Source organism: Fictibacillus barbaricus, assembly GCF_014635025.1.
GTDB classification, from domain to species: domain Bacteria; phylum Bacillota; class Bacilli; order Bacillales; family Fictibacillaceae; genus Fictibacillus; species Fictibacillus barbaricus.
The window spans coordinates 1-115,343 of record NZ_BMCE01000003.1; the positions used below are offsets into that span (position 1 = coordinate 1).

Here is a 115,343-nt window from a genome sequence, read left to right on the forward strand (position 1 = left end):
TTACAATGCATAAACGTTTGGAAACGTCGTATCTAGTTTTGAGAGAACATACTCTCTAACTTAATATAAATCATGGTGAAAGTCATGGTTAGGTCTAGTGATGATGGCGAAGAGGTCACACCCGTTCCCATACCGAACACGGAAGTTAAGCTCTTCAGCGCCGATGGTAGTTGGGGGTCTCCCCCTGTAAGAGTAGGACGTCGCTAGGCAAAGAAGGTGGGACGAACGTAATGTTCGTTCCATCTTTTTTTTATTTTTTAATGTTGATAAAGTAGTTGATTGGAGCAGAAGGTGCGAGACTCCTGCAGGAGCAGCGTGACAGGTAAGACCCCACAGCGCAGGGTGCCGAGGAAGCTTACCCCACGCCCCGCGGAAAGCGAGCATCCTGGAGTTGAAGTCCAGCCACTTCTTCCTTTGGGTTAAATAACAACATAGTTTACGAAAACAGCTTAAAAACTAAATTTAATGCATTTTTGCTTAATTAAGTAGTAAAAAGGCATATAATTTAAAATTAGACTTATTTATAAGCGAAAATGACTTAATTCTATTCCAGCCATCCCATCCAGATTAACAATAACCACTTAAAATTAATGTTTTACCGTAAGTGCGGATTCCTCTTATTATCAAAATTTCCTTTTATGAGTCTTCAACGAAATTTATGAGTCCTCAAAAAAAATTAAAAGTCTTCAAAGAGATTTATGAGTCCTCAAAATAATTTATGCGCCTTCGTTCAATTACCCAATTACTACACATTCTCCAACCTACAAGCTTGCTCTTTCCCGAATTTCAACAAATCAAATCGTTAAGTATGGTAGCTTGGCCGTAAGCCAAGCCTCAATTTAGATCTAATAAGGGACAGCTTGGCAATTCGCCAAACTTTACAACTGAATAAAAAAGGTTGTTTGGCATCCGCCAGATTTCTAATAACAATCCGTATCAAACTCCCCAACTGTTTTTGCTTCTATTCTCCAGTTTCCAACTTGTCCAAAAAGTGTTATTCTTAACAAAGTATTTTTCACCTGGGGAGGCTTGCCGTCATGTTAGATAATGCGTTAGTCATGGTTGGAATTATATTGTTAATCAATATTGTATATGTATCCTTTTTTACGATCAGGATGATCCTGACGCTTAAAGGCCAACGGTACCTGGCTGCTTTTATTAGCGTGTTCGAGGTTATTATTTATGTTGTTGGTCTTGGGCTTGTTTTAGATAACTTAAATGAGATCCAGAACTTGATCGCATATGCAGTCGGATATGGGATCGGTGTTCTTGTAGGAATGAAGATTGAGGAAAAGCTTGCGCTTGGATATACTACTGTTAACGTGATTACGACGGATCTAGAAGGAGGTCTGCCGAATGAACTTCGCAACAAGGGGTATGGTGTTACGAACTGGCTTGCAGAAGGCCGTGAAGGGCAGCGCCTTATGATGGAGATCTTAACGTCTCGTAAATCAGAAGTGAACCTGTATAACACAGTAAAAGATTTGGATCCAAAGGCGTTTATTATCTCGCATGAACCAAAAACGTTTCATGGCGGATTTTGGGTTAAGAGTATCAGGAGGTAACGAATGGACAAGAAACCTTCTAAAAAGAAGTTTGTTGTTGAGGCAGGCGAAACCCTCTCTGATTGCCTGGATCGTATGGCAAAAGAGGGTTACACACCTGTAAGAAGGATGGAAGAGCCTGTGTTTCATGAGGTGAAACGCAATGGCAGAATGGAACCAGAAGTAAAAGAACAACGAATTGTATTTGAAGGAAAATTACAAAAATAGACCCAAAACACGAACATTAACTATTTTATACAACTTAATGTTCGATTTTTGTTGACAAAGCAAAACATCAATTGCTACAATAAAACCAGAAGAATAAAGCCCTCATATAATTTCGGGGATATGGCCCGTAAGTCTCTACCTGATGACCGAATATTTCATCAGACTATGAGGGAAAGCATCTTTCTGTATATTTATCGGATACGTACTTACGTCCAGTTGGCTGCTTTCTCTCATTTTGGGGAGAAGCATACAAACTGGACTTTTTTATTTTTTCTGACAATTAAGGAGGCTGCCATGGCTAAAGTAGGCGTGATCATGGGAAGTGTTTCAGATTGGGAAACAATGAAAGAAGCGTGTGACATATTAGATGAACTGGATGTAGCTTACGAGAAGAAAGTAGTTTCTGCACACCGTACACCTGATCTCATGTTTCAATATGCAGAAGAAGCGGAGCAGAGAGGAATCGAAGTGATCATCGCTGGAGCAGGAGGAGCAGCTCACCTGCCGGGAATGGTTGCGGCAAAGACGATTGTTCCGGTCATAGGTGTCCCTGTTCAGTCAAAAGCTCTTAACGGTATGGACTCACTTTTATCGATCGTACAGATGCCAAAAGGTGTTCCTGTTGCAACGGTTGCAATCGGGAAAGCAGGAGCTGCAAATGCCGGTCTCCTGGCAGCCCAGATGGTAGCTGTACATGATGAAGGTGTAAGACAGCGTATAAAACAACGCCGGGCACATGCACAAGAAGCGGCGATTGAAAGTAGTGAGCAGCTTGTTTAAAATCATTCGACCACAGCAAACAATCGGAATATTAGGCGGCGGGCAGCTCGGCCGCATGATGGCATTAAGTGCAAGAGAAATGGGCTTAAGAGTAGTTGTGTTAGAGCCGGGTGAAGATTCTCCATGCGGGCAAGTGGCAGATCAACAGATCGTTGCTCCCTACGAAGACCGTAAAGGCATACAGCAGCTTGCAGAACTTAGTGATGTTGTTACGTACGAGTTTGAAAATATAGATGCGGCAAGTGCGAACTGGCTGGAAGAAAATGCGAACTTGCCTCAAGGAAGCCGACTTTTAGCTGTAACACAGCACCGTCTAATAGAAAAAGAGACACTTGTTAAGGCGGGTGCTCCTGTAGCACCTTACAGACCGGTAACGGATCTGCCTTCTCTAGAACAAGGTATCGAAGAGCTTGGACTGCCTTCTGTTCTCAAAACCTGCCGAGGGGGATATGACGGAAAAGGCCAGGTTGTGATCAAACAGAAAAGTGACATCCAGAGCGCTGCAGCACTTTTAGAAAAAGAGACAGATTGTGTGCTGGAAGCTTGGGTGAAGTTCGAAAAAGAGATCTCGGTGATTTTAACAAGAAGTGTGAGCGGTGAGGTTAAATCGTTTCCAATCGCAGAGAATATACACAAAGACAATATTCTGCATCAAACGATCGCACCAGCCCGCATCTCAAAAGAAACAGCTGAAAAAGCAAAGAGACTTGCTCGTTCGGTAGCTGCTGAATTAGACCTGGTAGGAACGCTTGCCGTAGAGATGTTCGTTGCTGAAGACGGAAAGGTCTATGTGAACGAACTGGCACCGCGTCCGCATAATTCAGGACACTTTACGATCGAAGCGTGTGAGACGTCTCAGTTCGATCAGCATGTACGCGCTGTTTGCAACTGGCCGCTTGGCAACACGGATCTGATCAAACCAGCCGTGATGATCAACTTACTAGGTGAGCATCATGATACGGTATTAGAGAGAATAGAGAATCTAGGAGAAGCGAAACTGCATTTGTACGGAAAGAAAGAAGCGAAAGAAAAACGTAAGATGGGGCACATCACGGTTTTAGGTGATACGATTGAAGAGGCGCTTAAAAAGGCTGAAAAAGTGTGCGCTATATATTTAAGTGAGAACAAGATGGAGGTACAACAATGATTGAACGGTATAAACGCCCTGAAATGGGAGCGATTTGGACGGACGAAAACAAATATCAGGCATGGCTTGAAGTAGAGATTCTAGCATGTGAAGCATGGGCGGAACTAGGTGAGATCCCGAAAGAAGACGTAAAAAAACTTCGTGAAAATGCTTCATTTGATATTAACCGTATTCTAGAGATCGAAGAAGAAACACGTCATGATGTTGTTGCTTTTACTCGAGCGGTATCTGAAACACTTGGAGAAGAGCGCAAATGGGTGCATTACGGACTAACATCTACAGACGTAGTAGATACAGCACTTTCTTACTTACTTAAGCAAGCGAACGACATTCTAGCAAAAGACTTAGACCGATTTGTTGAGATCTTAGCTGAGAAAGCGAAAGAACATAAATATACCGTTATGATGGGACGTACACACGGGGTACATGCTGAACCTACAACGTTCGGCCTAAAGCTTGCTCTTTGGTACGAAGAGATGAAGCGCAACGTAGAACGCTTTAAACAAGCAGCTGACACGGTACGTTTCGGAAAAATATCTGGTGCTGTAGGAACTTACGCAAACATCGATCCATTCGTTGAAAAGTATGTGTGTGAAAAGCTTGGATTAGAAGCAGCTCCAATCTCAACACAAACATTGCAGCGTGACCGTCACGCGCACTACATGTCAACGCTAGCGCTGATCGCGACAAGCATTGAAAAGTTTGCAACAGAGGTTCGCGGCCTCCAAAAGAGTGAGACGCGTGAAGTGGAAGAGTTCTTTGCAAAAGGCCAAAAAGGATCTTCGGCCATGCCGCATAAGCGTAATCCGATCGGATCTGAAAACATGACAGGGCTTGCTCGTGTGATCCGCGGCTACATGATGACAGCTTACGAGAACGTCTCTCTATGGCATGAGCGTGATATCTCGCATTCATCTGCAGAACGTGTCATTCTGCCGGATGCAACGATTGCACTTAATTACATGCTTAACCGTTTCGGCAACATTGTGAAGAACTTAACGGTGTTCCCAGAGAACATGAAGCGCAACATGGACCGTACGTACGGTTTGATCTACTCACAGCGCGTACTTCTTAAATTGATCGATAAAGGCATGGCACGTGAAGAGGCGTATGACACGGTCCAGCCTAAAGCGATGCAGGCTTGGGAAGAAGGCGTTCAGTTTAGAACATTGGTGGAGGCTGAACCGAAAATCACAGAAAAATTAACACCTGAAGAAATCTCTGAATGCTTTGATTACAGTTACCATCTGTCACATGTAGATACGATCTTTGACAGATTAGGGCTTTAAAAAGGATTTATTAGAAAGACTTCAACTAAAAAGAGAGTGATGTTTTGAGCTCTCTTTCTCTTTGCCTTTTTTAGAAGATTGAATATTGGGAATCTTCCCATAATGGAGGGGTCATGATGGAGAAGTTAGAGCAGCTTTACGAAGGAAAAGCGAAACGAATTTACCGTACAACCGATGAAGAGGTTGTTTGGGTGAGCTACAAAGATTCTGCGACAGCTTTCAACGGGGAAAAGAAAGCTGAGATCGAAGGAAAAGGCAGATTGAACAACGAGATTTCATCTATTCTTTTTGAACTGCTTCATGAGAAAGGTATTGAATCTCACTTTGTAAAACGCGTTTCAGAAACAGAACAGCTTGTTAAGAAGGTAACCATCATTCCTTTAGAAGTGGTGGTACGCAACATCGCAGCAGGTTCACTTTCAAAGCGTACCGGTATTCCTGAGGGACAGATCCTTCCAAGAACAATCTTAGAGTTTTATTTCAAAAATGATGATCTTGGAGACCCGCTTATCACAGAAGAGCACATCGACATCATGAACTTGGCGTCGAAAGAACAGGTCAGCAAGATTTCAGACCAAGCTTTACAGATCAACGAAGTTCTAACATCCTATTTTGCTCAACGAAACGTGAAGCTTGTAGATTTCAAACTGGAGTTCGGAACTGACTCAAACGGAAACTTATTGCTGGCTGACGAGATTTCACCAGATACATGCAGACTATGGGATGCAGATACAAACGAGAAGCTTGATAAAGATGTATTCCGCCGTGAATTAGGAAGTTTAACAGATGCTTATGAAAAAATACTACAACGTCTAGGAGGCCTATCATGTACAAAGTAAAAGTGTATGTAACGTTAAGAGAGAGTGTATTAGATCCACAAGGTAAAGCGGTAATGAGCTCGCTTCATAAAATGGGACAGTCTGAGGTTGAAGATGTACGTATTGGTAAGTATCTTGAGTTAACTCTTCAAAAAGGGGACTACGATCTAGATGAAAGAATCGTTAACATGTGTTCTAAACTTTTATCCAATCCGGTAATCGAAGACTATCGGTATGAGGTGGAGGAGGTTGTCGCACAGTGAAGTTCGCCGTAATCGTTTTTCCAGGGTCAAACTGTGACACAGACATGTATCATGCTGTAAAAGACGAACTCGGTGCAGATGTAGAGTACGTTTGGCATGATGCAACAGACTTAAACCAATTTGACGGTATTTTACTGCCTGGCGGTTTCTCTTACGGAGACTATTTAAGATCAGGCGCGATCGCACAGTTCTCTAACGTCATGACGGAGGTTGTAAAAGCAGCTCGCGAAGGCAAGCCGGTTCTAGGTGTTTGCAACGGATTTCAGATTCTGCTAGAAACAGGGCTTCTGCCTGGAGCTATGCGCCGCAACGAGTCATTGAAGTTTATCTGCCAGCCGGAAGAGCTTGTGGTAGAGAACGCAACGACGATCTTCACTTCTCAATACGAGAAGGGTGAAGCGATCTCCGTTCCTGTTGCACACGGTGAAGGCAACTACTATTGCGATGATGAGACTTTAGAGGAACTAAAAGCGAACAATCAGATCGTTTTTACGTATGCGAATAATCCGAATGGATCGGTTGAAAATATTGCGGGTATTACGAACAAAGAGGGCAACGTACTAGGTATGATGCCGCACCCGGAACGCGCGGTTGATGAGCTTTTAGGAAGCAAAGATGGACTTAAATTATTTCAATCTATTGTGAAGAGCTGGAGGGAACACTATGTCGCTGCAACATGAGCCAACAAGTTCACAAATTAAAGAACAAAAATTATACCGTGAGATGGGTTTAAGTGATTCTGAGTTTGAACTCGTAGAAAAGATCATTGGCAGATCTCCAAACTGGACGGAAACAGGACTATTCTCTGTTATGTGGAGTGAGCACTGTTCATATAAAAATTCAAAACCTGTATTAAGCAAGTTCCCGACGAAGGGAGAGCGCGTACTTCAGGGTCCTGGTGAAGGTGCTGGAATCGTGGATATCGGTGACGGCCAAGCGGTTGTATTTAAGATCGAATCTCATAACCATCCATCTGCGATCGAGCCATACCAAGGTGCCGCAACTGGTGTTGGCGGAATCATCCGTGACGTATTCTCGATGGGAGCACGTCCGATCGCGATGCTGAACTCTCTTCGTTTTGGTGAATTAGAATCACCTCGCGTGAAGTATTTATTTGAACAGGTTGTAGCGGGTATCGCTGGCTACGGAAACTGTATAGGTATTCCGACGGTTGGCGGAGAAGTTCAATTCGATCCGTCATATGAAGGCAATCCACTTGTAAACGCAATGTGTGTTGGTTTGATCGACCATAAAGATATTAAGAAGGGTCAAGCAAAGGGTGCTGGCAACTCTGTTATGTATGTTGGGGCGAAAACAGGGCGTGACGGAATCCATGGTGCAACATTTGCATCCGAAGAGCTTTCAGAAGCATCAGAAGAAAAACGACCAGCTGTTCAAGTTGGCGACCCTTTCATGGAAAAGCTTTTGATGGAAGCGTGTCTTGAGCTCATCCAAAACTGTGATGCTCTTGTGGGTATTCAGGATATGGGTGCCGCGGGTCTTACAAGTTCGTCTGCTGAGATGGCAAGTAAAGCTGGAATGGGAATCGAGATGAACCTTGATCTTGTTCCACAGCGTGAAACAGGCATGACAGCTTATGAAATGATGCTTTCTGAGTCACAGGAACGTATGCTTTTAGTCGTTGAAAAAGGCCGTGAGCATGAGGTAGAAAAGATCTTCGCAAAGTGGGATCTCGATTGTGTAACGGTTGGAACGGTTATTGAAGAACAAGTGCTGCGTCTTACTCATCAAGGTGATATCGTTGCAGAAGTACCAGTTGATGCACTTGCAGAAGATGCACCGGTTTATCATAAGCCATCAAAAGAGCCAGCCTATTATGGCGAGTTCCAAGCTCAAGAAGATTATATTCCTGAGATCACTAGCTTCAAATCTACGTTGCTATCATTATTAGAGCAGCCGACGATCGCGAGCAAAGAGTGGGTGTACAACCAATACGACTATATGGTTCGCACAAACACGGTTGTAGCTCCTGGATCAGATGCTGCTGTTGTAAGAATCAGAGGGACAAAGAAAGCACTCGCCATGACGACAGATTGTAATTCTCGCTATCTGTACTTAGACCCTGAAGTGGGCGGCATGATTGCTGTTGCCGAGGCAGCTCGTAATCTTGTATGTTCCGGTGCACAGCCACTTGCTGTTACGGACTGCCTGAACTACGGAAACCCGGAAAAGCCTGAGATCTTCTGGCAGCTTGAAAAATCAGCTGACGGTATGAGTGCAGCATGCAGCAAGCTTGCAACACCGGTTATCGGCGGAAACGTATCTCTTTATAACGAAACAAACGGAGTAGCCGTTTATCCAACGCCAGTTATCGGTATGGTTGGTTTGATTGAAGATACAAAACATATTGTGACTCAAGACTTTAAACAAGCAGGCGACATCATCTATCTGATCGGTGAAAGCAAAGCTGAATTTGGTGGAAGTGAGCTTCAAAAGATGAAAGAAGGACGCATCTTCGGGAAAGCGCCTCACATCGATCTTGAAGTGGAGGAAACAAGACAGCGTGAGCTTTTAGCCGCTATCCAAAAAGGACTTATCGCATCTGCACATGACGTGGCAGAAGGCGGATTGTCTGTAGCACTAGCCGAGTCTGTGATGGACGGCAAAGTGGGAGCAAGCGTTACATTAACAGACGAGCCGATCGGAAGTCTTTTCGGAGAATCACAATCCCGTTTCTTAGTCACTGTAAAACCTGAAAATCAAGATGAGTTCCAACAGCTTGTAAAAGACGCGAAAATTATAGGTTTTGTACGTTCTGAGAGCGGTCTTGCGATCGATAATGAACAGGGTGAAGAATTATTATCCTGTACGCTCCAGGAGATGCAAGACGCCTGGAAAGGAGCTATTCCATGCTTGCTGACATCAAAGGCTTAAATGAAGAGTGTGGTGTGTTTGGCATCTGGGGACATCCGGACGCTGCACAGTTGACGTATTACGGTCTGCATAGCTTGCAGCACCGCGGGCAAGAAGGAGCGGGAATCGTCGTAACAGACGGTGAGCGTTTACGAACACATAAGGGAAGCGGTCTTGTAAACGATGTGTTCAGCAAAGGTGAAATAGAAGGATTGATCGGACATGGTGCAATTGGCCATGTTCGGTATTCCACTGCAGGAGGCAATGAACTTGCGAATGTTCAGCCTTTATTGTTCAGATCACAAACGAGTTCTCTTGCTCTTGCGCATAACGGAAACCTGGTAAATGCCAATGCGTTAAAGCATCAGTTGGAATCACAGGGAAGCATCTTTCAGACAACATCTGATACAGAAGTACTTGCTCACCTGATCAAGCGCAGCGGTTATTTTACACTAACTGAAAAAGTGAAAAACGCATTAACGATGCTTAAAGGTGCATACGCGTTCTTAGTAATGACCGAGAACGAAATGATGGTGGCGCTCGATCCGAACGGATTGCGTCCATTATCACTAGGCATGCTCGGAGACGCTTATGTAGTTGCTTCAGAAACGTGTGCTTTTGATGTTGTCGGCGCGACATACGTGCGTGACGTGCAGCCGGGAGAACTTTTGATCATCAATGAAGACGGACTGACAGTTGATACGTTCTCGACATCTGTACAACGCTCTATGTGTTCGATGGAATATATATATTTCTCAAGACCAGACAGCAACATTGAAGGAATCAACGTACACGCCGCACGTAAAAGCCTTGGGAAAAAGATGTATGAAGAAGCACCGATTGAAGCGGACGTTGTAACAGGTGTTCCTGATTCCAGCATATCTGCAGCGATCGGATATGCAGAAGCATCAGGTATTCCTTATGAGATCGGTCTGATCAAAAACCGTTACGTAGGCCGTACATTTATCCAGCCATCACAAGAACTTCGTGAACTGGGTGTAAAGATGAAGCTTTCACCAGTAAGAGCGATCGTGGAAGGCAAGCGTGTGGTTATGGTGGATGACTCGATCGTACGCGGGACGACGAGCCGCCGTATCGTAAAAATGCTGCGTGCCGCGGGTGCGACTGAAGTACACGTTCGCATTACAGCACCGCCGATCGCTCATCCATGCTACTACGGAATTGACACGTCAGAACGTGCAGAACTAATTGCATCAAAGTATTCCGTTGATGAGATCCGTGACATTATTGGAGCTGATTCATTAGCATTTATTTCGGTAGAAGGGCTGATGGAGGGAATTGGCCGTTCAAACGCTGAACCAAACTGCGGACAATGTTTAGCGTGTTTTACAGGACGCTATCCTACTGAAATTTATCCGGATACCGTTTTACCATATGAAAAAGAGCTTGTTTAAAGGGGGAGAAGACGATGGCAGAAGCATATAAGCAAGCAGGAGTGAACATCGAAGCAGGTTATGAAGCGGTAGATCGTATCAAGAAGCATGCCTTACGAACAAAACGTCCGGAAGTGTTAGCAGGACTAGGTGGATTTGGTGCTATGTTTGATCTATCAGGCTTCTCGCATAAAGAGCCGGTACTCGTTTCCGGAACAGATGGAGTAGGGACAAAACTGATGCTGGCATTTGCTGCTGACAAGCATGACACGATTGGTGTTGATGCAGTTGCTATGTGCGTGAACGACATCGTAGCGCAAGGAGCGGAGCCGCTTTATTTCCTGGACTATATTGCTTGCGGCACACTCCACCCTGAAAAGATTGAGCAGATCGTAAAAGGAATCGCTGATGGCTGTGAGCAAGCAGGCTGCGCGCTCATCGGCGGGGAAACTGCCGAGATGCCTGGCATGTATGATAATGAGGAGTACGATCTGGCGGGGTTTACGGTAGGGATTGCGGAGAAATCGAAGCTCATTAACGGTTCTTCTATCAGTGAAAATGACGTCTTGATCGGACTTGCTTCAAACGGTTTGCATTCAAACGGCTTTTCGCTCGTGCGTAAGGTCTTATTAGAAGATGCAGGCTTAGATTTGAACGAACAGCCAGATGGTTTTTCAAGACCTCTTGGTGAAGAGCTTTTAACGCCAACCCGCATCTATGTAAAACCAATGCTAGAAGTGTTTAACCAGTTTAAGGTGAACGGAGTGGCGCACATTACTGGCGGTGGTTTCATCGAGAACATTCCTCGAATGCTTCCTGAAGGTCTTGCGGCTGAAATTGATTATGGCTCATGGCCTGTTCATCGTATCTTTGATCTGATCGAGGAAAAAGGAACCCTGACACGTAAAGAGATGTTCACAACGTTTAACATGGGAATTGGAATGGTGCTCTCGGTTTCAGAAGAAAATATGGTGCCTGTGATCCGCCTTCTAGAAGAGACAGGTGAAAAACCTTATATCATCGGGCGTGTGAAACAAGGAGAAGGCGTTATCTTTGGCGGAGGAAGCATCGAATGAGAAGAATAGCTGTATTTGCTTCTGGAAGCGGAAGTAACTTTCAAGCAATCGCAGATGCGATTGAAGCAGGAATGCTAGAAGCGGATATCCAGCTTTTAGTGTGTGATAAGCCAGGGGCCAAAGTGGTGGACCGTGCACAAAAGCTTAATATACCCGTCTTTACGTTTATGCCAAAAACCTTTGGAGCAAAAGCTGACTTTGAAAAAGAGATCGTAAATGAGTTAAATGCATACAACGTTGAATTCATTGTACTTGCAGGATATATGAGATTGATCGGTGAGGTTCTCCTCCAATCATACGAAGGAAGAATCGTAAATATCCACCCGTCTTATCTGCCTGCTTTTCCTGGCAAAGATGCTGTTGGCCAAGCGTTGGAAGCTAATGTTGGTGAAACGGGCGTAACGGTTCATTATGTAGACAGTGGTATGGACACAGGTCCGATCATCGAACAAGTGAAGATTCCGGTGTTGCCTGGAGATACAAGAGAAACGCTGCAGGAGCGTATACAGAAAGCCGAACACCAATTGTACCCAGCCATCATTAACAAACTATTACAAAAAGACATCGTAGGAGGCATCGTACAATGAGCATCAAACGAGCACTCATTTCCGTATCCAACAAAGAAGGATTACTTCCTTTCGCTGAAAAATTAGCTAGTCATGGCGTCGAGATCATCTCTACCGGAGGAACGAAAAAAGCTTTAGAGGACGCAGGTATCCCTGTGATCGGCATCTCTGAAGTGACTGGATTTCCTGAGATCATGGATGGACGTGTAAAAACTCTTCATCCTAAAATCCACGGAGGTCTTCTAGCTGTTCGTGATAATGAAAAGCATAGAGAAGCAATGCAAGAAAATGAGATTTCTCCGATCGACCTTGTTGTCGTGAATCTGTATCCGTTCAAAGAAACAATCGCAAAAGAGGATACAACATTCCTTGATGCGATTGAAAACATTGATATTGGCGGACCGAGCATGCTTCGTTCTGCTGCGAAAAATCATGCCTACGTAACCGTTGTTGTAGATCCAAAAGATTATGAGACAGTTGTTACGGAACTTGAAAGTGCAGGAGCTGTTAGTGAAGAGACCCGCCGCAGACTTGCAGCGAAAACGTTCCGTCATACAGCAGCGTATGACGCGTTGATCGCAGAATATTTAACGAGTGCTGTTGAAGAAGAGCACCCTGAATCTTTTACGGTAACATATGAAAAGAAGCAAGATCTTCGTTATGGGGAGAACCCACATCAAAAAGCAGCTTTTTATGCTGCACCGCTCAAGAGCACGCTTTCTTTGACTGATGCAGAACAGCTTCATGGAAAAGACCTTTCCTACAACAATATCAATGATGCAGATGCTGCCCTTTCTATCGTAAAAGAGTTCGTTGACCCGGCAGTGGTAGCAGTTAAGCATATGAACCCATGTGGAGTTGGAACTGGAGCGACGATTTTTAAAGCCTATACACGTGCTTTTGAAGCAGATCCGGTCTCTATTTTTGGAGGCATCGTTGCAGCTAACGCAGAAGTTGACGCTGAGACGGCTCATAAGATGAGCGAGATCTTCCTTGAAATCATCATTGCTCCTTCATATACAGAGGAAGCATTAGAAATTTTAACGAAGAAGAAAAACATCCGTCTGTTGAAGCTTGATTTTACAGGTAAAAAAGGAATGGCGAAGAAAATCACAACCGTTTCTGGCGGAATGCTTGTTCAGGATGAGGATGCATTCGGGTTAGATGATGCTAACGTGACAATTCCTACGAAACGTCAGCCTACAGAACAAGAATGGAAAGATCTGAAGCTTGCTTGGAAAGTCGTGAAACACGTGAAATCAAACGCGATCGTACTAGCGAAAGATGAAATGACAGTTGGGGTTGGTGCCGGTCAGATGAACCGTGTTGGTGCTGCTAAGATTGCGATCGAACAAGCTGGTGACCGTGCACAAGGTTCTGCTCTAGGGTCAGATGCGTTCTTCCCGATGGATGACACGGTTGAAGCGGCAGCCCGTGCTGGTGTCACAGCCATCATCCAGCCTGGTGGATCGATTAAAGATGAAGATTCAATCAAAAAAGCAGATGAACACGGAATTACGATGGTGTTTACAGGGGTAAGACACTTTAAACATTAAGCTTTTTTGTAAAATCTTAAGTTCTTGGAAGTGTTTGATTTCCGTTCCAGGTGCTCGCTTTCCGGGAGGGGTAAGGTGAGCTAGCTAATTGCGCTGGCGGGGTCTCACCTGTCCCGCTGATCCCCCAGGAGTCTCGCACCTTGCACTCCAATCAACTTTTCAATGAAGAGAAACTCCAAGCGACAATACTTATAGATAATAACCAGACGGAAAAAAGCTGAAACGGTCTGAATGGCAGTTTCAGCATTTTAAAAGAGGAGGTAGCATTCATGAATGTTCTTGTAATCGGAAAAGGTGGGCGTGAACATGCACTTGTTTGGAAGTTTGCAAACAGCCCAAGTGTTGCTAAAGTGTTTGCTGCACCAGGAAATCCAGGTATGAGTGAACAAGCGGTTTGTGTGCCCATTAAAGAGAACGATATCGATGAGCTTGTAGATTTTGCAAAATCAAAAGAGATTGCTTTAACATTTGTTGGTCCAGAGGTTCCTTTACTCCAAGGGATTGTAGACCGATTTAAAGAGGCAGGTCTATTGATCTTTGGTCCGTCACAAAAGGCAGCTCAGATTGAAGGCAGCAAATCGTTTGCGAAAAACTTAATGAAAAAGTACGGTATTCCAACTGCTGCATCGGAGACATTCACAAGTTATGACGGAGCTCTTGCATATGTTAGAGAAAAAGGTGCTCCGATCGTTTTGAAGGCGGATGGTCTTGCAGCTGGTAAAGGAGTTATTGTAGCCACAACTTTAAAGGAAGCCGAAGAAGGTTTGTACGAGTTGATGGTAGACAAACGATTTGGTGAAGCAAGTGAAAGAGTAGTGATTGAGGACTTTTTAGAAGGAGAAGAGTTTTCGTTAATGTCATTTGTACATGATGAAATCGTACTTCCGATGGAAATCGCTCAAGATCATAAGCGTGCGTATGATAGTGATGAAGGCCCAAACACGGGAGGTATGGGAGCATATTCACCTGTACCCCAAATTCCAGATGAAGCTGTTCAAAAAGCCATCCAAGAGATAGTTCTCCCAACGGTTTCTGCGATGAAACAAGAAGGAACGCCTTTTACAGGGATTCTGTATGCAGGTTTGATCCTGACTAAAGAAGGTCCAAAAGTTATTGAGTTTAATGCGCGCTTTGGAGATCCGGAAACACAGGTAATACTGCCGCGGCTGAAGAATGATCTAGCAGACCTGCTCATATCCTTATTAGACGGTAATAAGCCAGAGCTTCTATGGTCTGAAGAGTCCGTACTTGGTGTTGTACTGGCTTCTAAAGGATATCCAGTTTCTTCTTCTGAACCTAGTGTAATTACAGGTCTTGAAAACGTACTGAGTGAAACGAACGTATTTCATGCGGGCACAAAAGTCTCTGAGGATGCTTTACAGACTGATGGCGGAAGAGTGCTGTTAGTCGCTTCCAAAGGAAAATCACTTGGTGAAGCCCAGAAACTAGTTTACGATGAGTTACAAAAAATTACGTGCGAAGGTTCTTTTTACCGCAAGGATATAGGATTTAAAGCTATTTCGCACGTCTCTTCTTAATAAAAATAAATGAAATGGCGATAATGCTGCCGATCAACAGAATATAAAGAAAAGCAGTATCCATTAAGTATTCTGAGCTCATGGTGCTGCTAACCTCCTTTTTATAGTTTTTTGGTAGGCTGACTGACACTGGACCTAAGAAGTTCCGGTGCTTAGTCAGCCTTTATTTTATAGGGTTTAGATGGGAAGATGCGGATTTTGTGTTTGGTGAACTGCTGGTGAAAACTTTGGCGGCTGAATGATGGACAGTAAGCTGAGAAGCGGCCGATCTCCTATTAAAATAGAATGAGTTGGCATAATGTGTGATCTTCAGATTAAGAAGGATTGAACGGCGAACCTTCTTTTGCGATATTCCCTAGATCCATATCGTTCATATCTTTACTTTTGTGAAGAAGGTCTGTCATAGGGCAATAGCGAACGATTCCTTCAGCGACCTTCATAGCAGCCATTAATATCATAAGTATATAGGATTCTTTGTAAGGCTTTCTTGTTAGCTTTGCCGTGTACACAGATAGAAGTGTCAACCCAGCAATAATACGAATCATGCTATTAACTAGACCAATATTTTGTCTCATAAAGCTACTCCTTTCGAATTTCACCATTTTACTTGATGAATATGGTATTCTTGAAAAAACGAAATTTTCAGAGAAGATAGGTGATCCAACATGAACCAACACATCGCGTTTTGGACAAAAGCACAAATGCGCAAACAAGTGGCCGTCATTCAGGGTGAATTGGCACCGTCGCTTGTCTTAACAAATGCTACTTACTTAAACACAGCCCTGAAGAAATGGGTAACAGCGAATATCTGGATACTGAAAGACCGCATTATATATGTGGGTGAAAAGCTGCCAGCAAAGAATTCTGGAACAGAATTTGCCGATCTGGAAGGCAAATTTGTCGTGCCGGGATACATTGAACCGCATTGTCATCCATTTCAACTTTATAATCCCCAGTCGCTCTCCCGATATGCATTGCAGCGCGGAACGTCTGTATTTTTAGCAGATAATTTCATGCTTCTTTTTGAAATGAATATTTCGAAAGCGCTTTCTTTTATGGAAGATGTGAATGAACTGCCTGCAAATTTCTTTTGGTGGTGCCGTTATGACGCACAGACAGAGCTTTTAGAGGAAGAAGATTGTTTCTCCGAAAAATCGGTAAGACAGCTGCTCGAAAGCCCATATGTGCTGCAAGGCGGGGAGCTTACGAGCTGGCCGCGTGTTCTGCATGGCGATGATACGCTATTACATTGGATGTTAAAGACAAAGAAAGCAGGTAAAAAAATCGAGGGGCACCTGCCTGGAGCATCAGAGAAAACGTTAACTGCGATGACGCTTTTAGGGGTGGACTGCGACCATGAAGCCATGACTGGAACAGAAGTGATGGACCGATTGAATGCAGGCCTTCAAGTATCGCTTCGTTATTCGTCGATCCGGCCAGATCTGCCAAAGCTGTTACGGCAGATGAAAGAAGAAGGTATCACGAACTTTGAACGCATCTTTTTCACAACGGACGGATCAACTCCAGCGTTTTATGAAGAGGGTGTTACGGATAAAATGTTGGAGATTGCTCTTGAATCAGGAATCGATCCTGTCGATGCATATATGATGGTATCGTATAATGTGGCAAGATATTACGGGTTGGACCACCTTTTTGGGATGGTTGCACCAGGCCGTGTAGCGCATTTAAATATTTTAGATAATCCAGAACAGCCACTGCCTGTTTCTGTCTTGGCAAAAGGAAAATGGATGAAACGTGATGGTATAGATACGAGTGAAGACAAAGACTTTGCCTTTGATTGGGAAGGGCATGGTATTCAAAAGAGAAAGATAAACTGGAGTCTGAACGACGAAGATTTTCAGTTTTCTGGCCTTGTTGGAATAGAAATGTTCAATAGTGTCATCACCCGGCCATATAATGTATCGATCAATCCTTTTTCTGAAGAAATTAGCGACGAATCGGATGAGTGTTTCTTAATGCTGATCGACAAAGATGGAAAGTGGAGAACGAACACGATCGTTAAAGGCTTCGCAAAGAACCTGCACGGTTTTGCGAGCTCGTATTCGAACACAGGAGATCTTTTTATTATCGGAAAAAGCAAAAGAGATATGGCTGCGGCTTTTGAACGATTAAAAGAGATCGGCGGGGGCATTGTCCTTGCTGAGAAAGGTGAAATCGTTGCTGAGATAAAACTTCCTTTAGCGGGAGGAATGTCGAATCTTAGTATAGAAGAACTAGTAGAAGAAGAAAAAAAACTGACCAATGCACTAAGAGAGCGCGGCTATCAATATGAAGATCCGATCTATTCTCTTCTCTTCTTTTCTTCTACACACTTGCCATATATCCGTATCACGCAAAGAGGCATTTATGATGTGAAAAAGAAAGGGTTACTCTTTCCTTCGATTATGCGTTAATATAGAAAAGGATTGGGCAAAATAATACGATACAAAGGTAGTGAGCCCAATGAAAAAATGGTACATCATAATGATGGCAATCATCACCGTATTAACGCTGTCTGCATGCAAAGACACAAAAGATAAGGTTTTAGAAGACGGTAAAGTAGACAAAGCTGAGGCTTCTGATTCTAAAAAGGATAAGAAAGAAGACAGCTTTTCTGCTGTCTATCCGCTGACAGGTTTGGGGACGAATGAAAAGGCTGACCAACGTGCGGTTGCCGTTATGGTGAACAATCACTGGAATGCAAGACCTCAATCAGGACTTCATAAAGCTGATATTGTCTACGAAGTATTGGCTGAGGGAGAACTTACTCGTTTTCTGGCGATCTTTCAAAGTGAGATGCCTGAAGTAGTAGGCCCTGTTCGAAGTGCAAGAGACTACTATATTGAGCTCTCACAAGGTTACGACTCTCTGTTTGTGGCACACGGCTTCAGTCCGGAAGCAAAAGAGATTCTTTATGGGGGAACTGTTGATCACCTAAACGGTATGGACTATGACGGCATCCTGTTTAAGCGGGCTGATTTCAGAAAAGCGCCTCACAACTCTTACATCACCTATGAAAATATTGAAAAAGGGATGAAGAAAATCGGTGCTGATGATTCAGGTGATCTGGATATGCTTTCATTTCTTACAAAGAAGAGTGCTGCAGATATAGAGGGAACACCTGCAATAGATATAACGATTTCTTATAAAGGCGGAGAAACGGTAGGATTTACGTACTCTGAGAAAAAGAAGACGTACGCTAGAAGCAGCAACAACGAACCGACCATAGATCGCGAGACCGAAACACCAATCGCCGTAAACAATGTATTCATAGTTGAGGCAGCCCACCGGGTAATCGATGATGCTGGCAGACGTGAGATCAACTTATCGTCAGGCGGAGATGCTATTCTGATTCAGAACGGTGTTGCGCAAAACATTTCTTGGAAAAACGAAAACGGAAGAATTGTTCCGGACGGCGGGGCTTTTGTTCCGGGTAAAACATGGATTAACATCGTACCGACTGGTATGGCAAATACGGTTAAGATGCAATAAAAAAGGAGTGCATGTTTCATGCAAATTGATAAACTACGAGGAAAAGCGCTAGATCAGCTGTTTGAATCTGTTCTTTCGCTAAAAGATATGGAAGAATGCTATCGTTTCTTCGATGATCTTTGTACAATGAACGAGATCCAATCACTCGCCCAAAGACTCGAGGTAGCCCGCATGCTTCGTCAAGGGAAGACCTATCACAAGATCGAGAGCGAAACAGGTGCAAGTACAGCAACGATCTCACGTGTTAAACGCTGCCTGAACTTCGGTAACGATACTTATGCGATGGTCCTTGACCGTGTTCATAAAGAGGAAGAAGCGAAATAAGCCTGCCATTGAGGTGGGCTTTTTTGTTTGAATCGAAGTGGACGTTTGTCGAAATTAGCAGACTCGTGGATATATGGCTCAATTTCGTGAATATATGGCTCAAATTCGTGGATATATGGCTCAATTTCGTGGATATATAGCCAAAACTTGTGGAATTAACCCAAAAATTTGTGGGATTACAGGCGGAATTCGCGGATGCGTGCACTTAAGTTAAAATTGGCATAATTTGTCGATTCGCCGATATATTGCCTAAACTCGCCGGATTATAGCTAAAACTCGCCGGAATAACTCAAAAATTTGCCGGATTAATACCCGAATTTCTTGAATTAGTACGTTTTTAACCGTTTAATCTATTGAAACTCATTCTTCATCAAGCTCATCTGGACTTGGTCGCGGCAGTTACCGCGAATCCATTCCCCCTGACGGACAACGCCCTCTGCCTGAAAGCCGAGCCGGCGGGCGAGCTTGATGCTTTTTTCATTTTGTACCGCAGCACGAAGCTCCACACGGTTAAGCATAAGTGTGTAATACGCGTACATAAGCATACTCCTAACAGCACGCTGAGCAATTCCATGCCCTTCAAATCCAGCACCTACCCAGTAACCGAGCATCCCTGACTGATTGTGCCATTTTAGATCATATAAAGCCACTGACCCTGCAACTTGTCCCCGATACCAAATAAAGAGAACCACATCTGTTTGTTCTTTCATCTTTTTGTTTACCGTTTTGATAAACTGCTTCATTTCACCATGTGACTGTGTGTAATCTACCCAGCTGATCCAAGGACCAAGATGCTGCCGGGAATGCTCCAGCAGCCTATAAATGTTATCCGATTCTTTTACGTCTGCTTGTTTTAGCATGATTTCATCGTCAATATGCCACATAAGCACAGGCATTCCTCCCAAAAAACAGTATGAACTTCACAATCTTTCCACATGATGAATCATAGAGTGAGAACTTTATTTTTGTTATAATGCAGAAGTACAGAATCGGCCTCTATAAATAGCAGGCACGGGTTGTTTTTAACAGGGAGGCTCTGTTAATAGTTACTTTTGATTTTCCATAGGAAGAACGGAAACCTACTCCCTTGTCGCGGACGAACGGCCAAGCCTCCTCGTTCGTACCTCTACTTTAGGAGTCTTGGCAGCCCGTTTTTCTTGCCTGAGTGCCGCAGATTCCCTTACGCAATATCATTTAACAGAGCCAACATGAAAGGAAGAACACGATGTTTGATTATCGAAAATGGAAGCATGTGTTTAAGCTTGACCCAGATAAAGAGATCAGCGACAGCGACCTTGAATCGATTTGTGAGAGCGGAACGGATGCTGTTATCGTTGGCGGATCTGAAGGGGTTACGCTTGATAACACATTGGATCTTATGTCAAGAATCCGCAGATATGCGGTTCCTTGTGTGCTTGAAGTTTCCAACATTGAATCTCTCACACCAGGATTCGATTTTTACTATATACCTACCGTATTGAATGCGAAGGATGCTAACTATATAACAGGACTGCATACACAAGCACTAAAAGAATACGGTGACATCATGAACTGGGATGAGATCATTACAGAAGGCTACTGTATCTTGAACCAGGATTGTACGGCAGCCGAACGCTCGAGTGCAGACGCTGACCTAACGGCAGATGATGTTGTAGCATATGCCCGCTTGGCTGAAAAAATGTTTCAGCTTCCTATCTTTTATTTGGAATACAGCGGAACGTATGGAGATGTAAATATCGTTAAACAAGTTAAGGGTGTATTAGAGAATACGGTTCTTTATTATGGAGGCGGTATAACATCTGCTGAACAAGCAAGTGAGATGGCCGAGTTTGCTGATACGGTTGTTGTAGGAAACGTTTTGTATGATGACTTACAAGCAGCGATTGAAACGGTAGAAGCCGTTAAGAACAAAGGTTGATAAAATCTTTAAAATAAGTAACAATAAAAACAAGAATATATGTTCGGGCGGTGAAATAGAGATGAGTATGCATCAAATGATTGAAAAGCTGTTAACAGGACTGAATCCTGAGCAAAAAGCAGCGGTAAAACATACAGACGGGCCATTGCTTTTAATGGCTGGGGCGGGAAGCGGTAAGACAAGAGTGTTAACTCATCGTATCGCTTATTTAATGATGGAAAAAGAAGTGGCGCCATGGAACATCCTGGCGATCACGTTTACGAATAAAGCAGCAAGAGAGATGAAGGAAAGGGTTGCGAAGATAACGGGACCTGTAGCTGAAGAGATTTGGATCTCAACCTTCCACTCGATGTGCGTGCGTATTTTACGCCGTGATATCGATCGTATCGGAATCAACCGTAACTTTACGATCCTAGATTCGACAGATCAATTGTCGGTAGTAAAAGCAGTATTGAAAGATTTGAACTATGATCCGAAAAAGTACGAGCCTCGCGGAATTTTAAGCGCGATCTCATCTTTGAAAAATGAATTGAAGACAGCAGCTGATTTTGCGAAAGTAGCGAATGGACACTTTGAAGGTGTGGTAAAGGAAGTCTATGAAGGGTACGAGAAGCGTCTCAGAAAGAATCAAGCGTTAGATTTTGACGACCTGATCATGACGACGATCCACCTTTTTGCAAAAGTGCCTGAAGTGCTGGAATTCTATCAGCGCAAGTTCCAATATATTCACGTGGATGAGTATCAAGATACGAACCGCGCACAATACATGCTTGTAAAGATGCTTGCTGACCGTTTCCGCAACCTTTGTGTTGTAGGGGATTCCGATCAGTCGATCTACGGCTGGCGCGGAGCAGACATCGCAAACATTCTATCTTTTGAAAAAGACTATAATGATGCAGAAGTCATTTTATTAGAGCAAAACTATCGTTCTACGAAAAAGATTCTGCATGCAGCCAACAAAGTAATCGAAAACAATATGAACCGAAAGCCAAAGAACCTTTGGACAGATAATACGGATGGAGCAAGCATCACGTATTATCAAGGAGACGATGAGCAGGGCGAAAGCTACTACGTAACAGGCAAGATCCGTGAAGCCGTGTCCTCTGGCAAACGTTCTTACAACGATATTGCCATTCTATACAGAACGAACGCGCAGTCCCGTGTTATAGAGGAAGTTTTGATGAAGTCGAACATTCCGTATAACATCGTCGGCGGCACAAAGTTCTATGACAGAAAAGAGATTAAAGACATCTTAGCGTACCTCCGTCTTATTTCGAATCCAGACGATGACATTTCGCTGCAGCGTATCGTAAATGTACCAAAGCGTGGGATCGGTGCATCTTCTATGGAAAAAGTGGCGCAATATGCTGCTGCTAATGATCTATCTATGTATCAAGCACTTTTAGAAGTTGAGCAGATCGGCCTTAGCGCTCGTGCGACAAATAGCTTAAAAGAGTTTACTGACTTTGTCACGAACTGGACGCGTCAGCAGGAATATCTGTCGGTCACAGAGCTCGTGGAAGAAGTTTTATCCAAAACAGGGTATAGAGAAGCTTTAAAAGCAGAGAAAACGATCGAAGCACAAAGCCGTTTAGAGAACATAGATGAATTTATTTCCGTTACGACGGATTTTGAAAAAAGACAGGAAGACAAATCATTGATTGCCTTCTTAACTGATCTGGCGCTCGTTGCTGACATCGATAAACTTGATGAAGATAAAGCGGCAGAAGATAAGCCGAAGGAAGCGGTTGTACTAATGACCCTCCACTCTGCAAAAGGGCTGGAGTTTCCTGTTGTCTTTCTAATGGGCTTAGAGGAAGGTGTGTTCCCTCATAGCCGCGCTCTTTTTGAAGAAAATGAGATGGAAGAGGAACGCCGTTTAGCATACGTAGGAATCACGCGTGCTGAAGAAGAGCTCTTCTTAACAAATGCCAGAATGCGTACGCTGTATGGCCGTACGACAACGAATCCCGAATCACGATTTATCGCTGAGATTCCAGATGATCTTATTGAAGCAGAAGTGAAAGAAAAGCCTTCTGTTCCTTGGGGTGCAGGGGCCCGATCTGGAGGAGGCTCTACGCCATCCTTCATGAATCCGAAAAAGAAAACTGTTACACCTGTCTATCAATCTTCTGGCGGGGAAAAACTGGATTGGAGAGTAGGCGACAAAGTTAAACACCGTAAATGGGAAACGGGAACGGTTGTAAGCATGCGTGGTGAAGGTGATTCACTTGAACTGGATATCGCATTCCCGCAGCCAGTTGGTGTTAAAAGACTGCTTGCTAAATTTGCCCCTATTGAAAAAGCGTAACAAAAGGAGTGGAACGGGTTGAACGAAGAACATGCGAAGGAACGCATCCTGGAACTCCGGGAGCTATTAGAAAAATACAATTATGAATATCACGTACTCGACAAACCGTCTGTACCTGATGCTGAATATGATCAGCTTATGAAAGAACTGATCGAGCTAGAAAACAATCATCCAGAACTCCGGGACGAGCATTCGCCTACATCACGTGTAGGCGGTGCTGTTTTGGACTTTTTTGAAAAAGTGGAACACACTGTTCCGATGCTTAGTCTAGGTAATGCGTTTAACGACCAAGATCTTCGCGATTTTGACCGCCGTGTACGTGATGGCGTTGGTGATAACGTATCGTATGTAGCGGAGCTTAAAATTGATGGGCTGGCGGTTTCCCTTCTATATGAAGATGGCCGTTTTGTTCGAGGCGCTACACGTGGAGACGGCACAATAGGGGAAGACATCACGAACAATCTAAAAACGATCCGTTCTATTCCTTTTAAGTTAAAAGATGATGTGATGCTTGAAGTGCGCGGCGAGGCGTATATGCCTAAAAAGTCGTTCCAAAAGCTGAATGCACATCGTGAAGAAGAAGGCCAAGAGCTCTTTGCCAACCCAAGGAACGCGGCAGCTGGTTCGCTGCGTCAGCTCGACCCAAAGATTGCAGCAAGCCGTAACTTGGACATCTTCCTTTATGGTGTTGGAAAACTGGAAGGCCACTCGGTTGATTCTCATGATGAGAGTCTTACTTATTTAAGCCACTTAGGTTTTAAAACAAATCCAGAGTGGAAGAAATGCAATAATATTGATGAAGTGATCGAGTATGTAAACAGCTGGCAGGAGAAGCGGCCAGACCTTCCCTATGAGATCGATGGAATCGTTATAAAAGTGAATTCATTGTATCAGCAAGAAGAATTAGGCTTTACTGCGAAAAATCCTCGCTGGGCAATCGCATACAAATTCCCTGCTGAAGAAGTAGTTACAAAGCTGGAGGGCATCGAGCTGAACGTTGGCCGAACGGGTGTTGTAACACCGACCGCTCTGCTTCAGCCTGTTTTAGTAGCAGGTACGACAGTAAAACGTGCTTCATTACATAATGAAGACTTGATTCGCGAGAAAGACATCAAGATCGGCGATTATGTGGTTGTAAAAAAAGCCGGTGACATTATCCCTGAAGTCGTAAACGTTATTACAGAACGCCGTACAGGTGACGAAACTGACTTTAATATGCCAACCGAGTGCCCGGAATGTGACAGCAAACTCGAGCGTTTAGACGGAGAAGTGGCATTACGCTGCTTAAACCCGCAATGTCCGGCACAGATTCGTGAAGGGTTTATCCATTTTGTATCAAGAAATGCGATGAACATTGACGGGCTTGGTGAAAAAGTCGTTGCACAGCTGTTTAAAGAAAGATTAATTGAGAATTTTGCAGATTTATTTAAGCTTGAACGCGAGAAACTGTTAGAATTAGAGCGTATGGGTGAAAAATCGGTTGATAACCTGCTATCAGCGATTGAGAAATCGAAGGAAAACTCCTTAGAGCGCCTTCTTTTTGGACTCGGAATTCGCCATGTCGGAGCAAAAGCGGCTAAAACGATTGCACAGCGTTTTGAATCGATGGATGGGTTGATGAATGCTTCTAGAGAAGAGCTTTTAGCAGTGGAAGAGATCGGTGAGAAGATGGCTGATTCTATTGTCCTTTATTTCTCAAAACCAGAAGTGAAAGATCTGATGGAAGAACTGAAGAGTCTTGGCATGAACATGGAATATAAAGGACCGAAGCTTGTTAAAGTCGAGGACCTGGATACACCGTTCGCGGGTAAGACTGTAGTGTTAACGGGTAAGCTATCGATTTTAACTCGTAATGAAGCGAAGGAAAAATTAGAGCGCTTAGGGGCAAAAGTGACCGGAAGCGTGAGTAAGAATACAGATATGCTGATTGCTGGGGAAGATGCTGGTTCTAAGCTTGATAAAGCGAAGACATTTGGCATCGAGATATGGGATGAGCAAAAATTGGTGGATGAGCTGAACAAATAAGATTGGCGGGAGCTAACCAACCATACTAGAGGAGTGTCCGTAATGATGAAACGGGTGGGACTCCTTTTCTTAAGCCTTTTACTCGTTTTGACTGGCTGTCTGGGTGGAGATGAGCTGGAAAAAGAAGAGAAGGTTGTGCAAGAAAAGGGGAAGAAAGATGAGAAAGCGATTATAACTGGAGAAATTAATACGGGGGAAAAGTACTATCGAAGCATTTCTCCGTTTGAGCCGGGCGGGGCACGTGGTGTTATTCGCTATGGTGTAGATAATCGTCTTGATATAAACGAGTTTGAGATGGGCTTGATGCGCATCGCACAGGGTACATTCAGCACAGATAAGTATGTTTTTCAAGAAGGCCAGCATCTGAATGAGTCAACCGTAACCAATTGGCTTAAAAGAGCTGATGAAGAACCGGGCAAGAGCAAGAGTGATTTAGATCAAACCGGCTTAAATCCTAAATTAGGTGTGAAAGTCGATGAGAGTGATGGACAATACGTCGACAAAATGCTTGAAGCCAATAAAAATAATCCGAAGTATCTTTCATTCGTACTAGAGCACAATTATTTAGTTCAAAGCGGTGACAATAAAGTAAAGCTTGGCGGTGTCGTTATAGGTTTATCTTTTAACTCAACGTATTATTATGATGTAAATAAAGATAGCTTAATCTATCCAGGTGAAGTGAAACTGGACCGCGAAAAAGTTCAAGAAGAAGCTAAAAAAATGGCGGAACAAGTTGCCAGCCGTCTGCGTACCGATCCAAAGCTTAAGGATGTTCCGATCGTAGTTGCTCTTTATCAAGAAGAAGAACGTGATTCTGTTACGCCTGGAAACTTCTTTGCAACAGGAGTTGTAAAGAAGGGCAGCAATTCGATCAGTTCTTGGGAAGACGTAGATGAAGACTATCTGTTATTCCCGTCAGACACGGCTTCGAAAAAGAAGCGCAGTGACTACGAGAAGTTCACAACGTTTAAATCAAGTGTGCAGGAGTATTTCCCGAACTTTATCGGAGTGATCGGTAAAGGTTTCTATAAAGACGGAAACCTGGAGCGAATGACGATTGAGATCCCTGTTCAGTTCCGTGGTAAGGCAGAGATCATCTCGTTTACTCAGTTTGTTGCGACTTCCGCGTTGGGAGAGCTGCCGAATGTACCGGTGGAAGTGTACATTGGTTCAGCTGTCGACCAACCTGAGGCGCTGATCGTAAAAGATGAAACAACACAAGAGGAGCCTTTTGTGCATATTTACCGTAAGTAAGGTTTAATAGTGAACCCCGCTGACTAATGATCAGCGGGTTTTTTTGTGGGAGTGTGTGGTAGGTTGCTGCTGGTGTGGGAAGCCCTGTTTAACGCATATGGAAAATCATTCCTTTAAAGAAATTAATTTTATGCAAAATACATATTTATTCGTACTTCCTGCCAAATTTCATTTCAAACTTCACTAAATCCTATTAATCATTCATCTTAAAGAAAGAAGATGCACAAGATACCCTACACCCCTTGAAAATAAAGAATTCTGACTATTTCAGTTTGTTTGAAGAAAGAGCAATATTCATGTAGAATGAACGTGGGAAAACCAAATAATGAAAACGCTTTAATAGGAGGGGAATTAATTATGACACGTGAATACCGTCATGAACCATTTATGGATTTTTCAGTTCCTGCAAACAAGGAAGCTTATGAAGAAGGCTTGAAAGTTATTAATTCCAAGCTTGGACAAGAGTTTCCGCTTGTTATCGGCAGTGAAAAAATCACGACTGACGAAAAGATTGTTTCTATAAATCCAGCTAACAAAGAAGAAGTGATTGGATCTGTTTCCAAAGCGACTCAAGATCATGCTGAGCAAGCGATGCAAGCAGCATTAACGGCTTTCGAATCCTGGAAAAAGTGGGATCCTGAGCACCGTGCGAACATCTTGTTCCGTGCAGCAGCGATCATCCGCCGTCGTAAATATGAATTCTCCGCTATGCTTACGAAAGAAGCAGGTAAGCCATGGAAAGAAGCAGACGCTGATACAGCTGAAGCTATCGACTTTTTAGAATACTATGCACGCCAAGCGATCAAGCTTAAAGCTGGACAACCAGTTGTTAGCCGTGACGGCGAAATCAATAAGTTTAACTATATTCCACTTGGAGTAGGTATCGTTATCTCTCCATTTAACTTCCCGTTTGCGATCATGGCAGGTACTGCAGCAGCTGCGTTCGTTTCTGGTAACACGGTATTGTTGAAGCCAGCGAACTCAACTCCAATTATCGCAGCAATGTTCGTTCAAGTAATGGAAGAAGCAGGACTTCCTGCAGGCGTACTTAACTACGTTCCTGGTAGCGGAGCAGAAATCGGTGACTACCTGGTAGACCACCCGAAAACTCGTTTCGTATCATTCACAGGTTCTCGTGAAGTAGGCTGCCGTATCTATGAGCGCGCAGCTAAAGTACACCCTGGCCAAATCTGGTTAAAGCGTGTAATAGCTGAAATGGGTGGGAAAGACACAGTTGTTGTTGACCGTGATGCTGATCTTGAATTAGCAGCTAGCTCAATCGTTTACTCGGCATTCGGATTCTCTGGACAAAAATGTTCTGCAGGATCTCGTGCAGTCATCCACCAAGACGTTTACGACGAAGTTCTAGAAAAAGCTGTAGCTCTTACTAAGACTCTAACAGTGGGTAACCCTGAAGAAGTTGGAACATACATGGGGCCAGTAATCGACCAAGCTTCTTTTAACAAGATCATGAAATACATCGAGATTGGTAAAGAAGAAGGCCGTCTGATGACTGGTGGAGAAGGAGACGACTCTAAAGGTTACTTCATTCAGCCTACAATTTTCGCTGATGTTGATGAAAAAGCTCGCTTGATGCAAGAAGAAATCTTCGGACCGGTTGTAGCGATTTGTAAAGCACGTGACTTCGATCACATGTTGGAAATTGCAAACAACACTGAATATGGTCTAACTGGTGCACTTCTTTCTAACAACCGTGAGCACATCGAACGCGCTCGTGAAGAGTTCCACGTAGGTAACTTCTATATCAACCGTGGATGTACAGGTGCGATCGTTGGATACCAGCCGTTCGGCGGATTCAACATGTCTGGAACTGACTCAAAAGCAGGCGGACCAGACTACCTAACGCTTCACATGCAAGCAAAAACAACTTCAGAAACACTTTAATCGCGTAATAGAAGCCCTTTCTCGACTGAGAGAGGGCTTTTTGTTTGGTGAAATTCGATTTATAAGTCTTCGTAAGAATTTCCCATTCGCGTACAAAAAAATGGATTATACACACCGCTTCAGGAAAGGTTAATCTTATAACGATATGGAAGCAGGTGTTTAGGATGTCAAAGGATAAAGAGCGAAAGAAGAGTCTTCCAGACGTCGATATTGACAATACGATGCCGCATCAGATCAGCTCTCCAGACTTCAAAGAAACAGGTATGGAGATGGAAGCGCCATTTATTAACGAACATGGTGTTGTGATCGGTGACAGCTTTTATGACTCTGAGAATTCACCGCTTAATAACTGGAGTACGGATACAGATCCAGAGATCATGTCTGGCGATGAGTGGGTACATCCCACAAATGATATCGGATGGAACACAACGGAGAACCGAGAGCTTATCGAAAAGAAGATCAAGCCAAAAGACGGCCAATTTCAGCATCCGACAAAGGATACAAGCTACAGCAGCGATTGAGACACCTGGACTCGCCGGGTGTTTTTCTTTTTGTGGAAGTAACTCTGTAGTAAGATGAAGATAATATAAGAGGAGGTATAAACATGGCATACTACGCAGCAATTTTACATATGGAAAAACCGGAGCTTAACCAAGAATTTCGTCAGGCACATCTAGACTATCTGCAAGACCTTGTTGCTCAAGACAAGGTTCATCTTAAGGGACCATTCCTAGACGGAGCAGGCGGTATGGTGGTTTACAAAGCCGAGTCACTGGACGAAGCGAAAACAATAGCACAAGAAGATCCTTACGTAAAAGAAGGTGTTCGCCGCTTAGAACTGCATGAGTGGGGAATCTAAAGTAGGGTGAGGCCGGTTCAGCTTAGGTTGAATCGGCTTTTCTTCTGCCAAAAAGTATCGAATTTTTGTCGAACGACCTATATTTTTTAAATAAGACTTAATCGCATCCTGTTTTGACTTAATTTTTCGTAATAAGACTTAATTGTCTTTCGAATCGACCCAATCGCCCTCAAAAATGACTCAATTTCGTGAATGTTTCGTCCTCAAGTTGCCTACACTGCAAGCTTTTTGTTATCATCAGAATAATACTTTTGGTATAAGAAGTCTTGGAGGTGGCGTGCTTGTCTCGAATTTCGAAAGATCAAGTGAAACACGTGGCACATTTAGCCAGGTTAGCCGTTACGGAAGAAGAAGCCGAAATGCTGACCGAACAATTAGATAAAATTATCGGGTTTGCTGAAGAACTGAACGAACTCGACACAGATTACGTGGAGCCGACTACACACGTTTTGGAACTGAAGAATGTCCTTCGTGAAGACGAAGTAAGAAATTCCGTATCAGTGGATGAGGCGATGAAAAATGCGCCGGCACAAAAGGACGGCCAGTTTAAAGTTCCAAACATTTTGGAGTAGGAGGAAACACCGCGTATGTCGATTTTAGATAAAAAGATTTCAGAACTGCATCAGTTATTACATACGAAAGAACTTAGTGTAACTGACATTGTGGATGCAACGTTTGACCGTATTCATCAAGTAGATGGCAAGGTAAGAGCATTTTTAACATTAAACGAAGAATTCAGCCGCATTAAAGCGAAACAATTAGATGAAAAGCTTGTTTCCGGTGCTGACAGAGGACTGCTGTTTGGTATGCCGATCGGAATCAAGGATAATATTGTAACAAAAGGGATCCGTACAACGTGTGCGTCCCGAATCTTAGAGAACTTTGAACCGATCTATGACGCGACAGTAGTGGAGCGTCTAAACAATGCTGACACGATCACGATCGGGAAATTGAACATGGACGAGTTCGCGATGGGATCATCGAACGAAAACTCTGGATTCCACCCTACACATAATCCGTGGGATCTCTCCTGTGTACCTGGAGGCTCTTCCGGTGCATCTGCGGCTTCCGTTTCAGCCGGAGAAGTTCTTTTCTCACTAGGCTCTGATACAGGCGGATCGATCCGTCAGCCAGCTGCTTTCTGTGGAGTTGTAGGACTTAAGCCAACATACGGCCTCGTATCTCGTTATGGATTAGTAGCGTTTGCGTCATCATTGGATCAAATCGGACCAATAACCCGCACTGTAGAAGATAATGCGTACTTGCTGCAAGCCATCGCAGGGAACGATCCGATGGATTCTACCTCTGCAAAAGTGGATATCCCTGACTACTTAGCTTCTTTTACAGGTGATGTAAACGGCCTTAAGATCGCTGTGCCAAAAGAATACCTTGGTGAAGGTGTGCAGCCTGATGTGAAAGAACGTGTGATGGAAGCGTTGAAAGTGCTTGAAGGTTTAGGGGCGACATGGGAAGAAGTATCTCTTCCGCATTCGCGCTACGCATTAGCGACGTACTACTTGCTGTCGTCATCTGAAGCGTCTGCGAACCTTTCACGCTTTGACGGTGTACGTTACGGACTCCGTTCGGACAACAGCGACAACTTGATCGAAATGTACAAGCAGTCCAGAAGTGAAGGATTCGGTGAAGAAGTTAAGCGCCGCATCATGCTTGGAACGTTTGCATTAAGCTCAGGTTATTATGATGCGTACTATAAGAAGGCGCAAAAAGTACGTACGCTGATTAAAGAAGACTTCACGAACATCTTTGAAAAATACGACGTGATCATTGGGCCTACTGCGCCGTCTGCGTCATTCAAATGCGGTTCCATGACAAAAGATCCGTTAACGATGTACATGAACGATATTTTAACGATTCCTGTCAACTTAGCGGGTGTGCCGGCGATCTCCGTTCCGTGCGGATTATCAGACGGACTGCCGATCGGGTTGCAGATCATCGGAAAGCATTTTGATGAGAGCACAATCTATCGAGTGGCACATGCGTTTGAACAGGCAACAGAACATCATAAGGCAAAGCCGAAGCTGTAGGGGTGCAGAAAATGAGCGAATTTGAAACGATAATTGGATTAGAAGTACACGTAGAATTAAAAACAAACTCTAAAATTTTCTGCGGCTGTTCTACAAACTTTGGTGCGCCGCCGAACACGAATGTGTGTCCGATCTGTTTAGGACACCCTGGCGTGCTGCCTGTTGTGAACCATCAAGCCGTAGACTTTGCGATGCGTGCAGCATTAGCACTCAACTGTGAGATCAACAGAGAAACGAAATTTGACCGTAAGAACTACTTTTACCCAGATAACCCGAAAGCCTATCAAGTTTCACAATTTGATAAGCCGATCGGTGAACACGGCTGGATCGAGATCACCGTCAACGGAAATAAAAAGAAGATCGGTATTACCCGCATCCATATGGAAGAGGATGCAGGAAAGCTGACGCATACAGCTGACGGCTCACTCGTTGACTTGAACCGTCAAGGCACACCGCTTGTTGAGATCGTATCTGAGCCAGATATCCGTACACCTGAAGAAGCTTATGCATACTTAGAAAAATTAAAGGCGATCATCCAGTACACAGGTGTGTCTGATTGTAAGATGGAAGAAGGTTCGTTGCGCTGTGACGCCAACATCTCCATCCGTCCATATGGTCAAGAGAAGTTCGGAACGAAAACAGAACTTAAGAACTTAAACTCGTTCGCTTTTGTTCAAAAAGGGTTGGAGTATGAAGAGCAGCGCCAGCGTGAAGTCGTGTCAAACGGAGGAGAAATCCTTCAGGAAACACGCCGTTATGATGAAGCATCAAAAAGTACGATCCTGATGCGTGTAAAAGAAGGTTCTGATGACTATCGCTACTTCCCAGAGCCAGATCTAGTATCCATTTTTATCGATGAAGAATGGATGGCACGCGTGAAGTCGGATATTCCAGAACTTCCGGATGCCCGCCAAAAACGCTACGTCAGTGACTTTGGACTGCCAGAGTACGATGCAAAAGTACTGACGATGACAAAAGAAATGGCAGATTTCTTTGAAGCGACGATCGCTGCAGGGGCAGATGCGAAGCAAGCATCCAACTGGATCATGGGTGAAGTAAGTGCTTATCTGAACAACGAAGGCAGAGAGCTTGACCAAACGGCTCTTACAGCAGAAGGTCTTGCAGGCATGATTAAGCTGATCGCGGACGGTACCATCTCTAATAAAATCGCGAAGACGGTTTTCAAAGAACTGATCGAAAACGGCGGCGATGCAGAAAAAATCGTTAAAGAAAAAGGTCTCGTGCAGATCTCGGATGAAGGAGCAATCCGTGAGATCGTTGTAAAGATCCTGGATGCTAACGAGCAATCTGTTGCCGACTATAAAGATGGTAAAGAAAAAGCGGTTGGATTCCTTGTTGGGCAAGTTATGAAAGAAACGAAAGGAAAAGCAAACCCGCCGCTTGTGAACAAGCTGATTGTAGAAGAATTGAAGAAGAGATAAAATGAAAAAATCCTCCCGTTGCAGGAGGATTTTTTTGTTTTTCTAATACAAAAAGAGCATGAGCACACTTGTAACGACCCCTACCCAGATACAAAGGATGAAACAGTATCCCATGATATCTTTAATCTTTAATCCAAGCACACCTAATAGCGGAAGAGCCCAGAAAGGCTGGATCAGATTTGTCCAAGCATCACCCCAGCCTACGGCCATAGCTATTGTAGCTGGATCTACACCGAGTTTTAAACCTGCAGGGACTTGAAGAGGACCTTGTAATGCCCATTGGCCTCCACCAGAAGGGGCTAATAAGTTTACTAATCCTGCTGACCAATACGTAAAAATATCAAAGGTTTCTTCTGAAGCAATAGAAGCCATCCATTCAATAATACTTGCTCCAAGACCTGAGCTGCCGAGTACCGCAATAATCCCTGCATAAAAAGGGAACTGCAGTATGATTGGTGATATGGACTGTGTTGCTTCTTTAAACCCTTCAGCAAAGTTGTTTAATGAACCATGTAAAAGTAATCCGAGAGATAAAAAGAAGATATTAATAATATTTAAGTCTAAACTGCGTCCGTTCATAAATTCAAATATACAGTAGAACAGGCCAACTGCCCCTAGAATGATACCGAGAAAGGGAGTCCATTCAAGTTTTTCAGCAAATGTTAAGTTCGTTTTAGATGGTTTCTCAACGTTTGCTGTTAAAAATTGAGTAGAGTCTAAACTAACAATATTACTCTTGGGAGCCATGAGTACGATAACAATAGGCAATGTTATTAGAAGAGATAGAAAGATAATGATCGTGGATGCACTAAATATTGTTTGTGAGGTAGGAATTACACCCATTACATCGGCAAGGAAATGGTCTTCAGTAGCAATCGTCAAACCGATTGAGCTTGAAAGTCCAGCACTATATAAAGAAGTTGGAGCATATGCAGCTGCAACGAGTAATGGAAAGTGAGCTTTAGGATTCTTTAGTGCTACTTCTTTTGCCATTATGGCACCTACAACAACAGCCAATCCCCAGTTAATATAGTAAGCTAGGGCACTGATTAAAAACGTAAGAATATATGCCTTTTGTGGAGTATCAGCCAAGTTAGCAATCCTTTGCAAACCCCTGTTAAGAAATGGAACACTTGCGAGGGTCATACCTGTAACCATTAGTAAAACCATCTGCATGGTAAAGGCCAAGTAAGTCCAAAATCCATCTCCCCATGATTTAACAATCTCTTCAGGCTTAGATGGATTCATGAAAAATGCTACAAGAAAGACAAACAACGTAAGTAATACGGCAATGACAAAGGCATCGGGCACATACTTATGAGACCAAGTAGATAAAGAATTGGCACTCCTCGTAAGGAATGTTTCTTTTTGACTAGACTTTGAATTGTTCAGGTTAAGTTCTGTGTTATTCATAGATGGCCAGTCTCCTTTCTAGTTTATTATTAATATACAGTTCTTCTTTTTACAAAATTACCCTTTAAAAAAAGAACAAAAAAATCGCAGCCTTTTCGCTGCGATTTAATAAGTCATCAAGTCAACTACTGCCGCAGCCACCGCCGCAGCTGCTTCCGCTGTCTCCGCTGCAACTGCTGTCGTTGCCGTCGCGTTGATTTCCGCACGCGCTTCCGCATGCAGTCGTGTTCCCTGCGTAATAATTAGATGCAGGATTCAGTTTCCCCATGTACATGTCATATTCATTGAAATGGTGATAGGAATAATAAAGCATGGCTCCAGCCAAGATCGGAGCACTGTCAATGGCATTAGGAGTGAGTTTTAATCCTTTATATGGATCTTTTTCTTTTGTAAATCGTTCGATTTCCCGTTTAACTTCCTTTAACAACGCATGCACAGTGTCTTGATCGGCGTTATCTCTAAAATATCTCTTAGCCAAATCTTCAATAGGCAGCGTTTGTAACTCTTGCAGCAGTCCTTGATGAACCGGGTTTTGAAAGAAAGATCCCCAAGCAATCGGAGTGAATTCAGTGAAATAAAAAAGCTTTGAATACAATAGGTCAAAAAATGCTCTTCCATGCGGATCGGGTTCTACTACGTCATTTGGTGCATGGTGAATGTGCTCTCCACAAAGCTCGGAGGAAAACTTTTCGTACTCTTTTGTGTACATCAGCATCTCGTGCCAGATCGCATCGACTTTCTTACTGAACATCGGGACATTGCTTAACAACGAACACATGATAAAAAATCGCTGCAGTTCAAAAAACACGGCTTCAAAATAAGCTTCTGTCGATTTTGGATATTCGGATAAATATCGTCGTTTAACCTTTTCTTTAAAATCAGATGGAAGAGCTCTTTTCATTCGGCGAACGCTTTTTTCTAAGTGTAAATCCTCACGTACTCCCAAATCTGGAGGAAGCGTGATCTTTTCTGCAACCTTTTGATAGTTTGGTTTAGTTGCGTACTTTATGACTATAGGGGCAATTACAGCGATCACAAGTATCGGTATAAAAAATTCAAACATAGTGAAACCCTCCTTCAACTTCTCCTACGAAACAGCTATATTCGTATCCTCTAATTTCATGATAATATAAGGTCAAATAATTGTAAAAAAGTGGGTAGTGCCATATGACTATTCTTTTGTTAGCTGGAATTGTTTTTGCAGTTATTCTTTTAATCAAACAAAAAGAATTAGCAGAAGCTGGCTTGGTTACGATCATCAGCTCCAAGATAAAGGGGAGTTCTTTAAGTACAAATTACTGGTTTGCTGGAGCATCACTATTCTTGGCAAACACAGCTTTGTTCGCCATCGCTTTTGTTATCTTCTTCTTTATACCATTCGGGACAACGCTTGGTTTAGTGATGTGCATTCCACTGAGTTTGTTTACATGGCTCATTTTTTCTCAAGTATGGGAAGGGTCTTATAAAGATAAGGTGAAGATGGTTTGCATAGGGAATATCTTTTTCCTTCTCTTTATGGGTTGGACTTATCCGGTATTACATGACGTTGGAACCGGCATATCCAGGTGATGACCTATTTATGGCATGGATCGGAATGATTATTTCTATTATTTTTACTGCAGGAGCAATGAGTGTAAGTATGTTTGTGATATTGAGAGAAAGTCAGGCTGAATGATAAAAAGAAACCAACTCCGTTTTGAAGAGTTGGTTTTCCCTTTTATTCTATTTGTAGTAACTCATTTCTTGTTGATAGCTTTCAATCTCAAACTTTTTAATATGAATCATATTTGCAGAAACATAGTGATCGTTACCGATGTTCACTAATTGCGGCGGATACAGCGGCTTCTCTGGAAGGATAATTGGTTCACGATATGGATTGCGCCGCTCTGGATCTGCAACCGGTATAGAGGCTAGTAATGATTTTGTATAGGGATGAATCGGATTACGATACAATTCCTCTTTCGGCGCTAATTCGATTAAATGGCCAAGATACATAACAGCCACCCGGTCACTCATATAATGGACCACACTTAAATCATGTGAGATGAACAAGCATGTCAGATTCAATTCAGCCTGCAGATCTTTTAATAGATTCAAAACTTGAGCCTGAACGGAAACATCGAGTGCAGAAACAGGTTCATCCGCAATCACAAGCTTTGGTTCTAGTATTAAAGCACGTGCAATTCCGATCCTCTGGCGTTGACCTCCAGAAAACTCGTGAATCTTTCTATGATAAGAAGTCCGCGGAAGTCCGACTTTTTCAAGTAAACGAAGCGCTTTATCCATTCGTTCTTTCTTCGTTCCTATCTTTTGAATATATAATGGTTCCTCAAGGATTTCTCCAACAGTAAAGCGAGGACTTAAAGATTCATACGGATTTTGAAAAATCATTTGTATTTCTTTTCTGTAGGGTCTCAGCTTTCCTTTATTTAGATTGGTTATTTCTTTTCCATCGAACCAGATTTGTCCGTGTTCAGGCCTATACAAACGCATGATGGTACGTCCGAGCGTCGTTTTTCCAGAACCTGATTCTCCTACAATCCCAAGTGTTTCTCCCCTGTGAATGTTTAGAGATACACCATCTACCGCCTTATGAATACCAGAGCTGTCTGTAAAGTATTTTGAAAGGTTCTGGGCTCTTACTAATAGATTATCCAATTGAAACGACCTTCCTTTCGTCATCATAGAAACGAACATAATGCAGCGGTTCAACTTCAACTAAAGAGGAAGGAGCATTAAAAGATTTACTTTCCAAGGTGTAAGTTTCAGGTGCAAATGTTCTTCCTTTATAGCCGACTTTTTCAAAGGTGAAATCCTGGATACTTTTCAAGCGCTCCTGGCTTTTTTCGGGATTAGGAATGCTTTCAATCAAAGCCTTTGTATAAGGATGGACAGGATTTTTAAAAATCGTATAAACGTCTGCAGATTCCACGATATGACCACCTAACATCACATAGACCCAGTCAGCATATTCAGCAACTACGCCAAAATCGTGTGTGATCAGTAGAACAGAGGCATCTAAATCCGACTTATAGTTATCGATTAAATCCAATACCTGCCTTTGAATCGTCACATCCAGGGAAGTTGTAGGCTCGTCAGCAATAATAAGCTGGGGCTTACAGGAGATCGCCATAGCGATTAAAATACGCTGTTTCATACCTCCTGAAAGCTGCACAGGATATTGTTCATAGATATGAGCAGGATTTTTAAAGCCCACCTGTTCAAGCAGTTGAAGAGCTTCTGCTTTAAGGTCTGATTTTGGGACAAGTTTGTGATATTTTAGTCCTTCTGTAATTTGCACGCCAACCTTCATGCCTGGGTTCAGTGAAGCGATGGCGTCTTGAAAAATCATGGAGATTTCATTTCCTCTAATACGGCGCATCTCTTTTTCGGATTGTTTTAACAGGTCTTTTCCTTTAAATGTGATAGAGCCCTTTTCTAGTTGACCGTTTGGAGGCAAAAGCTGCAGCACAGATAAAGAAGTAATACTTTTTCCGGAACCAGATTCACCGATTAGCGCTACAGTCTGTCCTTTATCGATCTGAAGGCTGACATCACTTACAGCGGTCATTTTATTTTTATTTTTATTGAATGAGACACTTAAATTCTTAACATGTAAAATATGTTGATCCATTACGCTACACCTCACTTAAGACTTGTTTGTTTCTAAACAGTTTTGAATGCCTTGAATAATTAAGTTTAGTGCAAATATGGAAACCGCAAAGAAAGCTAGAGGAGTTAAAATAGCCCAAGGAGCAGCTTTTAATTTTGGGAAATTCATACCGATAATACCGGCCCATTCACCTGCTATTGGAATAGATACTGGTATAGGTGTAAAAATATCTCCTAAAACAACCGTGCTTGAACCTCCAATAAAAATAGCCAAAACACCTAAATGTGCCATAAGAATTAGTGTCTGTATCACTTGTTGGGCAAATAACAGAATCAATTTTGTTGAAAGTTCAGGGAGAACATGTCTGTAATACACATAAGGTTTTTTAGCACCTAATGCAAAGGTATTGGTTATATGGTCTTTGTTTAAGATGGACTTTATTTCACGTGAGAACGTTGATATTAATGGAGGCACGCCTATTCCGATCAGGATCGCACATTGAAATACAATTAGCTTCATAACGCTCATCGGTTCCATTGAATGTTTCATTAATAGTGAACTCATAAAGATATAAGCTATAATAGCTGTCGGAATATATAACGTTGCTTGAACAATATCGTTTAAAAATGAAAAGCTGGATCTAGGATTTAATAGAGTGATGCCAACTGAAAAAAGAATTCTTAAGCATGCAATCGCAATAGCGATCAGGATTGTATATTTTGCTCCATCAATAACCTGATAAAAAATATTCTTACCAAACAGATCTGTTCCTACTGGAGGAACTTGTGATGGGGAAAATGGAGCCGCATCAATGATTCTTCCTTCTTTGTCATATAAAAAGTCCATCAGTTTAAGAGATTCTTGTTTATTCACATCCAAAAGAACCGGCCAATAAAAACTAAAGAACAACAAGAAAGAGATAAAGAGTACACCAATGATGAATTGGGGCTGTCTTACTAGTTTCATAATCATGCGGCATCCTCCTCCTCTTGGTTATTTATCGAAACTGTATTGCTTTCTGCTATTTCAAAAAGTAATGAGAATGGAACAGCAATCATAAGTGCAGTAAACATAAAGGCGACACCTTTCGTATTCAGTAATACATTCATAATCCCATTTAAATTAAACACATACTCCACAATAAAAAGATTGGAAAGCATGAAGACAAATATGGTTTTGGAATATTGAACAAGGCTTGTGAGAATGTTTCGAAAGACATGTTTTAATGTGATGTAAAACCGGCTAAGACCCATTGCTCGTGCAACGGTTACATATGGTTTGTGCTGCTCTTCCTTCATTAGAAGCAGCGTAATTTTAAATAATTGAATGGTTGGCAATATGGAGAGCGTTAGAATAGGAAGTAAATAAATTGGATTATTGTATACGTTTGATACATTAGCAACTAATAATCCAGTCGTTTTATAGATGTAAATAATCGAGAATTGTAAGACGACGACAATAAATAAATCTGGTAAGGATTCTAATAAGGTTAAAAAACCGAAAATAATTCGCTGAAGAAATCTTGGAAGTAAAGTGGTGAAAAAGGTAAGAACTAACGCAGCAAACAGACTGGTTAGCAAGGCTAGAAAAAAGATCGTCATGGAATATTGATACTTATCAAAGATATCAGGAAAAACTTGATATTTAATTTCTCCGATGGAATACTCCCATACATTTTGCTCTAACTGTGTGTTGGTACCAAAGAGAAGAGCAGGCAGAATGCTAATAATTAAGATTCCTAGAATGGTTGACCTTAATCTTTTTAAATAACTCCGAAAAGAAAAGTTCATCATACACCTCGATCTAAAAGGATAATTTGAAATAATTGTAAAACGTTTGACATATTTTTGAAATATAAATATGTATTTATATTCAAAAAATTACTCGTTTACTTATTTGACGTATGACCCGCCTCGAATTCTTCAAAAGAAAAAACAAAAAAATACTGGATATTCTCCAGTATTTTAAGAAAGCTATTAAACTAGCTTTAGTATGGGTAGTAAAATCAGCTGTGTTACAATATGCACCATCATGTGGGCAATCATCGCGTACTCTAAACCTTTCTTCCAAAACAGATAACCAAAAAAAACAGCGAGGATTCCGTTCAACATGAAAGAACGTACTATGAGTAAGGCGGTGAGCTCTCCATATAGAGCTTCAGTTGCAGGCAAATGTCCTGCTGAAAAGATAAGTGCCGCAAGGGTGATTCCAATCCAATAAAAAGACAATGGAATATTATTGCCGTTTTTCTTAAAAATAAAAGATAATACCCAAACAATAAGTGTCATCAGGAAAAGCCGGACCATTACTTCTTCAACTATTCCTCCGTAAAAAACACCGCCAAGTGCAGCTTTCCACCATACGACTCCCTCTCCGTTTCCTATCTTAGGAATGCGGGGTTGAAACAGAAATACATCGGTTGCTACCAACAAAAGTGATCCCATGGCACCACCGATAACAGCAACTTTTAAAGCCGTGTGGTCTATAACAGGTTTCTTTTTCTCCAGAAGCCAGGTCTGAAGCAGCGGGAGTGTAAGTCCTGTTCGCTTTGTAAGCTTTAAACCAATCCAGCTTAAAACGGTGGTTATTAACCCAATTTGAAAAGCAGCTGCAGCGATCATAACAGGCAGGGGCACTGGTGCTTTTCCGACTATCGCTTTGTAATCAGCTTCACTCAGTGCAGATTTTAATGACTCTAATTGATAAGGAACGACGAATGCTCCTGCAAATAAGCCGAGCAACCCTAGGAATAATGCTATTTTCAGATACTTCAATGATAAGACCTCCAAATAGACTACTTACCTTTTAAAATATCATTTCTTAACCAATTTATGCCTTCTTTCACAAATTTTTGTGAAGGATTAGAATGTGGTGTATGCTCTAATACCCAATATAGATCTTGGCATGTTGAAAGATCACTTAGAATGTCTTTTATCGGATAATGAGAGCCATCATTCTCATGGGAAGGGTGGATCGGTATCCATATGTATTTGTCACCTATAAATTCAATGTTATGGAGATGAACAACTTTAATATGGTCTTTCCATTTATGAATCATGCCGAGTGCATGTTCACCGGCTGCTAGTATGTAGTCACCAATATCAATGCATAGCTTTAACCCATACTTTTCCCAAAGTGATAGAGGAAAGTCATGTAAATACTGTATTCCTTTAGGTGATTTCCACAATCCAAGCTTCGGTTCACAGACAATCGGTAAATTATATTCGACTTGAAGGGCCGATAACCGTTGTAATCCAGCTTCTATTAACTCGATAGGGTTTTCGGTCTCATCCTGAAAATAAGGGAAATGAACCAGGATATATTGAGCCTCATATTCGGCAAGACGTTTCATTTCGCTCTCAAACTGTACCCAAGCCTCCTCAGGTTTGTATTGAAACTCTACTAATAAGTCATATTTGCTCTGATTTCGGAAAAGGGGAGAGTGAACCCCAAACGTTTTGTTGCTTGATTGCTGAAGCTTCAAAAAGATTTGAAACGTTTCCTCGCTCTCAAACTCTCCGATTTCTATATGAGTAACTTCTCCTATGAAAAGATTATGAAGTTTAGTTGTGTCAGACATTATGGTACTTCCGGAAATAGCAATCTGGTGTGACATATGTGTCTCCTTTCAGAATGATATGCGTGAAAAAAGACAGGATGTGGGATCCCGCCTTTTAAGCTCCACCGCTTCCACTGCCGCCAGAATGATGATTTTGTTGAGAGTTAGTCCAGGCAGCTGCGTTATTAATCTTGTTGTTATCACTGAGGTATTGCTCTGCTTCATATTCTTGGTTATATCTTTTGTATCTCTGCTTCGTTTTCCATTGGACTAAAGCAAACAGCAAAAGGACTGCTGCGAGAGGTCCAAAAATAAAAAGCCAAAACATGAAAAACACCTCCTAACAAAGTTTTGCAGTGCTGTAGTAAACGTATGAAAGTAAATCTTAGATATGCTTATGTAGTAACAAGTCGTCAACAAAGCGGCACTTAAAAAAATCCCAATTTGAATATTCCATAAATAGACATAAAAACCCTTTTTTAGGGGTCTGTCCCGGGACAGACCCCCTACAATTCAGACACAATTTAACACAATATGGCATATTCCTTCTTTGCTTTTTATGACAGGTATCACTATAATATAAGAGGAATCGACAGAAGCAGTCCAACAGGGCTGTTTTTTGCAGTTATACAGGAAACAGATTTAGGTTAAAACTTTTAAGAGAAGTCATATAACGAAGGTGAAAGATATGAAACGAGCTAGACTTATATATAATCCAAGTTCCGGAAGAGAAACCGTTAAAAAGCAGCTTCCATATATTTTAGACAGACTTGAAAACGCAGGATATGAAACCTCTTGTCATGCCACTACACCAGAAGATGGCTGCGCTACACGTGCGGCACGCGCTGCTGGTGATCGAGGCTTCGACCTTGTGATCGCTGCCGGTGGAGACGGTACGATCTATGAAGTGGTAAACGGTCTTGCAGGCTTAGAGAAGCGTCCTATGCTCGGTATTATTCCGGCAGGTACTACAAACGATTTTGCTCGTGCAGTAGGCGTTCCACGTACAATCGAAGGAGCTTGTGACGTACTTTGCGGCGGTGTTCATATGCCGGTTGATATCGGTAAAGTGAATGATAAATTCTTCATTAATATTGCTGGAGGCGGACGTATTACAGAGCTTACATATGAAGTACCCAGCAAGCTCAAGACAATGATTGGCCAGCTGGCCTATTTCTTAAAAGGAATCGAGATGCTTCCATCGATCCGTCCTACATTTGTAGAAATCGAGTTTGATGATAAAGAGAAATACGAAGGCGAGATCATGCTGTTCTTAGTGGCAAACACGAATTCAGTCGGGGGCTTCGAAAAGCTTGCTCCATCTTCGGAATTCCACGATGGTCTTTTTGATGTTCTTATTTTAAAGAAAACGAATCTCGCTGAGTTTGTACGAATTGCTTCTCTTGCGATCAGAGGCGAACACATTCACGATGACCATGTCATCTATAAAAAAGCGAAACGTGTAAAAGTAACACCTTCCGAAAAGATGCAGATCAACCTTGATGGGGAATTAGGGGGCATTTTACCTGGCGAGTTTGAAAACTTGCACCACCATTTTGAACTGCTTGTTCCTAAAGAGCGAATCAAACCAGAATAATAGCAAACGAGAAGAACACCTGATGCAGAAGAAGCAGATGGTGTTCTTTTTTATAGGAGGATTAAAGATGAAGAACAGTTCGAACATTGCCAAATATAAACGGCTTGCTCCGCTTTACGATCAGCTCATGGGTAACAGGTTATTCCGGAAAGCACGTAAGCAGGCTTTTTCAGAGATCGATATAAAAGATGGGGATTCCCTGTTATTAGTAGGGGTAGGAACAGGAGAAGATTTCCCATTTCTTCCGAACACTAATCAGGTGATTGGAATTGATCTTTCTGAAGATATGTTAAAAATAGCAGAAACGAAAGCGAAAGGACGTAACATAACACTGATGCAAATGAATGCAGAGCATATGGATTTTCAAAATCAAATGTTCAATGTCATTGTATTAAATTTGATTTTAAGCGTTGTTGAGCATCCTGAAAAAGTTCTAGAGAAAAGTTTAAAACATTTATCGCCAGGAGGAACTCTTTTAATCTTTGATAAGTTCATAGAACCAGATAAAAAACCAAATGTCCTAAGGAAAGTGTTAAACAAGATTACATCGGCTATTGGAACAGATATTAACCGGGATTTTAATGAGATGAAAATGGGACTGCCCATTGAAATACAAAAGAAATATCAAACACTAAATGGCCTTTATACAATTATAGTGGCTCGGGAAAGTCATACAGCAAACCATATATCCATATAGCCTCTCAAAGGTCTGTTATTTTTACATACTGCCATTTGGTGTCAACCTGCAGTTGTGCTACAATCAGAAAAGCATAATGGACAAAAAGGGACGATGAAAATGACAAAGGCTGAATTGCCTGTTCATAAAAATGAGAGTTATGAAGTAGATATTGTAGATTTAACCCATGAGGGAGCTGGAGTAGCTCGTGTAAATGGGTTTACGCTGTTTATTCCAAATACATTGCCAGGCGAACGTGCGAAGATAAAGGTCGTTGGTGTGAAAAAGGGCTTTGGATTCGGACGTTTAGAAGAGCTGATGGAACCAAGCCCTGAACGTGTCGATCCGCTTTGCCCCATCTATAAATGGTGTGGAGGCTGCCAGCTGCAGCACTTATCGTACGAGGGCCAGTTAGAATACAAACGTAAGCAAGTGGAAGATGTGCTGACAAGGATCGGAAAGCTCGAAAACGTGCCTGTACTTCCGACTCTCGGCATGGGAGAAGAACCTTGGCGCTACAGAAATAAAGCGCAAGTACCTGTAGGTGAGCGTGACGGCCGTATCATCACAGGCTTTTATCAAAAACGGAGCCATGAGATCGTGGAGATGGACAGCTGCATCATCACAGGCGATACAAACGATGACGCGGTTCAAGCGGTAAAAGAAATCGTTAATAAATACAACATCAGTGCTTATGATGAACACAAACATAAAGGCATCCTGCGCCACATCATCGCGCGTTATGGCAAAACAACAGGCGACTTGATGATCGTCCTTGTAACAAACGGAAAAGACCTGCCGCAGCGTAAGAAGATTATTGAAGATATTAGAGAGGCATTGCCTGAGATTAAGTCGATCGTGCAGAACGTGAATACCAAACGTACGAATGTGATCTTTGGAGATGAAACTCGCGTGCTTTGGGGAGCAGAATACATCTATGACTTTATCGGCGACATCAAATTTGCCATCTCAGCTCGTTCGTTCTATCAGATCAACCCAGATCAGACAAAAGTGCTTTACGATCAGGCGCTAAAATATGCTGAGCTGAACGGAGACGAAACGGTGATTGACGCATATTGCGGAATCGGGACGATCTCGTTGTTCCTTGCACAAAAAGCAAAGAAAGTTTACGGCGTTGAAATCGTACCAGAAGCGATAGAAGATGCGAGACGCAACGCAGAACTGAACAACATCACGAACGCAGAGTTTGCAGTAGGAAAGTCTGAGGAAGTGATTCCTGAGTGGAAGAAACAAGGCATCTCGCCAGATGTAATCGTCGTCGACCCGCCACGTAAAGGCTGTGACGAGGAACTGCTCAAAACGATTATTGAAATGAAGCCAAAACGAGTGGTCTATGTCAGCTGTAACCCGTCAACGCTTGCACGCGACCTGCGAATCTTGGAAGATGGCGGATTTAAAACGGTGGAAGTACAACCAGTGGACATGTTTCCGCAGACGACACATTGTGAGGCAGTTGCGAAACTTATACTCTCATAAATCTAAGAGCCTTATTCCTTGGTGAATGAGGCTTTTTAGTTTACTTTTAATTCTTTATTTTCAAAAAGTAGCGGTCGCGTATTTGAAGTTAGTATAATAGGAAAGCTACTGAAATAGAAAAATTCTATACCATCTGCTTTTTTGTTTGTGAAAATACCATTCAGAACCAAATAAATATTTCGCTCTGAATAATAATTTTCCATGAATTATAAATGTACAGTGTTTGATAATCAGTTAGTAGTCATGATATAAGTGTAAAAGAATATTTTTTACCGGGATTTTGAAGTTGTATCCATAGTGAGAGGATTTGAACTTGAAATGATAGATAATTTTTGGCGTGATTTACCGCGTCCATTTTTTGTACTTGCACCAATGGAAGATGTGACAGATGTTGTTTTTCGTCACGTAGTAAGTGAAGCCGGCCGGCCGGATGTATTTTTCACAGAGTTTACAAACTCGGATAGCTATTGTCATCCAGAAGGCATGAAAAGTGTCCGCGGCCGTTTGACGTTTACAGAAGATGAACAGCCAATGGTGGCACATATTTGGGGCGATAATCCCGAATATTTCCGTCAAATGAGTATTGGCATGGCAGAGATGGGATTTAAAGGTGTTGATATTAACATGGGCTGCCCTGTACCGAATGTGGCATCTAGAGGGAAAGGCAGTGGCCTTATTCTGCGTCCGGACGTTGCGGCAGAACTTATTCAAGCAGCAAAAGTGGGCGGACTGCCTGTCAGCGTGAAAACACGACTTGGCTTCAAGGAAGTAAATGAGTGGGAGGAGTGGCTTACGCATATTTTAAAACAGGATATTGCGAACCTTTCTATTCATTTACGTACAAGAGAGGAAATGAGCCAAGTAGATGCGCATTGGGAGCTTATTCCGGAAATCAAAAAATTACGTGACCGTATCGCACCAAATACGCTCTTAACAATCAATGGAGATATTCCTGACCGTCAAACCGGGCTGCAGCTTGCTGAACAATATGGTATTGATGGCGTAATGATCGGGAGGGGGATTTTTAAAAATCCTTTTGCTTTTGAAAAAGAGCCAAAAGAGCACAGCAGTAAAGAGTACCTTGATCTTTTAAGACTGCAGCTTGACCTTCAGGATCAATATGCCGAAGCAGTGCCCCGTTCAATCACAGGGCTTCATCGCTTTTTTAAAATCTATGTCAAAGGATTTCCTGGAGCTGCTGAATTACGAAATCAATTGATGAACACGAAATCAACAGATGAAGTGCGTGCAGTGCTTGATAACTTTGAAAATTGATTGAACTTATTTAGTTCTAAAGTAATGCTGCTCATAATAAGCACTTACTAGAACCAAAGTCAGAATAAAGATGTGCGAAATGAGGAAGGAGAAAGCAGGACAAAGTCTGCTGACTCCTTCTTTTTTTATTGGTTAAACGCTAGGCAGAGGCTCCTTTTTATATTAACCTTATACCCATTTTCATCATTTTAATTGGTAGATTATACCTATAGAATCCTATTCATTAACATTGCTTTCTTATTATTAATAATATTAAGATAATTCATATTATTCATTTAAATAGACTCGTTATTCTCTATAATTAAATTATCCAATTAATAGGAGGTAACAAATGGTGAAGAAAAAGCTTATTGCACCTATAGTTCTGTCGTCAGCGTTGTTGGCAGGTTCTATTCCAGTTAATGTTTTTGCACAGCCTGTTAATTCAAGTGAGATTAGTAGTGTACAAGCGTCTAAGGAGTGGAAGGAAAGAGCGAGTGTTCCTTTTTTTGTAAAAGATCGATCGGCAGAGAAGTTCTCTTCTGGCAGCGCTTCCAATGCATTAAATTATTTGAAGAAAAACGAAGATAAAACCGGAATTAAAAATCCGGATAAACATTTAAAAGTTAAAAGTGTACAAAAGGATGAACTGGGTATGACTCACGTCCGATTTACTCAGGCAATCAATGGAATTAGTGTGGAAGGATCCGAAGTTATGGTTCATTTTAATGAGAAACATGAAATCGTATCCGTGAACGGACGAACAAATCAGACTCTTGCCGATGCCGCAGTAGATACGGCTGCTTCCATAAGCAGTGATGCTGCACTTCAAGTGGCTTTATCTTCTGTTAACGCCCCGGAGGAACTGACATATGAGCCAACTACTGAGCTTGTTGTCTTTCCTTTTGAAAAGAAAAATCATACAGCTTATAAAGTGAATGTGAACTTTATGGGCGATGAACCTGGAAACTGGTTTGTGTATGTGGATGCAAATTCAGGAAAAGTCATCGATAAATTTAATGGCTTAATGCATGTTGAAGAAAATAAAACACAAAAAGGTGTTGGAAAAGGCGTTCATGGTGAACACAGGGAATTACATGTTACTCGAGTGAAGGAAGAGGGATCTGGAACTAAGTTTGCGTTAGCAGATTACTCTCATGAGAATCTTGGAGGAATCGAAACGTATGATGCTAAAAATGACAACACTTCTAGTAATGATACACTTTATGTTGGGAATTCTGCTGCATTTATCGGCGACTATGATCGAGCACTTGTCGATGCACACTATAATTCAGAAAAGGTTTATGATTATTTTCTAAATGAACATGGCCGTAATTCTCTAGATGGAAAGGGAATGGCGATCATCTCTAAAGTTCACTATGGCAACAATTACAACAATGCTTCCTGGAATGGGCGTTGGATGACCTATGGTGATGGCGATGGTAAGTTCATGATCTCTCTATCTGCTGGTCTTGATGTTGCTGCCCACGAAATGACTCATGGTGTCATTACTCATTCAGCAAATTTAGTTTACCGCAATCAATCCGGTGCACTAAACGAGTCGTTTGCTGACGTCTTTGGTGCACTCGTTGACGATAGTGATTGGGAAATGGGCGAGGATATTATGGCACCGGCTGCAAAGGCTGACGGTGTAACAGTATTGCGCAGCTTAAGTAATCCAAACGGTGTTGTAGTCGCAAATGAGCAAAGAAGGGCGTACAGTACAAATGGCGGAGTCTATCCGGATCATATGGACGAGTTTTATAATATGCCAACTTCGGTAGATGGCGGTGGAGTCCATGTTAACTCTTCCATTACAAACCATGCCGCATACTTGATTGGCCAAGAAATTGGAAGGGAAAAATTAGGGAAAATCTACTATCGTGCTTTAACTGTTTATTTAACTTCAAATTCCAATTTTAGCGACGCACGGCAGGCAATCGTTCAATCTGCAATCGATCTTTATGGTGAAGGCAGCGAGGAAGAAGCTGCAGTTCATTCTGAATTTGATGCAGTGGGAATTTACTAAAAGCCTATTTGACGAAACTATTGTCACGAATGGTTTCCATTCTAGGGATGATATTTATCAGATAAAAGAATAAAATGCTCACTGATGCACCTCAGGAAACTTCCTGAGGTGTTTTTATTTTATCAACTATTAAAAATAGACTAAAAAATTATTAAGAATATTTAAATAATTACAACTTTTTTAAATAAAAAAAATAAAATTGTAATATATCAAAAGACTCACTATACTTAATGGAAAGACAGTTGTCTTTATACAGTGGAATTCAAGAGAATGTATTAGTAATAGACTTATCGCAGGGTTTTGAGAAATGAGTAATAGCTTTACAAATCTATCAAACGAGTGGGGACATCTATGAAAAGTATACTGAAAAAGTGGAGTCAGTTGAGTCTGGTAAAACAAATCATTGCAGGTTTGATTGTTGGTATTATCCTTGCTCTAACAATCCCGCAAGCAGCAAAACCTGTTGTCATTTTTGGTTCTTTATTTGTAGGTGCTTTGAAGGCAATTGCACCTGTGTTGGTACTCTTCTTGGTTATGTCTGCCATCGCCCAACACAAGAAGGGCCAGCAAACGAACATGAAATCCATTATCTTCCTATACCTTTTAGGAACCTTTTTAGCTGGATTAATCGCCGTTATTGCAAGTTTTATTTTTCCTGTAGGCTTAACACTTGCAAAGGGAGCGGAGGGTGTAACGCCTCCTGGCGGTGTTGTCGAGGTTTTAAAAACATTACTGCTGAACGTAGTTGATAACCCGGTTAATGCCATTGTAAATGCGAACTATATTGGTATTTTATCTTGGGCGATACTCCTTGGGTTGGCTTTGCGAAATGCCGCTGATACAACAAAAACGATGATCTCTAATTTTTCAGATGCGGTTGCCAAACTGGTTACTTGGGTAATTAAGTTTGCTCCATTAGGAATCATGGGTCTCGTATTTGAGTCTATTACTGCAAATGGAATTGATGCGTTGCTAGGCTATGGGAAATTACTTGCCTTATTGATTGGTTGTATGATCTTCGTAGCGCTGGTTGTCAATCCGATCATCGTGTTTGCAGCTATAAGGCAAAACCCTTACCCGCTTGTATTTAAGTGCTTAAAGGAAAGCGGTATTACTGCATTCTTTACACGCAGCTCAGCTTCAAATATTCCAGTAAACATGAGGTTATGCGAGAAGCTAGGTTTGGATAAGGACAGTTATTCAGTATCCATTCCATTAGGTGCAACCATCAATATGGCTGGTGCCGCTGTTACTATTTCTGTTTTGACACTTGCAGCGGTTCATACACTTGGCATCCAAGTGGACCTCCCTACAGCCATTCTCCTTAGCATCCTATCAGCTATATGTGCTTGTGGTGCTTCAGGGGTTGCTGGTGGATCATTATTACTGATTCCTCTGGCATGCAGCTTATTTGGAATTCCAGCTGATGTTGCTATGCAGGTAGTTGGAGTAGGATTTATCATAGGTGTTTTACAAGACTCTTTTGAAACGGCACTTAACTCATCTACTGACGTACTTTTCACCGCAGCAGCTGAATATAAAGAGTGGCGTAAAGAAGGAAAAAAAATAAATATCAACAAAGCAGCATAAAGAAGAAAACCGCTTAATTTGTGATTGAACTGCACCCCAATGATTAGACTCGGCTAATAATTGGAGGTGCATTTTTTATGGAAAAACCGTACTTTGGTTAAGAGGAATTTTAAGTAAATACATTGAATGACTTAAGGTAGTAGAAATTCTTGAAAAAATAGGAGGAAATCATGGGAAGATTAATTCATTTTGAAATTCATGTGGATAATATGGAACGGGCAATGAAGTTTTATGGAGAGGTATTCGGGTGGTCATTCGAAGACTGGAGTGAATATGCAGGAAGGCCTTACTTTGGGGCCGTGACAGGGGACGAGAATGAAATGGGGATCAATGGGGCTTTGATGAAGCGGCAAAGTGCTCCACCTGAACCTCACCAAGCATTAAATGGATTTGCTTGCACAATGGGTGTTGAAGATTACGATCAAACAGAGGCTAAAATTCTTGAGAATGGTGGCAAGGTTGCAATGCCTAAATATGCCCTTCCTGGAATGGCTTGGCAAGGATACTATATGGATACCGAAGGCAATATTTTCGGAATCCATCAACCTGATGAGAATGCAAAATAGAATCCTTTAGGGTGAATAAAAACATGAAATCACAAGACACGGCAGGCATGCTTGAAAATGTGCGCAATATCTGTCTTGCACTGCCCGAAGCAGTTGAACATATTGACGGTTTTGGTCACAATACGTTTAAAATTAATGGAAAATCATTCGTCATATCAGGCGAAAGCGAGAAAGGATTCAGCTTGTCGTTCAAGTCAGATCGGGAAACTCAAGAATTCTTGCTGCAGAAAGAGCATTTTTTTAAAACTCCATACATAGGGCGACATGGGTGGGTATCTATTGAAAATCCGGAGCGTGGAGCCTGGGATGAATTGATCGGTCTTATTCAGGAAGCCTATTTACGTGCGGCACCGAAGCGTTTAGTTAAGAAATGGATGGAGTTGCATCAAAGTTGAAAAAAGGATATCTGCCTTACTTTTTTAAGGACCTTATCCTATAATCGTATACAATTTAAAAGAAGGCAACTACCCCTTATGGGAGTTGCCTTTTTACGTTTAAAAAAAGCGGTTGTTAGAAGATAAATTTACATATCTGTTTGGTGTCTATTTGAATTGGAATGATTGGAGGAATGAAAAGGTATGATTTTTAACGGTCTCATCATATCATGGTCTTCATGCTCTAAACGGTGACAATGCCATACATAGTCTCCTGAAAATGGCTGAAACTTCATGATGATTCGAACTGTCTCTCCGCCAGCTACCAGGACTGTATCTTTTAAACCGTAATCTGCAGGGAGAGGAATTAACAGCCTTCCATCCTTATCGTAACGATCAAGGACACGAAAATTAACCAGATGTACATGAATAGGATGAATTCCCGGGGTTAAATTCACTAACTCCCATATTTCGATAGAATTGAGGAGTGGTGTTTCTGTAGCGGGGTCCATCCATTCTTTATCGTCAAATAAAAGCATAAGACGACCATATTCATCTTGTGAGTCATTTAATGTTATGCGTCTTATCTTTCTTACTTTATTTACTCGGAGGGGTTCAATACGGCTTAAGAGTAATGGGACTTTGCTTTGATCAGGGCAAGATAAAGATTTAGATACTCGGAATTCCATTATCTCACCAGTTGGATTTTCTAATTCAAAACCATCTTGTAATACTATTTTTTGTCCCCCTAATCTTGAAAAATCAACAACGATGTCGATTCGTTCAGCAGGTGAAACATCCAAACTTTCTACTTTAATCGGCCGGGTAAGCAGGCCGCCATCAGTTCCAATTAAATAAAAAGGACGTAGGTTGCTTAATTGGAACTTGTATGTTCGAGAATTAGAAGCGTTTAATAAACGAAATCTGTATTTGCGGGGCTCTACATTTAAAAATGGCCAGACTTTCCCGTTTACGGTAATCGTATCTCCTAAAAACGAAGGAACGATAGAAGGGTACGGTAAATTAGGAGATGGATTGTCTGGTTGTGCAGGATAAAAGAGCGAACCGTCCGGATTGAATGTTTTGTCTTGAATCATTAGTGGTACCTCGTATTTACCTTTCGGAAGGGGAAGTGTTCTTTCTTGTTCATCCCTAACGAAGTAAAGTCCTGCAAGACCTGCATACACATTCAGACGGGTAATTCCAAGTGCATGGTCATGGTACCAAAGGTTAGCTGCTCGTTCTGTATTTGGATAATGATAGATCTCTTTCATAAAGTGAGGGCCAGTTTGCTGAAAGTTTCTCGTAAACCAGGCTTCAGGATGACCGTCACTATCTGGTTCTGACGGGCTTCCGTGCAGGTGCACAACTGTTCGTACTTCTGGATTGTGATGTGCTCCGTGAATGGTTTTATCAACAGGTAAAAAGTGTTTTAAGGGTAAATGGTTTGTCCATCTCACATATATAGGCTGATTTTTTTCTACATTAAATGTTGGGCCTGGTACTTGCCCATTATATCCCCATACCTTCGTTTTAGGTAAATCTCTATGAAACTTGTGCAGTGTTTCAATCATACTCACTTCATAAAGCGGCGCCCCTTGATAAGATTCCTTGGGTGTAATAAACGAAGGGATAGGAAGGGCATCAACAAACTTTTTTAATTCCAAACATTTCAAACTCCTCTTTAAAAAGTTTCCTCTCATTATATTCAATGGTCAATCATTGGATTTTGCTTGTTTTAATGCCCAATCATAAAATCTTTTTTAACATCAACTACACTTTTGTCTATAAGCAGCATTCCAGATATGTTGAAGTAGCTACGAAAAGGTTCGTTAACTTAGAAACTATGTTAATTCTATCAATGATATGGCTAAACTATTATTAGTATAAAAATTTGTAAAAAATTGGGGTGTTCGTTTTGAAAGGATTCATCTTCACACTTGTTTCGGTTCTCATTCTTTCAGGATGTTTTAATGAAGATAAACAAACATCTGAAAAGAACGATAAAGAGGCTGTAGAAGTTCTTGCAAGACAAGCTGAGGTTATCGCAACAGATTTAGAAATACCTTGGAATATCAACAAACAGGATAACACCTTTTATATGAGCCAACGGCCAGGCTATATCATTAAAGTCGATGGGGATAGCGGTTCGAAAACAGTTCAGAATGTAGAGGTTACGAAGGAAGTCCTGCATTCAGGTGAGGGAGGATTGCTAGGTTTCATCCTTGCTCCTGACTTTAATGCTTCCCAAGAAGCGATTGCCTACCATACCTATAGACAGGATGGTGCTGTTTTTAACCGTATTATCGTGCTTAAACTTAACGGCAATACATGGACGGAAAGAGGAATTATACTCGAGGGAATCCCTGGAGGAAGAATCCATAACGGCGGGCGAATTCAAATTGGACCGGATGGAAAGTTGTACGCTACCGCAGGTGATGCCGGGAACCAGGAAAACGCTCAAAACATTCAAAGTCTGGGAGGCAAAATTTTGCGGATGGACTTGGATGGTACGATACCAAACGATAACCCATTTAGTAATTCTTATGTCTATTCTTATGGTCATCGAAATCCTCAAGGGTTGGCCTGGGATCAGAACGGAAATCTTTATAGCTCTGAGCATGGCCTGCAGGCTCACGATGAGATTAACTTGATAGAACCGGGAAAAAACTATGGCTGGCCGGTCATTGAGGGCGATGAACAAGCGCCTAATATGGTCTCTCCTTTATATCAATCAGGAGATGTCACATGGGCTCCATCTGGAATCGCGATTAAAGATGATAAAATCTATGTGGCGAATTTACGCGGTGAACGTATTCTAGTGTTCGATTTGACTGACAAAACCGTCAATACTTTTTTTGAAAACGCAGGGAGAATGCGGGATGTGCTGATTGAAGGAAATGCATTATATACGATTACGAATAATCGTGACGGGAGAGGAACCCCACGTGAAGGTGATGATAAATTATTCAGACTTCCTTTAGAGGAGTAATTTACACAATCACTGATTAGACCAATATCCTGAAATTTTTGAGACAAAAATACTTCACCCACATAGGATATAAGGAATTCCTAAAAGTGGGTGAAGATGTTGAACTATTATAGTTTTAGACAAGATTGGACCGCCGTTTTACAACTATTAAACCAAAGCCTATATGGTGAAGAGATGGTTTGTTCAATGAGTACGCAGCTCTATCACATCCCGGCAACCGCAAACCTAAAAGGAAATGGTGAAATGCATAATCACCTTGTTCCAGCTTCCTATCATCGGGTGACAGCAGCTGGGAGTGCGAGGCGGCTGCAAAATGGTGAATCTCATGAGTCTATCATTAAAACATTGGTCTCCTGTGTAGATAATGGACTAAAACAAGATCAAGAAGTAAAGAAATGGCTGCCTGTCATGAGAGACAATGCCCCTGAAGAGTATAAACCGTTTATTCAAACCATAATCGATTGGCAGGAGCAAACCGAACAAAGTTTATCTTCGGCTAAACGGCTTTTAAATCAAATGGGATATGGAACACAGGAGCTATTTCAGAATCAATATTGAAACTATCTTTTTCAATTAAATAGATTGTTACCAAGGCCAGCATCTTATGTTGGCTTTTTATTATTTCTGGTGCTCTATCCCAGTAACCATATTCCTGTTCGCCCATATGATATGAATAAAATTCATCCAAACAAGGAGCATGTTATGTATAACCAATACTATGGCAGGACTACCATGAATCCGAGTATCATTGCTTCTGCCAACGGAGATGTAACGGGAGATGGAGTTCCTGACACCGTGTATTTAACAGGAACAAAGACTCCTGACAGTCCGTTTATTCAGAATATCACTCTCGTCATACAGGATGGAAGAACAGGCGGTGTATCAAGGGTGCCGCTGCGTGAAAATGCGGGCTACAACCCTGTTTTATACTTGGGTGATTTTACCGGTAATCGAGTGAATGATATTCTTATAAGCATAAATTCGGGAGGCAGCGGTGCTTACACGTATGACTATGTTTATTCCTTCATAAACCATAATCCAGAGATCCTTTTTGATTATAATACCTATAACGAACAATACCAATATGAGGTTATTTATCAGGATAACTACAAAGTTAAAGTTATCAGCAAGAGCAATAATCAAACTTATTTCATAGACATTTCGACAAGAGATCCTGAGTATTTGAATGGTATATATCAGGCAAACGGCAAGCTGAAAAGTCCAGTAACGGGATTCGTTAATGCTTTAAGCGGGCTGTATCCGGTTGATTTTGACTGGAACGGTGTTTGTGAACTGCTAGCTTATCAAAAGGTAGCAGGGCTATATAATGCTGATGCTTTAGGTTATGTCATGAACACCTTGGGGTGGAAAAATAATCGTTTTGCTCTTCAGAATCAGTATTTAGCCATCTTTGGGTCTTAGCTAATAAGATCTAGCCCTGTAGTAGTCGGGTTAGATCTTTTTACTTTTCATGATACTCATCCATTAAGGGTATAAATAATTGGGATTGTACATACGGGGCTATTGTTCAAATCGTATTCTTTGATTTTATTGAGAACGGATACTAATATAAATAAGAACGTAACTTAAAAAAAGAAAGTAAAGTATAAAGAAGAAAAGGTGGAGAGACACAACATGATGAATGAGAAATATGCACCATTATTTAAACCTTTCAGCTTCAAAAACGGTGTGGAGTTAAAAAACCGTATCGTTATGGCACCGATGACAAATTTCTCATCAAATCCGGATGGAACGGTAACTGACGAAGAGATTCGCTATTATGAACGCCGTTCTGGAGGCGTTGGCATGGTGATCACAGCCTGTACCAATGTAACGGCTAACGGTAAGGGATTTCCTGGTGAGTTTGCAGGAGATACAGACGAGATGATTCCAAGCCTTCGGAGGTTGGCAGAAGCAATTAAAGCGAAGGGTTCAAAAGCCATCCTGCAGATCTTTCACGGCGGCCGTGAAGTTCCGCCAGAACTTGTTCCGAACGGGGATGTTGTGAGTGCCAGCGACATTCCATCTGCAGAAGGAAAGCCAGTCCCTCGTCTGCTGACAACATCTGAAGTAGAATCCATCATCCGTGATTTTGGAGAAGCGACAAGACGTGCTATTGAGGCGGGTTACGATGGTGTTGAAATTCATGGAGCGAACGGTTACCTCATTCAACAGTTCTTCTCACCTCACGCAAACCGCCGGGAAGATGAGTGGGGAGGATCTCTGGAAAAACGTATGGCGTTTCCTCTAGCAGTCGTAGATTCTGTGAAAAAAGCGGTGGCTGAGCATGCTGATGACTCCTTCATCGTCGGATATCGATTCTCGCCGGAAGAACCAGAAACACCTGGGATCACGATGGCTGACACGCTTTGCCTAGTGGACGCACTAAGCGAGAAGGAACTGGATTACCTACATGTTTCCTTGATGGATTTCTGGTCTGAGCCAAGACGAGGAGTAGACGATACTCGCCCACGCATTGAGATTATTCAAGAAAGAACAGGAGACCGCGTCCCGGTGATCGGTGTCGGTTCCATTTATACAGCAGAAGATGCCCTAAAAGCTGTTCAGACGGGTGTTCCTTTGATCGCCCTTGGGCGTGAGCTGATCATCGATCCGGATTGGGTACAAAAAATTGAACAAGGCAAAGAGACTGAAATCGTTACAAAGATCGATAAAGCGAAACAAAAAGAACTCGTCGTTCCAGATCCGTTATGGAACGCGATCATTAACTCACCGGGCTGGTTCCCTGGAGTGGAATAGATAGAAAAGAAGCAGGGCTGTCCTGCTTCTTTTTTTGTTTGCTCCTTCCTATGATACAATCTTATACAGATAAAGTTTGGTCGCAGGATAAATTATAGAAATCAAGGTGTTAGTATGGGAAAAATCGTTGTAATAGGAGCGGGAATACTAGGTGCATCTACTGCCTATCACCTAGCTAAGGCAGGGGCCGACGTTACTTTGGTGGATCGCCGGGATCGTGGGCAGGCGACGGATGCTGCAGCTGGAATCGTTTGTCCGTGGCTATCACAGCGCAGGAACAAAGCCTGGTATCAGCTGGCAAAAGGCGGTGCCAGTTATTACCCGGAATTGATCCGTCAACTGGAGGCTGACGGTGAAACGGAGACAGGGTATAAACGCGTAGGCACACTTAGTCTGCATACTGATCCAGATAAGCTGGAAAAAATGGCTGAACGAGCGCGTAAACGCCGTGAAGATGCTCCTGAAATCGGGGAAATTACGATTTTGTCACCAGAAGAAACAAAGCGGCTGTTCCCGCCTTTGTCAGCTGAATACGGTTCTGTTTTTGTAAGCGGCGGGGCTAGGGTGAATGGAAGAAAGATGCGAAATGCTTTAGTGAACGCAGCTGTCAAGAATGGTTCCGAAATGTTAAACGGAAATGCTTCCCTTAATCTCGAAAACGGTCGTGTAGCTGGGGTTAGTATCGATGGCAAAGCCTTGCAAGCCGATCAAGTCATCGTTACAGCAGGCGCATGGTCAAACGAAATTTTAAAGCCATTGGGGATCGAGTTCAAAGTAACACCGCAAAAAGCACAGATCATACATCTGAAGCTTCCTGAAACGGATACGGGCTTCTGGCCTGTTGTGATGCCCCCAACCAATCAATACATTCTTGCTTTTGAAGATGGACGTGTTGTTGTAGGAGCCACACACGAGGATGAAGCGGGGTTTGATGACCGGATAACGGCTGGTGGGGTGCATGAGATTCTGACGAAAGCATTGCCCATCGCTCCTGGTTTATCAGAAGCTGGACTGGTAGAAACACGAGTAGGCTTTCGGCCGTTCACTCCAGGTTTTCTGCCTGTTATCGGGGCATTGCCTGACTATAAAAATATTTGGGTAGCTAACGGACTCGGAGCATCTGGCTTAACGAGCGGCCCTTATTTAGGAGCAGAACTTGCAAAGCTTGCTCTTGGGAAGCCAACAGAACTAGACCTCTCCAACTATAATGTGGCAGGTGCTATTGAACACAAAAAATGAGAAAAGACAACTTCCAAAAGGGGAAGTTGTCTTTTTTACGTAGTACTTTTTAAGCTGAAATACTCCAAATATTCATTTACCTGATATACATCGTAAATTTTATTCGTTAAACAGAATTTAAAGATCAAATCGTTGGTATCGCTATTCGATAACGAAAATCCTGCTGACCCTAAGAGTTCATCTGTATCTTCTTCAGATAACTCTAAGGCAAGGGCAAGTGCAAGAATCGTATTTTTCTTTGGCCGGTAACCGATGGAACGTATTTTAGAGAAATGCTTTCGGTCTATACCAGCTTTTCTGTATACTTCAGCGTCAGAAAGACCTTTTTGGTCGATGAGTTGAAAAAGTTTTTGCTGCAGGGTTTGTTTTCGATTCTTATTGATGTAATGATCCAGCTCAAAGTGAATGCTCTGCTCCTGAATATCTTCTTCCATCCACCTCGGTGACTGACAAATCTGAATCTCTAGTAATAAGTGCTCCTGGATAAAAGCCTCTAGTTTCAATAAAATATTTTGATCAAGCATACGGCCAGCTCCTTAAATGTCGCTTTACAGGCGACCATTTGTTGGATAAATCTAACTATGATTATAGCATGACAAAAAGATAGGGAGAGGATTAGAAATGAACAAGAATTTAACGGAGATCGTTTTTCTGCTTGATCGTAGCGGTTCTATGTCAGGGCTCGAGAAAGACACGATCGGCGGTTTTAATGCTTTTATTGAAAGGCAATGCAAGCTGGAAGGAGAAACGTTGCTTACGACTGTGCTATTTGATGATCAATATGAAGTTTTATGGAATGGTGTTGATGCAAAGAAAACAAGATTAACAGATGAAGAGTATTACGTTAGAGGAACGACAGCACTGCTTGACGCAGTCGGAAAGACGATCTTGGATGTCGGATACAGGCTATCAAAGACTGATGAAAAATACAGACCGGGCAAGGTAATTTTTGTGATCACAACAGACGGCATGGAGAATGCGAGCCAGGAATTTACTTATAAAAAGGTAAAAGAATTGATTAGACACCAGCAGGAAAAATATAGCTGGGAGTTCATCTTTATGGGTGCCAACATAGATGCGGCACAGGAAGCGGACAGCATCGGAATCAGCGTGGAGAATGCTTTTGAGTTTGAGGCGTCGGAGGCTGGTGTTGTCAAAATGTATGACATAATGTGTGAGGCAGTTACGGAAAAAAGGCAGAAATAAAGATGAGAAAGGACAGCTCTTAAAAAAAACAGGCTGTCTTTTTTGTGTGTCGATAAATAAATTTTGTATAAATTGGTAATATATAGTACATTACAAGAGTAATGTACTAATGTGGTATGTCGGAGGTGAAATAAGTTTGATTTTAAATCCTGACAGTATGAAACCGATTTACATCCAGATCTCAGAATGGCTGGAAAGCGAAATACTAAACAGGACCATTGATACCAATGAAAAAATATATTCACAGTACCAGCTGGCTGAGATGTTCAATATCAACCCGGCAACGGCTGCCAAAGGAATCAATATTTTAGCAGATGAAAAGGTCCTTTATAAAAAACGGGGATTAGGGATGTTTGTTGCAGCAGATGCAAAAGAAATCATTCTTATAAAACGAAAGAATACGAAGCTTAATGCTATGGTAACAGAACTTGCGAAAGAAGCTGTACAGCTAAACGTGAGCGAAGAAGAACTCATCAATATGATCAGGGGAATGCACCAAAAGATAAAGGGGGAAGAGAAATGAAAACAGTCGAATGCATAGAGCTGACAAAGCAGTATGGCAAAACAAAGGCCATCAATAATTTGTCTTTCACATTATCGGAGAATAAGATAACGGGATTAATCGGAAGGAATGGAGCTGGAAAGACGACTCTGCTTAAAATGATTGCCGGTTACCTTCGCCACTCATCGGGTGAAATCCAGGTTTTCGGCGTGAACCCTTTTAACAGTTTAAAAGTATCGGCAAATACAATTTTTATAGATAACGGAATGAGCTTTTCAAATATGTTGACACTTTTAGAACTGCTTGAGTCGGCAAAACGGTTTTACCCAAACTGGAACCACGATCTTGCACTAAAATTATTTGATTACTTTTCATTTAGCCCTAACCTAAGCCACGTAAATCTTTCAAAAGGGATGAAAAGTACGTTCAACATGATTATCGGATTGGCAGCACGCTGTCCACTTACGATTTTTGATGAACCTACAAGCGGGATGGATGCCGGAACAAGAAAAGATTTCTACCGGGCGCTGCTAAAAGACTACATTGCCGAGCCAAGGACTATTATTCTTTCAAGCCACCTTATCGATGAGGTGGAAGACATCTTGGAAGAGGTTCTCCTGATCAAGAATGGTGAAAAACTTCTTCATACGCCTGTTGAAGAACTTAAGGAATTTGCAATTGGTATACGAGGGAAAACAGAGGCTCTCAAGGAATGGATGGAAAAAATAGAACCGATCTATATACAGGAAATCGGTGCAAATATCTCCTATGCTGTGATCAAAAATGACCGTTCGCTTATAGAGCTGGAAAATGCAAAAGCAATCGGTCTGGAAGTAGTCCCAGTTCCTACAGAAGATATATGCACGTATTTAACGAGTAAAACAAAGGGTGGTATCGATCATGTATTTAGCTGAAGTTAGTTCTTGGGAGATTGTCAAAAAACAGTACCGGTATAAGTTAAGATCTTATTTCGGCGTATTTTCTTCTTTGGTCGTAATACAGATTCTTGCTACTTTCTTTTCATTAAATGGTACTGGAATGAGTGGAGGCTCGTCAGGAACATTCTCATACAACGTAAACTATTATTCTGGTGATCTGATTCTTGCCTTTGTCATGATCTGGGGCTTTATTACAGCCATCATCATAACGACCAAAGCTTACCGCTATGATGATTATTCCTTTGTCACAAACCGTAAGATCAGCCATTTTTCAAACATTCTTTTTCTTATGTCTGCAAGTCTGTTTGCAGGAATTACAGTATTTCTTTCAAGCCACTTGTGCCGTTTGCTCGCTGTGTATGTAAAGCACGTGGATGGTATCATGATGAATCAGCTTACAATTACTCAGATCTTGAAGGGAGTAAGTGCAACAGTGCTCTATATCTTTCTTTTTGTAAGTATCGGCTATTTTGTTGGAATGCTGATCCAGGTTAACAGGCTGTTCAGCTTCTTGATTCCAGTAGGATTTATAGGATTTTTGATCATGGACGGGCTCCATAACGACCCGACGCTGCTGCAGACGATCGCATTGTTTTTCGGATCAGAAGCTTTGCTTACCTTGTTGTTCGTTAAGATTATTACGGTTTCAGCTTTATTTTACGTCTTAGCCATCCTGATCTCTAATCGCATGGAGGTGAGGTCATGACAGTCATGGTTTCGGTTCTGCCGATTCTTATAATTATTCTATTAGTAACCGGGATAGGGACATATGCATTTAAATCTCATAAAAAAAGATACCGCAGCCCGAGGAGAATGAAATGGGTTGTTGGGGGATACACGATCCTTTTATTTGTGGCAACGGTGTTATCCTATACATTTTTTCCTGGTAATCCTACAGAGAGCATAAGTTTCAGTGAAGAAGAAATAAGTAAAGTTGAAAATGAACAAGATAGAATGATTAATCTTGCACTTAATGGAACGCTGCCGAAAACTGATGGCATTTTTACTAAAAAGAAGACATGGACCTTTCCTTATGAAGAAAAGGATCTAAAGATATCTGATAAAAATGAGCAAGAATACCATGCAAATGTGTTTGTGGTCAGCAAGCCATCTGATGATGGAGTAATAGAAGCTGCTCATTATATGGGGAAAATGATCGTAGATGGCATCGATTTTACAGAAAAGAAAAATTTACCAAAAATAAATGTGGAGGAATCAACTTTAAGAATTAAGGCTCCAGAGGGGATAGAGGTTAACTTTACCAAATTCAGCGAGGGGTTTGCGTTCGATCAATTCACAAGAGGTCAAAGCTTGTTTTCTCGCAGTTACTTCTCCGTACACGGAAGTGAGTTCATTTTATTAAAGGTTCCTAAAAGTGTGAAGGTCAGTGGGGATTTTAACTATGTGAATATGGAATAAAATATTTTTGAAGGCAGGGAGGAGACAGATATTCCCTGTTTTTGCTTTGTTTTTTAATCATACATAAAATCATGGTGAAAACGCTCATCTGTTATGATAAGAAAATAAGCCTGTTAATCATGAGGAGTCATTTATGAAGGAACAGTATTTTGATAAATTGTTGAATATTCACACCCAAGGCAGCCAAAAGGGCTTCCATCCTTCCGTTCATTATAATCGGTACGAACCAACCCCCTATCATGCGCTGGAGATATTATTTAATCAATATCCCTTAAAGAACAGCGATAGAATGGTTGACTTTGGATGCGGCAAAGGAAGGTTAAACTTTTATGTCCACTATTTCTTTCAGGCATCAGCTGTTGGAATTGAGATGGATCAATCTTTTTATGAAGAGGCCCTTGAAAATAAAAGGAATTATATAAAGAAACACAGAAAAGGAAAAGAAAGCATTCATTTTCAATGCTGTTTGGCAGAAGAGTACAAAATCGATTCAAAAGATAATCGGTTTTATTTTTTTAATCCCTTTTCTCTGCAAATTTTTATTAAAGCGGTAAACAACATTTTGCGTTCAGTCGAGAAGTCACCAAGGGAAGTTGAAATTATTTTGTATTATGCACCAGAGGAGTACCTCTTTTTTCTAGAGAATCAAACAGCATTTGAGTTGAAAGAAGAGGTAATCCTGCCTGGTCTATACGAGCGTAATCCGTATGAAAAGTTCTTAATCTACCGTCTGTTGTACGGAAAGGAGAAACCCGTTTGAGTGAAAAGAGCCCTCTATTAGAAGCGTTTAAGCGAACGGACCATCAGCTGCCAGGCCATGGAAACCGCAACATCCAAGTATTAAAAGAAGCAATGAATAGGATGGATGGGCAGCTTGAAAGTGATGTTTATGGAAATGGCAGGATCATCGAGGATTTTCAAGAAAAAATAGCCGGTTATCTAGGCAAAGAGTCAGCTGTCTTTTTTCCGAGCGGAACGATGGCGCAGCAGATCGCTCTTCGTATTTGGTGTGACCAGAATGGAATTAAGAAAGTGGCTTATCATCCGTTGTGTCATCTGGAAATTCACGAAGAAGATGGTCTAAAGGAATTGCATGGGATAGAATCCATTCTGCTCGCAGATAAAAATAGAGTCATAACCATGGATGACGTAAGGAACATAAAAGAGGAAATTTCCTGCTTGCTGCTTGAACTTCCACAACGGGAGATCGGCGGGCAGCTGCCGGATTATGAAACCCTCCAAGCGATCTCTGATTACTGCCGGAATAAAGGGGTTAAGCTGCACCTGGATGGAGCAAGGCTTTTTGAGATACTGCCTTATTATCAAAAAACCGCAGCTGAAGTCTGTGCCCTTTTTGACAGCGTGTATGTCTCGTTTTACAAAGGAATCGGTGGAGTAGCTGGTGCGATCCTGGCAGGAGACAAAGGCTTTACAGAGCGATCTAAGGTTTGGAAAAGGCGTCATGGCGGCGATTTAATCAGTCTATACCCTTATATAGTCAGTGCGGACTATTATTTTGATCAACGGATCGGGAAGATGGGGGACTATCATGAAGGAGCAAAGGAACTGGCTGCTCTTTATCAGGATTGCGAAGGTGTACGCACTGTGCCGGTAAATCCGGTGTCTAATATGTTCCACTTATATTTTGATGCACCGAAGGAAGAGGTTGAGGCCATTCTAATCCAAACGTATGATGAGACGGGAATCGGTTTAACAGGATATGTTAAAGAGAATGGTGAAAAGAGCTGCTTTTGCGAGGTAAGCATTGGCGATAATTATTTACATGTACCTAAATCCGAGTTGGAAAACGCATTACAGGTACTGAATCAGAAGTTAAAAGAAAAAATTTTAGCATAAATCTGGAGAAGTTGACCAAAAAGGCTCTGTACCTCCCTTTTTGGTTAGCTTTTTTAAATGAATAGATGATCATTGGGTGAAAAGTTAGTGTTGATGGGCGGAAATAGCTTTTGTTTGGGCAAAAAGCAGGATCAGTTGGGCGAAAAAATGTCGAATACGGGTGAAAAGTGCACCCAACTGGGCGAACGTGTAATAAATAAAAGAACACGTACCGTAAAAATTAAATCAATTGCATTTGAAGGCCCGCAAACGCTAAAAAAGGACTGCCCCGAAAAGCAGTCCTTCCTACATTAATTGTTATCTGGATCCGTATCGTCGTTATAAGTGCCAGGAGTCTGTTTTGCGTTAAATGTCCAATCGACTTGAAGCTTGTCTCCTTGGAACTGGTTTTGGTCTTCACCGTTATCCACGAACTGAAACAATACGAACATCTTTTCTTTTTCACCAGGAGGGATGCCGTCAGGACGCTGTGTGCTTCCGACAAACTCGTCGATCGCTGTCAGATCAGGTGTTTGTTCCTTCAGCTGTGCGAGTGTCGTTTCAACGACAGGAACTGTTGCGCTGCTCGTGTTGTACATGATGGTTACTTTAATGTGGTTGGCAAGGTCATCGGTATTGTCGGATTTTGCATCCTCCACGGTATACTTTGTATCCAGCAATACTTGATAGATGTCTAGAGAACCTTTGTTTTCAAACGTAAACTCACGGTAAACCTCGTCGCCAGGTTTGATGTTGTCGATGTTTACTACGGCATTTGGATTGATGGACAGATCGAGCGTACCTGCTGCAAATGTGTTTTTGGTTTCAAACGTGTCACTAAAGTAGGCGAATGTTCCTCCGCCCATTAGTGATAACCCTAGTGCTGCTGTCATTACCCCTTTACTTATTGTCTTCGTAAATCCCATTTTCTTAACCTCCAATTTTAGTATGTGAATCAAATTTATTAAACTCGTATGTATGGATTAAATACATAGAGAGCTAACCTGAATTTACGCCCTTTCTACATCCAGTTTTCTAGCAGCTTTTATGATCGAGAAGAGTGCAGAAGCAAAGAGTATAAGCCCTGGTATGAATAAGAGAAGAGCAGAAGCTTCTTTCGATTGTGTAACATTCAGCGCGTAACCTGCATACGGAACCGTGAAGCCAGTATATTTGCCGATCACACTGCCTGATGGAACCATCCACATGTCAGGTCCGTCATTGTTATCTCCTTTTGTCTTATATGAGACTTGTCCATTCTTATTCGAAACCTCAATGATTCGGTGAGTGATCAGTTTTTCTTCCATTTGAAAAGTAATAATGTCTCCTTTTTTATAGGAGTCAGTGTCATCTGCCTGTTTGATAGAGATAATGGATCCGGTTTGAAAGACAGGCTCCATGGATCCCGATAGAACGGCTTTTATCTGGTAGCCAAAAATAGAAGGTTCTGCGCCTGTAAAGCGTGATGATAGAATGATAAAGGCCAGAATAAATATGACAAGGAGGAACATGCTGCCTCCCAGTCTAGCTGCTGCTTTCCATACTTTTTTCTTCATCTGCTGTCTTCCCTTCGTTTTGATCGATGGTTTCTGTTGGTTCAGCCTGTGGCACCACACCATCATCTGTCTTTTCAGGTTTTGCCTGTTTCATAGACTGTTTCTCTTTTTCCATCTCTTCTAATTTCTTGATCCGTAATTCAATAGATAAACGTGTATGTTTGATATATGGAAAATCGATAGTCTTCTTTATTTCCATCCTTACTTTATCAACCTGCAAGAAGCCGGTTTGGACAAAACGGTATGTATGGGGATCGAGTTTTTTAACTTGTTTATTTATGTTTGCAAGCTCAGTATGTACATTCTCAAAATCTAGCAATAAGGATTGAAGCTCTTGTTCTACCCCGATGACCGCAGACCGTGCTTTATTCAATTCTTCTAAATTTGCCTTCTCAGGGACTGTTGGCATCCTGCTTTTAGCCTTTATCATGTCCGTGAAAATGTTTTGTGCCTGATCAATCAGATCTTGAACCGCAGCTGGAAAGACAACAGCTGCTGAGATTTCAATCGGTTCTAGTGTAGTCTGACTGGAGAAGGAGGCCTCTGTCTGTCCTATGAATTGCGCTCCAGAATAGAAGCCGATCGAACATATTGTGGAAAGCATGATTGCTTTGCGAAATGTTCCTTTCAAATTCATCCCTCCCTCATCTCTCGTAATCTGATTTGACCCTATTATTGCAGAATCCTGAGAGATTTGTTATTGGGTTAATTAGCTGTCAAAACTTGGACATATTTTGTCGAATATAGACAGAAAACTGGGAAAAGCCCTGAACAACTGTTAAAAATTAACCCAATTGACCACTTTTGCAATCTTCTTAATAATTGGAATTATTCCGGAAGCACATTATGAAGAAGAGGTGAATGGATTGAAAAAGAACAAGAAACAAAGCATGAAGAAAAAGGTAGTGATTCCTGCAGTCCTGGCATTATCGGTCGCTCTAGGAGGAGTTACACTTCCTGGGCCGCAAGTCCATGCAAGCGGATCTACCGTATTATTTCAAGCAAAGGGATTAAGTAAAGAAGAGGTCGTGAAAGCATACTTGCAATCATTGGTTGTTTCAGAGGCTGGAGCCCGAACGGCATCCTCCTTTGGCGAGCAGTTTAAGATTGTCAGTGAATTTGCAGACAGTACAACGAATACATACCACGTACGTACTGTCGAGCAATACAAGGGAATTCCGATCTATGGAAGCGGACAAACTGTTGCACTTGATGCAGACAACAACGTGTATGCGTCATTTGGTAAAGTGACGCAAAGCCTAGCTCGTACCATTATTCCGACTGAGCCTGCGATTACAAAAGAGTCAGCAGAAGCAGCTGCGAAAGAGCATGTTGTCTCTCAAATTGGTGAAGTTAAAAACTATGATGGAGTAGAAACGGAATTAACTATCTACCCGCATGAAGGAAAGAAATACTTAACGTATCTGGTGAAAGTATCAACGTCTGTACCAGCTCCAGGGTACTTCCACTATTTTATCGATGCAACAACCGGGGAGATCGTTGAGGAGTTCAATGCGATCCATGAAGCTGAAGCACCAGTCGTAACACCAATTACTGGTAAAGGACTGGATGTTTTCGGTAAGATGCAAAATTTTATAGCGGTAAAAGATGATGCTACAGGCAAGAGCTATCTTCATGGGGCAGCAATTGCAGGAGGAACAACCGGAAATCCAAACATCGTGCCGATTCATACGTTTAAAGCGAATCGAATGGGAGAAACTGCTTTCATTCTTCTCTCTGGGCTCTTAGGGTTTACCGGTTTTGAAGTAGAGACCGGAACGACATTCTTTGCAGATCCTGCAGCGGTCTCAGCTCATTCCAACTCGATCAAAGTAAATAACTACTACCAGAATATTCATAAACGCAATAGTTTAGATGGCAATGGGATGCCGATCATCAGCACGGTCCACATCGGTTCTAAATGGAACAATGCCGCTTGGAACGGAAAGCAGATGCTCTATGGAGATGGAGATGGCATCGTATTGGGCTCACTGGCAGGCGGGCTGGATGTAGCTGGCCATGAAATGACGCACGGAGTAATAACGAATACTGCTAACTTAACGTACCAAGACGAGTCTGGTGCCATCAACGAGTCACTTGCAGATATTTTTGGGGAATTTGCAGAAATGCACAGTAACGGATCCACTGTTCCGGCGGATTACGAAATGGGTGAAGATATTTATACACCAAATGTTTCAGGGGACGGCGGACTGCGCTCTATGAGCAATCCTAAATCTAAGAAGCTTTCACCGGCATACGGTTTAAAGGACAACGCCTACCCAGACCACTATGAAGACCGTTATTTGGGAGAATTGGATAAAGGCGGTGTTCATATCAACAGCTCGATCAACAACAAAGCTGCTTACCTGATTACACAAGGCGGTGAGCACTATGGGGTGAATGTAACTGGTATTGGACGTACAAAAGCTGAAAAGATCTTTTACCGTGCGTTAACGAACTATCTCGTGCCTTCTTCTGGATTTAAAGAGATGCGAGCAGCTGCCGTTCAGTCAGCCCGCGATCTTTATCCGGACCGCAACGGCGCTCCGTCAGCTGAAACAAAGGCAGTTATCGCAGCATACGATGCGGTTGGTGTAACAGCTCAATAATGATACGATCCACGAGAGAATGATCTTTCGTGGATTTTTTATGGAAATCAACTAGGCAGGAAGTCTTAAAAATATGGATTAAGAAGGAAGGTTTCACATGAAGAAAGAAATAGATGTATAAGCTTAGTTCATCTTTTGTTCAGGGGAGAGACACGTATGTTAGAAGGAGAAATTATTAAATTTTACCGTAAAAAAAGAGGAATTTCTCAGGAACAGCTTGGAAGGGACATCTGTACAACCACACATGTCAGCAAGATTGAGCGGGGGCAGACGAAGTATTCCCCCGAGATTATTGCCTTATTCTCTAAACGCCTTGATATCGATATATATAAAGAAATTGAGTTTTTTCAAAACATAGAGAAGAAGCTCCACCAATGGCATACCTCTATCATCATGCAAAGGATGAAAGAAGTAGAAAAAATAAAAGAAGAACTGGAACAATTTCCTCTTATTCATTCTTCTAAACACGCTGCTTTATATCAATTGGTATTGGCCAGGTATTTTCTCTTGAAACAGGATACAAAAAAACCAATGGATATTATCCAACGGGTAAAAGATCAGCCTATGACTCCCTATGAAAAAAACATGCTCAAGCATGTAGAGGGAGTTTATTATTTACAAAAATATAATAATTTTCTTAGTGAGAATCGTAAAAAAGCGATCGAGATTTTAACATCTATCGATATGGAGGCTTATGGAAATGAAGAGCTCTATTATCATCTGGCACTAGCCTATCAATGGGTAGAGTCTAAAACGATGTGTCACATCAATGCCAAGATAGCGCTGGACTACTTTAAGAAGAACAATATTTTTTCAAGGGCCATTCAAGCTGAATCGGTTATGCTGCTGCAGATTGAATGTGCCACAGACCGAGACTTTCAGAATAAAGTGGAACGCTATCATCAACTGATCCGGGATAGCGAAGCCATAAATGAAACAGGCATCATCGGAATGCTTCTGCATAATCTGGGGATCGAGTATTTTAAACAAGAGGATTATCAAAATGCGCATATTTATTATGGGAAAGCATTAAAGATGGCCGATAAGAAAACAGCTATATTCTTAAACCGTTTATATAATTATCTAGATAATAGTATAAAAGGAAAACTGCAGACTCACAAAAGACACTTAAAAAGCGCACAAGAAGGCATATTCTTTTCTAAAGCATTAAAACATCCGTTATATCAGCATTTGTTTCAGCTTCTCATCTTTCAGGTTGAAGGTGAAACGGATTCGTATTATGTCTATCTGGAAAAAGAAGCATTACCATTTTTTCTTTCTTACAATCAGATCAATCGGATCAACAAGTTTGGAAAAAAGCTGTTTCATTATTTTTCAGATACGAAACAATATGAAAAAGCAGTCCAGATCTCACATACCTTTATTCAGAGAGATTAGTGTTACAGAGTACTCTTATGCAGTGTAAAAAAAACCTTCTTGGGGAAAATATATAAGCATAGGAGGGATAATGTATGAAAGAAAAAGAGGAACAAATAGATCAAGAAACATCTGATGGGATGAACGAGCTTGTTGAAATCATAAACGCAAAAGGCGATACAGGAGAGCTGGAGGAAATCGCTGATAAGTACGATAGTGAAAAGAACCATTCTCCATTATGTGATGATAATTTTTTTTATGCAGACTTAAGAGCGATTGCGGAAGATGGGGCAAAAGAAGAATAAAAAAGAGGAGACAGAGAATGCAAAAGTGCATCTCTGTCTTTTTGTTTGTTCTAAGTAATAAGACAGGGGATTTTTGTCCTTCTCTATTTAAAAAAATAAGGGTGCTGTCTATCTATATAACCATTTTAATGAAAATTCTGACTTTTCTGTTGAGTTAGTTACGAATGACACCTATACTATGGGTACTATTTTATAGGGAGGGTGTCCATTGAAAGAGCATTGGAATAGGATTGCAGTTGTTTGCTTATTAGGGTTCTTAATTATGCTTGAGTGGAATTTTACACAAGCCGGAGCGGATAAGACTGGAAATATCGATTGGAACGGAAAGAACGTATCAACAGTTGAAATGAACGGAAAGTCATATGTCTCTGTTGATCACGTTGCTGCAGCATCAGGTTTTAATCAGCATGGGAAATCAAACAAATACTATATGCAATCTAGACTAGACCGTATTCTTAAAGAAGGTGTAATTCGTGTTGGGACGACCGGAGATTACAAACCTTTTACATATTTTAATGAGAAAACCAAACAGTATGAAGGGTACGACATTGAAGCTGCAAAATTAATGGCGAAAGATCTCGGTGTTGAAATCAAATTTGTTAGAACCTCTTGGCCAACATTAATGAGTGATCTATTAGATAATAAGTTTGATATTGCAGTAGGAGGAATAAGCAGAAACACTGAGCGTCAAAAGGATGCGCACTTTACTAAACCCTATTTAAATGACGGTAAGGCTCCTTTAATACGAAAAGAAGATCAGGAACGCTTTAAAAGCTTAGCAGACATTGACCAGCCTGATGTAACGATTGGTGTGAATCCAGGCGGAACAAACCAAAAGTTCGTTGATGCTAACATTAAGAAAGCTAAAGTTGTTGTCATTAATAATAACTTAGATATTCCGCCAAAGGTGGCTAACGGTGAAGTGGATGTAATGATTACAGACAGTGTAGAAGCAATCTATTATGCGGGACAAGACTCCAGACTTCATGCGGCCCTTACCGATCATACTTTTACTAAAAGTCAAAAGGGCTATCTCATGCACCAGAACGATGCAGTTTTCCAAAATTGGGTCAATTTATGGATGGAGGAAAAGGAGCTTCAAGGTGATTTTGACCGATTAAAATCTGAATGGATCTATGGTAAAGAAGAATAATGAAATTAAAAAAACTCAAAGCTTAATCGCTTTGAGTTTTACTATTTAACTGGTTTGTAGATAGCTTTTATTTACCTTTGTTTCCTTGTGTAATGCCTTTGACTCTAACATTCTCAGTGCTGCTTTATATTTTTTAAACGAATACAGCTTATCCGTATACGTAAAGATCTGTCCGTCATTTGAAAGATACATGATGGCATGGTAAGGGAAGTAATTTTTATTCATCCTAAATCGTAAATCCCTCCACATGACATAGGATCCATGTTTTCCATCCTTCACAAAAGGAAAGGCAAATTCGGTTGAATAAAGAAAATCTGCAACGTTTTTTTCTTTTTTACTTTTTTCGATTAATATGTCTTGCAGGTTGGTTTTAGGCAATATATGGTCAAGCTTCAATTCAGTTGCTGTATAGATGCCAAACAAAAATCTGTCATGTGTTTCAACTAGGAAGTCCCATTTGAATAATTCTGATCGCGGGATCATTTTTATCATACGTGCAGCAGGATAGTATTTTCTTAGATGTTTTTTAATCTGTGCTGCGTATATGGTCCGAAACAGGATATGAATGAAAATAACCAAGTACACAAATAGGAATACAACTCCTGGGTTGAAAAATGGAATACATATAAACCCAATGAAATGCATGAGTAAAATAAAAGGATCTACTAAAGGTATAGCATCACAGGAGATCCACTTAGACGACAAAGGTCTAGCCGCCTGGGTTCCATACACATTAAAGAGATCGAGTACAACATGTAAAATGACTGCTAGAAAACTCCACATAAAGAGGTGAAGAAATGAAAGATCAGAGAAAAATGGATAAATAAGTGCTGAAACGGCAAGTCCCCATAGCGGAAGAGCTGGTATAGAATGTGACCATCCTCTGTGGTTACGGAAATAGCTGCCTCTTCCTTTTAATCTAAACATACAGTCGGCATCTGGCGCATTGGATCCGATGACTGCTCCTATGACAACTGCATATGAGAGTGAACTGCTTGATACAACGGGATCTATTTGGGCAAGAGCCCCTATTCCTAAACCAATTACAACATGAGAAGTCGTGTCCATCGGTCTGCCTCCCTATTGAGTGATTTCTGATAGGTGTTCGATTTCAACTTGGGCATGTTCAGCAATGATAGAAGAAGAGCGGGACTGATGAATATGCTGTAGACCTGACTTCATTCTTCTCGCCAGCTGCTCATTATCAAACAAATTTTGTACGTGTTCAGCAATTTCATCTGCTGATTCAGCGATGATTGCTGCTCCATGTGCTTGGAAATGTTTCGCATTTTCAGCTTCTTGTCCTGGTACAGGCTTATAAAGGATTAATGGTAAATGTAAGGCAGCAGCCTCTGTAATTGAAATTCCCCCCGGTTTGGTGATCAGACAATTGGACAGTTTTAACAGTTCATGAAGTTCCTCTACATAACCAAACAAGCGAAAGGAACCAGAATGTTCAATTGCTAGTGGAGTTAACTTTTCATATAGAGCTTTATTCTTACCGCAAACCACAATCACTCGCAGTGATGGATCCTTCAGTAACCTTTGGGATAGACTCTTCACATTTTTCAGTACGCCTTGAGCTCCAGCTAGTATAGTAACTACACGATTACTAGGAGGTATGCCATATTTATAAAAAAGAGTTTCTTTGTCTGCGGGTCTATAAAAATCTGGACGAATTGGAATTCCGCTGACTGTAATTTTATTTTTATCCACATCATGCTTCTGCAAGCCATGCATAACGGATTCAGAAGCTACAAAGTAGTGGTCGATGGAAGGGTTGATCCAAAATGGATGAGCAACATAATCGGTGATAACCGTATAGATGGGGATATTATACCGGGATTTCTTAAGCAAGAAGGGTGCAGCGTGAAGTGGAAAGGTCGTAATAACAAAGCGAGGATTATGTTCTTGGACAAGCTCCAAAAAGCGCTTGCGTCCTAAGTAACGGGAAAATTGTGTAATCGTGCTTGCATTAAGTTTATTAGTCCCATAATAAAACCATTTATAAAAAGAAGAACCGTGAGAGAAGCTTTTGATGAAAATGGACTGTGTAATCTGCGCCATAACAGGATGTGCTTCTTCAAACAAATCGGAAATAATCGGTTGAACCCCTCTATTCTTAAGCTCTTCAGCTAAAACATTTGCTACTTGTACATGTCCGCTTCCGTAGTTTGCCGTTAAAATTAATGCTGTTTCACGTCTCATACCAAACCCTCCCTCATCTTTTGACCATAGAATAGCACGGAAATATAAAGGAAATATGAAGAGAATGGTGATGATTTGTAAAGCTTCGTTCTATTCTTGTGAAATTTACAAGTGCATAAGAGAAAAAATGAGAAATTTCATGTGGTTTTGATTGATGCAATAGGAGATAGGCAATACATACAAATATAACGTAAAAGTTTAAAGGAGGATGTAATGGAGACTAGTACTGCAAAGAGCTCAGCTCCCTTTGATAACAGATATAACTTTACAGCAAGAAATTCTATATCAGGTTACTTGTTCGGTCTTGGTTTTGTTGCTTTTTTTGATGAGGCTGTTTTTCATCAGCTGCTGCATTGGCATCATTTTTATGATAAGTCTACGACGAGCATAGGGTTAATCTCCGATGGGCTTTTTCATGCTTTCAGCTGGTTTGCGACAATTGGGGGCCTTTTCCTTTTTGCTGATCTTCGCAGGCGTAAAGCACTTTGGCTCGTAAGGTGGTGGGGAGGCGTTTTACTTGGTGCTGGTGTTTTTCAATTTTTTGATGGTACGATTCAGCACAAGGTATGGCGTATTCACCAGATTCGTTATGTAGACAATGTCTATATCTATGATTGGATCTGGAATATCACAGCTGCAATGATGATTATTGCTGGAATCATCATTACCGTTCGCACGAAACAAAAAGCAAAGGCCGCTAAACATGCATAACCACCAACTTGTAAACAATGTTATGAATCATGATTTTGTAAGAGCAGGACTTGTTTTCTTCTTTATTATATTTTTTCTGTTTTATGTTTTAGCAGTCATTAAAAACAATAAACTTAGAAAACAATGGCCTTCGTATCGAACGCTTTTTTGGACTCTAGGTGTGTTCTGTTCTGCTGTTTCCATGATAGGACCACTAGCAGAAAAGGCTCATGTGAGTTTTACAGCTCATATGATAAGTCACTTATTGCTTGGCATGCTTGCACCTTTATTTATAGTGCTGGCTTCACCCGCTACTCTTCTTTTGCGCTCCTTACCTGTAGCAAAAGCCAGACTGCTCGCATCTCTTTTGAAAAAGAAGATCATGCATATCTTTCTGGATCCCTTGGTAGCGGCTATCCTCAATATAGGAGGTTTATGGCTCCTATACACGACTGACCTTTACATGCTTATGCATCAATACATTTGGCTTTTTATTTTTATTCACCTTCATCTATTTTTAGCAGGCTATCTTTTTACGACAGCTATACTATCTATCGATCCTGTTATCCCCCAAAAACATTTTTGGTATCGTTCTCTTGTTCTCGTAATTGCCCTGGCGGCTCATGGGATTTTATCAAAGTATATGTATGGCCATCCTCCCGCAGGTGTGCCTCTAAAACAAGCTGAGAGTGGAAGTATGCTTATGTATTATGGAGGTGATGTTGTTGATATCATTCTCATCTTCCTGCTATGTCTACAGTGGTATAACGCTTCTCGTCCCCGTCAGTATCCTGTATCACATAATATTAATTCCCTATAAGGCTTGTTTATTACTATATACTCTGTGAACGCAACGGCTGAATGATATAATAAGATATGATTCATAATCACATAAGATCCGATAATCATGGTGTCTATTAAAGACTTAATAGGGAATCTGGTGTGAATCCAGAACTGTTCCCGCAACTGTAAGTGCTGACGAAATAAGCAGAACCACTATCTTAGAGATGGGAAGGGCTTAAAGTAGGCTTGAAGCACAAGTCAGGAGACCTGCCATGGTTGTTTCGTTGATCTTCTTCGGGAGTTGGGGAGATAGGACGTAGGGTATTTTAATAGATTATTACGTATCTGTTAGATATGCTTGCGTGCCCATCCTTAGTGATGGGCATTATTTTTTTTAATATGGTTAAGCGTCCAATCTTGTTTGACCAACTCCCTCAACTAAAATAGGAGCATCTGCACTCCGGAAATGAGGGTATGGTATGGAACAGCAATTATCGGCAAACGTCTCAAGAACCATTCAGACAAAATTAGTTTTACCACCTGATACGAATCACATGGGGACGATCTTTGGAGGTACTGTTCTTTCGTATATTGATGAGATCGCCGCGATCGCGGCAATGAAACACAGTAAGAAAGTTGTTGTAACAGCATCCATTGATAATGTAAACTTTTTATCGTCAGCTAAAGTGGGGGATATTCTCATCTTAGAAGGGGTTGTCATCTCGACGGGAAGAACCTCGATGGAAGTGTATGTGAAAGTGGAGTGTCAGAACTTAGAGACAGGGAACAGAACACTTAATACAACTTCTATACTGACCATGGTGGCAATCGATCAGGATGGCAAGCCGTCACCTGTTCCTAGTGTGATACCTGAAACAGAAGAAGAAGCTGTACTTTTTGGGAGTGCTCCACTAAGAAAGGAGCGCCGTTTATTATATAAAAATGTGAACGGAACCGTTTAAGTTTTCATGCGAAGGAAGTGGGAATTCCAATGAAAATCAAAAACATCATATTTGTAGCATTGGGGTTCTTATTCCTGGGTTTAGGAGCTTTAGGTATCGTTTTGCCATTACTTCCAACCACACCACTCTTATTACTCGCGTCCTATTTCTTTGTAAAAGGTTCTAAGAAATTTGAAGTGTGGTTTAAAGGTACTTCTATCTACAAAAAACATTTAGATGATTTTGTAAAGAATCGTTCATTGACGATAAAAAAGAAAATCATCATCAGCCTTTTTTCAGACTCCATGATTTTAATAACATTCCTATTCACTGAGAGCACCATAGTAAGAGTAATCTTAATTCTTGTCGTGGCGTATAAGTACTATTATTTTATTGCTAAGATCAAAACCGTTTAAACATTGTTAAAAAACCTGAGTATGGTTAAAAGTCCATATCCAGGTTTTTGTATTATTGAATAATAGCGGAGCTCCCTGCTAACGACTCGGGAGTTCTTCCTAGTGCAAGCTGGCTAAGTCTAGCATACCCGGTGTGTTTAAATTCAATGAATACTTTTCTTAATTCATGAATGTCTTTATCGTCTTTTAACTTTTGCATTTCTTTTTTATATAGGCGGATAACAGAACCAGTAATAAATTGAGGTTCGGCATTGCCAGGTTCCTCATTCATGATTAAGCAACCCATGTATTGATATTTTAGCTGCATCGCACGTGTAAGGTTGATGACATCCATAAACTTTTCGAATAGTTCAGGTCTAGATTTCTCTAATTGATTTAATGCAGTTTGTGCGGATTTCAATTCATCTTGGCTGCATAACGTAATCATACAAATACCTCCTCTTTTTTATCCCATGGTTTATCTAAAGAGATAACAGCAGCTAGTTCTTTACTTTTCATTCTTCTGAGCTTTCGTACTTCTGCCCTTTCTTTTGCTGTTTCAAATAAGAATTTTTCTTCTTCCGTTTCAGGGATAACTTGCGGGACGTCAACAGGTTTTTTATCCTCACCTAAGGCCACAAATGTTAAGAAAGCTGTTGCAGCAATCCTTCTATCACCTGTTACCATATCTTCAGCAATGACCTTGCAGAAAATCTCCATTGAACTTTTACCGGTATACGAAACAAAAGATTCTATGCAAACGGAGTCAGTTTGATGGATAGGATGTAAAAAGTCGATTGAATCTGTTGAAGCTGTTACACATTCCTTAACTCTTGCATGTCTTCTTGCGGATAAGGTTGCATTATTGTCCAGCTTTCTCATCAGAACTCCGCCAAACAAGGTATTATAATTATTTAAATCCAGGGACATGACCTGGTCCGTATTAATAATGCGGCTTTCACGAGCTTTTTTTGCGAACATTCGTATCATTCCTTCCCAGATGTAAACTTTCATTTACAAGGCAAGTGTAAGCCCGATATAGCATGAAGTAAAATGGATATTTTTCATTTAAACAATAGCTTTTGTCTATGTAAATGCTTACAATCATGTCTATTGGGAATAAAAAAAGACAATTCTTAATAAGAACTGTCTTGTCTTCTATAGTTGTTCTTTAGCAAAACGCAGCCATTCTTTTGCTGCATATGATAAATACTGATCTTTTCTCCAGATGATGGCGAGTTCCCAGCCAATGGAGGGATTCACCACTCTAATGGTTCTTACTTTGGTTGTGAGATGACGGCAAATACTTTCGGGCAAGAGAGAAACGCCAAGATTGCAGGCAACCATTTCTTCGATAAACGCCCATTGTGAACTTTCAGAGATAACATGAGGGTTAAAGCCTGCATTGTTACAAGAAGAGATGATGCGATCGTGCAGAACAAAATCTTTATTGAACAGGATGAAAGATTCACTGCTGAGATCAGATAAATGAACCTCTTCCTTTTTGGCGATTGGATGGTCAGGGTGAATGATCAGCCTCAGATCCTCTTCCATAAAGGAAAAATACTGAAAGATATCATTGTTTGTCGGAAGTACAACAACCCCTATATCAAGGTGATGATTAGCTACTTCTTCCTCAATCTTTTTGGAACCGTTCTCCATTAATTCGAAAGTTATGGCCGGATACTTTTCATGAAAACTGCCTACCAATTTTGGAAAGAGGCGTGAATTAAAAATGGGCGGCAATCCAATACGAACATGTCCTTTCTGAAGCCCGAGAAGATTATCCATTTCAGATTCTAAATTGTTAAAAGCTCTATCTACGAGCTTGGCCTGCTCATAAATCACTCTCCCTGCATCGGTTAATACAAGTTTTTTTCTGCTGGATCGGTCAAATAAAATCAAACCGAGTTCATCTTCTAAATTCTTGATCATTTTACTTATGGTCGGCTGTGTAATGAACAATTCTTCTGCGGCACGGGTGAAACTGTTATATTTGGCTACTTCAATAAAGTATTGTAATTGTTTAATATCCACTATAAACACCTGCAGGATTTATTTTAAAACTGAACTTAGTATGTAGCTTATCAGAATTAATTACCAAATACCACGCCGTTAGAATCAAAAAAAAGATCAGCCTTGCCATTTAAAGACTGATCTTGTAAGTACGTATAAAGTTTCTTAAATTCTGGTATATGTTGTTGAAAAACAACAAACTCTGTCGTACATCCAGGGGTAAAGTCACCAGGAGACTAAAGAGCACAAACCAGTGTCCTTGATAGCTTGTTGGAAGGACAAGTTCCCCAAGGGTGGTATGAACCGTCATCTCCAGAAATAGATCTCCAATAAAAGGCTTTGTAGATGCTTGTGCAGGTTCCATATCTCTCCTCTCTTAACTCAGTTGGTTTCCCATTATCTTGCTCTTCTTCAACAAATGAGATTCACCGGTCTTTTCCCATGCTTCAACCTGTTGGATTGCTTGCTCTGGCGTGAAACCTTGCCCGACCAATACGCCAGACATAACAATTTCCTGAAACAAATGAGTAGGATTAATACCTTTTTCTGTTTCTTTTAAAGCTCTTTTTACAAGTGGGTCGATATACGCTATCCATTGATCAGGTGTGGTTTGTGTCTCCGTCTCTGTTTCGGGAGAACGAGAAGAACCTGGTTGGCTGTTAAGGGTATATAAGTAGTTGTATTTTGCACTATGTTTCATTTCGTCTGTAAGAATGTTGAACAAGATATCGCGATAATACGTATTTGGAAGCCCTTGTCGGATAACCCGATACTTCTCTACAGCCGCCAGTTCACCAAAAAGGGCTTTAACAAGTCCATCTTTATAAGACTTTGGTCGCTGAACCTCTTCACCATTAACAGGTGGCACCTCTTGGCCTGTAATGTCTTTATAAATCATTTTAAAAAGCTTATTATGCCTTCTTTCATCATCCCGGATAGTGGCAATGATTAATTTCTCTTCATTTGTTGGTGCTACTGATATTAGATATTCATAAAACAGCTGATCTTCTCTTTCATCTGCAACGGCTTCTTTAATCAGTTGTAAAGAGAGCTGCAGAGCTTGCTGCGAGCCGCCACTTTGTTGCTGCTGTTGTTGCTGTTGCTGTGGATTCATGTAACTCATTTGTTTGTTCACCCTCCAAGATAAAAAGTCAACATAGTCTATGCGAAGGCCCAAATTTTGTTGTTTGTTCAGTTGTCCCGGCACCACTTGTCCCAATGGTGAATATGATTGAAACTATAGCTTGTTTTTTTAAAATGATAGGAGTGTTCATATTGAATGAACTGTTATGGTTAACCCTTGGTGCAGCGGCTGTTCTTTTAACAGAGATACTGGGTTGGCTATATTGGCGTTATCTTGGAAAAGGTTCGTTTAAGAGTTTTATAAATAAAAATCAAAAACCTGAAGGACCATTTAAAATTATTCATAAATCTCAGACACCCACACAAAAAATAGCTTTGGTAGATGTTGAAGGGGAAATGTGGATTTATAGCAATGGTGAGGTCATGTTCAGTACAACAAAAGAAGAAGATGAGTATGCTGAGGTTATTGTTCATATACCGATGGCAGCTGCAAAATCGGTTAAGAACGTACTTATTATCGGAGGTGGAGGAGGTATTACTACTCGTGAAGCTCTTCGTTATGAAGAGGTGGAAAGCATCACGTCCGTTGATATTGATGATATCATGCTGCACTATGGCAAGAATCTAGATCGGTTGGTAGAATTCAACAAAGGTTCATTGAGTCATCGTAAAGTCAGAACTGTAATAGCAGATGGAAGAAGCTATGTAGAAAATAGTTTAGAAACATGGGATGTGATCATTGTTGATCTGCCCGAACCTACATCGAAATGCCCGAGTCTTTCAAGATTGTTCACCCTGCAGTTTTATAATCAATTAAGAGATCATCTGAATCCAGGCGGCGCCATTTCTATAGGATGTTCTACCTCTAACTGGATGCCGGAGTATATGTGGAGTATTGAAACGACGCTAAAAGAAGCCGGTTTTTTTACCATTCCCTTTCATCACTTTTCAGTAAATACTGGAGTAGACTGGGGTTATATACTAGCAACTACACTGCCAGTTGAAGCAGGAGATATTGAGCTTAAGATAGCTTCAGATTTTTTAACCGAAGAGAGGCTTCAGGACATTTTGCATCTGCCCTATTATCTCATGAACTGGGAGGATGAAGGAAAGGTACAGACTGACGAAAATAAAGTATTGTTGGAAATTGTAAAGGAAGCTTATGGATATTAAGAAAATAAGTGCTGCATTTGCTTTAAAGAAGCAGGTGCTATTTTTATAAAAGAAATTGTGCATCTTAGTAGCAGTACATAGCAACAAAGTAGTGTTCAAGATGTGTTTTTAAGTCTTCAAGAAGTTTTGTGCGCCTTCAAAATGATTTATAGGTCTCCAAATAAAATTATAAGTCTTCAAATTTTTTTATAAGTCCTCGATAATTCTATGAACAAAACCATCATGCAGCAAAAAAGAGGATGACCTTCAAAAAGTCATCCTCTTTTCAATTATGCACCCTTACGCAAGGTATCGACTTGTTCTGAATTTGCACCAAACAGGTAATCTTTTACGGCATTTGTAGAAGTCTTTGCTTTTTTCACAAATAGCGGGTTCAATACCGCAATCGTTGCAAAGTTAGCCATCAGTCCCCAGAAACCTTCATAGATGCCTAGTGATGTTCCTGTTGAGTAAACGGTAAAAGTCACAGCTAGTCCAACGAGCAAGCCGATGATTGTCGCTTCTCTTGACTGATTTCTCCAGAACAAGCTGATAACTATTGCCGGGAAGATCTGTACCATTCCTGATACACCGAGCAGCTGAAGGGAAACGAGTGCCTGCGGAAAAACAAGTCCGAAAAGTAAAGCTAGTCCAATTACAACAAACACCATACCTCGTGTAATCATCGTCAGCTTAGCGCCTTTAACTTTCGGGTTGATCAGGTCACGGTAAATGTTGTTCGCAAACAGGTTAGAAGCACCGATTGCCATAATGGAGCATGGGATTAATGATGCTAGCGCGATTGTTGAATAAGCCAATCCTTGAGCAACGCCTCCGTATGATGTTTGAATAAGCGAGAGCAGAGCAAAGCGCGGATCTGTTCCATCAGGCAATACCAAAAAGGCGATGAACCCTAGAAAGACAACTAGGATTAATACGATGTTGTACAGCGGCAGATAAAGTGCGTTTTTTCGAATAGCGTCTGCACTTTTTGCGGTGAAAACCCCCGTTGCCGCGTGGGCCCACATAAATAAAGCAAGTGCTGAAACAAAGGATGCAGTGATAAACCAAGGAACCCCTTTAGGTCCTGCTTCCGGGATAGTTAGAAGCTGTGGAGCTTCTGTTACGATTTTATCAACCATCGGATTCCAGCCGCCAAAATGCATGATCGGCAGGGACGCAACCATAAAAAGCATGATCGCCCAAACCAGTACATCCTTAATGATGGCAGTATACGTTGGTCCTTTAATTCCACTGAAGAATGTATATAGAGCAACAAGCAAGAAAGAAGTGATAACAACCACTTTTACATTAATAAAGCCGGTTCCCGCAACCTGCAGTGTGTCTTGAATACCGCTTAGCTGCAGGCAGATATATGGAATAAGCATGAGTACGCCTACAATGGCGATAAGAGAAGAAAGCAGTTTCGAATCAAAACGCTCACGGGCATAGTCTGCTAGAGTCGTTAGTTTATGCTGATTCGCAACTTTCCATAGTTTCGGAAGGAAAAAGTAAGAGATAAAGTAAGCCAGAACGGAATAGGGAATCGCGAAGAATGCGAGACTTCCCGCCGTATACGCTGTACTCGTAAGGCCGAGAAATGTATAAGCCGTGTAAAGATCAGCGCCGACTAAGAACCAGACGAGCAGGCCGCCAAAGCGTCTCCCACCGACTGACCATTCCTCAACAGAACTGCGGGTAGCTTTGTCTCTGCCTGCAAGAAATCCGATGAGTACGACCGTTAAGATAATAAAGATTGTGATAGATAGTGCTGTAAGATTACCCTGCTGCATTTAATCCAAGCCTCCCTGAGATTTCTGTAGTTGATAGATGCCAAAGGTGCAAAAAGGAGTGAGAACAATCCACAAAAACAGCCAAAACTGAAGAAACGGAAGTCCTAGAATAATAGGGTCGATCCGGTTTACAAACGGCAATACGACCAGTTGTGCCAAAAACGGAAGAATGATCAATAAGATCATCAGTAATTTCTTCATGATGCTACGCCCCTTCATCGATGATATGAGAAATATAATGTTCACTATCATAACAGCTTTAAAATGGGGTAACAAGAGGAATAATATAAATTTTTAAAATATTTCATATTATTAGAAAATGAAAGGGTTTACATGGTAAAAAGTGTGTTTAAGTAAATAAAAAAGCCCATTTTAAATTTAAAATGGGATGACATATTATTTGTTATTTACTTTTATTTGAACTCGTGTGTTTACCAATCTTTCTGCTGAAAATGTTTTCCCTCTACTTTTCCTGCACCATCCGGCATACCATAACCCTTCTGCTGAATGTTGTTTGCATCCTTTACAAAATAATAATACACCCAGCCTTTTTCATTCTCGAATTCTACTAACAGATGATAAGGGTTGTATTGACGCCCGATGTTTCTAGTAATCTTCCATTTCTCACCGGGATATTTTTGCTCAAGATAGGTATTTAGCTGTTCTTTTTTGATGGATACTTGGTAATGAATCCAATGAGGGCGGATAAGGAAAAACCCAAGAATACATATCGTAATGAAACTTGCAGTATATAAACCAATTCTTCTTTTAGATTTTGGTACAATGAGAGCAATAATAAAAAGTGCACTTATAAAAACAGCTGTCGCAGTGATCTCAATGACTGTAATGGGATGCACCTTAATTTCCCCCTTTGATACGATTAACTAATTTTACCATACGGCCGTGTTTTACTAAATATATAATGTATTCCGCTTAAGATATACATAACAGAATTAAGCACGGAAAAAACGCATGGAATCACGGAAAAAACAGATGTAATCACGGAAAATTACAGATTGATCACGGAAAAACAGTTAATAATCACGGGAAAAATAAAATGTGTCCTCCTGAAATGAACCGTGCCCCTGATAAATAAAAAAGCTGACCTATCAAGGTCAGCTTTCTCACTTTTCACCACCACAAAAAGGGCTTTACAACCATAAACCATAGCATGATCATCAACAATACTATATAAATCCATACGTTTCTCATTAACTTATCTGCTAACATCTCTTTGTCGTGGTCATCCTCGCTAAACTTACGGAGTGTGGGTGAAAAGGCTCGCGCTAAAAATAGCAGGGAACAGAATAATATGATCAATGTCATCAAAATCCATGGTGTATCCCATGTCCACGGCCCTGACAAAATGAGCAGCACACCTGATATCACGAGAACATGGCCAGCATGTTTGGCGAGCCAAACCACAAAACGGAATGTGCCTAAATAAGCGTGCATCTCGTCCCCTGCTGCAGTTCGCAGTTTTTTTACAAGGGGAAACAGGATAAAGAATGGCCCGATTGATGCAATAACGCTTAAAATATGGATATATACTAAAATACGATACATAAAATCCATTTGAGCCTGCTAACGATTAACCTTTAACTGGAGTGAACTCGTGAACCCATACTTGCATATGAGGAAGCCATGGCATTCCAGGGTGATACGAAAGAATAGCATTTTTATACTCTTCAACCGATGCAAAACCTTCTTGTTGTGCATGCTCGTCCGTTAACTCACCTAGTGATTGTTGATAAACATTGTTTACGACGAATTTGTGCCCTTGCAGTTCCATAACCTCACCAACATCAGCATATCTCCCGTTTCGGCGAGTGGCTGTTTTTTTGCCCTCGATAACCTTTTGAACGTCCTCTGGCATGGTAACGAGTCTTTCAATCGTACATGTTTTTGGCGGAAGTGCCTGATTATTTTCCTGGTTTGTCATTGTATAAATCTCCCTTCATTTTTTCTCCATTTCCTAATGTAACACATTTCTTAATGAAGTCTGCTCACTTTTACGAATTTAAAACGGTAAGATGTGTCTTTGCTATGTGGAGAGCGTACCTTTATAATCAAGAGATAACTCTACTTGAGGAGGCAGAAAAAGTTTTGACACTAGATTTAATACAAAGAGCAAAACAATTGCTGGAGCTGCATTACGGTTATTCTTCATTTCGGAATGGACAAGAACAAGCGATAGCTTCGGTTCTGTCTGGTGAAGACACCCTTTGTGTCATGCCGACAGGCGGAGGAAAGTCGATCTGCTATCAGATTCCTGCTCTTGTTTTCGAAGGAACAACCATTGTGGTCTCTCCGTTAATTTCATTAATGAAAGACCAAGTAGATACATTGCTGCAGTTAGGTATTTCCGCAGCCTTTATTAATAGTTCCCTTACAGCAGCAGAAACGAGAGAACGGATTGAAAAGGCGAAACGCGGGGAGTACAAACTTTTATATATTGCACCTGAACGACTAGAGTCCTTTGACTTTATGGATCACTTAAAACAGATCGATATTCCGCTAGTAGCTGTCGATGAAGCACACTGTATTTCACAGTGGGGTCATGATTTCCGTCCAAGCTATCAGCGGATTCAACGAATGATAGGGACTATGCCGAAGCGACCGGTCGTATTGGCGCTAACAGCTACAGCGACCCCTAGAGTTCGTCAGGATATTTGCTGGTCCCTTGATATTGATGAAAACAAAACGGTATTGACCGGTTTTGAGCGGGAAAACCTTTCCTTCTCTGTTATTAAGGGACAAGACCGCTTATCCTACTTAAGGGATTTTATAAAAAAGAACGAAAAAGAAGCAGGCATCATTTATGCGGCCACACGCAAGACTGTCGATCAGCTTTATGAACAGCTTAAAAAGAGCGGCATAAATGTTTCGCGGTATCATGCCGGTATGAACGATCAGGAGCGAATGGAGCAGCAGGAGCAGTTCCTTCAAGATGAGTCTTCTGTCATGGTGGCAACTTCAGCGTTCGGTATGGGGATCGATAAATCGAACATCCGCTATGTGATCCATTTTCAGCTTCCGAAAAATATGGAGAGCTATTATCAGGAAGCTGGCCGTGCTGGCCGTGACGGACTACCAAGTGAATGTATTCTGCTGTATTCTTCTCAAGATGTTCAAGTGCAACGGTTCTTGATCGATCAATCCAGCGAACCGGACAGGATCTCGCAAGAACTTGAAAAACTGCAGCTTATGGTGGATTACTGCTATACAGAAAGCTGTTTACAGCAGTCGATCGTTCGTTATTTTAGTGACGAAGACCTTCCGCCATGCGGTCGCTGCGGTAATTGTACAGACTCGAGGGAAAGTATTGACGTCACGAGAGAAGCGCAAATTGTGTTGTCGTGTATCGTAAGGATGGGGCAAAAAAGATTCGGCAAGACACTGATTGCTCAAGTCCTCACAGGTTCAAGAAACAAAAAGGTGCTAGAGCTTCAGTTTCACAAGCTCCCCACTTACGGGATGATGAAGGAAAAAAGCATCAAAGAAGTGACAGATTTCATTGAGTTCTTCATCTCACAAGAAATCATTGCCGTTGAACATGGATCATTCCCGACTCTTTACATAAATGAAAAAGGAAAAGATGTACTTTTAGGTAAAGAGATCGTCATGAGGAAAGAAGCTGTACAGACGAAGCAAGTGGCAGCAGATGATCCGTTGTTTGAAGAACTTAGAAATGTTCGAAAGCTGATCGCTGAAAAAGAAAACGTGCCGCCATTTGTTATTTTTGCGGATACGGCACTGAAGGATATGTGTGTGAAGCTGCCTGAAACGAAAAATGAATTTTTAACTGTCACAGGTGTTGGCCAAAATAAACTGGAGAAGTATGGTGAGAAGTTTATTGATGCGATTGTGGAGTTTTTGGTTCAGAATCCGGAACGGAAAGAAAATGCAGTTAAAGGGACAACAGTAAACGCACAAACCAAAAAAGCTTCTCCGAATTCTCATCTCGAAACGTATACGTTTTATAAAGAAGAGATGTCAGTTGAGGAAATTGCTGAACATCGGAATCTAGCTGTGAGCACAGTTGAAAGCCATCTTATTCAATGTATGCAAGAAGGGATGGACGTTCATATGGAAGATTTGATCCCGGATGAATATATCTCTGAGATTGAAAGTGCAATTCAACAAGCCGGTGGAGAAAAGCTGAAACCGATTAAAGAACTGCTGCCTGAAGAAGTAAGTTATTTTATGATTAAAGTGTACTTGCTGCAAAATGAGAATGAGGAACGGGTGAAATGATGAAAAAGAACGTTCGGTTAAAAGTAAAGCAATCTTATGTAAAGGGTTTAAAAGCAGGCTATCCGCTAATCACAGAGGATGCTGTTCAAAATATAAGCAATGTAAAAGAAGAAGGCACGATTATTGAACTTTTTGACGAAAAGAATACATTCCTTGGAAAAGGATATTACGGCAAGCAGAACAAGGGACGAGGCTGGGTGCTCACGAGGGATTCACAAGAGTTGATCGACCAGAGCTTTTTTGATAGAAGGGTGAAAAAAGCAATTGACCTTCGTGAAGCTTTTTATAACAATTATGAAACGACGGCTTTCCGTGTTTTTAACGGTGAAGGAGACGGAATCGGCGGCCTTACGATTGATCACTACAACGGATATTATGTGCTTACTTGGTACAGTGAAGGCATCTATACGTTTAAGGAGGAAGTTGTTGCGTCTCTTAAAAGTCTTGTGAAAGTAAAGGGAATCTACGAAAAAAAACGGTTTGCAGTTAAAGGAAAGTACATTGAAGATGATGATTTCGTTGAAGGGGAACGTGCGCCAAGCCCTTTGATAGTTAGAGAAAATAACATTCATTTTGCTGTTTACTTAAATGAGGGCGCGATGGTAGGTGTTTTCCTCGACCAGCGTGATGTGCGTCGGACGATTCGTGACCAATACGCAAAAGGGAAGACGGTATTAAATACTTTTTCCTATACCGGTGCGTTTTCTGTTGCTGCTGCACTAGGTGGTGCTACTAAAACAACCAGTGTGGATCTTGCAAACAGAAGCCGCAGCAAGACTCAAGAACAGTTCAGCGTGAACGGCCTGGATTATGCAAATCACGACATCATTGTAGAAGACGTCTTTAATTATTTTAAATACGCGGTTCGAAAGCAATTATCGTTTGATCTTGTTATCCTGGATCCACCTAGCTTTGCACGCTCAAAGAAACATACATTTAGTGCAGGGAAGGATTATCCAGACTTATTGGCTCAAGCCATTCAGATCACTGAAGACAACGGTGTGATCGTCGCTTCATCAAACTGCAGTACGTTTGGTATGAAGAAGTTTAAAGAAATGATCGCTACAGCTTTCAATCAAACAGGCGGTTCTTATGAAATCTTGGAAGAATTCCAGCTTCCGCAAGATTTTAAAACGAATAGAGAATTCAAAGAAGGAAACTACCTCAAAGTCGTGTTCATAGAAAAATTACGTTAATGGCGAGGGGGATCTTAATGACGATGTATAACAATCGCCGCATATTAATTATGACCTCTGTTCCAGCTGAAAAAGAGGCAATTGAAAAAGGACTAGGGAAAGATCAAAGATTTGATGTGGTTTTGGCTGGCGTAGGTCCGATTTCGGCAGGTATTCAAACAACAAGAGCATTGATGGGAGAAGATTATGCTCTTGTTATCAACATGGGGATCGCTGGAGGATTCCGTGAGAAAGCGGATGTCAGTACACTAGTGATTGCTGACGAGATCGTATCCGCTGATCTTGGAGCAGAGTCACCGGAAGGATATATCACGTTGGACGAGCTGGGATTTGGGGCATCAACACGGATAAAAGCAGACAGTGAACTAGTGGAGCTTTTATACACGGCATTAAAGTCATCCGAAGTAGCCGTTCGACAAGGGAACATCTTAACATTATCCACGGTAACAGGAACTGCTGAAACGGCAGAAGAGCTCTTAAGACGTGAACCGAATGCGGCGGCCGAAGCAATGGAAGGATATGGAGTTGCAATGGCAGCCCAAGAGTTTGGGAAACCTGTCCTCGAAATCCGCTCCATCTCAAATCCTATTGGTCCGCGAGACCGTTCTGCTTGGCGGATCAAGGAAGCATTAGATACACTGGAGAGAGCTAGTAAAGTTATTTCGGAGGTTTTGAGATGAGTAAAATGAGTATTGCCTTTTCACCTTGTCCGAATGATACGTTTGTTTTTCATGCGTTGGTTCACGGTTTAATCCCAGGAGCCCCTGAATTTGATGTTACATATGCGGATATCGACATTACAAACGGCTTGGCTTCTCGTTCGGATGAGCTTGATATTTTAAAAATTTCTTATGCGGCTCTGCCTTACGTATTGGATAACTACGCTCTTATTCCGTGCGGGGGTGCGCTCGGCCGAGGATGTGGTCCTTTAGTGCTAGTGAATCAGCCAGGGGAAGTAAAACCGGAAATGCTGTCAGGAGCAAAGGTGGCCGTACCAAGTGAACGTTCAACCGCTTATATGCTGTTCCGTTTATGGGCTGCGCAAAATGTGCCGGGTGGAGTAGGTGAGATCATCGTTATGCCGTTTAATGAAATCATGCCTGCTGTAAAGGAAGGGCGTATTGATGCTGGTCTCGTTATCCATGAGGCGCGTTTTACATACCAAAACTATGGACTGAATCTACTCGCTGATATGGGTAGCTGGTGGGAGGAAGATACAGGTCTGCCTATTCCATTAGGGGCTATCATCGCGCGACGTTCACTAGATTTAGAGTCTATTGCAAAGTGGATCAGGGAATCAGTAGAATATGCGTGGCAAAATCCTGAGGCTTCAAGAGAGTATGTAATGAAGTATGCGAGTGAACTTTCTGAGGACGTTGCGAAGTCTCACATCGATCTGTATGTGAATGACTTTACGGCTGATCTTGGTGAAAAAGGATTCGAAGCCATTACGACGCTGTTGAACCGCGCTGGGGAAGAAGGCATTGTGCCGAAGAAGGATTATACAAGTCTACTAGAATTTAGAAGTGGACAGTAAAATCGGGAAAGTGGACAGTAAATACGAAAAAGTGGACAGTAAAATCCGGGAAATGGACAGTAAAATCAAAAAAGTGGACAGTAACTCTAAAAAATGTAGACAGATTAATTAAAAAACCAGACATTATGAAGATTAACCACTCTGAGCACCTGCGCATACCTTATAGCGAGAAGAAAAATCTGTTATAAGGAGGCGCAATATGTCTAATACAAATGTATTAACACTCATTGGTGCTTTATTAGCTGGTTATTTTCTGCTTGCATTGCCGCTAGGCGGAACGTTCTTAGCCGCATTCGGTCCCGCGGTCAAGATTATCGCTATCTTAACAGTTCTCGTATTCGGTGCTGTCTTAATATACAAAGGGCTCCGAGATATATTAAGAAAATAGGTTCCCATAAAAAAACCCGCTATTTTCAGCGGGTTTTTCTTATTTCGGAAGCAACTCTTTCAGTTCTACGGTAACCTCCGAATGTATAGTTCGTTTATTTAATCATAACAAAAAACAGTCACCAACAAAAACGGTGACTGCACATTTATCTTTATTTTTGACGAGTCATTGCTAATCTTTCAATCTCTTGATCTACCTTCAATTGAATCTGATCTAATTTAGAGAAATCCATCGCTGAAATATAATACTTCTCTAACTCATCGTGCTTTCTTTTTGCATTGGCCAAATAGCTGATTGCTTCTTTCATTTTCTCAGAATATCTGCCACTGATCTCTTTTAAGTCATCAAAATATTTTTCATCTGTTCCTGGTGTAATAGTCTTCTCATACATATCAATAATGGAGTCGCCTGGGCGCTCTGGAAAGTATTCGTGTGGGGCCGTACTGTCAAATATCGCAAAGCCTAGTTCTCTTACAATAATCATATCGAGGCTATTTGGATCAAACCCGCAATGGTAGATTTCCACATCGAAACCAGAGGCTTCAGCATTTGCTGCTAGCTTCTTTAATAAAGTGGATTTTCCTGATCCTGGTCGACCTTTTATAAAGTAACGTTTCTTCAAACCCTCTGTTAAATTTGGAACAAAGTCAACAGCGCCCTTTGGAGTGGCAGCACCTAAAAAGCGGTGATATACCTTCGCTTCTTTATTTACTTTCTTTGAAAAAAACAAATGCATGAGTTCATCAGTCAGCTTATTTGCTTTATCATAATCCATATTCTCAATGTAGATTTTTTCCCATTCATCATGTACGAGGAGTGCTTTATGGAAGGTATCATATGCGGTTTGAAAATCAGCGGAGATCGCTTCTGAAAGCTTAAGGATCTCACTTTTGCTTTGTGCTAGTTTTTTAGAATTCCATGCCTCTCCTAAGTTGACGTATTCTTCAATGGCTCCAGGAGCTTTAGGTTCAATCACATGCGGAGAAGTTCCGTCAACAATACCAACACTTAGTTCTCGAAGTATGACTCCATCAATGGACCCGTTATCAGATCCACAATGGATATACTCCACATCATAACCCTCATCGTTCCACTTTTTCCCGATCGCTTTCATCAACGTCGACTTGCCAGTTCCAGGTCCGCCTTTAAGAATAAAAAGACGATCAAGCCCTTTTAAGTTAGATTCAAATAAGTTGTAGAAGCCTCTAGCCGTATTGCCGCCAGCATAGTAATTTAATATTTTTCCAGTCAATGTTTAAAACACTCCTCTTCCTAAAGTAGTTGTGTTTCTAAAAGCATTCTATGTTAAGTCTGGGAATAGGTGATAGCCTAAATCACACATTCAATATTTAAATTGTTGAAATTTGATGAAATAAAAAGAAATTTTACGAATATGGAAGGCCTTTTAATAAAAGTGGTATAAATACATTGCAAATCACATAATATTGATTATTCTGAATATTTAAATAAAGTTTAGAATAGGTTAATATATAGTTAACAAATGAAACACAACCTTTACAAGGAAGGCGTGATTCCAATGACTTACGTTAGCGAAGCATATCAAATCACATCCAGGTAGAGATCAGCCGGTGAAAACTGATTTCGAGATGTGTGGATATGTGGGAACGCGCAAATACACATAACGGAAAGAGGATGATTCCAATGACGTATGTGAGCGAAGCATGCTAAGATCGTGTTGCAGATGGAAATAGCCGGTGAAAACTATTTTCGCAGCATGTGGGCATGTGGGAATTTACCGAAGTAGAGGAAAAATAAGATCTAATGCAAGGCAATTGATTGAACGAACAATTAATTGAAGTCTAGTTATGGGACAAATAACTAGCATTTGTGTATTAGGAAGAAAGGACAGAAAGTTTAAGTGAATAAAGTGAGTTTAAGCTAAAGGCGCTGTTTATGTGATATATGCATATTCAGCGTCTTTGTTTTGTATATACATAATTTACCGAAGCCATGTAAGTTTTTTTCACTTTTGTCAATTCGTTATGGTTTATACTGTTATCTAAAAGCAATAGAAGTACAAAGAGGTGAGGCTATTGAAATCTGAAAAACAGCTAATGAGTTTGATCAACGCAGCTCAGGTTCTTTCATCTACACTAGATGTGGGCAAAGTGCTAGATAAGCTGATCGATGAAGTGATTAATGTAATTGACGGAGCACATGCAGTCATTCTTTTTATTTATGACCCGAAAAAAAAGAAGCTTATCATTAATAAATGCAAAGGGTTTAACCAAACGTACATGAAGCATATTGAACTGAATAAGGATGAAGGAATGACAGGCAAAACATTTATGACTCAAAAAGCTCAGATCTTTAGCCACATTCAAGATACATCAAAAGGGATGGAAAACATCCAGCCGGAGAATCAGAAAAATTTTCATAAAGCCTTGGGAGCTTTGCACCACTATCCAACAAGCACTATTTGTGCGCCATTGCTCTCAAAAGAAGGCTGTCTGGGTGTTCTTACAATAGATAGCTTCTCAGAGGATATACTATTCAATCATGGAGACCTTCGCCTGTTAGAAACGTTTGCCAGCCAGGCATCGATCGCCATAGAAAATGCTAAGCTATTCACTCAGCAAGAACGATCAAAACGTATTCATTCAGAGCTGGCAAAAGCATCTGTGTCTCAACAAGGATTAGAATCTGTAACGCTCACTTTAAGTAATTTGATTCAAAGACACGTCTGTTTATTTAATGAATTTATGGATTTTACCGCTGCATCCTCTTTAGAAGCAGAGCAAATCGGGAAAGAAGCAGCAGAATTATATGCTGACTTTTTTGATCAAATTATATTGGGTCATTCTTCTAAGGTTTACGAACAATTAGAAGCGGGGTCTGTTTACTTGTTTCCCATAACTACAGATAAAGTAGCAATCGGTGTGATGGCTGTCCTCGGTGAGCTTCAAGACGAACTGGATGTTCTGGATGAACTCGCAATCGATTTAGCTAGTAATATATTTGCGATCGAATTGATGGGGCAGGAAAGGATGCTGTCTGATCTCTATAAATATGAGGGATATCTGCTGGAACAGCTTCTTAATCATAAGTTTGATTCATTTACACCGCCGCAGCGAAGTATAGTTGGAATTTCTGATCATAACAGAAACTTATGTGTAAATATAAAAATATCTAATCAGCTGCTCCCTTTTCAGGAACTTAGCAGCCGAAAGCAATTGTTTAACAGGTTATTGTTTAGAGAACTACAAAAACTGGAATATAAGGTCCTTGTTTGGGATCGCAACATGGAGTATGACATTCTCGTTATTATTCATAATCAAAGGGAAGAAGAAAAGGTTCTATTGCAGCTCTCGGATTTCTTTTCAACCCTAAGAACTTTGCTCTCATCCAAAACGTCATTTGTGTTTCATGTGGGATTAGGAAGAATGTTCACTAAGCTCAGTGATATTGATAGTTCATATCGAGATGCTATCAGATGTGCAGAGTATATCCAGCTGCATCGTTCTGAAGAGGTTGTCCTTTCTTATAAAGAGCTTGGGATCTATCGTCTATTTATAAAACATGACCGAGAGGAACTTACCGATTATATAGCAGATTTGCTAGGTCCGCTTATTAAGTATGATCAAGACCATGACACGGAACTAGTAGAAACACTGCACACGTATTTAGAATGTCAGCAAAATATGACAAAGACTGCGGCGAAAAGCTTTGTTCACCTGAATACGATTAAATACAGGCTTCAGAAGATCAAAGAGATCCTAAAGATGGAAAAGTTACAGGGAAAAGAAATATTTGAGCTGCAGCTGGCCATTTACCTGCAAGGATTCGTGAAAATAAAATAGTAGGCTGTTATGGACAAATAGACAAGGATCTATTTGTCCTTTTTTAATATATTCAAAATTTACTGATTATTCTATACTTTTCAATAACCAATTGGCGCATTACATCAAGAAAGGGGCATGACATGCTGAAAACAGAAGAGAATGTGTTTCAGTCAAAACTTTTGGAAGGCTATGACCGAACGATGAACCAATCTGGTGTTTCGGGTGAAAGATTAGCTGCCCGTCTGGCAGAACTCTCTAAAATTGGATCGACGGAAGAAAATGGTTCATACCGAATTGGTTTCTCCAAAGAGGAAAGAAAAGCGAAAGAACTGGTTAAGAGCTGGATGATAAAAGCTGGTCTTATGGTTAAAGAAGACGGTGCAGGCAATCTTTTTGGAAGATTAGAAGGAAAGAACAAAGAGCTTGCTTCTGTAATCTCAGGCTCGCATGTAGACAGTGTCCCGAACGGCGGACATTTTGACGGACCTCTAGGTGTACTCGCAGCTTTGGAAGTTGTAGAAGCTTGGAAAGAAACAGGCTACAAACCTGAACGACCATATGAAGTTGTTGTTTTTACAGATGAGGAAGGCTCCAGGTTTAACGGAGGGTTAAGGGGCAGTCGTGCAATTTGCGGTGAACTCAATATGGAGGAAGAAATCCGGAAGATCGATCAACAGGGTAATTCTTTTCAAAAGGTTATTGAGAGTGATGGGCTTACACTCCAAGGGTTTAAGGGATCTAAACGAGAACTAGATACCGTTAAAGCATTCGTTGAAGTACATATCGAACAAGGAAGCACACTTGAGCGTGAGAATGTGGCAGTAGGAGTTGTAACAGGAATTGCAGGTCCGTCCTGGTTGAAAATATCTTTCTATGGAAAAGCAGGACATGCCGGAAATACCCCGATGGGTGAAAGGAATGATGCACTTGTTGCAGCTAGTGAGTTTGTTGGACAGGTGAGTCAGATTCCTCAACGTTTGAGCAAAACTGCTGTAGCCACAGTAGGTAAGCTTCAGGTCTACCCGAATGGAGTCAATGTCATTCCAGGGAAGGTGGAGCTATATGTAGATATACGAGACATTCATCAAGAGACTCTGGATCAGTTAACAGGGGAGATAGCAAAGAAAGCCCTGGAAATCGGTGACCAGCATGGGATCTCTGTAGAATACGAACAGACATTAAATGTTTCGCCCGTTCCAATACAAGAAGAGATGCAGCAGCGATTGATTGAAGCTGTAGAAGCAAATGGAATCAAACCCGTACTCTTGCCGAGCGGTGCTGGGCATGATGCGATGGTTTTAGGCCGGCACGTTCCATCCGGCATGATCTTCGTAAGAAGTCAGGACGGAATCAGTCATAATCCAAAAGAATGGACGAGTTTAGGAGACTGTGTACAATCGGTCCATGTGTTAAAGACTGCGATTGAATCATTGACAGCCGAGTAACAAATGAAAGGGAGAGATATAAATGTCCGTTACAACAAAAGCGTTTGATCATCTAGTCGATGCTGTTTCAGAACAAGTGATCCATTGGCGTCGTTACTTACATGAAAACCCAGAGTTATCTTTTCAAGAAGAAAACACATCACAGTTTATCTACGAAACTTTAGAGTCATTCGGAGGGATCGAACTTTCCCGACCGACAAAAACGAGTGTGGTTGGAAGGATTCTAGGGAAACAGCCTGGAAAAGTCATTGCCATTCGGGCAGATATGGATGCATTGCCGATTCAGGAGGAGAACACCACTGAATATATCTCGAAGAATCCAGGTGTCATGCATGCATGTGGTCATGACGGTCATACGGCAATGCTTCTAGGTGCAGCAAAAGTTTTATCCGAGCGTAAAGATGAGATGCATGGCGAGATCAGGTTGTTTTTTCAGCACGCGGAAGAACTGTATCCTGGCGGAGCAGAAGAAATGGTTCAGGCTGGTGTTATGGATGGGGTAGATGCTGTTATCGGCGCACATTTATGGGCACCTCTAGAGATAGGGAAGATTGGTGTTGTGTATGGCCCTATGATGGCTTCACCCGACACATTCTATATTACGGTCAAAGGGAAAGGCGGACATGCTGCACTGCCTCATCAAACGGTCGATTCCATAGCAATCGCATCACAAATCGTTACGAACCTGCAGCATATCGTCTCCAGAAACACAGATCCACTTGAACAGCTAGTCGTATCGGTTACCAAATTTACTGGCGGCACAACACATAACGTTATTCCAGGATCTGTTGAAATTCTAGGTACGGTTCGAAGTTTTGATGCAGAAATCCGTCAATCGGTTCCTCAAACCATTGAGCGTATTGTAAAAGGGATTACTGAGGCACACGGAGCAGATTATGACTTTGATTATGAATTTGGATACCGCCCTGTAATCAATGATCATCAAGTGACACAAGTTATTGAAGATACAATCGTGGAGGTCTATGGAGAAAAAACGCTGGACCGGATGAAACCAAATATGGGCGGTGAAGACTTCTCGGCATTCCAGCAGAAAGCGGGTGGCTGCTTCTTTTATATTGGAGCGGGAAATCCCGAAAAAGAAGCGGTCTATCCGCATCACCATGCACGCTTCGAAATTGATGAAGATGCCTTAGAAAAGGGAGTCAGAATTTTTGTTCACGCAGCATTCAATTTATTAAAACAATAGGTTGGGGAGGGATAAGGATTGAACACATTTATTAAATTATTAGCGTTAATACCGTTTGCTGGACTATTAATAGGCACTTATTTTGCTAACAAGGTTACTCCTTACCTTTTTGGAATGCCTTTCTTGCTTGCCTATTGTGTCATTTGGGTTGTTCTTACTACCTTTCTCATGATCATCATCTATAAGCTTGATCCTAGAAACAAGGAGAGTGAAATGGAATGAATGCTGCACTAGTCATTATTTTTGCCGTCATGATCATGTCGATCTATCTTGGAATACGTGCAAAAAAAGGGAAAGACATGGACCTCGAGCAGTGGACAGTCGGAGGTCGAGGATTCGGTACCATCTTTGTGTTCTTGCTTATGGCAGGAGAGATCTATACAACGTTTACTTTCCTTGGCGGAAGCGGATGGGCGTACGGCAAGGGAGGCCCTACGTTCTATATAATCGGTTATGGCTGTCTGGCTTACATTATGTCGTACTTCTTGCTTCCAAAGATCTGGCGTTATGCAAAAGATAACAATCTCTTATCACAGTCCGATTTTTTTGTCAGTAAATACAAGAGTCCTTATCTAGGCATCTTCGTTTCTTTAGTTGGTGTAGTAGCTATGATTCCATATTTCGTTCTTCAGCTAAAGGGTCTAGGAATTATTGTTTCAGAAGCATCATACGGAACAATCTCGCCTACTATCGCGATTTGGATAGGTCTTACAGTTGTTACTGTGTATGTTATGGTTTCTGGTATACATGGTTCCGCCTGGACCGCCGTGGCAAAGGATATTTTAATACTTGTCGTTGTGTTGTTTCTAGGGATCTATCTGCCTATTCATTATTATGGCGGTATCCAGCCGATGTTTGAAGCAGTGGAAGCCGCAAAACCAGGGTTTCTTGCTCTTCCGGAGACTGGCATGAGTCCTTCTTGGTTTGCAACAACTATCCTTCTCACGGCATTAGGCTTCTATATGTGGCCTCATACATTTGGTTCGGTTTATTCTGCACAGAATGAAAAGGTATTTAGAAAGAATGCGATCTTCATGCCTATCTATCAATTAATCCTTTTATTTGTTTTCTTTGTCGGGTTTGCAGCCATTCTGCAGGTTCCAGGGCTAGAAGGACCGGAAGCTGATCTAGCCTTACTAAGGATTTCTATTGAAACATTTGACCCTTGGGTCGTTGGGGTAATCGGTGCAGCAGGTATTCTTACTGCACTCGTTCCAGGCTCTATGATCTTGATGGCTGCCGCAACTCTCTTAGCGAAAAATGTTTATCAAGTTTTAAATCCAAAAGTAACTGACCAGCAAGTATCAAAAACTGCTCGTTACCTTGTTCCCGTTGTAGCACTAATTGCTGTATTCTTTACATTTAAAGGCGGAAACACGCTTGTAACGTTGTTGCTGATGGGGTATAGCCTGGTAACACAGCTCTTTCCAACACTTGCGTTCAGCTTGATGAAGAATAATTTTGTAACAAAGCAAGGTGCATTTGCCGGTATTGCAGCAGGGGTAGCAACAGTGGCATATGTAACCATTACAGGATCTACGGTAGGCTCGCTTCTTCCATTCCTGCCACAGGCGATTCAAGATTTTAACGTAGGAATCATTGCGATGATCCTTAATATTATCGTTTTAACAGTAGTAAGTCTTTTAACCAAACCAATGTCGGTAACCAGCAGAAAAACAAAAACAGCATAAAAAAACATAATAAGGCTGCGGATGCAGTCTTATTTTTTTTGCAAAAAATACGCCTCAAGTCTTATAACACATTACTTCTTGAAGCCATGGTTATTTTAGGAAGGTTTAGATAAGGTAATAATAGAAACATATAATATGTAAACTTTTTTATTTAAAACGAAACTCTCAAACTTGTACGTTCGTATGAATAGAAAAGAGCTTATGTCAGGAGTCGATTACAATGAACGGATTTTTAGCCTTTTTTATCCGCATGTTTGTTGCTATCCCAGCTTCAGCAGGAGTATGGCTGGCTAGTATTATCGGATATGACCAGACCTACCTTATGTCTTCAGGGATTGCAATAGCTGGAGGAGCTGCCGCATATACAGCAACTTCACTTCTTCAAAAACAGCGATTCCTGAGTAACCACCACTTATCGAGACGAGAATATAAATACATCAGAAAAAATTTAGATGAAGCACAACCTAAGATCTCACGCCTGCAGAAAGCACTGCTGTCTGTCCGAGATCTTCCAACGCTAAAACAACGAGTAGATCTTGTTCGTGTTGTTAGAAGGATACAAAGCCTGGTCCAAAAAGAACCAAGGCGTTTTTATCAGGCAGAGCAATTTTATTTCTCACATCTGGACTCAGCCGTTGAACTTACGGAGAAATACATGTTTTTATCCGCTCAGCCAAGAAAAACAAAGGAACTCACACAATCCTTAGTGGAAACCAAGCGAACACTTGACGAGCTGAAAGAGTACATCGAAAAGGATTTATACCATGTTTTGTCAAATGATATAGATGACCTTCATTATGAGATCGATGTGGCGAAGTATTCGATTAAATCATTGAAAGAATCACAATCAATTAAAAAGGCAGGAGATATACATGAAAGAAAATAATGCACCTCAGTTCAACCATACAGATGAACCGGAAAATCTGATGGATGACTTGCTAGCGAATCCTTTTGGAGAGAATCAACAATCTGCGGTAAAGCCGAGTGAAAATAAGCAAGTTCGTTTAATAGATGTGCTTCCAGAAGAAAATAAGGAAAAAGCGTATCAGCTGGCTAAACAAATCGACCCAACCAATCACCAGACGATGATAACGTACGGAGCACCTGCACAGGCGAAGCTGCATTCTTTTTCTAATACGATGCTCGAGCACGTGAAAAGGAAAGACACTGGCCAGATCGGTGAGATTATCGGGGATTTGATGAGAAAGCTTCAAGATGTGAATCCTGAAGAACTAAAGTCGAACAAACCCACATTAATCGGTCGGATGTTTGGCAAGATTTCTGGTTCTGTTCAAGAAGTTCTGTCAAAATATCAAAAGACAGGCGCTCAAATTGACCGTATTTCTGTTAAGTTAGACGGAAGTAAGAATGTCCTCATGTCTGACATAGTGATGCTCGAAAAATTATATGAAAACAACAAAGAATACTTCCAGGCGTTAAATGTATATATTGCAGCTGGTGAATTAAAGCTGGATGAACTGAACCAGGTCACCATCCCTGAGATGAGAAGAGTCGCTGAACAAACGAACGATCAGATGAAGTTCCAGGAAGTAAATGATATGGTTCAGTTTGCGGACCGACTCGATAAGCGTGTTCATGACTTGAAATTGAGCCGTGAGATCACGATTCAGAGTGCACCGCAAATTCGTTTGATCCAAAATACGAACCAGGCACTCGTTGAGAAAATCCAGTCCTCGATCATGACGGCAATTCCACTATGGAAGAACCAAGTGGCGATCGCACTCACACTGATTAGACAACGAAATGCGGTAGAAGCTCAGAAGCAGGTTTCCAAAACAACAAATGAACTCTTATTGAAGAACGCAGAAATGCTTAAAACCAATACGATTGAGACCGCTAAAGAGAATGAGCGCGGCTTGATCGATATTGAAACGTTGAAGAAAACACAGGAAAACCTTCTCACGACGCTTGAAGAAACACTTCGCATACAAGAAGAAGGCCGTATGAAGAGACGTTTGGCAGAAGAAGAACTGGCGACGATGGAGATTGGATTGAGACAGAAACTGCTGGAGATTAAAGGAGAATAAATAATAGAAGGTACCTGCAGGAATGCAGGTGCCTTTTTAGTGCTATAAAAGAAACCCATAAAGTTTAATAAAATAAGTACAGTGTCTTGCATATATTTCCATGCAAAGCACTGTACTTTAACTTACGAAGCTTTTACTTCTCCCTCATCACCTGTTGAAGGTTTATTACTGAAGTTGCTTATTACTATTCCGACACCCGTACCAACAATAGCTGGAAGAATCCATTGTAATCCCATTGAGGAAAGTGGGAGGTTGTCTTTCATAACTTGTATCGGGCCTAAATCAATACCAAATGCCAGTAAACCGTCCATCATGGCAAATACACCTGTAAAAAGAATTGCACTGCCGTATACTTTTTTTGAATTTTTGAAGTAACGGTTAAAAAACGTAAGTGCAATTAATACGATTGTTAATGGATAGGCTGTGACCAGAAATGGAACCGACACTTTAAGAATCTGGTTCAGTCCAAGGTTAGATAGAGTAAAGCTTACTAGTGTGACGAGCAAAACGACCATTTTGTAGCTGACTTTCGGGATCAGATTTGAGAAGTACTGGCCACACGCTGTTGTTAATCCAACAACTGTAGTAAAGCAAGCTAATGTAAAAATAAAACCAAGTAAGGCTGTTCCGCTTTCACCTAATAAAAGAGTGGAAGCTGCTGAAAGAATATCCGTACCATTTTCAAAAGAACCGGCTGCAGCCATCCTTCCGCCGATTAACCCCAAGCTGACATAAACCAGTGCAAGTAATGTACCCGCAATCAAACCGGCTTTTAATGTGTAGTTTGTTAAATGCTTCCGATCCCGAACGCCTCTTTGCTGGATCGCTGTAAGAATGACAATCCCAAAAGCCAGCGCAGCAAGGGCATCCATTGTGTTGTATCCTTCAATGAACCCTGTTGAAAAGGCTCCGGATTGATAGTCAGCAGATGGTGGCTGAAGTGGAGCATCAAGTTTAACAAATCCTGCCGCACATAGGATAACCATCGCTAAGAGCAAGGTTGGCGTAATCCAGCGTCCCATATATTTCTCCATTTTTGAAGGATTCAGGCTGACTGCATAAGCAAGTGCGAAAAAGCAAACTGTGAATAAAAAAAGAATAAGTCCTGCGTTAGAATTATTGCTTAAGAACGGTTTGAGACCCATTTCATAAGCGACATTTGCGTTTCTTGGTATAGCCAGGAATGGTCCGATGCTTAAATAGATCACTACCATGAAGATAGTGCTGAAAACCGGATGGACTCGATTGCCGATTGTTTGAACGCCTCCTTTTACGAGGGAAACGGCATATAATACGGCAAAAGGAAGTCCAACACCTGTAACGATAAATCCTGTCATGGCGAGCCAGTATGATGATCCAGCTTCTGCTCCCAAAAATGGCGGGAAGATTAGATTTCCTGCTCCAAAAAACATCGAAAATAACATAAGTCCAACAAAAACGGTGTCCATCTTTCTCACAAGTAATCTCTCCTTTTATTGTTTTTGAACATAAAAAAACCCGTCCCTATAACAGGGACGAGTTATTGCTCGCGTTACCACCCTAATTCCGCAGCTTAATAAAAAAGCCAGCGGCACTCAGTCAACGTACGATCATACGTGTTCCATTGTAACGGAGGACGACCCGTCAAAGCTTACATGATCAGCTTTGCATCTCAGAGATGATTTTCGGATAGGCCTGAACATCGGCTTTCACCAAGCGCCGATTCTCTGGGGAACAGGGATCATATCTTACTCTTTCTCGTCATTGATTTTAATATTAATAGTAAATTTAGCACCAGAAAATCAAGAAGTCAATATTAATTTTGAATTGATCGAAAATTAGGAACGGTTATATCTGCTCGGTATGCAATAAGAACCCTACGGTAAAAGCAACCCCATCATAATGGTGTTACAATAAGCGCCATTCACAAAATTATCTTGCTTTAACAATCCTTCTACTTCAAAACCTAACTTCTTATACAGTTCGATAGCCACCTTATTATTCTCATTCGTCACCAGGCTGATCTTTTTTGTAATGCCATTTTGTCTTGCCCACTCCAAAAGTTCATTCATTAAAATCTTCCCTAGCCCCATGCCTGTGTATTTTTGAGATATAACGATTCCGAGTGTCCCAACATGTTTAGTCCGTTCTTTTTGTGATGAGTTGATCGTGGCAATCGCGATAATTTCAGAATGGATTGCCGCAAGGAGCATTATCGAGTTTGGTTCACTAGAGGTTGCGGTGATGTACTCCTTGTAGTCTTGAATATCCCGTTTGAACTCACCAGCTCCAAAGGATAGAAAATCGCTCTCACCGCCAACAACATTATAAAAGTTGATCATGTTTTGGGCATCTTCGTGTCCGGCTTCCCGAATCGTCACTTCTAGATTATTTTTTATGGTTACATTTCGCATCATTTCAGCTTCTTTCTGTTCAGATATGTAAGTTAAATATAACCTATCATTCTATTCATGGTACAACCTTGATATTCATGATTTTTTGATTAAATTTTTTTACAAAAGTGTAATGCAACTCCTATTACCTCGCATAGAATATGAGGATTTTATTATTTCAAAAGAATAGGAGATAGGGAATGAAAACGAAAAAGATAGTTATTGGTTTATTGATGTTTTGTTTTATGTTCTTATTCGTGCAGCCCGCAAAAGCAGCAGCTTCCTCTTTTATCATCATAAACAAATCTACAAATCAGCTGGCGTATTTCGAGAACAATAAATTATCCAAAGTATTTAAAGTGGCAACAGGTAAACTGCCATCTTATACACCTGAAGGTAAATTTAAAATCGTAAACAAGATCACAAACAGGCCTTATTATTCAGGTAACATTCCTGGCGGAGATCCGCGAAACCCGTTAGGAAACAGGTGGCTCGGTCTTAATGCTCGAGGAACATGGGGAACGACTTATGCCATTCATGGAAACAACAACGCGAGTTCAATCGGAAAATATATAAGTGCAGGCTGTATCCGCATGTACAACAACGAAGTGCAGTGGCTTTATGCCAGGATTCCTGTAAACACGCCAGTCGTCATAACGACATCAGGCAAGTCATTCCCGGCGCTCGCGGCAGCCAATGGATATAAAATAACAAACGGTTCAACCGTACCTGTATTCTCTGTCGTGAACCTGAAGAAGGGAAGCCGTGGTGCAGAAGTTATGGAACTGCAGCGCAGACTTACAAACCTAGGATACAGCACAAAAGGGATTGATGGAGTATTTGGAGCGAATACAGATGCAGCAGTACGTAAGTTTCAGAAAGCTAAGAAGTTAACAGTAGATGGGATTGTAGGACCAGCGACTAAGAAAGCATTGGGGATGTTTTAAAGAAGACATAATCAGCCTTTATTATTAGGCTGATTTTTTTGTGACAAAATAAAAAACCCCGTTGACACCCTCCAATTAATCAAATAAAATGAAAAACGAGATTGATAATCATTTTCAATTGATTTCGTGATTTAGTTTTAAATAGATTTTATAACTGTTTAAAGGAGGGCGAAAAGCATGTCTAGACTGTATGCTGAACATTTACAGATCTCGTATGGTGAACGGGACATTGTAAAGGATCTCAACATTTCGATTCCTGATGGTAAGATTACAACGATTATCGGACCAAATGGCTGCGGAAAATCAACGGTTTTGAAAACGTTGTCCCGTATACTTAATCCGAAATCCGGTGTCGTTTACTTAGATGGTAAAGCGGTTAGCAAAGAATCTACTAAGAAAATCGCTCAAAAGATGGCCATTCTGCCACAGTCTCCGGATTCACCGGAAGGACTTACTGTTGGAGAACTTGTTTCTTATGGCAGGTTTCCTTATCAAAAAGGCTTCGGCAAGCTTACAAAGAAAGATTTTGAAGTGATCGACTGGGCGCTGCATGTTACAGGTATATCTGATTTCAAAGACCGGCCAGTAGATGCTCTTTCAGGCGGTCAGCGTCAGCGGGTTTGGATCGCTATGGCATTGGCACAAGAGACAGACATTATTCTGCTGGATGAGCCGACTACATATTTGGATTTGTCTCATCAGTTAGAGGTGCTCGAGTTATTGAATCAGTTAAATCGCGATGAGAAGCGAACCATCGTAATGGTTATTCATGACCTCAATCATGCTGCACGTTTCGCTCACCACATGGTAGCTATGAAGGATGGTTCCATCTTAAAAGAGGGAACTGCTGAAGAAGTGATGACCCGGCCAGTCCTTCGAAATGTTTTTAACATTGATTCAGAGATCGGCCTAGATCCAAGAACGAAAAAACCAATCTGCTTAACATACGACCTCATCAAAAATGTTAAATTAGTTGAACAATTGGCGTAACCATCGCCTTTCTTTTTTACAGTTAATTGAGAATGATTTTTATTGTCAAAAATAGGGGGAATTCAAATGAACAAGAAGACAAAACAGCTTTTAGTTAGCTTTATGACATTGCTTTTAGTGTTTGCACTAGCAGCATGTGGCAATAAATCCGAAGAAGGCGCAAGCTCAGGTAAGAAAGAATCATCTAAAAACGAAACTAGAATCTACAAAGGTGAAAAGGGTGACGTTGAAGTGCCAGCTGAACCAAAACGCGTTGCGATGATGGCTGCTACATATGCTGGTAACTTGCTAGACTTAGGCATTACACCGATCGCCGTAAACGAATACCCAAAACAAAATAAATTCTATGGTAACAAATTAGACAAAGCAGAAGTCGTTACAGCTGATTCTTATGAAAAGCTTTTAGAGTTAAATCCAGATCTAATCATCACGTATTCTGATGATAAGAACATCAAGAAGTACGAAGAGATTGCTCCAACGGTAACAATGACATATGACAAGTATGATTACATGGAACAGCACGTTGAAATCGGTAAGATGGTAGGTAAAGAGAAAGAAGCAAAAGCATGGGTTGAAGAATGGAAGAAGAAATCTGCTGACGCTCGTGAAAAAGTAAAGACGGCGATAGGTGAAGATAAAACGTTTATGGTTATGGAAGCATACGGAAAAGACATGTATGTTTACGGTAAAAACTGGGGACGTGGAACAGAAGTAATCTACCAAGCTCTTGAACTAAAAGCACCGAAGAAATTAGAAGAAGACGTATTTGGTCCTGGGTGGAAAGCGATCTCTACTGAAGTGATTCCAACTTATGCAGGAGACTATATCTTTGTTGGGACAGGTGCTGGTAACCCGGATAACTCATTCATGGAGTCAGATGTATGGAAAGAGCTTCCGGCAGTTAAGAACGGAAACGCGATTAAGTTTGACTCTGAATCATTCTACTTTAATGACCCAATTTCTCTTGAAAAAGAACTAGATATTATTGTTGAAGAGTTAACGAAATAGAAATAATAACGCTTTTATAAAAAGGGAAAAACGCCATGTTCAAAACAAAAACCAAGCTGATAAAAGATAATAAAGTGTATTCGAGGCCGGCAGTAGGTTCAGCCATTCTGTTACTTGGATTTGCTCTGCTGATTTTCAGTATCGGGTTAGCCATTTCAGTTGGGGCAGCTAAGATTAATTTTTTTACCGTTTGGAATTCGATTCTAAACTATGATCCTAGCAGAGAAGCTGACCGTATTATCGTCAGCTTGCGATTACCAAGAGAGCTTGGTGCTGCCATCGTTGGTGCGGGGTTTGCAGTCAGTGGGGCAATCATGCAGGGGATGACACGAAATCCCCTTGCAGACCCAGGCTTACTTGGTTTGAACGCGGGTGCTAGTTTAGCTCTTGCGTGTGTATTTGCTTTTAACACAGACGCGAACTATTTGATGGTCATGATCATTTCCTTTATCGGTGCAGGAATTGGAGCAGCGATGGTATTCGGATTAGGTTCCATGAGTCGAGGAGGGTTAACTCCTATCCGCATTACATTAGCTGGTGCAGCAGTTTCTGCACTGCTTTCTTCATTAGGAGAAGGTATTGCTTTATATTTTAAGCTATCTCAAGATCTTGCTTTTTGGACAGCAGGCGGGGTATCAGGAACAAACTGGTCTCAGCTGAAGATCATCGTACCAGTCGTCATTATTGGGATTTTAGTGGCTGTAATGTTCTCAAGGCAGTTAACCATTCTTAGTTTTGGTGAGGAAGTTGCGAAAGGTCTTGGTCAGCGGACGGTATTTACGAAAGTGTTACTGATGGCCGTAGTCCTGGTTCTAGCCGGTGCAGCCGTTTCTCTTGTTGGGGCAATCGCCTTTGTCGGTCTGATGGTTCCGCATATTGTTCGCTTCTTAGTAGGAACTGATTATCGCTGGATCATTCCATGCTCGGCAATCTTCGGCAGTGTACTGATGGTATTAGCCGACACCTTTGCCAGAACGGTGAATGCTCCGTATGAGACGCCAGTTGGTGCAGTCGTTGCCATGATCGGTGTACCATTCTTCCTTTATCTAGCAAGAAAGGGAGGAAGAAAGCTGTCATGATGAATGCGCGTCAGATGAAAAGAGTAAGAGTAACCACCATTGCAGCGATATTTTTGTTAATTGCGGTATTTATTATAAGTGTAGCAACAGGGTTCGCGTCATTAACTCCTTCAGAACTGTTTCGGACGATCCTCGGACAAGGAACGCCGAGAGAGAATCTCATTTTATTTGAGTTCAGGCTTCCGCGAATCGTTGTTGCAATCCTTGCGGGGATGGGGCTCGCTGTGTCTGGTGCCATCCTGCAAAGCATTACGAAGAACCCTCTTTCAGACCCTGGTATTTTAGGTATCAATGCTGGTGCAGGTCTGATGGTTGTGGTGTATATTATGTTCTTTACGGTCGAAACATCGAGCTCACTGTATGTGCTGCCGCTGTTTGCATTAGCAGGCGGAATGGTAACAGCTTTTGTGATCTATATCATGTCCTATATAAAAGGCGAAGGCGTTGAACCGACAAGGCTGGTATTGGTCGGTGTTGGATTAGCTGCAGCGCTTTATGGAGCGACGTTAACGTTGTCAACTCGATTAGAGATGGAAGATTATTCGTTCATGGCCAATTGGATGGCCGGTAGAATATGGGGTGACGATTGGACGTTTGTTCTTTCGCTTTTGCCATGGATTCTGATTTTAATTCCGCTGACTCTGTTCAAGTCGAATGTCCTGAACACATTGAATTTGCACGAGAATGTTTCGATTGGTGTCGGTGTGAATGCGGGAAGAGAAAGAATTGTACTGATCATGATTGCGGTGGCACTCGCTTCAGCATCTGTTGCTGTGAGCGGCGGTATTGCCTTTGTGGGTTTGATGGCCCCTCATATCGCCAGGTCACTCGTAGGTCCTCGCCATCAAGCGTTTCTGCCTGTGGCTGCCTTGATCGGAGCCATTTTGCTTTTGACTGCGGACACCATTGGAAGAGTCATCTTAGATCCAAGCGGGATTCCAGCAGGAATTATCGTAACGATTATCGGTGCACCGTACTTTATGTACCTGTTGGCGAGAAAATAAAGTTATGAAATCAGTCCTTTACTTAAAGGACTGTTTTTTTGTCGTGTCTATTTGAGATGTACACTTAAGAAGCCTTAAGTACTTTTTATGTGATCGTATGCTTTTTTTATGTGATGAAAAGCCATTTTTATATGATCTTGTGCTTTTTTTATATGATTACTCAAGATTTTTATGTGATTGTGTATTTTTAAGTCTGCATTAAAAAGGAAGAAGATGAAAAAATCATCTTCTTTTTTTATTTTTCAAAACTTTTTCCGGATTCTGATGTCTAATATATAGGTAAGGGATTAGGAGAATGGGAATAGATTTCTATACATTTAAAAACTTACAAAACCCACTAACAATAGAAATCGATTTTTATCCTCATTGGATTAAAGGGGCACGAAAAAATAAGAATTAAATAGTTACTATTGGCTGACTTCTTTGCTAAAACGATTATTACCTTCTATAATGCTAGTCATAGATCAAATGAGGTGAGCGTGATGAGATTAGACCATACAGGCATTGCCGTGAGAAGGATAGAAGAAGCTATTGAATTTTATACAAACGTCTTAGGTGGTAAGCTGACGGAACGATACACGAGTGAAAAGCCTGGAGTTGAAACGCATATCGCAGTAATTGAGCTTGAAAATCAGGTTATCGAGTTGCTTGAGCCCACGAGCAAAACTTCTCCGATTGAGCGTTTTATCCGTCAAAAAGGAAAAGGTGTCCACCATCTTGCTTATGAAGTGGACGACCTCCTCCAGACGATCGAGGACTTTGAGAGCAGGGGATACACTTTCTTAAAAGATACGTTCCGTACTAACCCTTTCGGCAGAAGATTAATCTACATGAATCCTGCTCATTCACAAGGGCAGATCATTGAACTGTGTGATTACCCGAAGAAAAATAAGGAGAGCTGACGAAAAAGTCTTGCTCTTCTTTTTTTGGTCCCACTTTTCATGAGCCATGCTGATCTGGAACATTTTCCGTACCCGTTTAAAAGCTCGACTTACCGCTTCGGCCAGCTGTCTATCACGAAAAATATCTCAAGGATCTTGAGGAATTAAAACAAATCAAGCAAACCAGTGCGTAAGCTAATCGCTTTATTGAAAAGATTCATAAGGTGTATAATTTAGAAAGTTAAGATGCTAACCTAGTCTGTCTGAAACCCTTCAGCAGGCTTTTTAATTTCATAAAGTTAGGAGTTTTTCCTTGTGAGATACCGCACCTTGTTAGTCTATCTCGTTGCCTTTGCTGCGTTTCTTGGTCCTTTTTCCCAGACCATCTACGTTCCCATCATTCCTGAGGTATCGAAAGAACTCCAGACCACATCTTTTTTAGTAAACTTCTCGATCTCCATCTATACTGTTTTTCTTGCACTTATGCAGATGGTCTATGGACCACTAACGGATTCAATCGGCCGCAGAAAAGTTATGCTTTCAGGTCTTGTTATTTATTTTGCGGCTACAATAGGCTGTTATTTCTCTGGATCGATTGAGTTTCTTTTGGTTTTCCGTTCTCTTCAAGCCGTTGGGATTGCTGCTGGTTCGGTTGTGGCCGTGACGGTTATTGGTGATCTATTTGATGGCAAAGACCGAATTCAACCTATGGGTACTTTTCAGATGATGGTATCACTAGGTCCTGTAGCGGGGCCTGTTGCAGGCGGATTTATCAGTGGTTCATTTAACTTCCATATGATTTTTATCGCTCTGTTATGTGTTGGATTCATTGTACTTGCTGGTAATTTTTTATTTTTAAAAGAGACGAAACCAACATCTCTAAAGAAACAGAAATTTAGATTTGCGGATTTCATTAAGATTCTGCAAAACCCAATCGGCTATTCAGTAATTGGTCTTGGCTTTATTCAGTATTACGCGATGTACAACTTTTTGGTTTTTTTGCCAGGCATTATGAGTGAGCGTTATGGGCTATCAGTTGAACAAAAAGGCCTTGTTTTTCTTCCGCTATCTTTAGGTATTGTGGTGGGAAGTTTTGTTGGAGGAAAGATGAGAAGATTTAACGAACGTAAAGTGATTGTATATTCTGCTTTTCTAAACGTTATTGCTCTATTACTTTTTATACTCATTTCAAATATATCTCTTACCTTGCTGCTCGTATCAATCAGTTTATTTGGGTTTTTCTTAGGTATGTCCTTGCCTGTTCAGACCGCTTTATTAACACAAGAGTTCCAATCAAATAGAGCGACTGCAATAGGAGCTTATAATTTCTTCCGATACATGGGTATGTCGGTTGGTCCGTTGCTAGGAAGTTTTCTATTTCATTTAGGCAGCTACCAATTTGTTTATGGCTTTTTAGAAATCATGTTATTTCTTTTCGTTATTATGATGAGTAACCAGCTGCTAAGGAAACAAAGATCCCGCTTATGAGATTTGAAACGAGTTTTTTTAGGGTATATTGTATCAATACTGTTCTTGCTGTAAGCTAAAGTTAACCAAATGTTAGACAAGGATGAATGAATGATGTACCTTACAATTAAAGAAACGGCTGAATATTTGGCCATGCCCGAGACGGCAGTAGAGAGTCTGATTCAGCAAAAGAAAATAAGAACGATCTTTGACGGGACTCAGCACCTCATCTATAAAGAGCAGTTTAATACACATTTTGAGCAGCTAGAAAAATATAAAAAGCTGGTAGAGGAATACTTAAGTGAACCCATACCGGAAGATTGGGATGCAAAAGACGAAGATTAGAATTGATAATTCGATTGAAGCTTTAATTATGGCAGATGGGGAGCGTGTAGAAAAAAATGCATAGAGATAAGGAACTGCATTCTTTTTTATTGGGTAAAACATGGCAAATGACTGAAGAGTGGTATGCATCTATTGATAAAACAAAGGCCACAGGGGTCTATGCTTCTACGAATCCAGAAACCATAGAAACACTTAAAAAACAGAATCATGAATTTCACGAACACTTTTGTGAAGTATTTGTACAAGATAAAACCACATTCTTAAAAGACTTTGAGAAATGGGTCGTTATGATCGCCAAAGATGAGGAGCATCTAAATACGCCAGTAACTGACATCATGAAAGAGTTTTTCAAGGTACAAAAACAGTACTTAGAATTTGTACAAGAGTTTGTCAGTCTTCATCAAGATGAGTATAAGCAGGAAGTTATTGATTCTTGGAATAATATTATTATTGATACGTTTAATAAAATTGTGACTTGGTTTGTTGAAGAAAATCATAAATACAGTGAGGAAAAATTGGTAGCTCAACAAGCAATGATCAACGAATTGAGCTCACCAGTAATTGCGCTTAATAATCATATGGGGCTCCTGCCATTAATAGGTGTTATTGATACACAAAGAGCAAAGCTGATTGTAGAGAACACGCTTGAGCAATGCACAGAAAAAGAGATTACGCATCTCTTTATTGATCTATCGGGTGTACTGATCATTGATACGATGGTTGCACAGCAAATCTTCTCCCTTATTGATACACTTGGGCTGATTGGTGTGAAGGCAACACTATCTGGCATCCGTCCAGAAATAGCTCTTACTGCCATCCAGCTTGGTCTATCCTTTGAACGTGTATCTATCAAATCTAACCTGGCTCAGGCAATTGGCTCTCAGAAATAAATGTATGTCATGAAAACCAGGGAGACCTGGTTTTTTTATTGTTTTCTTTTTCACTTACGTTCATTGAGATACAATAAAAGTAGCCTGTTTAACAATAAAGGAGCTAGTTTTATAGTGAAGATTTTTAAGGGGATATTATTTGTTGCCATATTAGCTTCTATTTTTTATCTCATTTCTATGGAATATAAAAAGAGAAATACACCCATGCCGACAATGCTGAATCCTATTGTGGCTGAAAATAGAGATGTTTTAATTCAAAGGGCTGCTGAGAAAGGCATTAAGATTGTAATTACAGATGATTTCCGTTCTGCGGAAGAACAAGACCGATTATATGCAAAAGGGCGAACGGAAGAAGGTTCAATCGTTACCCATGTTGAAGGTGGAGAGTCCTACCATAATTACGGGCTTGCTGTTGATTTTGCGCTTCAGCAGAATGACGGAAACGTTGTGTGGGATTTAAAGCGCGACGGGAATAAGAATGGTGAGTCGGATTGGATGGAAGTCGTTGCTATAGCTAAAAGCTTAGGGTTTGAGTGGGGTGGCGATTGGGCTGGTTTTAAAGATTATCCGCACCTGGAGATGGACTTTGGGCTCAGTATTCGGGAATTGCAATATGGAGAAAGGCCACCAGCATCGAAATAAAGGACCTAGGGAGAAGAACCTAGGTCTTTTTTTGTTGATTTAATTTGAATAAAATGAAAAAGGAAACAGCTTTTACTGGTTTATTTTAGGAGAAAAAGGGTATATTTTACGTGGAAAAAAATGACTTTTAATGATATTTTTATATAATGATAGGGAATTTGGCCTGAAGAATAAGTAACTGAACGATAAAATGGAGGAAATACTATGGGGTTCTCAGATGAATTAAGTGCTATTTACAGAAGCTTATCAAGCAGCTCTGCGGCCATTGATGAAAAAATTTCAAGGCTGCAGCGAGCAAAGAGTGAGATTGATCAAGAACAGAACATTAGCTTGCAAGAGATTCGTAAAATACTAGAACCTGAGCTTGGCAGTTTGTGGACGGGAAACCGAGCAAGGTCCTTTGATGAATCCAGAGATGAAGCGCATCAGATCATGCAGGAAATTGTAGATGAAGACTATGACGATTATAAACAAAAGATAGATTTTAAGATTGGTTTACTAAAAGCAGAGAGGGAGTCATTGAATTTCCTTGGCGGTTTAGCGAACGAAGCCAGCCAGTTGCTGGATAAGGGAGAAGAAGCTTTCGACGAATTAGGAAGCAGGATTGATGACCTAAAAAGGAGGATCTTCTGATGCAGACAATTAAACTGCAATTTCATGACGTCATTCAGCAATTGTCTGAAACTCAGCGTGCGCTTGATGCTCTTAATCTGCCAGGGCCTTCAGCTGGAGCTCTTGGAAAGAACGAACTACAGTTTACCAAAGAGTGGCTGGAGCGTGAAAAGAACCTTCATAAGATGATTCTTGAGTACATGAACGTCGTAACAAAGAATATCGAGGATACAAAGGCAAACATTGAAATTCTAAAACATCAGGATGAAGCGATCTTCAGAAATAAATAGAGAGAGGGCATCTGGAAAATGGGGAGTAAAGTACTTGAAGCATCAACCTTAAAAGCTGCAACCGGAGAGAGAGCCCATCAATATGAAAGACTAAGAGAGCAATTTCAAACTTTAAAAAAAGAGTTTGCTAAGATCGTAGATGACAGCGACTTTCAAGGTAACGGAGCTGAAGCGATCAAGGGGTTCTATCAGGGACAGATTGATGTAGTTGATGCATGGATACAGTTGATTGATATCAACGTGGCCTTCTTTAAAGGAATACCAGGCGATACAGAGGATGCCGACCTTTCGGGTGATACGGTTGTTCAGGTTCCTTTTTTAGAAGAGAACGTGGAACGAGCGGGTAGAATGGCGAAGGATATGGTAGCAGACCAACAGGATGCGCTGCAGCAAATTTTCAGCGACATCAGTGATTTGGTCTCTCTTTCTGTGTTCTCAAAGGATGCTTTTGACGACCAGATGGATAAAGCGGAGAGAAGCAGAGCTAAAACGGTGGAAAAGGTTAACGAGTTGGATAAGAAGCTAACCGATGAATATGCGATCTCTCAAGGCCAAGAACAGTACATATATGCACTATTTGCCCAGCTAATGGAAGCAACACGCCAGGGAGAAACCATATCGCCTTTATATTTTAATGCCGAAGCTTATCATAACAGCGAGGTATATAAAGCAATCACGAAAGTTAGAAGTGAGAACACAGAATACATAACATTAAAAAAAGACCAAAAAGAAGCAAGAGAAATACAGAGGAAAATGGAAGAGATGGAGAACCGCCCATGGTATGAAAAGACATGGGATACTGTATGCACCTTTACAGGAGAAGTAACCGGATATTATGATTCCATTCGGGCAACGACCGGTGTTGATCCGGTTACAGGAAGAAAGCTTTCGGAAGCCGAACGCATTACAGCAGGTGCTATGGCCGCGGCTGGATTCATACCAGTGATAGGCTGGGCAGGAAGAGCCGTAAAGGGCGGGTCAGCCATCTATAAAACGGTAAGAGCGGCAAACGCTGCGGATCACATGCTGGACTCGTATAAAACGGCACAAGGTCTAAGCCGGCTCCAAAAAGCAGAATACGGCATCTATGGGCTTGTGTCTGCAAATGGATTCAGCGAATATTTTACTGGTAAAGACATGTTCGGAAACGAGTTGACAGAAGAGCAAAGAAACCAGAGCTTGTTTAACGCGTTTGCGATTGCTGGTGTCGGCAGTGCAGGGTATGCTCTTGATCGTATGGATGTTGGCAAGATGCTGCAAAACAAGTTTCCGTATAGTACCCAATATGCTAAGCAGCAAGCAGGCAAAGCTCAGGAGCTTTTCAAGACAATTCGTACAAATGTTGGAAATATGCGGATTCCTGTTAATATCAGAGTGGAAAAGCTAGTAACAGCAGCTGGTCACACGGTTAGAACAGTGGTGCCTGAAACTAAGACAGCAAAAGAATTGATGCAGCAGGCTTCGGTAACGAAAAGTTCTAGAAAAGATATAAACACGCATGCCGAACATAAGTTGTCAAATGAGCCGCCTCAAAGACATGGATTTGATGATGAGCTAGATGCAATTTTAAACAATTTAGGAATGACTAGGACTGAGTTTGATACACTGAGATTAACTCCGGCTGAAGGTCTTATAGATGGAGAAGTTAAAAAACTAATAGATATCCGTAATAGTGTTAAGGTAGTAACGAAAGACACTCTACTCCAAAAAACATTGACCATAACTGATATGGAAAATTATCTAACAGGCAAATACACACAAATAGGTGGGTACGTTGCAAAAGCAGAAGACGTATTAAATATCAAGAAGTATGATGATGTTGTAGAATCATTAAGGTTAGATTACTTTGATAGTAACGGTAATCGTCCTTTTCCTGATAATGGTGACTCTTTCGCTGTAATTAAATATAAGACAGACAATGCAAATGAGATTGATATACCATATAGCTCAAAGTTTAATGGAGATAATTCGGACGGTCCTCCTTGTACAGGTAATGGGTTTACTGGAGCAAGAAATGGCAGAGTAATACCTGAATGGAAATGTAAAGGATATTTTGATCCTCAAGATGGGGCTGAAATATATAAAATTAAAAATGGTATTGAAGAATTAGTAGGAGTTTATGATAGTGACTTAAAAAGATTTATAAGAGTAAAATCAGAGTAAAGGATGATTTAGATGATAAAGAGAGGAAAATATACTAGTTATAATAATAAGGAATATTCTATAGGAAAAGAAGGAGATGACTGGGTAAACTTAGTTAGCAAGGACTCTAAAGACTTGAATAATGGTTTTCAACCGCACCCATTAGATAAGGCTGTTTTTGTTAAGAAAGTCTCTAGAAATAAGTTAGATAAAATATATAAAATAACTCCTTATGCAATTTATAAAGGATATAAGTTAAGTATTGGCGGTGAAACAGACGGTAAAATTCTCTTAGGAACAGGTGAGGTTAAAATAGCTGATGCATTAGGTTTTAATAGAACTGATAAATACTTCTATGAGAAGTGGATTGACAACAAGGATTTAAAAATTATGGAGGAAAAAGAAATACTTAATTAAAAATAGCTGTTTTAAAACAGCGAAAAAAGAAGGGCCAACTTGGACCCTTTTTTTAAATTTAAATCAATATGCGTTATTCCAAGGTCAAGAACATTACATATATCCATTATATTAAACTTGTAGATGGAATATAAACGCACAGGCCAAATAATATTGCCTTAAGTTTCAGATTCTACTTTAAACGAATGGGATTACAAGTCTAAAGCAGACCAAAATGGTGAATGCTTATGTAAACAAATTGAGAATTCTCAGGGATTGTTTGATGAAAATTTATTTAATTGGGGAGAGATTATTCAGTGGGATGACTTTAGATCACACCAAACACAAATCAATATATTATATAATAACTAGAATGTTTTAATGAATTCTTTATACCATTTAGAAACCTTATTAAATACTTAAAATAGACTATTACAAACGACCAGATTCAAACTGGTCGTTTCCTGTATACAAGTGTTAATCTCATGTGCCTAAATAGGGGGAGTACTGGCTTGGCAAAAAGAGATCAAATTTTATTACAATTAATTTATCCTTTAGATTGGATAAAAGAAATTAGACATATACCTTCAAGATAGGAGGTTTGTTATGCAAAATGTAATTATAGTTAAAGAACAAATTAAAAAAGTAATTGACAAAGTAATCGAAAAAAAGAATATAAGAGAGCATGAATTTTTAGATACTCTCTTAAAAAGATTGGAAAATTTGTTAAGTGCGGTGGATACTGAAAGTTTTAAAGATATAAGAAAAAATTCTGGAATAAATGGAGCTTTACGTGCCTATTTCGACACTAATCTCGTTGAAGGTTACGATGAGCCACTTGTTATTGAGCTTGATAAATTAGAAATGATGCTAAAGTAGAAAAAAGTTGGGAGTGAAGAGAATTGCTCGTTCTGTAGTGGAAGTATGATTGGGGAAT

117 protein-coding genes, 1 rRNA gene, 2 riboswitches and 1 other annotated feature are annotated in these 115,343 nt (G+C 41.1%); of the genes, 86 read left to right on the forward strand and 32 right to left on the reverse strand.

All coding sequences use genetic code 11. The features are described from left to right. Positions 1 to 93 precede the first annotated feature (93 nt). The 15 genes from rrf (at position 94) to purD (ending at position 15,073) form a co-directional block, all read left to right on the forward strand. Positions 94 to 209, forward strand: a 5S ribosomal RNA gene (rrf, locus tag IEV52_RS18160). Between the two features lie 828 nt (positions 210 to 1,037). Continuing rightward, positions 1,038 to 1,565 carry a DUF2179 domain-containing protein gene (locus tag IEV52_RS18165; protein ID WP_188404003.1) on the forward strand — a complete coding sequence of 176 codons (528 nt, stop codon included), beginning with the start codon at positions 1,038 to 1,040 and terminating at the stop codon, positions 1,563 to 1,565. A gap of 3 nt (positions 1,566 to 1,568) precedes the next feature. Then, positions 1,569 to 1,772 carry an NETI motif-containing protein gene (locus IEV52_RS18170; RefSeq protein WP_188404004.1) on the forward strand — a complete coding sequence of 68 codons (204 nt, stop codon included), beginning with the start codon at positions 1,569 to 1,571 and terminating at the stop codon, positions 1,770 to 1,772. A gap of 82 nt (positions 1,773 to 1,854) precedes the next feature. Further along, positions 1,855 to 1,958: riboswitch (purine riboswitch) on the forward strand. Positions 1,959 to 2,066: 108 nt separating this feature from the next. Then, on the forward strand, positions 2,067 to 2,552 hold the full coding sequence (gene purE / locus IEV52_RS18175) for a 5-(carboxyamino)imidazole ribonucleotide mutase (protein ID WP_188404005.1): 486 nt from the start codon (positions 2,067 to 2,069) through the stop codon (positions 2,550 to 2,552). After that, on the forward strand, positions 2,536 to 3,699 hold the full coding sequence (gene purK, locus IEV52_RS18180) for a 5-(carboxyamino)imidazole ribonucleotide synthase (protein WP_338083022.1): 1,164 nt from the start codon (positions 2,536 to 2,538) through the stop codon (positions 3,697 to 3,699). The genes purE and purK overlap by 17 nt, the downstream gene beginning before the upstream one ends. Next, positions 3,696 to 4,988, forward strand: a complete 1,293-nt coding sequence (gene purB / locus IEV52_RS18185; protein ID WP_188404007.1) for an adenylosuccinate lyase — start codon at positions 3,696 to 3,698, stop codon at positions 4,986 to 4,988. The genes purK and purB overlap by 4 nt, the downstream gene beginning before the upstream one ends. A 116-nt stretch (positions 4,989 to 5,104) precedes the next feature. Then, complete coding sequence (purC, locus tag IEV52_RS18190) at positions 5,105 to 5,827, forward strand: phosphoribosylaminoimidazolesuccinocarboxamide synthase (RefSeq protein ID WP_188404008.1); 723 nt, start codon at positions 5,105 to 5,107, stop codon at positions 5,825 to 5,827. Then, positions 5,815 to 6,069: a phosphoribosylformylglycinamidine synthase subunit PurS gene (gene purS / locus IEV52_RS18195; protein WP_188404009.1), complete on the forward strand. Its 255-nt coding sequence runs from the start codon at positions 5,815 to 5,817 to the stop codon at positions 6,067 to 6,069. The genes purC and purS overlap by 13 nt, the downstream gene beginning before the upstream one ends. Continuing rightward, on the forward strand, positions 6,066 to 6,749 hold the full coding sequence (gene purQ / locus IEV52_RS18200; protein ID WP_188404010.1) for a phosphoribosylformylglycinamidine synthase subunit PurQ: 684 nt from the start codon (positions 6,066 to 6,068) through the stop codon (positions 6,747 to 6,749). Before purS ends, purQ begins: the two co-directional genes overlap by 4 nt. Continuing rightward, positions 6,733 to 8,964: a phosphoribosylformylglycinamidine synthase subunit PurL gene (purL, locus tag IEV52_RS18205; RefSeq protein WP_188404011.1), complete on the forward strand. Its 2,232-nt coding sequence runs from the start codon at positions 6,733 to 6,735 to the stop codon at positions 8,962 to 8,964. The genes purQ and purL overlap by 17 nt, the downstream gene beginning before the upstream one ends. After that, a complete protein-coding gene (purF, locus tag IEV52_RS18210; RefSeq protein ID WP_188404012.1) occupies positions 8,940 to 10,358 on the forward strand; it encodes an amidophosphoribosyltransferase in 1,419 nt (472 codons plus the stop codon). Before purL ends, purF begins: the two co-directional genes overlap by 25 nt. A 14-nt stretch (positions 10,359 to 10,372) precedes the next feature. Then, a complete protein-coding gene (purM, locus tag IEV52_RS18215) occupies positions 10,373 to 11,413 on the forward strand; it encodes a phosphoribosylformylglycinamidine cyclo-ligase (protein WP_188404013.1) in 1,041 nt (346 codons plus the stop codon). Further along, complete coding sequence (purN, locus tag IEV52_RS18220; protein ID WP_188404014.1) at positions 11,410 to 12,000, forward strand: phosphoribosylglycinamide formyltransferase; 591 nt, start codon at positions 11,410 to 11,412, stop codon at positions 11,998 to 12,000. The genes purM and purN overlap by 4 nt, the downstream gene beginning before the upstream one ends. Beyond that, positions 11,997 to 13,535 (forward strand): bifunctional phosphoribosylaminoimidazolecarboxamide formyltransferase/IMP cyclohydrolase, encoded by a 1,539-nt coding sequence (purH, locus tag IEV52_RS18225; protein WP_188404015.1) that lies wholly within the window; start codon positions 11,997 to 11,999, stop codon positions 13,533 to 13,535. The genes purN and purH overlap by 4 nt, the downstream gene beginning before the upstream one ends. Before the next feature lie 269 nt (positions 13,536 to 13,804). Continuing rightward, entirely contained in the window at positions 13,805 to 15,073 is a 1,269-nt protein-coding gene (purD, locus tag IEV52_RS18230) for a phosphoribosylamine--glycine ligase (protein WP_188404016.1), read from the forward strand. Here the strand turns inward: purD and IEV52_RS22830 are convergent. Together IEV52_RS22830 and IEV52_RS18235 are read right to left on the reverse strand one after the other, a co-directional pair. Then, positions 15,051 to 15,155 carry an EYxxD motif small membrane protein gene (locus IEV52_RS22830; protein WP_338083021.1) on the reverse strand — a complete coding sequence of 35 codons (105 nt, stop codon included), beginning with the start codon at positions 15,153 to 15,155 and terminating at the stop codon, positions 15,051 to 15,053. The genes purD and IEV52_RS22830 overlap by 23 nt on opposite strands. A 232-nt stretch (positions 15,156 to 15,387) precedes the next feature. After that, positions 15,388 to 15,648 carry a YgaP family membrane protein gene (locus IEV52_RS18235; protein WP_188404017.1) on the reverse strand — a complete coding sequence of 87 codons (261 nt, stop codon included), beginning with the start codon at positions 15,646 to 15,648 and terminating at the stop codon, positions 15,388 to 15,390. 90 nt (positions 15,649 to 15,738) lie between these two features. Between IEV52_RS18235 and IEV52_RS18240 the strand changes: the two genes are divergently transcribed. Genes IEV52_RS18240 through IEV52_RS18250 form a run of 3 tightly spaced genes read left to right on the forward strand, consistent with a single transcriptional unit; the run spans position 15,739 to position 18,889 of the window. After that, entirely contained in the window at positions 15,739 to 17,487 is a 1,749-nt protein-coding gene (locus tag IEV52_RS18240; RefSeq protein WP_188404018.1) for an adenine deaminase C-terminal domain-containing protein, read from the forward strand. Positions 17,488 to 17,536: 49 nt separating this feature from the next. Beyond that, positions 17,537 to 18,565, forward strand: coding sequence for a DUF3048 domain-containing protein (locus IEV52_RS18245; RefSeq protein WP_188404019.1), 1,029 nt, complete (start codon positions 17,537 to 17,539; stop codon positions 18,563 to 18,565). 18 nt (positions 18,566 to 18,583) lie between these two features. Then, positions 18,584 to 18,889, forward strand: coding sequence for a YerC/YecD family TrpR-related protein (locus IEV52_RS18250; RefSeq protein WP_188404020.1), 306 nt, complete (start codon positions 18,584 to 18,586; stop codon positions 18,887 to 18,889). Between the two features lie 350 nt (positions 18,890 to 19,239). Here the strand turns inward: IEV52_RS18250 and IEV52_RS18255 are convergent, their stop codons facing one another. Then, complete coding sequence (locus IEV52_RS18255) at positions 19,240 to 19,773, reverse strand: GNAT family N-acetyltransferase (RefSeq protein WP_188404229.1); 534 nt, start codon at positions 19,771 to 19,773, stop codon at positions 19,240 to 19,242. A gap of 341 nt (positions 19,774 to 20,114) precedes the next feature. Here IEV52_RS18255 and pcrB point away from each other — a divergent pair, with 341 nt between their 5' ends. The 10 genes from pcrB (at position 20,115) to gatB (ending at position 32,648) form a co-directional block, all read left to right on the forward strand. Next, positions 20,115 to 20,807, forward strand: coding sequence for a heptaprenylglyceryl phosphate synthase (pcrB, locus tag IEV52_RS18260; protein WP_188404021.1), 693 nt, complete (start codon positions 20,115 to 20,117; stop codon positions 20,805 to 20,807). A gap of 67 nt (positions 20,808 to 20,874) precedes the next feature. After that, positions 20,875 to 23,118, forward strand: coding sequence for a DNA helicase PcrA (gene pcrA / locus IEV52_RS18265; RefSeq protein WP_188404230.1), 2,244 nt, complete (start codon positions 20,875 to 20,877; stop codon positions 23,116 to 23,118). Positions 23,119 to 23,136: 18 nt separating this feature from the next. Then, positions 23,137 to 25,143, forward strand: a complete 2,007-nt coding sequence (gene ligA, locus IEV52_RS18270) for an NAD-dependent DNA ligase LigA (protein ID WP_188404022.1) — start codon at positions 23,137 to 23,139, stop codon at positions 25,141 to 25,143. Between the two features lie 42 nt (positions 25,144 to 25,185). After that, complete coding sequence (locus tag IEV52_RS18275) at positions 25,186 to 26,397, forward strand: CamS family sex pheromone protein (RefSeq protein WP_188404023.1); 1,212 nt, start codon at positions 25,186 to 25,188, stop codon at positions 26,395 to 26,397. Between the two features lie 357 nt (positions 26,398 to 26,754). After that, the gene (gene pruA / locus IEV52_RS18280) at positions 26,755 to 28,302 is read left to right on the forward strand and encodes an L-glutamate gamma-semialdehyde dehydrogenase (protein WP_188404024.1); all 1,548 of its coding nucleotides are present in this window, start codon (positions 26,755 to 26,757) and stop codon (positions 28,300 to 28,302) included. A 164-nt stretch (positions 28,303 to 28,466) separates the two neighbouring features. Beyond that, positions 28,467 to 28,823, forward strand: coding sequence for a DUF3905 domain-containing protein (locus tag IEV52_RS18285; RefSeq protein ID WP_188404025.1), 357 nt, complete (start codon positions 28,467 to 28,469; stop codon positions 28,821 to 28,823). 83 nt (positions 28,824 to 28,906) lie between these two features. Next, complete coding sequence (locus IEV52_RS18290) at positions 28,907 to 29,161, forward strand: YciI family protein (protein ID WP_188404026.1); 255 nt, start codon at positions 28,907 to 28,909, stop codon at positions 29,159 to 29,161. 281 nt (positions 29,162 to 29,442) lie between these two features. Further along, positions 29,443 to 29,733 carry an Asp-tRNA(Asn)/Glu-tRNA(Gln) amidotransferase subunit GatC gene (gene gatC / locus IEV52_RS18295; RefSeq protein WP_188404027.1) on the forward strand — a complete coding sequence of 97 codons (291 nt, stop codon included), beginning with the start codon at positions 29,443 to 29,445 and terminating at the stop codon, positions 29,731 to 29,733. Between the two features lie 15 nt (positions 29,734 to 29,748). After that, positions 29,749 to 31,206, forward strand: coding sequence for an Asp-tRNA(Asn)/Glu-tRNA(Gln) amidotransferase subunit GatA (gene gatA / locus IEV52_RS18300; RefSeq protein ID WP_188404028.1), 1,458 nt, complete (start codon positions 29,749 to 29,751; stop codon positions 31,204 to 31,206). Positions 31,207 to 31,217: 11 nt separating this feature from the next. Continuing rightward, a complete protein-coding gene (gene gatB, locus IEV52_RS18305) occupies positions 31,218 to 32,648 on the forward strand; it encodes an Asp-tRNA(Asn)/Glu-tRNA(Gln) amidotransferase subunit GatB (RefSeq protein WP_188404029.1) in 1,431 nt (476 codons plus the stop codon). 42 nt (positions 32,649 to 32,690) lie between these two features. On the opposite strand, the gene IEV52_RS18310 is transcribed toward gatB, so the two are convergent. Together IEV52_RS18310 and IEV52_RS18315 are read right to left on the reverse strand one after the other, a co-directional pair. After that, on the reverse strand, positions 32,691 to 34,061 hold the full coding sequence (locus IEV52_RS18310) for a short-chain fatty acid transporter (RefSeq protein ID WP_188404030.1): 1,371 nt from the start codon (positions 34,059 to 34,061) through the stop codon (positions 32,691 to 32,693). Positions 34,062 to 34,182: 121 nt separating this feature from the next. Continuing rightward, complete coding sequence (locus IEV52_RS18315; protein WP_188404031.1) at positions 34,183 to 35,124, reverse strand: glycine-rich domain-containing protein; 942 nt, start codon at positions 35,122 to 35,124, stop codon at positions 34,183 to 34,185. A 104-nt stretch (positions 35,125 to 35,228) separates the two neighbouring features. Here IEV52_RS18315 and IEV52_RS18320 point away from each other — a divergent pair, with 104 nt between their 5' ends. Continuing rightward, positions 35,229 to 35,630, forward strand: coding sequence for a hypothetical protein (locus tag IEV52_RS18320; RefSeq protein ID WP_188404032.1), 402 nt, complete (start codon positions 35,229 to 35,231; stop codon positions 35,628 to 35,630). A 153-nt stretch (positions 35,631 to 35,783) separates the two neighbouring features. Here the strand turns inward: IEV52_RS18320 and IEV52_RS18325 are convergent, their stop codons facing one another. From IEV52_RS18325 to IEV52_RS18355, 7 genes are all read right to left on the reverse strand, one after another. Then, positions 35,784 to 36,719, reverse strand: coding sequence for an ABC transporter ATP-binding protein (locus IEV52_RS18325; RefSeq protein WP_276208304.1), 936 nt, complete (start codon positions 36,717 to 36,719; stop codon positions 35,784 to 35,786). Further along, on the reverse strand, positions 36,712 to 37,695 hold the full coding sequence (locus IEV52_RS18330; RefSeq protein WP_188404033.1) for an ABC transporter ATP-binding protein: 984 nt from the start codon (positions 37,693 to 37,695) through the stop codon (positions 36,712 to 36,714). Before IEV52_RS18330 ends, IEV52_RS18325 begins: the two co-directional genes overlap by 8 nt. Before the next feature lie 15 nt (positions 37,696 to 37,710). Further along, positions 37,711 to 38,646 (reverse strand): hypothetical protein, encoded by a 936-nt coding sequence (locus IEV52_RS18335; protein WP_188404034.1) that lies wholly within the window; start codon positions 38,644 to 38,646, stop codon positions 37,711 to 37,713. Continuing rightward, positions 38,643 to 39,464, reverse strand: coding sequence for an ABC transporter permease subunit (locus tag IEV52_RS18340; protein ID WP_188404035.1), 822 nt, complete (start codon positions 39,462 to 39,464; stop codon positions 38,643 to 38,645). The genes IEV52_RS18335 and IEV52_RS18340 overlap by 4 nt, the downstream gene beginning before the upstream one ends. A gap of 186 nt (positions 39,465 to 39,650) precedes the next feature. Continuing rightward, a complete protein-coding gene (locus IEV52_RS18345) occupies positions 39,651 to 40,448 on the reverse strand; it encodes a CPBP family glutamic-type intramembrane protease (protein ID WP_188404036.1) in 798 nt (265 codons plus the stop codon). Between the two features lie 20 nt (positions 40,449 to 40,468). Further along, entirely contained in the window at positions 40,469 to 41,290 is an 822-nt protein-coding gene (locus tag IEV52_RS18350; protein ID WP_188404037.1) for a sugar phosphate isomerase/epimerase, read from the reverse strand. A 58-nt stretch (positions 41,291 to 41,348) separates the two neighbouring features. Then, a complete protein-coding gene (locus IEV52_RS18355) occupies positions 41,349 to 41,561 on the reverse strand; it encodes a hypothetical protein (RefSeq protein WP_188404038.1) in 213 nt (70 codons plus the stop codon). Between the two features lie 360 nt (positions 41,562 to 41,921). Between IEV52_RS18355 and IEV52_RS18360 the strand changes: the two genes are divergently transcribed. From IEV52_RS18360 to IEV52_RS18395, 8 genes are all read left to right on the forward strand, one after another. Next, positions 41,922 to 42,830 carry a diacylglycerol kinase gene (locus IEV52_RS18360; protein ID WP_188404039.1) on the forward strand — a complete coding sequence of 303 codons (909 nt, stop codon included), beginning with the start codon at positions 41,922 to 41,924 and terminating at the stop codon, positions 42,828 to 42,830. A 67-nt stretch (positions 42,831 to 42,897) separates the two neighbouring features. Then, positions 42,898 to 43,527, forward strand: coding sequence for a class I SAM-dependent methyltransferase (locus tag IEV52_RS18365; RefSeq protein ID WP_188404040.1), 630 nt, complete (start codon positions 42,898 to 42,900; stop codon positions 43,525 to 43,527). Positions 43,528 to 43,626: 99 nt separating this feature from the next. Next, positions 43,627 to 45,003 (forward strand): 23S rRNA (uracil(1939)-C(5))-methyltransferase RlmD, encoded by a 1,377-nt coding sequence (gene rlmD, locus IEV52_RS18370; RefSeq protein WP_188404041.1) that lies wholly within the window; start codon positions 43,627 to 43,629, stop codon positions 45,001 to 45,003. A gap of 318 nt (positions 45,004 to 45,321) precedes the next feature. Then, complete coding sequence (locus IEV52_RS18375; RefSeq protein ID WP_188404042.1) at positions 45,322 to 46,278, forward strand: tRNA dihydrouridine synthase; 957 nt, start codon at positions 45,322 to 45,324, stop codon at positions 46,276 to 46,278. A gap of 334 nt (positions 46,279 to 46,612) precedes the next feature. Next, complete coding sequence (locus tag IEV52_RS18380; RefSeq protein ID WP_188404043.1) at positions 46,613 to 48,286, forward strand: M4 family metallopeptidase; 1,674 nt, start codon at positions 46,613 to 46,615, stop codon at positions 48,284 to 48,286. Between the two features lie 351 nt (positions 48,287 to 48,637). Then, entirely contained in the window at positions 48,638 to 49,876 is a 1,239-nt protein-coding gene (sstT, locus tag IEV52_RS18385; protein WP_188404044.1) for a serine/threonine transporter SstT, read from the forward strand. Between the two features lie 170 nt (positions 49,877 to 50,046). Continuing rightward, positions 50,047 to 50,442, forward strand: coding sequence for a VOC family protein (locus IEV52_RS18390; RefSeq protein ID WP_188404045.1), 396 nt, complete (start codon positions 50,047 to 50,049; stop codon positions 50,440 to 50,442). 23 nt (positions 50,443 to 50,465) lie between these two features. Beyond that, entirely contained in the window at positions 50,466 to 50,837 is a 372-nt protein-coding gene (locus tag IEV52_RS18395; RefSeq protein WP_229754363.1) for an MmcQ/YjbR family DNA-binding protein, read from the forward strand. Between the two features lie 128 nt (positions 50,838 to 50,965). Here the strand turns inward: IEV52_RS18395 and IEV52_RS18400 are convergent, their stop codons facing one another. Further along, entirely contained in the window at positions 50,966 to 52,483 is a 1,518-nt protein-coding gene (locus IEV52_RS18400) for a multicopper oxidase family protein (protein WP_188404046.1), read from the reverse strand. A 242-nt stretch (positions 52,484 to 52,725) separates the two neighbouring features. Between IEV52_RS18400 and IEV52_RS18405 the strand changes: the two genes are divergently transcribed. The 5 genes from IEV52_RS18405 (at position 52,726) to IEV52_RS18425 (ending at position 57,807) form a co-directional block, all read left to right on the forward strand. Continuing rightward, on the forward strand, positions 52,726 to 53,808 hold the full coding sequence (locus IEV52_RS18405; protein WP_308464582.1) for a PQQ-dependent sugar dehydrogenase: 1,083 nt from the start codon (positions 52,726 to 52,728) through the stop codon (positions 53,806 to 53,808). Positions 53,809 to 53,904: 96 nt separating this feature from the next. Then, positions 53,905 to 54,366, forward strand: a complete 462-nt coding sequence (locus tag IEV52_RS18410) for a hypothetical protein (RefSeq protein WP_240460756.1) — start codon at positions 53,905 to 53,907, stop codon at positions 54,364 to 54,366. Positions 54,367 to 54,510: 144 nt separating this feature from the next. After that, entirely contained in the window at positions 54,511 to 55,230 is a 720-nt protein-coding gene (locus IEV52_RS18415) for a VCBS repeat-containing protein (protein WP_188404048.1), read from the forward strand. 213 nt (positions 55,231 to 55,443) lie between these two features. Further along, a complete protein-coding gene (locus tag IEV52_RS18420) occupies positions 55,444 to 56,568 on the forward strand; it encodes an NADH-dependent flavin oxidoreductase (protein ID WP_188404049.1) in 1,125 nt (374 codons plus the stop codon). Between the two features lie 114 nt (positions 56,569 to 56,682). After that, positions 56,683 to 57,807 (forward strand): NAD(P)/FAD-dependent oxidoreductase, encoded by a 1,125-nt coding sequence (locus IEV52_RS18425; protein WP_188404050.1) that lies wholly within the window; start codon positions 56,683 to 56,685, stop codon positions 57,805 to 57,807. 35 nt (positions 57,808 to 57,842) lie between these two features. Here the strand turns inward: IEV52_RS18425 and IEV52_RS18430 are convergent, their stop codons facing one another. Then, positions 57,843 to 58,331, reverse strand: coding sequence for a hypothetical protein (locus IEV52_RS18430; protein ID WP_188404051.1), 489 nt, complete (start codon positions 58,329 to 58,331; stop codon positions 57,843 to 57,845). A 97-nt stretch (positions 58,332 to 58,428) separates the two neighbouring features. Between IEV52_RS18430 and IEV52_RS18435 the strand changes: the two genes are divergently transcribed. From IEV52_RS18435 to IEV52_RS18470, 8 genes are all read left to right on the forward strand, one after another. Further along, positions 58,429 to 59,013, forward strand: a complete 585-nt coding sequence (locus IEV52_RS18435) for a vWA domain-containing protein (RefSeq protein ID WP_188404052.1) — start codon at positions 58,429 to 58,431, stop codon at positions 59,011 to 59,013. A gap of 136 nt (positions 59,014 to 59,149) precedes the next feature. After that, the gene (locus IEV52_RS18440; RefSeq protein WP_188404053.1) at positions 59,150 to 59,536 is read left to right on the forward strand and encodes a GntR family transcriptional regulator; all 387 of its coding nucleotides are present in this window, start codon (positions 59,150 to 59,152) and stop codon (positions 59,534 to 59,536) included. Next, entirely contained in the window at positions 59,533 to 60,429 is an 897-nt protein-coding gene (locus IEV52_RS18445; RefSeq protein WP_188404054.1) for an ABC transporter ATP-binding protein, read from the forward strand. The genes IEV52_RS18440 and IEV52_RS18445 overlap by 4 nt, the downstream gene beginning before the upstream one ends. Further along, on the forward strand, positions 60,416 to 61,159 hold the full coding sequence (locus IEV52_RS18450; RefSeq protein ID WP_188404055.1) for a hypothetical protein: 744 nt from the start codon (positions 60,416 to 60,418) through the stop codon (positions 61,157 to 61,159). Before IEV52_RS18445 ends, IEV52_RS18450 begins: the two co-directional genes overlap by 14 nt. Continuing rightward, complete coding sequence (locus IEV52_RS18455) at positions 61,156 to 61,872, forward strand: hypothetical protein (protein ID WP_188404056.1); 717 nt, start codon at positions 61,156 to 61,158, stop codon at positions 61,870 to 61,872. Before IEV52_RS18450 ends, IEV52_RS18455 begins: the two co-directional genes overlap by 4 nt. Before the next feature lie 133 nt (positions 61,873 to 62,005). Next, entirely contained in the window at positions 62,006 to 62,632 is a 627-nt protein-coding gene (locus IEV52_RS18460) for a class I SAM-dependent methyltransferase (protein ID WP_188404057.1), read from the forward strand. Next, a complete protein-coding gene (locus IEV52_RS18465; protein WP_188404058.1) occupies positions 62,629 to 63,729 on the forward strand; it encodes a threonine aldolase family protein in 1,101 nt (366 codons plus the stop codon). Before IEV52_RS18460 ends, IEV52_RS18465 begins: the two co-directional genes overlap by 4 nt. Positions 63,730 to 63,801: 72 nt before the next feature. Further along, positions 63,802 to 64,023, forward strand: a complete 222-nt coding sequence (locus IEV52_RS18470) for a hypothetical protein (RefSeq protein ID WP_188404059.1) — start codon at positions 63,802 to 63,804, stop codon at positions 64,021 to 64,023. Here IEV52_RS18470 and IEV52_RS18475 read toward each other — a convergent pair. The 3 genes from IEV52_RS18475 to IEV52_RS18485 all read right to left on the reverse strand — a co-directional run bounded on the left by IEV52_RS18475 (position 64,020) and on the right by IEV52_RS18485 (position 65,895). Beyond that, on the reverse strand, positions 64,020 to 64,634 hold the full coding sequence (locus tag IEV52_RS18475) for a TasA family protein (RefSeq protein WP_188404060.1): 615 nt from the start codon (positions 64,632 to 64,634) through the stop codon (positions 64,020 to 64,022). The genes IEV52_RS18470 and IEV52_RS18475 overlap by 4 nt on opposite strands. A gap of 84 nt (positions 64,635 to 64,718) precedes the next feature. After that, positions 64,719 to 65,264, reverse strand: a complete 546-nt coding sequence (gene sipW / locus IEV52_RS18480; protein ID WP_188404061.1) for a signal peptidase I SipW — start codon at positions 65,262 to 65,264, stop codon at positions 64,719 to 64,721. Then, on the reverse strand, positions 65,233 to 65,895 hold the full coding sequence (locus tag IEV52_RS18485) for a hypothetical protein (RefSeq protein ID WP_188404062.1): 663 nt from the start codon (positions 65,893 to 65,895) through the stop codon (positions 65,233 to 65,235). Before IEV52_RS18485 ends, sipW begins: the two co-directional genes overlap by 32 nt. A 259-nt stretch (positions 65,896 to 66,154) precedes the next feature. Here IEV52_RS18485 and IEV52_RS18490 point away from each other — a divergent pair, with 259 nt between their 5' ends. The 4 genes from IEV52_RS18490 (at position 66,155) to IEV52_RS18505 (ending at position 70,708) form a co-directional block, all read left to right on the forward strand. Next, positions 66,155 to 67,873, forward strand: coding sequence for a M4 family metallopeptidase (locus tag IEV52_RS18490; RefSeq protein WP_188404234.1), 1,719 nt, complete (start codon positions 66,155 to 66,157; stop codon positions 67,871 to 67,873). 156 nt (positions 67,874 to 68,029) lie between these two features. Continuing rightward, positions 68,030 to 69,271, forward strand: coding sequence for a helix-turn-helix domain-containing protein (locus tag IEV52_RS18495; RefSeq protein WP_188404063.1), 1,242 nt, complete (start codon positions 68,030 to 68,032; stop codon positions 69,269 to 69,271). A gap of 74 nt (positions 69,272 to 69,345) precedes the next feature. Continuing rightward, positions 69,346 to 69,555 (forward strand): hypothetical protein, encoded by a 210-nt coding sequence (locus IEV52_RS18500; RefSeq protein WP_188404064.1) that lies wholly within the window; start codon positions 69,346 to 69,348, stop codon positions 69,553 to 69,555. Between the two features lie 208 nt (positions 69,556 to 69,763). Further along, positions 69,764 to 70,708 (forward strand): transporter substrate-binding domain-containing protein, encoded by a 945-nt coding sequence (locus tag IEV52_RS18505; RefSeq protein ID WP_229754364.1) that lies wholly within the window; start codon positions 69,764 to 69,766, stop codon positions 70,706 to 70,708. 45 nt (positions 70,709 to 70,753) lie between these two features. On the opposite strand, the gene IEV52_RS18510 is transcribed toward IEV52_RS18505, so the two are convergent. Together IEV52_RS18510 and IEV52_RS18515 are read right to left on the reverse strand one after the other, a co-directional pair. Then, positions 70,754 to 71,776: a metal-dependent hydrolase gene (locus IEV52_RS18510; protein WP_188404065.1), complete on the reverse strand. Its 1,023-nt coding sequence runs from the start codon at positions 71,774 to 71,776 to the stop codon at positions 70,754 to 70,756. Between the two features lie 12 nt (positions 71,777 to 71,788). Next, a complete protein-coding gene (locus tag IEV52_RS18515) occupies positions 71,789 to 72,916 on the reverse strand; it encodes an MGDG synthase family glycosyltransferase (protein ID WP_188404066.1) in 1,128 nt (375 codons plus the stop codon). A 213-nt stretch (positions 72,917 to 73,129) separates the two neighbouring features. Between IEV52_RS18515 and IEV52_RS18520 the strand changes: the two genes are divergently transcribed. From IEV52_RS18520 to IEV52_RS18535, 4 genes are all read left to right on the forward strand, one after another. Then, entirely contained in the window at positions 73,130 to 73,627 is a 498-nt protein-coding gene (locus IEV52_RS18520; protein WP_188404067.1) for a DUF2243 domain-containing protein, read from the forward strand. A gap of 22 nt (positions 73,628 to 73,649) precedes the next feature. Then, positions 73,650 to 74,426 carry a cytochrome c oxidase assembly protein gene (locus tag IEV52_RS18525; RefSeq protein WP_229754365.1) on the forward strand — a complete coding sequence of 259 codons (777 nt, stop codon included), beginning with the start codon at positions 73,650 to 73,652 and terminating at the stop codon, positions 74,424 to 74,426. Between the two features lie 71 nt (positions 74,427 to 74,497). Beyond that, positions 74,498 to 74,678, forward strand: a riboswitch (cobalamin riboswitch). 190 nt (positions 74,679 to 74,868) lie between these two features. After that, positions 74,869 to 75,351 carry an acyl-CoA thioesterase gene (locus tag IEV52_RS18530; RefSeq protein ID WP_188404069.1) on the forward strand — a complete coding sequence of 161 codons (483 nt, stop codon included), beginning with the start codon at positions 74,869 to 74,871 and terminating at the stop codon, positions 75,349 to 75,351. 29 nt (positions 75,352 to 75,380) lie between these two features. Continuing rightward, positions 75,381 to 75,746 carry a YbaN family protein gene (locus IEV52_RS18535; RefSeq protein WP_188404070.1) on the forward strand — a complete coding sequence of 122 codons (366 nt, stop codon included), beginning with the start codon at positions 75,381 to 75,383 and terminating at the stop codon, positions 75,744 to 75,746. A gap of 52 nt (positions 75,747 to 75,798) precedes the next feature. Here the strand turns inward: IEV52_RS18535 and IEV52_RS18540 are convergent, their stop codons facing one another. The 5 genes from IEV52_RS18540 to IEV52_RS18560 all read right to left on the reverse strand — a co-directional run bounded on the left by IEV52_RS18540 (position 75,799) and on the right by IEV52_RS18560 (position 78,864). Then, positions 75,799 to 76,173: a hypothetical protein gene (locus IEV52_RS18540; RefSeq protein ID WP_188404071.1), complete on the reverse strand. Its 375-nt coding sequence runs from the start codon at positions 76,171 to 76,173 to the stop codon at positions 75,799 to 75,801. After that, a complete protein-coding gene (locus IEV52_RS18545; RefSeq protein ID WP_188404236.1) occupies positions 76,170 to 76,706 on the reverse strand; it encodes an acyl-CoA thioesterase in 537 nt (178 codons plus the stop codon). Before IEV52_RS18545 ends, IEV52_RS18540 begins: the two co-directional genes overlap by 4 nt. A 177-nt stretch (positions 76,707 to 76,883) precedes the next feature. Further along, positions 76,884 to 77,762, reverse strand: a complete 879-nt coding sequence (gene cidR / locus IEV52_RS18550; RefSeq protein ID WP_188404072.1) for a cidABC operon transcriptional activator CidR — start codon at positions 77,760 to 77,762, stop codon at positions 76,884 to 76,886. A 109-nt stretch (positions 77,763 to 77,871) separates the two neighbouring features. Next, positions 77,872 to 78,105: a hypothetical protein gene (locus tag IEV52_RS18555; RefSeq protein ID WP_188404073.1), complete on the reverse strand. Its 234-nt coding sequence runs from the start codon at positions 78,103 to 78,105 to the stop codon at positions 77,872 to 77,874. A 12-nt stretch (positions 78,106 to 78,117) separates the two neighbouring features. After that, the gene (locus IEV52_RS18560; RefSeq protein ID WP_205723984.1) at positions 78,118 to 78,864 is read right to left on the reverse strand and encodes a ferritin-like domain-containing protein; all 747 of its coding nucleotides are present in this window, start codon (positions 78,862 to 78,864) and stop codon (positions 78,118 to 78,120) included. 152 nt (positions 78,865 to 79,016) lie between these two features. Here IEV52_RS18560 and IEV52_RS18565 point away from each other — a divergent pair, with 152 nt between their 5' ends. After that, positions 79,017 to 79,997 (forward strand): spermidine synthase, encoded by a 981-nt coding sequence (locus tag IEV52_RS18565; protein ID WP_229754366.1) that lies wholly within the window; start codon positions 79,017 to 79,019, stop codon positions 79,995 to 79,997. 269 nt (positions 79,998 to 80,266) lie between these two features. Here the strand turns inward: IEV52_RS18565 and IEV52_RS18570 are convergent, their stop codons facing one another. The 5 genes from IEV52_RS18570 to IEV52_RS18590 all read right to left on the reverse strand — a co-directional run bounded on the left by IEV52_RS18570 (position 80,267) and on the right by IEV52_RS18590 (position 83,711). Beyond that, positions 80,267 to 81,769 (reverse strand): sodium:solute symporter family protein, encoded by a 1,503-nt coding sequence (locus tag IEV52_RS18570; RefSeq protein WP_188404075.1) that lies wholly within the window; start codon positions 81,767 to 81,769, stop codon positions 80,267 to 80,269. Beyond that, on the reverse strand, positions 81,770 to 81,970 hold the full coding sequence (locus IEV52_RS18575; RefSeq protein ID WP_240460755.1) for a DUF3311 domain-containing protein: 201 nt from the start codon (positions 81,968 to 81,970) through the stop codon (positions 81,770 to 81,772). It abuts the gene before it with no gap. A 230-nt stretch (positions 81,971 to 82,200) separates the two neighbouring features. Next, the gene (locus tag IEV52_RS18580) at positions 82,201 to 82,626 is read right to left on the reverse strand and encodes a hypothetical protein (protein ID WP_188404076.1); all 426 of its coding nucleotides are present in this window, start codon (positions 82,624 to 82,626) and stop codon (positions 82,201 to 82,203) included. Positions 82,627 to 82,900: 274 nt separating this feature from the next. Further along, positions 82,901 to 83,344 carry a hypothetical protein gene (locus tag IEV52_RS18585; RefSeq protein ID WP_188404077.1) on the reverse strand — a complete coding sequence of 148 codons (444 nt, stop codon included), beginning with the start codon at positions 83,342 to 83,344 and terminating at the stop codon, positions 82,901 to 82,903. A 16-nt stretch (positions 83,345 to 83,360) separates the two neighbouring features. After that, positions 83,361 to 83,711: an ASCH domain-containing protein gene (locus tag IEV52_RS18590; protein ID WP_188404078.1), complete on the reverse strand. Its 351-nt coding sequence runs from the start codon at positions 83,709 to 83,711 to the stop codon at positions 83,361 to 83,363. A 164-nt stretch (positions 83,712 to 83,875) separates the two neighbouring features. Between IEV52_RS18590 and recQ the strand changes: the two genes are divergently transcribed. The 5 genes from recQ to IEV52_RS18615 all read left to right on the forward strand — a co-directional run bounded on the left by recQ (position 83,876) and on the right by IEV52_RS18615 (position 89,147). Then, complete coding sequence (recQ, locus tag IEV52_RS18595) at positions 83,876 to 86,026, forward strand: DNA helicase RecQ (RefSeq protein WP_229754367.1); 2,151 nt, start codon at positions 83,876 to 83,878, stop codon at positions 86,024 to 86,026. Then, positions 86,026 to 87,222, forward strand: a complete 1,197-nt coding sequence (locus IEV52_RS18600) for a class I SAM-dependent rRNA methyltransferase (protein WP_188404080.1) — start codon at positions 86,026 to 86,028, stop codon at positions 87,220 to 87,222. Before recQ ends, IEV52_RS18600 begins: the two co-directional genes overlap by 1 nt. 17 nt (positions 87,223 to 87,239) lie before the next feature. Continuing rightward, positions 87,240 to 87,902 carry a futalosine hydrolase gene (locus IEV52_RS18605; RefSeq protein WP_229754368.1) on the forward strand — a complete coding sequence of 221 codons (663 nt, stop codon included), beginning with the start codon at positions 87,240 to 87,242 and terminating at the stop codon, positions 87,900 to 87,902. A 5-nt stretch (positions 87,903 to 87,907) separates the two neighbouring features. After that, positions 87,908 to 88,759, forward strand: coding sequence for a 1,4-dihydroxy-6-naphtoate synthase (locus IEV52_RS18610; RefSeq protein ID WP_188404240.1), 852 nt, complete (start codon positions 87,908 to 87,910; stop codon positions 88,757 to 88,759). A 199-nt stretch (positions 88,760 to 88,958) separates the two neighbouring features. Next, a complete protein-coding gene (locus IEV52_RS18615) occupies positions 88,959 to 89,147 on the forward strand; it encodes a hypothetical protein (RefSeq protein WP_066243047.1) in 189 nt (62 codons plus the stop codon). Between the two features lie 151 nt (positions 89,148 to 89,298). Here the strand turns inward: IEV52_RS18615 and IEV52_RS18620 are convergent, their stop codons facing one another. Next, positions 89,299 to 90,399 carry a PRK06851 family protein gene (locus tag IEV52_RS18620; RefSeq protein ID WP_188404081.1) on the reverse strand — a complete coding sequence of 367 codons (1,101 nt, stop codon included), beginning with the start codon at positions 90,397 to 90,399 and terminating at the stop codon, positions 89,299 to 89,301. A gap of 802 nt (positions 90,400 to 91,201) precedes the next feature. On the opposite strand from IEV52_RS18620, the gene IEV52_RS18625 reads away from it, so the two are divergent. From IEV52_RS18625 to IEV52_RS18655, 7 genes are all read left to right on the forward strand, one after another. Next, positions 91,202 to 92,968: a helix-turn-helix domain-containing protein gene (locus IEV52_RS18625; protein WP_188404082.1), complete on the forward strand. Its 1,767-nt coding sequence runs from the start codon at positions 91,202 to 91,204 to the stop codon at positions 92,966 to 92,968. Positions 92,969 to 93,090: 122 nt separating this feature from the next. Next, positions 93,091 to 94,395, forward strand: coding sequence for a M20 family metallo-hydrolase (locus IEV52_RS18630; protein ID WP_188404083.1), 1,305 nt, complete (start codon positions 93,091 to 93,093; stop codon positions 94,393 to 94,395). Between the two features lie 22 nt (positions 94,396 to 94,417). Continuing rightward, entirely contained in the window at positions 94,418 to 95,602 is a 1,185-nt protein-coding gene (locus tag IEV52_RS18635; RefSeq protein ID WP_188404084.1) for a M20 family metallopeptidase, read from the forward strand. An 18-nt stretch (positions 95,603 to 95,620) separates the two neighbouring features. Next, positions 95,621 to 95,824: a DUF3311 domain-containing protein gene (locus IEV52_RS18640; RefSeq protein ID WP_205723983.1), complete on the forward strand. Its 204-nt coding sequence runs from the start codon at positions 95,621 to 95,623 to the stop codon at positions 95,822 to 95,824. Next, the gene (locus IEV52_RS18645; RefSeq protein WP_188404085.1) at positions 95,821 to 97,293 is read left to right on the forward strand and encodes a sodium:solute symporter family protein; all 1,473 of its coding nucleotides are present in this window, start codon (positions 95,821 to 95,823) and stop codon (positions 97,291 to 97,293) included. The genes IEV52_RS18640 and IEV52_RS18645 overlap by 4 nt, the downstream gene beginning before the upstream one ends. A 220-nt stretch (positions 97,294 to 97,513) precedes the next feature. Then, positions 97,514 to 98,179, forward strand: coding sequence for a 5-bromo-4-chloroindolyl phosphate hydrolysis family protein (locus IEV52_RS18650; RefSeq protein WP_188404086.1), 666 nt, complete (start codon positions 97,514 to 97,516; stop codon positions 98,177 to 98,179). After that, a complete protein-coding gene (locus tag IEV52_RS18655; RefSeq protein ID WP_188404087.1) occupies positions 98,166 to 99,341 on the forward strand; it encodes a toxic anion resistance protein in 1,176 nt (391 codons plus the stop codon). The genes IEV52_RS18650 and IEV52_RS18655 overlap by 14 nt, the downstream gene beginning before the upstream one ends. Positions 99,342 to 99,463: 122 nt before the next feature. On the opposite strand, the gene brnQ is transcribed toward IEV52_RS18655, so the two are convergent. Together brnQ and IEV52_RS18665 are read right to left on the reverse strand one after the other, a co-directional pair. Next, on the reverse strand, positions 99,464 to 100,798 hold the full coding sequence (brnQ, locus tag IEV52_RS18660) for a branched-chain amino acid transport system II carrier protein (protein WP_188404088.1): 1,335 nt from the start codon (positions 100,796 to 100,798) through the stop codon (positions 99,464 to 99,466). Positions 100,799 to 100,848: 50 nt separating this feature from the next. Beyond that, positions 100,849 to 101,094, reverse strand: a binding site (T-box leader). A 103-nt stretch (positions 101,095 to 101,197) separates the two neighbouring features. After that, positions 101,198 to 101,737 carry a GNAT family N-acetyltransferase gene (locus IEV52_RS18665; RefSeq protein WP_229754369.1) on the reverse strand — a complete coding sequence of 180 codons (540 nt, stop codon included), beginning with the start codon at positions 101,735 to 101,737 and terminating at the stop codon, positions 101,198 to 101,200. 176 nt (positions 101,738 to 101,913) lie between these two features. On the opposite strand from IEV52_RS18665, the gene IEV52_RS18670 reads away from it, so the two are divergent. From IEV52_RS18670 to IEV52_RS18740, 15 genes are all read left to right on the forward strand, one after another. Beyond that, the gene (locus IEV52_RS18670; RefSeq protein ID WP_188404090.1) at positions 101,914 to 102,660 is read left to right on the forward strand and encodes a L,D-transpeptidase family protein; all 747 of its coding nucleotides are present in this window, start codon (positions 101,914 to 101,916) and stop codon (positions 102,658 to 102,660) included. 177 nt (positions 102,661 to 102,837) lie between these two features. Next, the gene (locus tag IEV52_RS18675) at positions 102,838 to 103,650 is read left to right on the forward strand and encodes an ABC transporter ATP-binding protein (protein ID WP_188404091.1); all 813 of its coding nucleotides are present in this window, start codon (positions 102,838 to 102,840) and stop codon (positions 103,648 to 103,650) included. 66 nt (positions 103,651 to 103,716) lie between these two features. Then, on the forward strand, positions 103,717 to 104,658 hold the full coding sequence (locus IEV52_RS18680) for an iron-hydroxamate ABC transporter substrate-binding protein (protein WP_188404092.1): 942 nt from the start codon (positions 103,717 to 103,719) through the stop codon (positions 104,656 to 104,658). A 35-nt stretch (positions 104,659 to 104,693) separates the two neighbouring features. Continuing rightward, entirely contained in the window at positions 104,694 to 105,737 is a 1,044-nt protein-coding gene (locus IEV52_RS18685; RefSeq protein WP_188404093.1) for a FecCD family ABC transporter permease, read from the forward strand. A gap of 14 nt (positions 105,738 to 105,751) precedes the next feature. Beyond that, positions 105,752 to 106,741, forward strand: coding sequence for a FecCD family ABC transporter permease (locus tag IEV52_RS18690; RefSeq protein ID WP_229754370.1), 990 nt, complete (start codon positions 105,752 to 105,754; stop codon positions 106,739 to 106,741). A 482-nt stretch (positions 106,742 to 107,223) separates the two neighbouring features. Then, positions 107,224 to 107,643, forward strand: coding sequence for a VOC family protein (locus IEV52_RS18695; protein ID WP_188404095.1), 420 nt, complete (start codon positions 107,224 to 107,226; stop codon positions 107,641 to 107,643). A gap of 294 nt (positions 107,644 to 107,937) precedes the next feature. Then, on the forward strand, positions 107,938 to 109,110 hold the full coding sequence (locus IEV52_RS18700; protein WP_188404096.1) for an MFS transporter: 1,173 nt from the start codon (positions 107,938 to 107,940) through the stop codon (positions 109,108 to 109,110). A gap of 93 nt (positions 109,111 to 109,203) precedes the next feature. After that, the gene (locus tag IEV52_RS18705; protein ID WP_188404097.1) at positions 109,204 to 109,434 is read left to right on the forward strand and encodes an excisionase family DNA-binding protein; all 231 of its coding nucleotides are present in this window, start codon (positions 109,204 to 109,206) and stop codon (positions 109,432 to 109,434) included. An 89-nt stretch (positions 109,435 to 109,523) separates the two neighbouring features. Then, positions 109,524 to 110,324 carry an STAS domain-containing protein gene (locus tag IEV52_RS18710; RefSeq protein ID WP_308464583.1) on the forward strand — a complete coding sequence of 267 codons (801 nt, stop codon included), beginning with the start codon at positions 109,524 to 109,526 and terminating at the stop codon, positions 110,322 to 110,324. A gap of 114 nt (positions 110,325 to 110,438) precedes the next feature. Then, positions 110,439 to 110,966, forward strand: coding sequence for a M15 family metallopeptidase (locus tag IEV52_RS18715; RefSeq protein ID WP_373869443.1), 528 nt, complete (start codon positions 110,439 to 110,441; stop codon positions 110,964 to 110,966). Positions 110,967 to 111,170: 204 nt separating this feature from the next. Further along, the gene (locus tag IEV52_RS18720; RefSeq protein ID WP_188404099.1) at positions 111,171 to 111,599 is read left to right on the forward strand and encodes a YwqH-like family protein; all 429 of its coding nucleotides are present in this window, start codon (positions 111,171 to 111,173) and stop codon (positions 111,597 to 111,599) included. Further along, positions 111,599 to 111,868, forward strand: coding sequence for a YwqI/YxiC family protein (locus IEV52_RS18725; protein WP_229754371.1), 270 nt, complete (start codon positions 111,599 to 111,601; stop codon positions 111,866 to 111,868). The genes IEV52_RS18720 and IEV52_RS18725 overlap by 1 nt, the downstream gene beginning before the upstream one ends. Positions 111,869 to 111,886: 18 nt before the next feature. Further along, the gene (locus tag IEV52_RS18730; protein WP_188404100.1) at positions 111,887 to 114,031 is read left to right on the forward strand and encodes a ribonuclease YeeF family protein; all 2,145 of its coding nucleotides are present in this window, start codon (positions 111,887 to 111,889) and stop codon (positions 114,029 to 114,031) included. Positions 114,032 to 114,043: 12 nt separating this feature from the next. After that, positions 114,044 to 114,427 carry a hypothetical protein gene (locus tag IEV52_RS18735; RefSeq protein ID WP_188404101.1) on the forward strand — a complete coding sequence of 128 codons (384 nt, stop codon included), beginning with the start codon at positions 114,044 to 114,046 and terminating at the stop codon, positions 114,425 to 114,427. Positions 114,428 to 115,012: 585 nt separating this feature from the next. Beyond that, entirely contained in the window at positions 115,013 to 115,285 is a 273-nt protein-coding gene (locus tag IEV52_RS18740) for a hypothetical protein (protein ID WP_188404102.1), read from the forward strand. Positions 115,286 to 115,343 lie beyond the last annotated feature (58 nt).

Excerpts from the sequence above, each read along its gene's own strand:
- IEV52_RS18165 (WP_188404003.1), top strand. The coding sequence starts at position 1,038 with ATGTTAGATAATGCGTTAGTCATGGTTGGAATTATATTGTTAATCAAT.
- IEV52_RS18170 (WP_188404004.1), top strand. The coding sequence starts at position 1,569 with ATGGACAAGAAACCTTCTAAAAAGAAGTTTGTTGTTGAGGCAGGCGAA.
- purE (WP_188404005.1), top strand. The coding sequence starts at position 2,067 with ATGGCTAAAGTAGGCGTGATCATGGGAAGTGTTTCAGATTGGGAAACA.
- purB (WP_188404007.1), top strand. The coding sequence starts at position 3,696 with ATGATTGAACGGTATAAACGCCCTGAAATGGGAGCGATTTGGACGGAC.
- purC (WP_188404008.1), top strand. The coding sequence starts at position 5,105 with ATGGAGAAGTTAGAGCAGCTTTACGAAGGAAAAGCGAAACGAATTTAC.
- purS (WP_188404009.1), top strand. The coding sequence starts at position 5,815 with ATGTACAAAGTAAAAGTGTATGTAACGTTAAGAGAGAGTGTATTAGAT.
- purL (WP_188404011.1), top strand. The coding sequence starts at position 6,733 with ATGTCGCTGCAACATGAGCCAACAAGTTCACAAATTAAAGAACAAAAA.
- purF (WP_188404012.1), top strand. The coding sequence starts at position 8,940 with ATGCTTGCTGACATCAAAGGCTTAAATGAAGAGTGTGGTGTGTTTGGC.
- purM (WP_188404013.1), top strand. The coding sequence starts at position 10,373 with ATGGCAGAAGCATATAAGCAAGCAGGAGTGAACATCGAAGCAGGTTAT.
- purN (WP_188404014.1), top strand. The coding sequence starts at position 11,410 with ATGAGAAGAATAGCTGTATTTGCTTCTGGAAGCGGAAGTAACTTTCAA.
- purH (WP_188404015.1), top strand. The coding sequence starts at position 11,997 with ATGAGCATCAAACGAGCACTCATTTCCGTATCCAACAAAGAAGGATTA.
- purD (WP_188404016.1), top strand. The coding sequence starts at position 13,805 with ATGAATGTTCTTGTAATCGGAAAAGGTGGGCGTGAACATGCACTTGTT.
- IEV52_RS22830 (WP_338083021.1), bottom strand. The coding sequence starts at position 15,155 with ATGAGCTCAGAATACTTAATGGATACTGCTTTTCTTTATATTCTGTTG.
- IEV52_RS18235 (WP_188404017.1), bottom strand. The coding sequence starts at position 15,648 with ATGAGACAAAATATTGGTCTAGTTAATAGCATGATTCGTATTATTGCT.
- IEV52_RS18240 (WP_188404018.1), top strand. The coding sequence starts at position 15,739 with ATGAACCAACACATCGCGTTTTGGACAAAAGCACAAATGCGCAAACAA.
- IEV52_RS18245 (WP_188404019.1), top strand. The coding sequence starts at position 17,537 with ATGAAAAAATGGTACATCATAATGATGGCAATCATCACCGTATTAACG.
- IEV52_RS18250 (WP_188404020.1), top strand. The coding sequence starts at position 18,584 with ATGCAAATTGATAAACTACGAGGAAAAGCGCTAGATCAGCTGTTTGAA.
- IEV52_RS18255 (WP_188404229.1), bottom strand. The coding sequence starts at position 19,773 with ATGTGGCATATTGACGATGAAATCATGCTAAAACAAGCAGACGTAAAA.
- pcrB (WP_188404021.1), top strand. The coding sequence starts at position 20,115 with ATGTTTGATTATCGAAAATGGAAGCATGTGTTTAAGCTTGACCCAGAT.
- pcrA (WP_188404230.1), top strand. The coding sequence starts at position 20,875 with ATGCATCAAATGATTGAAAAGCTGTTAACAGGACTGAATCCTGAGCAA.
- IEV52_RS18275 (WP_188404023.1), top strand. The coding sequence starts at position 25,186 with ATGATGAAACGGGTGGGACTCCTTTTCTTAAGCCTTTTACTCGTTTTG.
- pruA (WP_188404024.1), top strand. The coding sequence starts at position 26,755 with ATGACACGTGAATACCGTCATGAACCATTTATGGATTTTTCAGTTCCT.
- IEV52_RS18285 (WP_188404025.1), top strand. The coding sequence starts at position 28,467 with ATGTCAAAGGATAAAGAGCGAAAGAAGAGTCTTCCAGACGTCGATATT.
- IEV52_RS18290 (WP_188404026.1), top strand. The coding sequence starts at position 28,907 with ATGGCATACTACGCAGCAATTTTACATATGGAAAAACCGGAGCTTAAC.
- gatA (WP_188404028.1), top strand. The coding sequence starts at position 29,749 with ATGTCGATTTTAGATAAAAAGATTTCAGAACTGCATCAGTTATTACAT.
- gatB (WP_188404029.1), top strand. The coding sequence starts at position 31,218 with ATGAGCGAATTTGAAACGATAATTGGATTAGAAGTACACGTAGAATTA.
- IEV52_RS18310 (WP_188404030.1), bottom strand. The coding sequence starts at position 34,061 with ATGAATAACACAGAACTTAACCTGAACAATTCAAAGTCTAGTCAAAAA.
- IEV52_RS18315 (WP_188404031.1), bottom strand. The coding sequence starts at position 35,124 with ATGTTTGAATTTTTTATACCGATACTTGTGATCGCTGTAATTGCCCCT.
- IEV52_RS18320 (WP_188404032.1), top strand. The coding sequence starts at position 35,229 with ATGACTATTCTTTTGTTAGCTGGAATTGTTTTTGCAGTTATTCTTTTA.
- IEV52_RS18330 (WP_188404033.1), bottom strand. The coding sequence starts at position 37,695 with ATGGATCAACATATTTTACATGTTAAGAATTTAAGTGTCTCATTCAAT.
- IEV52_RS18335 (WP_188404034.1), bottom strand. The coding sequence starts at position 38,646 with ATGATTATGAAACTAGTAAGACAGCCCCAATTCATCATTGGTGTACTC.
- IEV52_RS18340 (WP_188404035.1), bottom strand. The coding sequence starts at position 39,464 with ATGAACTTTTCTTTTCGGAGTTATTTAAAAAGATTAAGGTCAACCATT.
- IEV52_RS18350 (WP_188404037.1), bottom strand. The coding sequence starts at position 41,290 with ATGTCACACCAGATTGCTATTTCCGGAAGTACCATAATGTCTGACACA.
- IEV52_RS18355 (WP_188404038.1), bottom strand. The coding sequence starts at position 41,561 with ATGTTTTGGCTTTTTATTTTTGGACCTCTCGCAGCAGTCCTTTTGCTG.
- IEV52_RS18360 (WP_188404039.1), top strand. The coding sequence starts at position 41,922 with ATGAAACGAGCTAGACTTATATATAATCCAAGTTCCGGAAGAGAAACC.
- IEV52_RS18365 (WP_188404040.1), top strand. The coding sequence starts at position 42,898 with ATGAAGAACAGTTCGAACATTGCCAAATATAAACGGCTTGCTCCGCTT.
- rlmD (WP_188404041.1), top strand. The coding sequence starts at position 43,627 with ATGACAAAGGCTGAATTGCCTGTTCATAAAAATGAGAGTTATGAAGTA.
- IEV52_RS18375 (WP_188404042.1), top strand. The coding sequence starts at position 45,322 with ATGATAGATAATTTTTGGCGTGATTTACCGCGTCCATTTTTTGTACTT.
- sstT (WP_188404044.1), top strand. The coding sequence starts at position 48,638 with ATGAAAAGTATACTGAAAAAGTGGAGTCAGTTGAGTCTGGTAAAACAA.
- IEV52_RS18390 (WP_188404045.1), top strand. The coding sequence starts at position 50,047 with ATGGGAAGATTAATTCATTTTGAAATTCATGTGGATAATATGGAACGG.
- IEV52_RS18395 (WP_229754363.1), top strand. The coding sequence starts at position 50,466 with ATGAAATCACAAGACACGGCAGGCATGCTTGAAAATGTGCGCAATATC.
- IEV52_RS18410 (WP_240460756.1), top strand. The coding sequence starts at position 53,905 with ATGTTGAACTATTATAGTTTTAGACAAGATTGGACCGCCGTTTTACAA.
- IEV52_RS18415 (WP_188404048.1), top strand. The coding sequence starts at position 54,511 with ATGTATAACCAATACTATGGCAGGACTACCATGAATCCGAGTATCATT.
- IEV52_RS18420 (WP_188404049.1), top strand. The coding sequence starts at position 55,444 with ATGATGAATGAGAAATATGCACCATTATTTAAACCTTTCAGCTTCAAA.
- IEV52_RS18425 (WP_188404050.1), top strand. The coding sequence starts at position 56,683 with ATGGGAAAAATCGTTGTAATAGGAGCGGGAATACTAGGTGCATCTACT.
- IEV52_RS18430 (WP_188404051.1), bottom strand. The coding sequence starts at position 58,331 with ATGCTTGATCAAAATATTTTATTGAAACTAGAGGCTTTTATCCAGGAG.
- IEV52_RS18435 (WP_188404052.1), top strand. The coding sequence starts at position 58,429 with ATGAACAAGAATTTAACGGAGATCGTTTTTCTGCTTGATCGTAGCGGT.
- IEV52_RS18445 (WP_188404054.1), top strand. The coding sequence starts at position 59,533 with ATGAAAACAGTCGAATGCATAGAGCTGACAAAGCAGTATGGCAAAACA.
- IEV52_RS18450 (WP_188404055.1), top strand. The coding sequence starts at position 60,416 with ATGTATTTAGCTGAAGTTAGTTCTTGGGAGATTGTCAAAAAACAGTAC.
- IEV52_RS18455 (WP_188404056.1), top strand. The coding sequence starts at position 61,156 with ATGACAGTCATGGTTTCGGTTCTGCCGATTCTTATAATTATTCTATTA.
- IEV52_RS18460 (WP_188404057.1), top strand. The coding sequence starts at position 62,006 with ATGAAGGAACAGTATTTTGATAAATTGTTGAATATTCACACCCAAGGC.
- IEV52_RS18475 (WP_188404060.1), bottom strand. The coding sequence starts at position 64,634 with ATGGGATTTACGAAGACAATAAGTAAAGGGGTAATGACAGCAGCACTA.
- sipW (WP_188404061.1), bottom strand. The coding sequence starts at position 65,264 with ATGAAGAAAAAAGTATGGAAAGCAGCAGCTAGACTGGGAGGCAGCATG.
- IEV52_RS18490 (WP_188404234.1), top strand. The coding sequence starts at position 66,155 with ATGAAGAAAAAGGTAGTGATTCCTGCAGTCCTGGCATTATCGGTCGCT.
- IEV52_RS18495 (WP_188404063.1), top strand. The coding sequence starts at position 68,030 with ATGTTAGAAGGAGAAATTATTAAATTTTACCGTAAAAAAAGAGGAATT.
- IEV52_RS18500 (WP_188404064.1), top strand. The coding sequence starts at position 69,346 with ATGAAAGAAAAAGAGGAACAAATAGATCAAGAAACATCTGATGGGATG.
- IEV52_RS18510 (WP_188404065.1), bottom strand. The coding sequence starts at position 71,776 with ATGGACACGACTTCTCATGTTGTAATTGGTTTAGGAATAGGGGCTCTT.
- IEV52_RS18515 (WP_188404066.1), bottom strand. The coding sequence starts at position 72,916 with ATGAGACGTGAAACAGCATTAATTTTAACGGCAAACTACGGAAGCGGA.
- IEV52_RS18520 (WP_188404067.1), top strand. The coding sequence starts at position 73,130 with ATGGAGACTAGTACTGCAAAGAGCTCAGCTCCCTTTGATAACAGATAT.
- IEV52_RS18525 (WP_229754365.1), top strand. The coding sequence starts at position 73,650 with ATGAATCATGATTTTGTAAGAGCAGGACTTGTTTTCTTCTTTATTATA.
- IEV52_RS18530 (WP_188404069.1), top strand. The coding sequence starts at position 74,869 with ATGGAACAGCAATTATCGGCAAACGTCTCAAGAACCATTCAGACAAAA.
- IEV52_RS18535 (WP_188404070.1), top strand. The coding sequence starts at position 75,381 with ATGAAAATCAAAAACATCATATTTGTAGCATTGGGGTTCTTATTCCTG.
- IEV52_RS18540 (WP_188404071.1), bottom strand. The coding sequence starts at position 76,173 with ATGATTACGTTATGCAGCCAAGATGAATTGAAATCCGCACAAACTGCA.
- IEV52_RS18545 (WP_188404236.1), bottom strand. The coding sequence starts at position 76,706 with ATGTTCGCAAAAAAAGCTCGTGAAAGCCGCATTATTAATACGGACCAG.
- IEV52_RS18555 (WP_188404073.1), bottom strand. The coding sequence starts at position 78,105 with ATGGAACCTGCACAAGCATCTACAAAGCCTTTTATTGGAGATCTATTT.
- IEV52_RS18560 (WP_205723984.1), bottom strand. The coding sequence starts at position 78,864 with ATGAGTTACATGAATCCACAGCAACAGCAACAACAGCAGCAACAAAGT.
- IEV52_RS18570 (WP_188404075.1), bottom strand. The coding sequence starts at position 81,769 with ATGCAGCAGGGTAATCTTACAGCACTATCTATCACAATCTTTATTATC.
- IEV52_RS18575 (WP_240460755.1), bottom strand. The coding sequence starts at position 81,970 with ATGAAGAAATTACTGATGATCTTATTGATCATTCTTCCGTTTTTGGCA.
- IEV52_RS18585 (WP_188404077.1), bottom strand. The coding sequence starts at position 83,344 with ATGGATTTTATGTATCGTATTTTAGTATATATCCATATTTTAAGCGTT.
- IEV52_RS18590 (WP_188404078.1), bottom strand. The coding sequence starts at position 83,711 with ATGACAAACCAGGAAAATAATCAGGCACTTCCGCCAAAAACATGTACG.
- IEV52_RS18600 (WP_188404080.1), top strand. The coding sequence starts at position 86,026 with ATGAAAAAGAACGTTCGGTTAAAAGTAAAGCAATCTTATGTAAAGGGT.
- IEV52_RS18605 (WP_229754368.1), top strand. The coding sequence starts at position 87,240 with ATGACGATGTATAACAATCGCCGCATATTAATTATGACCTCTGTTCCA.
- IEV52_RS18610 (WP_188404240.1), top strand. The coding sequence starts at position 87,908 with ATGAGTATTGCCTTTTCACCTTGTCCGAATGATACGTTTGTTTTTCAT.
- IEV52_RS18615 (WP_066243047.1), top strand. The coding sequence starts at position 88,959 with ATGTCTAATACAAATGTATTAACACTCATTGGTGCTTTATTAGCTGGT.
- IEV52_RS18630 (WP_188404083.1), top strand. The coding sequence starts at position 93,091 with ATGCTGAAAACAGAAGAGAATGTGTTTCAGTCAAAACTTTTGGAAGGC.
- IEV52_RS18635 (WP_188404084.1), top strand. The coding sequence starts at position 94,418 with ATGTCCGTTACAACAAAAGCGTTTGATCATCTAGTCGATGCTGTTTCA.
- IEV52_RS18645 (WP_188404085.1), top strand. The coding sequence starts at position 95,821 with ATGAATGCTGCACTAGTCATTATTTTTGCCGTCATGATCATGTCGATC.
- IEV52_RS18650 (WP_188404086.1), top strand. The coding sequence starts at position 97,514 with ATGAACGGATTTTTAGCCTTTTTTATCCGCATGTTTGTTGCTATCCCA.
- IEV52_RS18655 (WP_188404087.1), top strand. The coding sequence starts at position 98,166 with ATGAAAGAAAATAATGCACCTCAGTTCAACCATACAGATGAACCGGAA.
- IEV52_RS18665 (WP_229754369.1), bottom strand. The coding sequence starts at position 101,737 with ATGATGCGAAATGTAACCATAAAAAATAATCTAGAAGTGACGATTCGG.
- IEV52_RS18670 (WP_188404090.1), top strand. The coding sequence starts at position 101,914 with ATGAAAACGAAAAAGATAGTTATTGGTTTATTGATGTTTTGTTTTATG.
- IEV52_RS18675 (WP_188404091.1), top strand. The coding sequence starts at position 102,838 with ATGTCTAGACTGTATGCTGAACATTTACAGATCTCGTATGGTGAACGG.
- IEV52_RS18680 (WP_188404092.1), top strand. The coding sequence starts at position 103,717 with ATGAACAAGAAGACAAAACAGCTTTTAGTTAGCTTTATGACATTGCTT.
- IEV52_RS18685 (WP_188404093.1), top strand. The coding sequence starts at position 104,694 with ATGTTCAAAACAAAAACCAAGCTGATAAAAGATAATAAAGTGTATTCG.
- IEV52_RS18690 (WP_229754370.1), top strand. The coding sequence starts at position 105,752 with ATGAAAAGAGTAAGAGTAACCACCATTGCAGCGATATTTTTGTTAATT.
- IEV52_RS18695 (WP_188404095.1), top strand. The coding sequence starts at position 107,224 with ATGAGATTAGACCATACAGGCATTGCCGTGAGAAGGATAGAAGAAGCT.
- IEV52_RS18705 (WP_188404097.1), top strand. The coding sequence starts at position 109,204 with ATGTACCTTACAATTAAAGAAACGGCTGAATATTTGGCCATGCCCGAG.
- IEV52_RS18720 (WP_188404099.1), top strand. The coding sequence starts at position 111,171 with ATGGGGTTCTCAGATGAATTAAGTGCTATTTACAGAAGCTTATCAAGC.
- IEV52_RS18725 (WP_229754371.1), top strand. The coding sequence starts at position 111,599 with ATGCAGACAATTAAACTGCAATTTCATGACGTCATTCAGCAATTGTCT.
- IEV52_RS18730 (WP_188404100.1), top strand. The coding sequence starts at position 111,887 with ATGGGGAGTAAAGTACTTGAAGCATCAACCTTAAAAGCTGCAACCGGA.
- IEV52_RS18735 (WP_188404101.1), top strand. The coding sequence starts at position 114,044 with ATGATAAAGAGAGGAAAATATACTAGTTATAATAATAAGGAATATTCT.
- IEV52_RS18740 (WP_188404102.1), top strand. The coding sequence starts at position 115,013 with ATGCAAAATGTAATTATAGTTAAAGAACAAATTAAAAAAGTAATTGAC.